Raw genomic sequence first — 83,482 nt, 5'->3', positions numbered from 1 at the left:
TTCACACCCGATACGATCGATGCGCACACACCTTCCTGTCCGCCATCGCATTCGCCGCCACCTTCATCTTCTGGCTCAATCAATGAGTCCTGAGCCTAGCTGTCGCGGAAGAGCGCAGCTTTACCAGGGCGGCGGCAAAACTCGGCATTTCACAGTCGGCGCTCAGTCACACGATGCGCCGCCTGGAGGCGAAACTGGGTCTGCGGCTGTTGACGCGGACCACAAGAAGTGTCGCGCCCACCGAGGCCGGCGAACGGCTGATCGAAACATTGCGGCCTGCCTTCAATGAGATTGACGACAAGCTCGCGTCGCTGACCGAACTGCGCGAACGACCTGCTGGAACCGTCCGAATTACCTCCAGCGCACATGCGGCGCGAGCAGCGCTATGGCCGGTCATCGATCGACTAACTGCCGAAAATCCCGACATCAATGTCGAGATCAGCATCGATAGCGGTCTCGTCGACATCGTGAGTGGCAAGTATGACGCCGGTGTGCGGTTGGGCGAGCGACTGGAGCAGGATATGATCGCGATGCCGATCAGTCCGAGGCTACGCATGGCCGCGTTCGCTGCACCAAGCTATTTGAAACAGCACGGGACACCGCATACCCCGTACGATCTCGCCAATCACAATTGCATCGGCCTGCGCATGGCTACGTCGGGCGGATTATATGCGTGGGAGTTCGAACGCGACGGCAAGGAATTGAAGGTCAAGACAGAAGGTCAACTCGTCTTCAACGATCCTGACCTGATCATCGCGGCGGCGCTGGCTGGACGTGGTATCGCGTTCACGATCGAAGGCCATGTGACCCGTCACTTCGCGGATGGCTCGCTTGTCCGGGTATTGGACGACTGGTGTGAGCCGTTCGACGGCTACTATCTCTATTATCCTAGCCGCCGACAGCCTTCCACCGCGTTCAGGCTAATGCTGGACGTGCTGCGGTATCGAACGGCGGAAAAGTAGCCGACAACACGCCGCGCATGTCCGCACATAGGGTAATCACCGCTCTGTGTAGTGACCACTCACCCCCGCTTTTGCTCAACAGGAATGTTATCCGTTCAGAGCGAAGCGGCGGCTATGTTCGAGATATCCGACCTCGTGCGCTCCCGCCATGGCGACGATGGATTGCCATAGCCACGACGGGGCATCGAGGTCGCCATCACGCGCGGCCAGCGTGTCGCGCCATGCCAATCTGGTGCTGTCGCTCAATTGCCGGGCGTGCGCCTCGCCGACGACGAACGACAGATAAGAAGCAGCGGCGATCGCTTCCTTGCGGCTGAATTGATCGACCTCGATCTTCAGATCCTGCGGTGCCAGTTCGCGCAGGATGACGGGCCTGTCCAAAAGCCTTGCCGCGATCATCCGATGCCCGAGGTTGGGCGACAGGGCCTTGGCGCCCGCGAGCACCCGCTCGGCGGGGTCCTGCGGCATGGCTCCTTTCTGAGTGGTCGGTACGACAGAAGGAACCGCCTCCTTGATGTCGACCAGCGCCAAGCGTTCCTCCTTCGCCTTTCCGTCCGAAACGCCGATGAGGACAGCGAAGCGAAGGCGTCCGAGCGAGCTGCACCCTTTTCGCCAATATGCGGCGTCGATGACGCGAAGCCGTCCCTTGCCTGCCACGCCAGCCAGTTCAAGGCTCCGAGCGCGGACCATCTCGTCGGCGAACAGTGCGACGATGGCGTCCCTCTCGGCGCGATCGAGCTTCCAGAAACGCTTGTTGTGGGGGATGCTCGGTTCGACATCTTCCAGTCGATCCTTGGCGAGGTGCCGCCACCGCCGGCCGATTGCCTTGCGCCGGACCGACCGTACGACATCGGGTTCGCGCGGGTCGTCCTCTACGCTTGGAGTCAATGCCCGGAGATATCCATCGATCATCGCCTCGACCATCTTTGCGGTCGTGACGCCCGGCAGATCCGAACTGCGCGCCGCGGTTTCCAGCGACAGGCCCAACCGGATCAGGTCGTAGGCGGGATTGGCGATCACGGTCTGATCCAGATCGCGGATCTGGATATCGACACGGTGATCGGCATCGGCCACCGGCCCGAGATTCCCAAGGTGGCAATCGCCACAAATCCATACCGCCGGTCCAGCCGGAATGCTCGCGGCGATCGGGGATGCTTCAAGCCATTCGTAGAACTGTGCTGTGTTACCGCGGACGTAGGCGTGGACCGACCGCGCCATCTTCAGGGTACGCGTTCGCGTCAGGACGGCCGAGCGTTCGTCGGGGGCCACAGCCATTGTCGATCTTTCCAAGCGAGGGGTGGTGGTGCGCATCGCGCGCGCAGCTTATCGCGACTACGAGAACCGGGATGCGGAGACAATCGCGCCAAATTTAACACGCGACGATCAGTGGGGCCGCCTGCAGGTTTAGTGATGCTGGACGATGCCGAGGATGGATCAGCGTTTGGCGGGCCTAAAGGCGCCTTCATAGGTCCCAGGCCATTGAGATCTGTAATAAATAGAACCGTGCCAGCGCTGGTGGCACGCCGCTTTGGCGGAAGAGGTGCCCCTCACCAATGTCGCCTAGCAACCCGATTCATCGATCAACCAGCACCGGAGCGCAGCACGCGAAGCAATAACGCAACCGCGTGCAAAGACCAGATAGCATATGGGAAGTGGAATGGTATGTTCCGCCGCTACCGTCGCTAAGCGACGACGGGCGTGTTTGAGGGATATCCTTTGTCCACGATGCCTAAAAGGGGCAGATCACTAAGCCCGTTATCGAATGGAGTTCGTAGGCAGTTCCGCGTACTCCTGATCGGCCCCGAGGTTTCTCGAAAGCCGGCAAGTATCAGTCCGAACCGATCGATCGAACCGAAATTGGATTAGCGCTTGTCCCCCGTCGTGCTAGTCGCTCGTTCACAAGAGGGAAAAACATGGCCCAGCCTGAAAAACTCTATCGGCGCGTGATCGACTTCGCTGTGGCGCAAATGAATGCCGGCACCTTTCCTATCGGTGCTCGCCTGCCAACCGAGCGCGATCTGGCCGAGAGTCTTGCAGTAAGCAGGGCCACCGTACGCGAGGCGATGGTCGCACTCGAAATCATGGGTGTCGTCGAGATCCGGAAGGGTTCGGGTATCTACGTCGTTGCGCCATCGGCATTGAAGGGCCGGGGCGCCACGCTAGATATCGGCGCATTCGAGTTACTCGAGGCGCGGCGGAGCATCGAGGCGGAGGTGGCAGCGCTGGCGGCGCAACGGATCACGGCCGAGGAACTCGCCGAGCTTGCGGCATTGTTGGAGGTGATGACGCAAGAGGACGTCGCAGCCATCGAACGGGCGGATCGGGATTTTCATCTCTGCATCGCCAAGGCGACCGGCAACGCCGCGATGGTGAGCGTCGTCACCGATCTGTGGAACATGCGCGACCGCTGTCCGCTGGCACGCACAATCCACCTGCGGGCACGTGGTGGCGACGAGTTGTTGCGCCTGACGGAGCATCGCACCGTGTTCGACGCCCTGCGCGCAAGAGACCCGGATCATGCCCGACAGGCGATGCGGGATCATCTTGACGCTGTCATCGATCATCTTCTGGCCAAAACCGAAAGCGACGAACTCGCCGCTGTGCGCCAGCGAAGCTCCGAACTGCGTGGGCGGATGCTCGCCAAATTGGCCTGACAAATTAGCCAGACAAATTTGTTGACAGCAAATACGTTACCGCTACCATAATTCATCAAGGCACGGCTCCGGGAGTGAGCCGGCATAGGAGATGAAAAAGGGTATGTCTCGCGACGTCTTCCTGCGCGAACTCCGCGCATCGACCGCTTTCCTGCTGATCGCGACCGCCGCGTCGCCCGCAATGGCCCAGACCGGTACGGCCGCGCCCACCGCATCCTCGCAAGGCCAGGGGCAGACGGTCCCAACGCAGGACGGTGCAGGCAACACCGCGCCGACCGGGACGGACGGGTCCGGGCAGGAACCCGCCGATGCCTCTGCCGCCGGCAACGAAGACATCGTCGTCACCGGCTATCGCGCGTCGCTGACCAGCCAGACGAATGCCAAGCGCAACTCGATCGGCTTCACCGACACGATCTTCGCCGAGGATATCGGCAAGTTCCCCGACACCAACATCGCCGAATCGGTCAACCGCATTCCCGGCGTGACGATCAGCCGCGAGGTCACCGGCGAAGGCGCCAACGTCGCGATCCGCGGCCTCGGCACCAACTTCACGCGCGTGCTGCTCAACGGCGCACCGGTTGCGATCGCCTCGGTCCGCTTCGATGCGCAGAGCACGAACCGTGAGGTCGATCTCGATCTGATCCCGACCGAATTGTTCACCCAGCTGACGGTCAGCAAGTCGCCGACCGCCAGCCAGATCGAGGGTGGCGCCGCCGGCACCGTCAACCTGCGTTCGGCCCGGCCCTTCGACAATCCCAAGCCGTATGTCAGCTATGGCCTGCAAGGGTCGAAGGTCAGCACCGCCGACAAATGGGGCTATCGCGGCCATGTGCTCGCCAGCGCGACTTTCGGCGACTTCGGCATCTTGGTCGGCGGTGCGGCGGTCAAGAACCAGTTCCGCGTCGACGGGTTCGAGACGGTCGGCTGGACCAACCCGAACCTGACCGCGGCGCAGAGCAGCAGCGCGACCCGCAACGCGACCGGCGGCGGCAATTTCACCATTCCGGGTACGGTGCCGGCCAATGCCGGCAACGGTCTTGTTCCCGGGACCGTCATCGATCAGGCGTTCCTGCTGCGTAACAATCCCGGCGCGACGATCGAACAGATCGACAACGGCATCCTGCCGCGTCTTGGCCGGCCGCGCACTGAAATCGGCGAACGCACCCGCTATAACGGCCTCGTCAGCCTCGAATGGCGGCCGAGCGACGCGCTGCACTTCTATGTCGACGGGATGTACGCAAAGCGCGATACCGAGTTCACCCGGACCGCGATGAACTGGGCGGTGCGCAACGGCGCTGCGATCCCGCTCAACTCCACCTACGATCAGACTGGCTGCTCGGCCGGCTGCACCGTCACCGGTGGCACCTATGCCAACGCGCAGTTCTTCCTCGAATATCGTCCCTACAAGGACACGCAGGACTATTGGGGCGTGAACCCCGGTGTTGAGTTCGTCGTCAACGACTTCATCAAGGGCGATTTCCAGGCGAACTATACCAAGAGTAATTTCCGCCGCGAAAGCCCGACCTTCCTAGTCATCACGCCGCCCAGCAGCGGCACGACCGTCACCTACAACAATGACGGCGGCATCCCATCGATTACCACCAACATCGACCTGAACGATCCGCGCAACTTCGGCTGGGCCGGCGGCGGTCGCGTCAACCTGAACGGCGAGGAGCGCGCGACCGAGACGAAGGGCGTGCGCGGCAGCCTGTTGTTCGGCGACGAGGCGAAGTTCAGCGTCCGCGTCGGCGGCGCTTATGACGACACCAAACGCCGGATCACCCCGTTCGACAACACCATTCCGTGGCAGGCCGCGATCTGCGGCAACAACCCCAGCGTCGTGCTGCCCGGCCCGAACCGCCAGCCGATATGCGACGGCGCGAACCTGCCCGGCACGGTCGCGCCGGCGGGCTATCCGACCTATCCGGCCTACGGCACCGCGGCGACGCTGGGCGGCGCGCCGCTGATCTATCGCGGTTCGCTGATCCCGACCGCCGCCGTGCCGTCGTTCCTGCTGCCCGGCGACAATGGCTATGTCACCGTGGACTGGAACAAGGTGAAGGCCGCGACCGGCTATGACGCACTGCTGGCCGGCGCGACTGAAACGGGGTCGGGCAGCAGCGGTGCGAACGGCGGCCTGATCCGCGAAAAGGTGACCGGCACCTTCGTCGAGATGAACGGCGTGTTCGATATCGGCGACGAGGACACGCTGCGGCTGAACGGCGGCGTGCGCTATGTCCGCACCGAACAGATTGTCGGCGGTCGGACGACCATCCCCAATCCGCTCAACACGCGGGGCGGCGTGACCTGCCCGGGCACCAGCCCGACCTTCGCGCTCGACGGGTCGTGCTACGCCCCGATCATCAACTTCACCGAGACGAACAGGCTCTATTCCAACTTTCTGCCCTCGGCGAGCATCGCCTACAGCTTCGGGCGCAAGGCGGTGGCGCGCGGTTCGATCTCGCGGACGATGACACGGCCCGATCCGAACCAGCTGCTGCCCGGTGCCAGCTTCATCCAGCCATCGGCGGACGTCGGCACGCTCGGCAACAACGCGCTCAATCCGTATATCTCGGACAATATCGACCTCGGCTTCGAATATTATACCGGCGGCGAAGGCGTCATCGCGTTCGCGGCGTTCCGCAAGTCGATCACCGGCTTCACCATCAACGGCGTGACCACCGTGCCGTTCTCGACGCTCGAGCCGTTCGGAATCACCTTCTCCTCGCTGACCCAGGCGCAGCAACAGGCGCTGCTCGACCGGGCGCGTCCGTCGGGCATTGCCCCCGAAGCGGTGCCGATCCAGATCCAGCAGCAGGTGAACGCCAACGGCAAGCTGAAGGTCAACGGGCTGGAGTTCCAGATCACCCAGCCGCTCGATTTCCTGACGCGTTATATCGGTGTCGAAGGGTTCGGCGTGCAGGGCAACCTGACGCTGATCGACCAGAAGGGCGAAGGCACCGGCGCGCCGGCGATCGCGCTGGGCGTCGCTCCCACCACCTATACGCTGACCGGCTATTACGAAGGCAATGGCCTGTCGGCACGACTGACCTATACCTATAACGAAGGGTCGCAGCAGTCGGGGCTGAACCAGAACGGCATCACCAATGCGGCGATCTTCGGGCGCAGCTACGGCCAGCTCGATTTCTCGGGCAATGTCGACCTCGGCAAGATCCTCGGCAACGACTATCTGCCGACCCTGGTGGTCAACGTCATCAACATCACCAAGGAAGCCCAGTCGAGCTACTTTCAGTTCCCGAACGCGACCTTCAACGAATACAACCCGGGCCGGACGCTGCTGGTCGGTATTCGCGGCCGCTTCTGAAGCTGCTTTCCTTCCCTCCCCGAAGGCATACTCGGGCCGGTCTTGACGACCGGCCCACTTCTTTAAGGGGTGGTGGGACCATGTTCTCGCGATCGGAAATGCCAATGCGCCTGCTTTTCTTGATAACCGCGCTGCTCTCCTGCCTCTCGCCGGTCGCCGCCGCCGCGCAGACGCGCGATCCGGCGGTGCCGCGCCTCGAACAGCGCGGGAAAGCCACACAGCTCATGGTTCAGGGCAAGCCGTTCCTCATCCTGGGCGGGGAGATCCATAATTCGAGCAGCAGCGACCTCGCGTACATGGCGCCGATCTGGCCGAAGCTGAAAGCGATGAATCTCAACACGGTGCTGGTGCCCATCGCATGGGAGACGATCGAGCCCGTCGAGGGGCAGTTCGATTTCACGCTGCTCGACGGGCTGTTGCGCGGCGCCCGCGCGCACGACTTGAAGGTCGTGCTGCTCTGGTTCGGCGCCTGGAAGAACACGTACTCCAGCTACGTCCCTGCCTGGGTGAAGCAGGACCAGACCCGTTTCGCACGCGTGCTGACCGCCGATGGGCGCGGCACCGAGCGGCTGTCGGCCTTTTCCGACGCGGCGCGCGATGCGGATGCACGGGCATTTGCCCGGCTGATGCGCTATCTGAAGGCCACGGACGGTGCGCAGCAGACGGTGATCTCCGTACAGGTCGAGAACGAAGTCGGGGTCATTCTGCAGTCACGCGATCATTCGCCCGCCGCCGAGGCGGCGTTCGCCGGCCCTGTCCCGGCGGTGCTGATGGAACGGCTCGCCGCGAAGCGGACACGCATTCACCCCGAACTGCGCACCGCCTGGGAGCGGGCCGGCGGCCGGGGGGCGGGGACGTGGCGCGAAGTCTTCGGCGACACCGGCACGACGGAATCGCTGTTCATGGCCTGGCACTATGCGACCTTTATCGAGAAGGTCACTGCGGCCGGAAAGGCCGAATACGCGCTGCCGATGTTCACCAACGCAGCGCTGATCCGGCCGAACTACCAGCCGGGCCAGTATAATTCCGGCGGTCCGCTGCCCTTCGCGATCGACATCTACAAGGCGGGGGCGCCCTCGCTCGATTTCCTCGCTCCCGACATCTATTTCGAGGACTATGTGAACTGGGCGTCGCAATATGCGCGGCCGGACAATCCGCTGCTGGTGCCGGAGGCGCGCGGCGGTCCTTCGGGTGCAGCGAACGCGCTCTACAGCTATGGGTCGCTCGGGGCGATCGGCTTTTCCCCCTTCGGCATCGACGGCGAGGGCGTGGTGCTTCAGGGTGACGCGAGCATCGGGCTGCAGGCGGCGGGCGAAGGCGATCCGGCGATGGCGCATCTCTACGGCCTGCTCGCTCCGCTCGCCCCGCGCATCCTCGACGCTCAGGCGAAGGGGACGGTCTCGACCGTCATCCTCGAAGGCGGCGCCCAGCGATCGGGTCGCGGGCGGATCGGCGATTATATCGTCGACGTGCAGCGCGCGACCGGTCCCGACGGCAAGCTCGATCCGCTCAGCCGGGTAGCGGCGATGTTCATTCAGACCGGACCTGACGAGTTCACGGTAGTCGGTGCGGGCGACATGCAATTGTCCTTCACGACCGACCGCCCAGGCGCGCCGATCGCCGGAATCGAGAGTATCGACGAACAGTTTCTCGGTGTTGCCGGCGCCCCGCGCACCGGTCGCCGGCTGAACGGAGACGAAACGGGGCAGGGACAGGGCCTGCGCCTGTTCTCGACCGATGCTGCGGACCGGAAAGCCTACCGCCTGCGGCTATACCGGTATCGTTGAGGGTCGGTGCAGGTCGCGATTTCGATCTTCTTGCTGGCGCAACCGACCTGCCGAACCAATCGCCTTACTGGGCGCATTGCAGCTGAACAGAGGACTGCCTTCGGGAAGGGCGTTCGTAAAGCTGCGCGACCGATCGTGAGCAGCCCCGTATCGCACGGTCGAGCGCGACATCAACGAGGCCCGTTGAAACGAACGATACGACATCGTGCCGGTCAAACGTGACGTGAGGTGGCGCGGTATCGCGGAAGGGCAGTGGCCTTGATCGACAGGATGATCTTTACCGGCCCGGCAATCCCTCCAGCACTGCCTGCGCCTTCGCCCGCTCCGGGGAATCATAGCCCCCTTGCGCGACCGGCATCAGCGTGCCGCGGGCCACCGACGCCACGCCGCGCGAGGCAAGCTCCGTGCCGAGCGCCAGCCGGGTCGCGGGCGCATTAGGGACCGCGATCAGCGCCTTGGTCAGCCCGTCGACGGCGATTGCCGGTACCGTATCGCCCGCGTCTGCAAAGCTGCGATAATAGGCGATCAGTGGCGCGGGCGCTTCGGTGTCGATGCGATTTGCCTTGGCAATCATGGCACGTGCCTGACGCAGCATCGCGGTGCGAGCATCTCCCGTGAGGGAGGTTGCGGCCTGCGTCATTCCGACGCCGCGCCACGTCAAGGCGGCGCTGCCGGTCGGCGACAATGCCAGCGCACGATCCGCCGCGGCCCGACATTCCGCCGCGTGGTCGCTGCGGCACTCCGCCTCCGCGAGCAGAACCTGTGCGCCTTCGTCGCTCGGAAACTTCGCCGCCTGCCCACGCAGCCGTTGCAGCCACGCATCGCGTTGCGGTCCCCCGACTTCGATCCGCGATCCCAGTTCCAGCCGCCCCTTCACGAATGCGGCCTCGCCCAGCGACAGCCGCCGGACGATCGGCACTTCGGCGCGTTCTGCCGGATAGGTCATCCGCTCGAACGGCTTCTTCGCGAAGAAATAGGCGCGCAGTTCTTTCGCGAGCGCGTCGGGGTCGCCGAACACCGCCGCTGCGTCGGGTGCGGGCGTGCCGCTGGCGATCGCCTTGAGATAACTGCGAAACTGGCCGCTACGGGTCGGCGAAAAGAACAGGAAGTGCGTCAACATCCACGCATGGACGGGGGTCCAGCGCGTTTTGTCGGGCGATTGCGTCAGATAGGCTCCGCTCAGCACGTCGGCGAGGCGGAAATTGCCGAACCGATGCAGCACCGCCGTCGTACCCTCCGGTGCGCGGCCATATTCCATCATCGTATCGCCGCGCACTACCAGCGTCGAAAACAGCTGGCCGAAGCCGTCGAGGTACCAACGTGGATAGGCGACGGGAAAGAAGGTTGTCAGATAGTGCTGCGCGAAACCCGCATAGATCATGCCTTCTGCGGTAAGTGGAACGGATTCCTCGTTGACGGGGCGGATCAGGTCGGCGCTGCTCTGGAGGCCGAATAGCCCCGCCTGTCCGGCGACTGCCCCGGTGCCGGTCGTGCCTGGCGGGGATCCCGGATCGTTAAGGCCGCCGATCTGGACACCCTGCAAGGCATCAACGACCGCAACGCCGCGTTGCAGGACGACGCGCTGCTCGATCCGGGTCGTCGCGAGCACCGCGCCATCCTGTCGCGGATCGTAGTAACGGCGGATATCGAACGCGCTGTTGAAAGGTCCCTGCTGCCAGCGCAGATTGCGCAGATCCATCGCCTGGAACTCTGCGGTGTCCCCGATCAGCGTCACGCGCAGCTTGATCGTATTGTCGGTCTGCGACGTGCGGTTGAGCAGCACCGAGAGCAGGAAGTATAGCCGTTCCAGATTGTGCGCGATCTGCGTTACCTCCTGTTCGCGGCCATCGCTCAGCACGATGACGTGCTGCGTCTCTGCCTCACGCCAACGGCTCGGCCGCGCGCGCTGTCCCTGTACGAGGATGTCGCTGTTCGGCGGCTCGGCCTGAACGGTCTGTGCGCTCGCCACCGTGCTGCTCACCACGCCGGCAACCAGGATCAGTCCACTCATCCAATCTATCCGACGCATCGCACCACTCTCCCGTATGCGACGCAGAAAACCATGGAAGCAGTCCCGATCATAGCGGAAAAGAGCCGGCCGCCCGCCTGCGCCATCAGGTGCGCCCGATCCATTTGTGACGCGTCGATCGTCCGATCATCGAGATGAATGAACGGGCATAGCTCGGCCGCGGCAATCCAACGCTTAAAGTCTGCAACTGGGTCGAACCAGCCAGTTCTGGATTGTCTTGGCGGTTCGCTTTTCAAGAACAGACACGCGCGCGTTGGCATCGAAGCGCAGGCACAAGTTACAATCCACATCCGTACTCGTGTGCGGGTTGGCCGTAAGCGCTGAGAGACAATTGGCGCGTCATCTGGGCATCGAACCCGTAGAGAATATGAACTTGCTCGCAGCCGTAGGCATGGACGATCCGCTGTTCCATTGCCTCGAAGTTGCGGCGCGATTGGCGGCGAGACAAACAGTATAAACCGGACCGAATCGTTAGTGCGGCGAACGCCCGCAACCTGAACTGCACGGCATGCCGATCCGGCAGTTCGAAATCGCCTATCGTGACCGGTTGGAGACGAATGCCTCGTCGTAAGCGAAGGCTGCCCGACCGCAGGAAGCGTGGGAAGTTATCGGGTGGCGGCGCTTCAGCCAACGGGCGGCATCGTCCCGGTGGGGGTCGCCGGTGCCCAGCCACCGCCGAGCGCGCGGAACGAGGCCACCGCGCCGCGGCTTGCCGCGGCGCGTGCCTCGATCGCGCCATCACGGGTTTCGAGCAGGCGACGGTCGGCGTCGAGGACCTCGATCAGGCTGACCATGCCGCCCTTATAGGCCGCGACCGACGAACGTTGCGCACGGGCAAGCGAGACCTCGCCCTGCGTCAACGCGGCGGCGCGCGCCTCCTGCTGGACCAGCGTCGAGAAGGCGTCCTCCACATCCTGCGATGCGCGCAGCACCGTCTGACGATAGGCGGCCAGCGCCTCGGCGTTGCGGCCCTTCGCCGTCTTGATCTCCGCATCGACGCGGCCGAAATCGAACAGCCGCCAGCGCAGGCCGAGGAAGCCGCTGGCCTGTATCGAGTTGCCACCGAGCAAGCCGCCGGCCGCCGTCGTCGCGGTGCCGAGCAGGCCACTGAGCGAGAATTTGGGGTAATATTCGGACATGGCCGCGCCGATCCGCGCATTGCTGGCGGCGAGCGTGCGTTCGGCGGCGATGATGTCGGGGCGGCGGCGCAGCAATCCGGCGGGGCCGCCCGCGGTGTCGATCGCGGGCGGTGCGGGAATCGGCGCCACCGTCGCCAGTGCGTCGCGGGTCGTGCCGGGCTGGACGCCGATGAGGACGTCGAGTGCGTTCATCGCCTTGTCGAGTTCGTTCTGCAACGCCGGCACCGACGCGCGCACCTGCTGCAACGCGCCCTCCGCCTGCCGCAGTTGCAGTTCGGCGGCGATGCCCTTGCGGAATTGCAGCGCGATCAGGTCGGTCAGGCGTGCCTGCGTCTCGACCTGCGACCGGGCGATTCCCAGCCGGGCCTGCAACGCGCGGATGGCGATATAGGTATCGGCGGTCTGCGCCACGACCGCCAGCCGTGCGGCGGTCGCCCCCGCCGCCGACGCCTGCCAGTCGGCGCGCGCCGCGTCGCGCGCCGCATCGCGACCGCCGAAGACGTCGAGTTCCCAGCTTGCCCCCAGATCGGCCTGGTACAGCTCGGTCGAACGTTCGAACTGGGGAAAGGCGCTGCCTATGCGGCCGATCGGGGTTTCGAGCGACTGATAGGCCCCGCCGCCCTGGCCCGTCACTTGCCCGGAGGGAAGCAGCGCGGCGTTCGCGCCCTTCAGCGCGGCGCGCGCCTGTGTCACGCGCGCCGCGGCCTGTTGCAGGTCGAGATTCTGGGCGATCGCACGCTCGACGAGGTTCGTCAGGATCGGGTCGTCGAACGAGCGCCACCAGTCGACCAGATCGGCAGCGGGTGCTCCGCCGGCGCGGGCATCGACGGCGGCGGCCGACACGAAGGCGGCGGGCGCGTCCGAAACGGGCACGACATGGCGCGGGCCAATCGCACATCCGGCGGTCATTACGATCAGCGACACCGCCAGTGCGGCCATCCTCAACCGAGGCATATCAACATCCCAACCATTGCGATTAGTGACTAATGATATTTATGGTCACTATTTGTCAAGTCACACGGTCATGATTATAAGAGGGCGATGACCGACACCGCCCCCCTGCCGACCGCCATTCGCGGTCCTGCCGAACATGCCGTACGGGACCAGATCGTTGAAGCCGCCAACGAGTGCTTCGCCCGTTATGGCTATGCAAAGACGACCGTAGCGGACCTCGCGCGTGAGATCGGATTTTCGAAAGCGTACATTTACCGCTTCTTCGATTCCAAACAGGCGATCGGTGAGGCTATCTGCAGTTCGCGGCTCGATCGGATCGTGGCCGAAACCCGGTCCGCGATCGATGCGGGCGGCAGCGAGACCGATCGCTTTCGCCGTATGTTCAAGAGCCTGACTACCCTCAGCGTCGACCTGTTCTTTCAGGATCGCAAGATTTACGACATCGCTGCGCATTCGGCGGCGGAGCACTGGGCATCCGCGATTGCATACTGCGAAAGCCTGCGGGCGATGATCGTGGAAATCGTCCGGGCCGGCCGGGAAAGCGGGGAGTTCGAGCGCAAGACGCCGCTGGATGAGACGTGCCGTGCGATCTTCTACGCGATGATGCCGTTCGTCGATCCCCTGCACCTAGAACGTAATCTTGATCTGCTGCCCGATGCCCAGCTCGAGGTTTGCAGCCTCATCCTTCGCAGCCTTGCGCCATAGTATGACGTGTGACTGCTTGACATATTGGTCATAAGGCGACAGGTGTCTTCCGAACTTCGGAGGATCCATTCGTGTCGACCCGGTCAGCAGCCCGTACCGTCCCATTCATTGCCGTTGCGCTCGCCGCTTGCAGCACCCCGACGCCCGATCCCCGCACCCTGCCACCCCTGGTTCGCGCGATGCAGCCGGCCAGCGCGAGCAACGCCACGCGCAAATTTACCGGCGTGGTCGCCGCACGTGTCCAGAGCGACCTCGGCTTCCGTGTCGGCGGCAAGGTGGTCGAACGGCTCGTGAATGCCGGTCAGGTCGTCCGCCGGGGACAGCCTCTGATGCGCATCGACCAGACCGACCTCGCGCTCGCGACCCGGGCCTCGAACGAGACCGTCGAGGCGGCCCGCGCCCGCGCGCGGCAGACCGGCGCCGATGAAGCGCGGCTGCGCGATCTCGTTGGGGCCGGCGCGGTGTCGGCATCGACCTACGATCAGGCGAAGGCTGCCGCCGATTCGGCGCGGGCGCAGCTTGCCGCCGCACAGGCGCAGGCGCGGGTGGCCCGCAACGAAGGCGGGTACGGCGTCCTTGTCGCCGACGCCGACGGGACGGTCGTCGAGACGCTGGCCGAACCGGGACAGGTCGTCGGTGCCGGACAGGTCGTCGTCCGTATCGCGCGATCCGGCCCGCGCGAGGCATCGGTCCAACTCCCCGAAACCGTCCGCCCGTCGATCGGGTCGAGCGCACAGGCGCGGACCTATGGCGGCGCGGCCGGCGGGGCCACGCTCCGCCAGCTCTCCGACGCGGCGGATCCGGCGACGCGAACCTTCGAGGCGCGCTATGTGCTGGGCGGAGCGGCGGCACAGGCCCCGTTCGGATCGACCGTGACGATTGCCTTTGCCGGTACGGCACCGGGCGGCGACGCGCAGGTGAATGTCGAAGTGCCGCTGGCGGCGATCCATGATGCGGGCAAGGGGCCGGGCGTGTGGGTGCTGCGACCGGGCAAGCCGGTTACGGTCGCATGGCGTCCGGTGCGGATCACTGGGCTGGGCGAGGAGACGGCGAGCATCGGCGGCGGCTTGGCCCCGGGCGACCGGATCGTCGCAATGGGCGCGCATCTTCTGCATCAGGGCCAGCCGGTCCGGGTGGCGACCAAGTGAGCGGCGCGCCCGACACGGCTCCCGGCCGCTTCAACCTCTCGGCGCTCGCGGTACGCGAACGCTCCGTCACCCTCTTCTTCCTGATGGCCATCATCATGGCAGGCACGATCGCCTTCCTGAAGCTGGGTCGCGCGGAGGATCCGAGCTTCACGATCAAGGTCATGACCGTCGTGACGGCATGGCCCGGCGCGACCGCGCAGGAGATTCAGGACCAGGTCGCCGAACCGCTGGAGAAGCGATTGCAGGAGCTGCGCTGGTATGATCGCAGCGAGACGTTCACCCGACCCGGCCTCGCGTTCACGACCGTGACACTCAAGGACACGACGCCGCCCGCCGACGTACTGAACGAGTTCTACCAGGCGCGCAAGAAGATGTCGGACGAGGCGCTGAAGCTGCCGCGTGGTGTCGCCGGTCCGTTCGTCGACGACGAATATGGCGACGTCACCTTCGCCCTCTATGCGCTGAAGGCGAAGGGCGCGCCGCAACGCGACCTGGCGCGCGAGGCCGAAGCGCTACGCCAGCGGCTGCTGCATGTGCCGGGCGTCAACAAGATCAAGATCGTCGGCGAACGCCCGGAACGAATCTTCGTCGAGTTCTCGCAAAATCGCCTCGCGACCCTCGGCGTATCGCCACGCGCAATCTTCGATGCGCTGGGACGGCAAAACCTCATCACCCCCGCTGGCTCGATCGACGCCAAGGGGCCGCAGATTCTCGTGCGCCTCGACGGTGCGTTCGACGATCTCGCGAAGATCCGCGACCTGCCGATCGTCGTCAACGGGGCGACGCTGCGCCTGTCGGAGATCGCGACCGTCCGGCGTGGCTATGAGGACCCGGCCGCCTTTCTGGTCCGCAGCGAAGGCGAGCCGGCGCTGCTGCTGAGCGTCGTCATGCGGCAGGGCTGGAATGGTCTCGATCTCGGCAAGGCGCTGGGCGCGGAGATCGCGCAGGTACAGGCGGAGCTTCCGCTCGGCATGACGTTCACGCCGGTCACCGATCAGGCCGTGAATATCAAGGCGGCGGTCAACCAGTTCATGAAGACCTTCCTCGAGGCGCTGGCGATCGTGATGATCGTAAGTCTTGTCAGCCTTGGCTGGCGGGTCGGCATCGTCGTCGCCGCCGCCGTGCCGCTGACGCTGGCGATCGTCCTCGTCGTCATGTGGGCGACCGGGCGCGTGCTCGATCGCATCACGCTGGGTGCGCTCATCTTGGCGCTCGGGCTGCTGGTCGACGATGCGATCATCGCGATCGAGATGATGGTCGTGAAGATGGAGGAAGGCTATGACCGTATCCGCGCATCGGCCTATGCGTGGAGCCATACCGCCGCACCGATGCTCGCAGGGACGCTCGTCACCGTCATCGGGTTGATGCCGGTCGGTTTCGCGCAATCGAGCGCGGGCGAATATGCCGGCAACATCTTCTGGGTCGTCGGCTTCGCGCTGATCGCATCGTGGTTCGTGGCGGTGATCTTCACGCCGTACATGGGCGTGAAGCTGCTGCCCGACATCAAACCGGTGGAAGGAGGACATGCCGCAATCTACCAGACGCCGCGCTATCAGAAGGTCCGCCGTCTGATCGGTTGGGCGGTGCGTCGCAAGAAGCTGGTCGCGCTGGCGACGCTCGGCGCGTTCCTGATCGCGGGAGTGGGCATGGGACTGGTCAAGAAGCAGTTCTTCCCAACATCCGACCGGCCCGAGCTGCTGGTCGAGGTCTATATGCCCAAGGGTACCGCCATCGGTGCAACCGAAAAAGCGACGCGGGAAGTCGAAACCTGGCTGCGCAGACAGGCCGAGGCGAAGATCGTAACGACCTATATCGGCCAGGGGGCACCGCGCTTCTTCATGTCGCTGTCGTCCGAGCTGCCCGATCCCTCGTTCGCCAAGATCATCGTGCGCACCGATGCGGAGGAGGACCGCAACGCGCTGAAGGCGAAGCTCCGCGCGGCGGCGGCGAACGGCCTTGCCCCCACGGCACGGGTTCGCGCGACCCAGTTGGTCTTCGGGCCGCCGTCGCCATTTCCGGTCGCGTTCCGCGTGAACGGCCCCGACCTGGCACGGGTCCGCGGCATCGCGGAGCGGGTGCAGCAGGTGATGCAGGACGATCCGATGATGCGAACCGTCAATCTCGACTGGGGCCAGCGGACACCTGCGTTGCGGCTCGTGCTCGATCAGGATCGTCTGCGCGCGCTGGGGCTGACGTCGGGCGACGTCGCTGAGCAGATGCAGTTCTTCCTAAGCGGCGTCACCGTCAGCCAGGCGCGCGAGGACATCCGCACCGTCGACGTCGTCGCCCGGTCGGCGGGCGGCGACCGGCTCGATCCGGCACGGGTCGCCGACTTCACGCTGGTCGGCGCGGGCGGGCAGCGTGTTCCGGTGAGCCAGGTCGGCAAGCTGGAAGTGCGGATGGAGGACCCGATCCTTCAGCGGCGCGACCGCGTGCCGACGATCACCGTGCGCGGCGACATCGCCGACGGACTGCAACCGCCCGACGTATCGACCGCGATGCTGGAAAAGCTGCAACCGATCATCAAGGAACTGCCGAGCGGCTACCGGATCGACATGGCCGGTTCGATCGAGGAAGCCGGCAAGGCGAACGAAGCCCTGGCACCCATCTTCCCGATCATGATCGTGCTGATGATGATCGTCATCATTCTGCAGGTCCGCAGCTTGTCGGCGATGGCGATCGTGCTGCTGACTGCGCCGCTGGGGGTGATCGGGGTGGTGCCGACGCTGCTCGTCACCGGCCAGCCGTTCGGCTTCAATGCTATCCTCGGCCTGATCTCGCTCGCGGGTATCCTGATGCGCAACACGCTGATCCTGATCGGTCAGATCCACGACAATGAAAAGTCGGGCATGACCCCGTATGACGCGGTGGTCGAGGCGACGGTGCAGCGGTCGCGGCCCGTCATCTTGACCGCACTGGCGGCGGTACTGGCGTTCGTGCCGCTCATCGATTCGGTGTTCTGGGGCTCGATGGCGGTGACACTGATCGGCGGCACGCTAGGCGGCACGGTGCTGACGCTCGTGTTCCTGCCCGCGCTCTATGCACTTTGGTATCGCATTACGCCGGGTGACGACAAAGACGCGAAGCCGGCGGCCGTCCCGTTGGCCTCGGTGACGGCCTGACGCTTCGTGTACCACCATCCGATAACCGCCGCACCGGTGACCGAGCCATTTGTCGTTGCCGGCACGATCCTCACGCAGATCGAACTGCAGGTCGTTATACTAGCGATCGGGGATGGTCCGGCGACCGTTTGCGCGGGAGGGCCGCTCCGCCGACCCGCATCTCGAGGCGCTGCGTCGGTTCTGCGTCAGCCGGCGGATGTGCCGCAGCGAGCGCGCAGTCGGCAGTGCTCGCCGGGTGCGATCGTAGCGGACTGAGCGCAGAGGTGCTCTGGGCTACGCGTCTGTCAAAATCAAACGGTCCATAAGCAGCCTGAATCACATCCAAGACAGATTGTGAATCCACACACTCTTTGGCATGATGGATGCAACAAAAGAGTTTACGCCGGAAATATGTAGGGCGGCATCCTGTTCGCCAATATCGCTATTGATTCGGCTGTAACTATCATCAGCATCACAGGTCGATCGTAAGATAGGTAGAGATTACACGCCCGGCGATGATGCGATAAGCCCCGGCTCCTTCGAGGTCGAAGCCGCTTGCATTGCCGACGTTGCTCATCTGCAATCGCAACGTCGCGTCGCGTTCCGACAGCCGGAACCGGAACCGGGCGCCGAGATCCAGCAGGGTGCGGGCCGGAATCGAAACCCGGTTGTCGCGCGTCGCGGGCAGGCTGCCGACATGCGACACCCCCGCGTCCAGCGACAGCCCCTCCGCCACCGGCGGACGCCAGTCGAGGTTCAGGTCGAGCGAACGCGTCGGCAGCCCGACCGGTCGCCGGCCGACACGGCCTAGGGCGACGCCCTCGCCGGTGACGCGGGGACGCAGCACCACCCCGCCTGCCACGACGTTCAGTCGCGGCGTCACCGTACCTGCCGCCGAGAACTCGATCCCCTGGCTGACGATATTGCCCAGCAGATCGAAGCGATTATCGGAGTTGAGATTATAGTAGGGTTTACGCAGGTCGAAGACGCCGGCGACCAGCTTGATCGTATCGGTGAGGCGATAACGGACGCCGGCATCCACCTGTCGCGTCAGGATCGCAGGCAGGGGCTGGTTGCGGTTGACGGCATTGTCGGGCGCGATGCCGCTTTCCTCCAGTCCGCGCGCGTAACCCGCGTAGAACGCGAGGCGCGGTCCCGCGAACCCCGCTACCGTCGCATTGTACAGCAGCGGCTGCGACCGGGTTTCCCGCGCAGCATCGCCCGGTGCCTCGAACCGCTTGCAATACCCGGTGCGTGATATGCCGAAGCTCAGTTCGCCGACCCCGCGCCAACGACCGTCATACGCCAGACCATAGGTCCGCTGGCGTACCCGGTCGCGGGTCTGCGCGGAAAAGGCGAAAACCGGTTCGGCCGCGTCGAAACCTTCACCGATCCGCGTAGGGCCATAGTCGAGATAGGCCGACCCCGCGTAGCGCTGTCGCCGGTCGCGCCCGCGCAGCGACAGGTGGAGGACATGCAGCCGCGGCCCCTCCGCCAGCGCGCGGCTGACTCGCAGTTCGCCCGAGAGCGAGACGAACCTGCTGCGCGGATCGGCGATGAGCAGCCGGTTGGCACGACCGTCCGGCGTCAGATCGGTCAGCAGATGCGCGAAGGTCGACCGGTCGTCGTACAGCGAGCGGAACAGCCCCGCCCGGATCGTCCAGTCGCGCCACGGCGACAGCGTGGCAAGCACACCCTGAAGACCGCCAACGCTATTGTAGTCGCTCCATGCCGGGCCATCATAGCGTCGTCGCGGAATGTGCGGCGGCAGATAGGGACCGGCCGGAACATAGGTCGGACCGGCCTCGTCGTCGATCACCTGGCTGCGCGCCCAGAACGGGATCACCTCGATATCCGGCGACGGCCGCCAGCGGAGCGACACCGCCTCGTTATGCGACCGGTTGTCGATGCCGTCGGCATAGCTGGTGCGCGATCCTTGCACACCGAACCCGAGGCTGAGGGTCGGCGACAGCGGCAACGCCCCGTCCAGTTCCAGCCCGGCATTGCCGTAGCTGTCGCCGCTGACCAGGACCGACAGCGACGCGGTGTCGCCGGGCTTGCGGAAGCTGTAGTCGACGATTCCCGTCGGGGACGGAAAGGGATAGCCCTGCGCGGACAGGCCGACGCGGATCGACGTCGACTGACGCAATCGCTGGATCAGGGTGAGGAAGGGATCGAAATACAGCCCCTCGATGCGGACATTGCCCGCCGCGAACGGCGAAAAGCCGCGCACATTGGCGGAGGAGTAGAGGCCGAGGCTCTCGCGCCCCACGCTGAAGCCAAACGCATCCTCGGCCTGTCGCACGGCGTTTTCCCCGGCGCGGCCCGGCGTCGACATGGGTGGCGGAGCATCCTGCTCGGCCGGCACGGGGGCGACGACCGCGTCCTGTCCCCATGCGGGGGCCACGACGAACGCCAGCGGGATTAGCACCGCCTTCATGCGACCAACTCGAACCCCCCGAGCGTGGGCGAAAAGCGGACAGCGGCGGTATCGAATGCGCGTCCGACATGGCCGGCGGCGATCAGGTCCGCCGCGCTGCCCACCGCCATACCGCCCTGTCCGTCGAGCAGCCACACGCTGTCGGCCAGTTGCAGCGACAGGTCGAGGTCATGGCTCGACAGCAGCACGATCCCGCCGGTCGCAAGGGCGTGAGCACGCAGCAACGCCATCGTCTCCACGCGGCCGGGTAAGTCGAGGAAGGCGGTGATCTCGTCGAGGATCATCAGCCGGGGCGACTGGGCGATCGCGCGCGCGATCATCACGCGCTGCCGCTCGCCGTCGGACAGGTCGTCGAACAGCCGCGCCGCGAACGGCGTCGCCCCGGCCATCGCCAACGCTTCCGCCACCTGCCGCCGGTCGTCGGTGGTCAGCCGCCCCTGCCAGCCGGTGAAGGGCTGGCGGCCCATCGAAACCACGTCGTCTACGGTCAGGCCGGGGCTGGCGGCGCGTTCGGTCAGCACGACCGCGACGCGCTGCGCCCGCGCCTGCGGACGCAGGGCCGTGATATCCTCGTCATCGAGCAACGCCGCGCCGCCGACCGCGCATTGCAGGCCGGCGATCGTGCGCATCAGCGTCGACTTGCCCGCGCCGTTGCGTCCGAGCACGCAGACGAAGCTACCCGGCGTGACCGCGACATCGAGGTCCGCGAGCACGGTACCGCGCGGCGCGCCGTAGCCGACGGACAGCGATTGCAGCCGCAGCATCAGCGTTGCCCCCGCATCGTCGGGGAGAAGACCAGCAGCGCGATCACCACCGGCGCGCCGACCAGCGCCAGCACGGCGTTGAGGTGCAGGAAATGCTGCTCCCACGGCGCATGGACGACGAGATCCGCCGCCAGCGCCAGCACCGCACCGGCGAGCGCGCCGAGCGGCATCAGCGGCATGATCCGCGCGGTGCCGACGATGGCACGCGCCAGATGCGGCACGATCAGCCCGACGAACGTCACCGGCCCGCAATAGGCGGTGACGGGCGCGACCAGCAGCACCACCGCCGCCAGCGTCAGCCGGCGAAGGCGCGTCACATCGGTGCCCAGGCTGCGCGCAAAGGTCTCCCCCAGGAGCAGCGCGGTCAGCGGCTTGGCATTGACCAGCGCGAGCGCTACGCCGGCCAGCACCGGCACGACCAGCATCGGCAAGTCCGCCGTGGTAACGCTAGCGAAATTGCCGTCGCTCCATCCGGAGAAGACCCGCCCGCCGACGCGATTGGCGAAATGCAGCACGACGCTGACGATCCCCTGCACGGTGAAGCCTAGCATCAGGCCGACCACGAGCAACGTGACCGTCCCCACCCGGCGCGCAAGCGCGGCCATCGCCAGCGCGAAGCCGCCGATGCCGATCATCGCCCCCACGGTGATCGACGGCCCCTCGAAATCGCGCAGGAACGACACAGCCTCCGGTCCGGAAAAGGCCGCGGCGGTCACCAGCAGGGCGACGCCGAGCTGGCCGCCCGCGGTCAGGCCCAGCGACCAGGCATCGGCCATCGGATTGCGGAACAGCGCCTGCATCAGCACGCCGCTCAACCCCAGTGCGCTGCCGGCGACGATCGCGGTGACGATCCGCGGCAGGCGCAGGCCGGTGACGATCTGCGCCGTCCCGGGATCTCCGCGCCCGGCCAGCGCCGCCAGCACGTCGCCGAAGCCGATGCCGACCGTTCCCCACGACAGGGCGAACAGCGCGGCGGCCAGCAGGACGACTAGCAACGCCGTGCCGCCGATCATGCTCCGGATCGCCGGCGTCATCGCGGCACCGTCGTATCGGGGCGGATGTAGCGGAACGGTCCGGTCCTCAGCGCCGGGTGCAGCATCCGCACGATGTCGCCCAGCACCAAGTCGGGCCGAATGAACGCCGTCTCGTATAAGTCGAAGGCATCCGCCGCCGGCTTGTACATGCCGTCGCCCGCGAACACGCAGCCCTCGCGATACGCCTTGAAGCGGCGCAGGGTGGCGACATCGCGAAACGGCAGCGAATGGGTGTCGCGCAGGATCCAGCAGTCGGCGTCGGTGCCTGTCGCGATCAGCTGCTCGGTCGAGATTTCGTTGAAGCTGTCCTTGCGCGGATCGTCGGTCTCCTGGAACGGATTGCGGCCGTTGGCGTCGCGCAACAGCTTCCCGTCCGCGTTGCGGATCGTCGGGTTCCACCGGTCGCCGCCGGCGAACCAGGCCGACATGACCGATCGGGTCGGCTGCGCGGCGGCGGCCTTCTTCAGTGCATCGACGTTACGGGCGACCGTGTCCGCGAACCTGTTCGCCTCGCGCTCCCGCGCGGTCAGCATCCCGACCAGCCGGACATAATCGACGCGACCCATATAGTCCGGCTCGTTCTCGGCGAAGACCGGCACGACGGGCACGCCCAGCGCGGCGATGCGCGGCAGCGCGCCGACGCTCTTCATGTCCTCCATGCTCATCAGCAGCACGTCGGGCTTCGCGGCGACCAGCGCGTCGAGATCGGGCGGGCTGTGCCAGCCATAGCCGATCTGCCGCACCTGTCCCACGCGGACGCGGGCGCGGAGCGAATCGTCCCACGACTTGACCCCGCCGACCGCCACCAGCCGGTCGTTGATGTCCAGCGCCTTCGTGATCGCCTCGTGGAACGCGGTGTTGCTCGCGATCCGCATCACGGGGGTGCGGATCAGCGTCGCGCCCGCGAGATCGCCGGTCAGCGGTGGTGCGGTCGCTCCGCGCGGCACCAGCACCAGTCGCCGGAATTGCTCCTCACCGACCGCATCGCCGCCCCAGCTCACCACCGATGCCTTGAGGTCGACGACGCGGTAGCCGTCGCGGTCGACCACGCGGAAAGTCTTCGCGAACGGCATGGCGATCTCGCGCCCCGCGACGGCCGTCTGCGATGGCGTCGTCTCCGGCGCCCGATCGCAGCCGGCCAGCAGCGCCAGCGCGAGCAGCACCGCCCGCATCAGAACCCAGCCCGCAGCGCGGCGCGGAACTGGCGCGGCGGACCCGGCGTGGCATAGGTCGGCGCGGTGGTGCCGCCGAAGAAGAAGCCGTAGCGTTCATCAAGCGCGTTCAGCAGCGTGAGGTCGAGCGACAGGCCCTTCCACGCGGCCGGCTGGATCCGCGCGCCCAGCGTCACCAGCGTGTAGCCGCCGCCCTGCACGCGATTGTCCGCGGTGATCTGATAATCGTCATACCATTCGACGATGCCGCGCGCCGACAGCCACGGCGCGATGCGCTGTTCGCTCGCGACATAGATGATGTTCGGCGCGATCCCGGTCGGCGTCTTGCCCGACAGGTCGAGCGGGCCGGCAAACTCCTGCACGGCATAGTCTTCCCAGCGCGGCGCGACATGCGTGTACTGAATCTGCACCGATGTGCCGTCGCGCGGGCGGATGTCCAGCGCCGCCTCGATCCCCTTGCTTTCGTAGCGGTCGCCATAAGTGATGAGGTTCGATGGCTGCGTGAAATCATTCGCCGCCGCCGGATTGGGGACGATCGCGCGGCGGTTGCGCTGGATCGACCAGAAGCCGGTCAGCGCAAAGCCCAGCGTGTCGTCCAGCGCGCGGCCCTTCCACCCCAGTTCGACGCTGTCGAGCGTCGTCGGGCGCTGTTCGGGACGCGCATATTGGTCGGCATTCCATTCGAACGTCGGACCGAAATTGGAATTGAAGCCCCGGCCATAGGAGGCATAGACCTGCCCCCCGCCATAGCGCCACGACAGCGCCGCCTTGGGCGAGAAGGCATTGGCGGTCGCGGCGTCCTGCGATCCGTCGAACTTGCCGGCGATGGGCAAGAAGCGCGCGGTGCGCCGGAACCGGTCGTAGCGGCCGCCGACGGTCAGGAACAGGCGATCGGACAGTGCGATCTCATCCTGCGCGAAGGCGGAGACATAGGTGGTGACGAGGCGGTTGCGGCTGAGCGGATCGTCCACGACGAAGCACGGCGCGCCCGCATTGGCGACGCCGCCGCGCAAGTAATCGATCTCGACCGAATAGAAGGTGAAGCCGCAGGCGGATGTGAAGCCGTTCTGCCCCGACCAGCGATTGTCGGCGCGCGACAACGCACGCTCCCCGGTGATGCCGGCGACGATACGGTGCGCGCCCGCCTCGTAGCGCGCGGTCAGCTCGCCATAGGCGACGTCGAACTTCTGCGCGCCGTAGAAGCCGTTGATGCCGAAGACGCCACGCTGCGGCGCGAAGCCGAACGGGTCGTAGAAGTTCAACCGGTTGTCGAAGTCGAATTTGCGATACTGGCCGGTCGCGGTCAGGGTCAGCGCGTCGCTGGCGCGATGCTCGACGCGGATCGCGCCCAGCCCGCCCTCGACCACCGATCGCGGATTGCCATAGCCGTTGAACGCCCGCTGCCCGCCGGTCACGTCGATCGGACGGCGGGCGGCATCGAACGGCAGGACGCTCGGCGTCTCCGACCGGCGATCTAGATAGGTGCCGTACAGCGACACGTCGGTGCGCGCGTCCAGCGCCCATGTCAGCTTTGCGAACAGGTTCAACTGCCGCCGGGCGCCATTCTCGCGCCAGCCGCCGTAATCCTCATAGGCGGCCGTCGCGATCATACCCAAATCGTCGCCGATCCGTCGGGATAGGGACAACTCGCCCCGGTAGTATTCGTCGCTGCCGCCGGTTACCGCCGCCTCGATCCGGTCGGCGCCCGGCGCGCGCGTGATGTAATTGACCACGCCGTACAGTGCGCCGCGACCATACAGCGCCGACGCCGGTCCCTTCACCACCTCGACGCGCGACAGGGCGGGGTAGGGGACGATCCCCAGCGCGCCTTCCTCATTGAGATCGAACGGCATCCCGTCGATGAGCGTCAGATAGCCTTCGGTCCCGTTCGATCCGCGGATCGAGACATAGGGGAATTCGTCGCCATCACCCTCACCGCGACGAAAAGACACGCCCGGCACCCCGCGAAACTCGTCGGTTCCAAAGGTGAAGCCGTCACGCCGAAGCGTGTCGATGTTCTTCACGGTTACGTCGGCGGGCACGTCGACCAGCCGCTGTCCGCTGCGCGTCGCGGTGACGACGATCTCAGCGCGTTCTTCGTCTTCGTCTACCGCCTGCGCACGAACGGGTGCCGTCATGCCAACAGCAAATGCTACCATTCCGCTCGTACGCAGCAGCCGTCGCAGGCCGACCCGCCCCGTCATTTTTCCAGTGGCAGGGGCGATCCGTGTTGGCAAGATCGCCAAGGCCGGCGCGCGGGCGAGGCTCGATCGGAACGGCGTGGTGACGATCGAAACCGACATGACGGATATCGGCACCGGCAGCTATACCGTCGTCCAGCAGACCGCGGCAGAGATGATGGGCGTTGCGCCCGACCGGATCGTCGTCAAACTCGGCGACTCCACCTTCCCGGAAACGCCGGGATCGGGCGGCCAGCAGGGCGCGCCTTCGGTCACCGCCGGCGTCTATGCCGCGTGCATAAAGTTGCGCGAGACCGTCGCCCAGCGGCTCGGCTTCAACACCGCCGACGTCGATTTTGCCGATGGGCAGGTGCGAAGCGGCGACCGATCAGTAAAGCTCACCGACGCGGTCAGGGACGGCGACATCGTGGTCGAGGACCTGATGGAGTTCGCCAAGCTCGCCGATCAGTTCCAGCAACAGACCTTCGGCGCCCATTTTGCCGAGGTCGCGGTCGACGCCTATACCGGGGAGGTCCGGGTGCGACGGATGCTTGCGGTCTGTGCAGCGGGACGCATCCTCAACCCCAAGACAGCGCGTAGCCAAATAATCGGCGGGATGGTGATGGGCATCGGTGCTGCGCTGATGGAGGACATGGCGATCGACAAGCGCTTCGGCTTTTTCGTGAATCACGATCTTGCGGGCTACGAAGTACCGGTACACGCCGACATCCCGCATCTCGACGCCTTCTTCATCGACGAGATCGATCCGACGATCTCGCCGGTGAAGGCCAAGGGCGTCGGCGAACTGGGCCTGACCGGAGTCGCGCCAGCGATCGCCAACGCGATCTACAACGCGACCGGCGTGCGCGTGCGCGAGTATCCGATCACGCTCGAGAAGCATCTTAACGCGCTCCCTGCGCTGACGTGATTGTCCGACGGATGCCCCCGCGTGCTGCATGCCTGCTGAAGTTCGGCATGATTGTCACCTTGCCGCCGCCGCCAGCCTTGCTCAAGCACAAAGAGGAATCTTCGACATGACCATCGCATGTAAATCGGAGATGAAAACCGTGGGGGGCCGGAAGCGTATTCTACCGGCAAGGTTACGATCACTGGGCGGTTTCACCGCGACGATCCATCTCGCGTCTCCGGCGCTATGGTCTATTTTGAACCCGGCGCCCGGAGTGCTTGGCACACGCACCCTGCCGGCCAGACGCTGATCGTAACCGAAGGCGTGGGTTGGACGCAGATCGCAGATGGCCCGAAGCTTGAGTTCAACGCGGGCGACATCCTGTGGTGCCCTAGAGACCGCAAGCATTGGCAAGGCGCATCAGGGCATGACGCATATCGCCGTCCAGGAGTCGATTGATGACTCGGCCGCGACCTGGATGGAAAAGGTGGCAGACGAGGAGTATCTCGCGCCGCTAGGTGCGGAGCGACGGGACGCCTCTGTCACCGTAACGCGCTCGGCAGCCGGGCCTACTAAACCGATAGGCACCTAACCGAGATAATCACGCGCGGCCTCTCGGAGGTGCGCATTCCGCCCGATCAAACCGTTCCACGCCGAACGTCACGCATCAAAAAGCGGTGAGCGCCGATATGGACGAATAGACGAAAGTGGAAGGCGGAGAAGTGGGTCACCGCAAGGCTGACAGATAATGGTCGACTGCTTGCCTTACGCAGCAGTCTTGGCCTTGATCAGAACAAGTGCAGTCACCCTACCAGCCTGCGTTACGATCCGCGCCGTACCGTCTGCAGCTGCACCGGCGGCGCTGCCACCCACGACAAACCCCGGCGGCGGTCGGACGATAATTGTCCGAGCGGTGCCACGCAGTCGCACGTTGATGCGGTCTACTACCCAATCAATATCCACTTCGGTTCCGCCACGGGCGCGAAGTCCTTTGACTGAGCCTGACGACCAGTTTGTCGGGAGCGCCGGCAGAACCGCGATCTCGCCGTCGTGGCTTTGCATCAACATTTCGGCGATAGCCGCGGTGATCCCGAAATTTCCATCGATCTGGAACAAGACATGTCCCGGGGCCGGGTGCGTGTCGAACAGGTTGTTGACGAGGCTGTCGCGCACGAAGAATTGCAGAGAGCGAGCCGTCGCCACGGGGTCGGCCAGTCGGGCCCAGATCGCGGTCGCCCATGCGCGGCTCCAACCCGTCGCGGCACCCCCATTCTGTTCGCGGCGCAGCATCGACGCCCGGACGCCGTTCGCCATGTCCGGCGTGCTACGTGGCGTGAATTCCGTTCCCGGATACAGCGGGTAGAGATGCGAGATGTGTCGATGTCCGGCGTCCTGTTCAGCGAAATCCTCTGACCATTCCTGCAACTGACCATGACGGCCGATCCGATACGGTTCCAACGCGAGCAATCGCTGCTGTAGTTGTTCGGCGAAGGCCTTAGCCGTGCCGAGGACCTCCATCGCGGCGATGCAATTGGCGAACAAATTCCGGATCAACGCCAAGTCCATCGTGCATCCTGCACTGATCGCTGCCGGCCTGCCGTCGCTCGCCAGGAAAAGATTTTCGGGCGAAATAGAGGGCGCCGTCGTCAGATGGCCATTGGCCGGACCACGGATCAGCCAAGCCGAACAAAATTCCGCCGCGCCCCGCATCAGCGGCCATGCACGTCGGCGCAGATACTCGACGTCACCGCCAAAGGCGAAATGATCCCACACATGCTGCGCCAACCAGGGCGCACCCATCGGCCAGTTCGCCCAGTTCGGATCACCCTTGCCCTCCCCGACGGGATTGGTCATCGCCCAAAGATCGGTATTATGGTGCAGGCACCATCCGGGCATGTCGTAATAGGTACGGGCAGTCACCGCACCCGTTGTTGCCAAGCGCTCAATATGGTCGATCAGCGGTAGATGACAGTCGGCGAGATTGCATGTCTCGGCCGGCCAATAGTTCATCTCCATGTTGATATTGGTCGTGTGATTGCAGCTCCAGGGGGGCCGAACCTTGTCGCTCCAAATGCCTTGCAGGTTCGCCGGCTGTGTTCCGGGGCGAGATGTCGCGATCAGAAGGTAACGACCGAAATGGAACAGGAGTGCCGCGAGGCCGGGGTCAGGCTGTTTAAAATCGGCAATGCGACGGCGATCGGTCGTAGCGTCGAGCCGCGGCGGACCGAGGTCAAGTTGCGCGCGACGATACAGCACCTGATGCGCGGCAACGTGGTCGCGCCGCAACGCATTACAGGACAGGCCGGCAACGCGAGCCAGCGTTGCCGATGCGGCGGCCTCGACGACCGATATTGGCAGGTCGGGCGCTTGAACAAAGCCGCGAAAGCCCGTTGCCGCAGCGATGCGCAGTTCGATCGAACCAGCCCGCTCGACCCGCAGCCCCCCGGCATCCGGCGTCACTATGCCGTCGCTACGCACATCGACGATTGTCGCGAACGCCATGCCGCGCCCCGGCACATCGGAATACACTATCGGGTCGGGGACATTATCGTAATCCGGTTTGCAGACCGTCGGAGCCTTGCCCGTCTGGACGATCCGCGTCCCGGCACTGCGCTCGGTCGATCGCAACAGGCTGTCGAGTGCAATGCGGCACGATATCGCGCCATTGTGGTCGGCGACGATCCGAACAACGATGATTTGGGCCGGGTGAGACACCAGCGTTTCGCGTTCGAACAGGATACCGCCTTGGCGATAGACGGTAGTGGCCATAGCGGTGTCGAGGACGAGCGCACGGTGATAGTCAGTCGTTGCGCCTTGAGGCTCGAAATCGAGCGTGAGATTCGTCAGCGGTTGATAGCTCTGACTGTACAGTCCCTGCATGGTACGCGAGAAACGATCCGCTCCGTGGTGATCCCCGGCCAGGACGAGCCGGCGTATCTTGGCAAGGCTTGACGGATCGGCGGAAAGTGCCGCGATGGGCTGCCCCGACCATAGCGTATCTTCGTTCAGCGAGATGACTTCGCGATCGATCCCGCCACGAACCATCGCGCCAAGTCGGCCGTTGCCAAGCGGAAAGGCCTCAAGCCATTCATCGGCCGGTTTGTTCAGCATCAGCAGGTGTGCGGCATCCGCCTGGGGCTGCTGCGCCAGCGCGGTGCCAGCGCGAGCTTGCCATGTCAATGTCGCCAATGCCGAAAGTCGCACGAAACCGCGCCGGTCGATTGGCAACATATGCGCTCCTAGCGGTTCTTATATATGCTCATTCATTTCATATTTGCCGAACTTGGGTATATGTTCAAGTTAGGATTGTGAGGGCTAAAGGCTGCTCCGTCGCTGATATGAATGGGCGGCAGAAGTTAGGAGCCGCAATCAGGCTGGGAATGGCCGTAACTGGGTCAAGCTACCTATTATTATGATGTAATTTAAGCAAAAAAGCAGGTCGCCTGCGTCCGATCAACGCGAAAACGCGTTGACCATCTTGTAAGTAATATGCGCGCCAACGCGTCATAGCTGCAAGAGGATGGATGAGATGCCGGACGGACGCGACCCGCAGGATGATGCTCCAGCCTCAGCGAGGAAAGAGGGCGATGTCGACGCATTGATGGATATCAAACAGGCCAAAGGCAAAGACATAGTAGCGCGGGCGGTGACGATCAATCGGCCTGCAAACGAACTGTTCGCCTATTTCCGCGATTTCTCAAACCTTCCTGCCTTCATGGAGAATGTCGAACGGATCGACGTCTTAGATGCCGAGCGGTCGCATTGGGTTGTGAAGGCGCCTGCAGGCCGGACGGTTGAATGGGACGCAACGATTACCGAGGAAGTCGACGGCCGGTTCGTCGCATGGACTTCCGAACCCGGCGCCGACATCGCCAATAGTGGATGCGTGACGTTCAAGGATGCTGGTGCGCGTGGTACCGTGGTAACGGCTACGATCCTATATGATCCATCTGGCGGATTGATCGGCAAGATCGTCGCGAAGATGTTCCAGCGTGAACCCGCCATCCAAGCTCGGCGCGACCTGCGCCGGTTCAAGCAGTTGATGGAGACGGGCGAAGTGGCGACAGCCGCGATGAACCTGAAGCAATACAAAGAGGAGCAGGCCTGATGCGTGCGCTCACTTGGCACGGCCGCCATGATGTTCGCGTCGATACCGTCGATGATCCAGGTATTGTAAATCCTCGCGACTGCATCATCAAGGTCACCTCGACCGCGATCTGCGGCTCCGATCTGCATTTGTATGACGGCTATATCCCTACGATGCAATCGGGCGATATTCTCGGACACGAATTCATGGGCGAAGTCGTCGAGGTGGGCGCGAAGTCGACGTTGACAAAAGGACAACGCGTGGTGGTGCCATTCACGATCGCGTGTGGGAGCTGCTATCATTGCGGCAAGCATCAGTATTCGGCGTGCGACAACGGGCTGCCTGCCGACAATCAGGACATCGCTCAGGAGCTTTATGGTCAGCCGATGTCCGGGCTATTCGGCTATAGTCACATGACCGGCGGCTATGCTGGCGGTCAAGCGGAATATGTCCGCGTGCCGTTCAGTGATGTCGGGCCCATCGTCATCCCTGACGGTATCGAGGACGACAAGGTGCTGTTCCTCTCCGACATCCTCCCAACCGGTTGGATGGCAGCGGAAAATGCCGATATCGAGCCTGGCGATACGGTGGCGGTCTGGGGTTGCGGTCCGGTCGGACTGTTTGCGGTCCAGTCGGCGTTCCTGATGGGTGCCGAACGTGTGATTGCGATCGACCACTTTCCGCACCGGCTCGAACTCGCTGCTAAATTCGGCGCCGAGACGATCAACTTTGAACAAAGTGCGGTGTACGAAGCGCTGATGCTGATGACCGGCGGTATCGGTCCAGACGCGGTGATCGACAGCGTCGGCCTGGAAGCCCATGGCTTCTTTGTCGACAACGTATTGGACCAGATCAAGAAGTCGACGTTCCTGGGCACTGACCGTGCGCACGCGAACCGCCAGGCGATCATCGCCTGCCGCAAAGGTGGTCGTGTCTCTATGCCCGCGGTTTACGGCGGGTACGTCGACAAATGGCCCCTTGGCGCTTTCATGGAAAAGGGGCTGACGCTCAAGACAGGGCAAACGCACGTCCAGCACTACATGCCGGCGCTGCTGAACGCGATCCTTGAGGGCAAGATCGATACGACCTTTCTCATCTCGCACCGGATGGACCTGGAAGAGGCACCCAAGGGCTACAAGATGTTTCATGACGATCAGAACGTCGTGACCAAGGTTGTGCTGAAACCGGGCTTGAACCACTGACCTGCCCCCGCCCGAGAGGATAATAGATCATGGCCGATAAGTTTGCTATCATCACCGGCGCCTCGACGGGCATTGGGTTCGAACTGGCAACGCTCGCCGCCAAGGACGGCTACGACATACTGATTGCTGCCGATGAGGCGCTTATCGAATCTGCCGCCAAGGATTTCGAACAATTCGGCACGCAGGTGACGGCAGTCCAAGCCGATCTTTCGACGATTGAGGGAGTTGATATGCTCCTCGCAGCAGCCAGCGGCCGGAAGATCGACTTAATCTGCGCCAATGCCGGTCACGGGTTCGGACACGGCTTTCTCGATCAGTCGGTCGCCGACTGGCGCCACGTGGTCGACACCAACATCGTTGGCACACTCTATCTGCTGCACAAGACGATGCCTGCTATGGTCGCGCGCAATGACGGCAAGGTACTCGTAACGGGATCGGTTGCGGGCTACATCCCCGGCGCGTTCCAAGCGGTGTACAATGCGAGCAAGGCTTTCGTAGACAGCTTTACCGAAGCGCTGCGCAATGAGATCAAGGATTTGGACGGCGTTCAGCTCACGACGTTGATGCCGGGGCCGGTTGATACGGAGTTCTTCGACCGGGCCGACATGAGCGATACTTCGGTCGGCACCGATCCAGACAAACGCGATCCCGCCGATGTAGCAAAGGATGGCTGGCAGGCACTGATGGACGGTAAGCCTTCGGTCTTCTCCGGTTGGAAGGCCAAGGTTCAAGGGGTCATCGCCAATGTCGTACCCGCATCGGTGTTGGCCGAGCAGCACCGCAAGATGGCCGAACCGGGCAGCGGCAAATAACCAGATGGCGGCTGGCGCGATCAAAATGGATCGGGTCGCTCTGCCCCATTTGCAGCAGAGGGGCTTTTTTGATCGCCATCGCTATCTGTATTCCCGTTCAGAACGAGGAAGAAGAGTTGCCCAAGCTGTTCGACGCGCTGGACGCGTTAGGATGGAATGGTCGCGATAGTCTCAACATCTGCCTCATGTTGGACGGATGCGTCGATGCCAGCGCCGACATAGCCTTGGCATATCAGGGAAGATCGAAACACCGCGTGACGATCAAGCAGGAGGAGCGGCCAAGCGGCAATGTCGGCATCGCCCGTCATCGCGCAATGAAGTTGGGCTTGCGCGCACTAGGAATAGGGGAGGGCCTTCTACTGTCGACTGATGCTGACAGCACTCCTGGCTCAGACTGGTTGTCAGCGATGTTAAACGCGTTGCATCGAGCGGACGTCGTGGTTGGCAAGATCGTGCGAGTAGAAGGCAGTGCCAATCTGCTGCAGAACCGCGTCGAGGCCTATTACGATCGCATGGCCGTACTGCGACGACGCCTTGATCCAGTGCCTTGGGAGGCGGCAAGCGTCCACCATCACGTCGGCGGTGCGAACATCGGTATTCGCGCCGAGGTGTACAGATCGCTGGGCGGGTTCGCGCCGCTACCGAACGGAGAAGATGCGCGGCTTATTGATGACGCCGCGCGCGCCGGCTTTCGTGTCCGGCGGGACGCTGCCTGTATAGTCCATACATCGGCGCGGCACGTCGGCCGTGCTTCGGGGGGCTTGGCTGACGTGCTGCGCGCGCTAAAGGGCGCCGAAGCGGAGACGATCCAAGTCGCTCATCCGGGCGACATGGTATGGCAGTACCGTCGGCAAGCAGAGGTACGGGCTGCACATGCCTTGGATCGGCTCGATCTTGCCGCTGCGGTCGTTGGTTTGACTCACGATCATGTCCGCGGCGTAGCGCGTGATTGCCCCAATGCGGAGGCATTCGCGATGCGGATCGTGCCGGAGCCTCCAGGTGGCATGCGAACTGTCTCACTTGCTGTCGCCGAGCGCGAGCTTGACTTTCTGACTGGATGCGAGCGTGCGATATGATCGATTTGGCATTTACAATCGGTGAGCAGACGCGAGCGCTCCGAACGCTTCATGATCCTTCCGACCAGGAGGCACTGTTACATCTGCTGCGTGTACTTTTTGCAGCGGGACGTAAGGATCTCCCGCTCGGGCGATTGTTCGAAGGGCAGGTCGATGCTCTCCAGATCGTTTCGCGCTACGGCAGTGCGGAGCAGCGCACGCGGCTTGTCGACGCGGTTGCAGCTGGCGGTATCGTTGGGGTGTGGAACGCCGACCTGCCGGGCAAACCGCTCGTGTTGAAAGAGGGTCGACTTGAGGGTGGCAAGAGCTTTGCATCCGGCGCGGGCATGGTGACCCACGCCCTTGTCACCGTCGAAGGGAACGGGGGACGCCAGCTCATTCTCGTCGATCTGGTCCGCACCCCGCCGACAATCGATCGCAAATTCTGGCAGGTCATCGGTATGCAGCGTTCGGAGACGCATATCGTTTGCTGGGACGGCGATCATATACGACCCAACGATCTTATCGGGCAGCCAGGCGACTATGTGCGGGAGCCATGGTTCAGCGGAGGCGCGATGCGGTTTGCGGCGGTGCAGGCAGGCGGCATAGCGGCGTTGGTCGACCAGACGCGGGACCATCTGGTAGCGACGGGACGCACCGACGATCCGCATCAGGCGGGCCGGCTGGCAGACTTATACGGGCTGGCGGAAACGGCGTCTGGTTCCGTTCGGAACGCAGCCAAAGGATGGTTTGGTGACGAAACAACCCGCCTGCCGCTGGTCTCAGCGGCACGTACGGCGGTTTATGACGCGGGCGGACGCGCATTGGCGCTAGCGCAAGAGGCAGTAGGCGTATCCGCGCTGTTTGTTTCGCATCCGCTCGCCGCGACGATAACCGACCTGTCGATGTACTTGCGTCAGCCCGGTCCTGACGCGCAGCGCATGAGGGTCGGCGCAGCGGTTGCTTCGGGCGTGTTGAACCCCTCGCTGTGACTATAAGGATCGGCAAGCCACGCTGTCTGCTGATCGTAGCGCCTCATCCGGACGATGAGGCTATCGGTGCGTATGCGCTTATAACACGGTTACGCCGGCGCGGTGTCGAGGTCCGCATTGTCGTCGTGACCGATGGGCATGCCTCACATCGCGGTAGCTCGCGCTGGCCGCGCGACAGGCTGGTGTGCGAACGCCAGCGCGAAACTCTCCGGGCGATGCGCCTGATCGGCGTACCAGCCGGCAAGATTCAATTCCTTGGTATGCCTGACGGGGAACTGCCGGTCTTCGCTAGCCAGGCCCGTCATCGCATCGCGAGGGAGATGCGACGAGCGCCCACGCCGTTGCTCGTACTCGCGCCGTCGGCTCGTGATCACCACGCGGATCACCGGGTGACAGCCATGGCGGTCGCGGCCGCCGACCGGTCGGGCGTACGGCGCCTCGCCTATCCCGTGTGGCCAGCCGGAGTCCGCTTGCACCGGCATTTCGCGATGCCGCTAAGCGGGCAGGAACGGCTAGCAAAATGCAGCGCGATTAAGCGCTATAAGACGCAGGCCGGCCGAATTACCGACGATCCCGACGGGTTCGCCATGACGCGTGCACAGATTGCCGCCTTCAGCGGTCCCTACGAGATATTTGTGGACGAAGGTCGATGAAGGCTATCACTCTAAGCGGCTTTGAGGCCAAGTTCGCTCACGACGCAGATCCTTGGCGGACCTTCAAGGATGCTGACGAGGCGCTGAAGCGGACTGCGATCCTACACGGGATGGGAGCTGGACCGTGGGGGAGAGTATTGGAGCTGGCGGCAGGAAACGGCTCTAACAGTGCCGCGATCGCGCCTCGGGCCTTACGCCTTGATGCGACGGAGGCGACGCGGAGCGGCACGGCACTGGTCGCAAGCGCGATTGGTTCATCCCGCCCTCGCGCCCGCGCGATACGCTTGGCCGTGCCCGCGAGATTGCCGCGTAAGCAGTACGACGCGGTGTTGGTCGCCGAGGTAATATACTACCTGTCGCCACTCGCCATGAAGCGAACGGCACGTGATATCGGGGCCGCACTCCGGCAGGGCGGTATGCTAATTCTGGCACACCATCGGATCGACTTTCCTGATTTTGCACAGCATGCCGCCGGGCTTCAGCGCCGGTTTTTAGACGCTACCGGCGAGCGCTGGACGGTCAGGACGGTGCGCCAAACCACTCACTGGATCGTTCTGTCATGCAGGCGCCTTGGCTGATGGAAGCCACCATAACCCAAAGAATATCAAGGGCGTCCGACATGACCAAGAAGTCGACAGAGCCTTCTGTTTCGGAAGCGTAGCCACAGTACAAGGTCGAATATCGTAACATACAACTCCACGGCAAGCTTAAAACGCGCTGTTAGCGCTCGAAATAGTCGAGACGCTGAACCAGGTGATTGTCGACGCGGTGACGTTGCGAGACATGTACAGAAATTATCATTGGCAGACGTCAGATACCGGTGCGATAATTGGCGATAGATTGTTGCAATAGCTGGGTCGGTCGCAGTATTTGCTGCCAGCCATGCCTTTTTAGCGCGCGCTACTTGATGTGCCCTGTCGTTCGACTCGCCCATAATTTCGCTCAAAACAATGCGGGAGCTTTCCATTGCTCTCTGTCGGTCCCGCGCTTCAGACCGGGTAAACCGATGACTCGTTGTAACCCTCGTACGGTGTAGGGTCAGGACTCGCTGATCACAGCCAGAAGACGACGGTGGCCGCGAGAGCGATGGCTGAGAAGAAGGCGGCGGGGCAGCGATCGTAACGGGTGGCGACGCGGCGCCAGTCTTTCAGGCGGCCGAACATGATCTCGATGCGGCTGCGACGCCGGTAGCGGCGCTTGTCATATCTGACGGGCTCGTTGCGGGATCACCAGCCCGGGATGCATGGCTGGATGCTTCTTGCCTAGAGCTCGTCTCTGAACCAGTCAGCGTCGTAGCCGCGGTCACCGAGCAGCCATTGCGCCGGTGTAGTCGCTGACTAGGCCAGCCGTCATGAAGAAGCTCGACGGGCGGCGGTCCGCATCGGCGATGGCATGGAGCTTCGTGTTCATACCGCCTTTGGTGCGACCACTCAGGCGGCCGAGGCCCCTTTTTCCACCCGCAGGCTTGATACCGTGCGGTGCGCCTTGAGGTAGGTCGTGTCGATCATCACCGTATTCGGCTCAGCATCCGCCGCTGCCAAGCCTTCCATCATTCGCGTGAACACGCCTGCCTATACCCAGCGCTTCCACCGATTATAGAACGTCTTGGGCGGGCCGTAGGCGGCTGGCGCCTCGCGCCAGCGCAGTCCGTTGCGGTTGACGAACCCGATGCCGCTCAACATCCGGCGGTTATCGACGCGCAGTTTGCCGTGGCTCTTGGGAAAGAACGGACGCAGCCGCTCCATCTGCTGGTCCGTCAGCCAAGACAGGTCGTTCATCACCAGTCTTCGTACGGAGCCTGCATCAAATCGCCGCCCTCACATCCATGGGTCTTGACCCTAGTCTTCACGATCCAGTCCGATAGCGCATCGATCCAACCGTTGTTTGGTTTGGACCCTCTCCACGCCGCTTGATACCCCAGCGAACGACAGGGCGACCGATCGGTCATCCGCGAACGAACACGGGAAGCTCCATGGCCACCACCGATCCGACCACGATGATGCGCCGCATGGGCGGGGGGCTGCTGTCCTTTCCCGTCACCCATTTCGACAGTGAGGGGCGTTTCGTTGAGGATGCGTATCGCGCGCATTGTGCATCAATGCTGTCGCACCCGCTAACTGGCCTGTTCGCAGCGGGCGGCACCGGCGAATTCTTTTCACTGACACCGGCTGAGGTCGCCCGCGTCGTCGCAGCGGCGGTCGACACTTCGCAGGGCAAGGTGCCCGTCATCTCCGGATGCGGTTACGGCACCGAGATCGCGGTCGGCATCGCCCGCGATGCGGAGGCGGCCGGCGCTGACGGGCTGTTGCTGCTACCGCCCTATCTAGTCGGATCGAAACAGGCCGGGCTTGCCGCGCATATCGAACGGGTGTGCCGTGCGACCGGCCTTGCCGTCATCGTCTACAACCGCGACAATGCCGTGGTCGACGACGAGACACTGGCCCGGCTGTGCGAGCGCAATCCAAATCTTGTCGGGTATAAGGACGGCGTCGGCGACATTGAGCTGATGACGCGCATCCACGCCCGCATGGGCGACCGCCTGACCTATATCGGCGGCCTGCCGACCGCAGAGACCTTTGCCACGCCCTATCTGACGATGGGCGTCACCACCTACTCCTCGGCGATCTTCAACTTCCTGCCCGAATGGGCGCTGGCTTTCTATGCAGCGGTCCGGGCACAGGATCATGCAACGGTGCTGGCCGAACTGAAGCAGTTCGTCCTGCCCTATATCACCCTACGCAATCGCGGCGCGGGCTATGCGGTGTCCATCGTGAAGGCCGGGATGCGGATCGTCGGGCAGGATGCCGGGCCGGTGCGCAGCCCGCTAACCGACCTGTCGGCCGAAGAGGACGCCGAACTGCACACGCTGATCGAGGGTGTTCGCGCCCCCGTTCGCGCCGCCGCCTAGCCAGTGTGGCGCGGGCGTCCTAGCATGGTGCCCATGTTCGAACTGAGCCAGCTCCGCTGTTTCGTCGCCGCCGCCGAGGAACTCCATTTCGGCCGCGCGGCGGTGCGGCTGAACATGACCCAGTCGCCGCTCAGCCGCCAGATCCAGTTGCTCGAACGCATCCTCGACGTGACGCTGCTCGAACGCACCAGCCGCACCGTCGCGCTGACCCCCGCCGGGCGGCTGTTCCTGGTAGAGGCCAAGCGCATCGTTCGCCTGTCCGAAAGCGCGGCGCTGGCGGCGCGGCGGGTGGCGAAGGGCGACGAGGGCCGCGTCGCGATCGGCTTCACCGCCGTATCGGGCTATACGCTGGTGCCGCAGGTGGTGGCGCAAGCGCGTATGGCGCTGCCCAATATCCAGCTCGAATTGCACGAGATGGTGACGACCGATCAGGTCGAGGCGTTGCTGACCGGGCTTATAGACATCGCCTTCGTTCGTCCCCCGGTCGACCGGCACGAATTCGAGACCCTGGCGGTCCGTCACGAACCGCTGGTCGTGGCGCTGCCGCCCGGCGATGCCCGTGCGGGACAGGCCGACTTCATTCTGGCGGATTTCGATACGACGCCGATCATCATGTACGCCAGGCGGGGGGCGGGGTATTTCCATGCGCTGCTCGCCGGGCTGTTCGACCGGGCCGGGGTCGTGCCCGATTACGTCCAGCATGTGACGCAGATCCATTCGATGCTGGGCCTGGTCCATGCCGGCCTAGCCGCCGCGATCGTGCCGGAATCGGCGACGGGCCTGCACCTGCTCGACGTGCAGTTCCGGCCGCTGGTCACCGATCCGCCGCAGCCGGTCGAACTGCATCTGGCGTGGCGGCGCGACAATGCCAATCCGGCGCTCGACCCCATGAGGCGGCTGTGCGCTGACGTGGTAGCGTGATCGACCGGCGCAGTGTTCTTGCCGGTCTGGCGTTAGTGCCAGTCGCGGCACGCGGTGCACCCGCCGATCCGGTCGTCGCCTCCGCTTATGGTCGTGTCCGCGGGATGCGCGAGGGCAGCATCGCCGTGTTCCGGGGAATCCGCTACGGCGCCGATACCGCACCGCGTCGCTTCGCCAGGGCGGTGCCGCCGACCCCGTGGCAGGGCGTTGCCGATGCCACGCGCTATGGTGCAGCAGCGCCGCAGAGCCGGCCGACCGAGCCGACGTCCGAGGACTGTCTGTTCCTGAACGTCTGGACGCCCGCGCCCGATGCCGCACGGCGACCGGTAATGGTCTATCTTCACGGCGGTGCCCATGCGCATGGCTCGGGCAGCGATCCGCTGACCGATGGCGGGAACCTCGCGCGGCGGGGCGATGTCGTGGTCGTCACGCTCAATCACCGGCTGGCCGGGCTGGGCTACGCCTATCTCGCGTCGCTGGGCGGACCGGTGGAATCGGGCAATGTCGGCAATCTCGACATCATGCTCGCGCTTGCCTGGGTGCGCGACAATATCGCGCGCTTCGGCGGGGATCCGGCACGGGTGACGATCTTCGGTCAGTCGGGGGGCGGTGCCAAGGTGGTGACGCTGATGGCGATGGCCGAGGCGCGCCCGCTGTTTCACCGTGCCGCGACGATGAGCGGGCAGCACGTGACCGCCGCCGGCCCGCGCAACGCGACGCGCCGCGCGCGGACATGGATGGAACGGGCTGGCGCGCGCAGCGTCGCCGAACTCGCGGTACTGCCGATCGAGCGACTGGTCGCGGCGATGGCTACGCCCGACCCGATCGAGGACAAGGGCGAGATCAGTTTTACTTCGACGCTCGACCACCACGTCCTGACGCGGCATCCCTTCGTCCCCGACGCTCCGCGTGAGGCGGCGCATATCCCGCTGATCTGCGGCAACACCCGCGACGAAACCGGCGGCTGGCTGCGCGATATCCTGTTGAAGGGCGATACCGACTGGACGAACCTGCCGGATCGGCTGTCGGCGCAGATGGTTAAGGACATGGACCCGGCCTTCGTGGTCGAACGCTATCGTGCCATGTACCCCGATCGCACGCCCGGACAGATATTACTCGCCGCCTCGACCGCGGGCCGGTCGTGGCCCGGCCACTTGATCCAGGCAGAAGCACGCGCCGCGTTGAACGGGCCGACCTGGATGTACCAGCTTGACCTGCCGGCACCGGAGGGTGGCGGGGCGCTGGGTGCCTATCACACGCTCGACATCCCGCTGGTCTTCGCCAACACAGCGCTGCCCGATGCCGCGACCGGCAACGGTCCGGCCGCACGGGGTGTATCGGCGGCGATGGCCGATGCCTTTGTCCGCTTCGCCGCGACGGGCGATCCGAACGGCGGCACGCTGCCTGTCTGGCCGCGCTTCACGCTGCCCGAACGGGCGACGATGGTGTTCGACCGCCAGACCCGCGTCGTCGGCGATCCGCGCCGCGACGAACGCCTGCTGTTCGCCATCGCGCCCTATATTAAGCCCGGCGGATAATGCCCGCCCGACCATGCCCGACCGGCGGGGAAGGCTGGCCGGTTCAGGTCCGGTCCCATGGAAAGGCGAGCGTCGGTGTCTGCGCGTAGCGCCGCATTGTCACGGCGATCCGCGCGCCGCAGCCCGGTTCCACCCGTATGGTCACGCCCCGCGCGGGCACGTCGACGCTGCGCCCGTCGATCGTCACCCGATCCAGCCGGTGTTCGGCCCATGCCCCGCCTTGCATCGCCACGGTGCGGGGGGCGTCGGACAGGTTGACCAGCGTCACATCGACCTGCCGATCGTCCATTCGCCCGACCAGCGCCGCCACGCCGTCGGGCAAGCCCGCGCGGCGTTTTGTCACGTCGAACCAGCGCAGCCGGCAATGCAGTGGCACCCCCCCTTGCGGTGGCGATGTCGGTGACCATGGCGGACGCGCGATGTGCAGCCCGCCGGTGGTCTGCTGGATTAACGCGGTGACGCTCGCCGGGTTCTTGTCCAGCGTCCAGTCGGCCAGCCGGTTGGCGGGCAGCGTCGTGTCACCCTCCACCAGCGCCAGCCGGTCGCGCACCCGCTGCAGGTCCGCCTTGAGCGCAGTTTCGGGATAGGTGGGGTTGCGCCCTTCGAGGAACGCGACCCATGGATGCTCGCCCGCCGCCGCGCGATCCTCCGCCGACTGGGTGACGTACCAGATTTCGAACCCGTTGGTGCGGTGCGCCCCCTGCGTCCACCCGTACCAGCCGTTGGCGCCGTACATGGTGGGCGTATGCCATTCGCCGTCGATCGTTCGCCCGGCCGCCTCGATCCGGTCGCGCTGCCGCCGCCACAGCTCGATATAGGCGCCGTCGCCGGTCAGCAGCGTGCCGTTGAGAAAGGCGGGCAGGGCGCGCAGCACGCGGTTGCGGTTCTCGCGCGCGCCCGTTTGCGGTACCAGCGGGGAGAAGCCCCAACCATAGACCCCGCCCCACCAGCGCCCGCCGGCCGACCCGCCGATCGTCCCGTCGAGCCCGACGTTGCTTGGCAGGATATCGTCGTTCGCCCGTGCCCGCTCGACCCAGCCGTCCAGATAGTCGAGCACCCAGCGCCGATAGCGCTCGCCCCCGCCCAGCGCATAGGCGTTGAGGCCCAGCATCGTGCAATGGGTGTTGAGCGGCGTGTCGCCGACCACCTCCATATATTCGGCATAATGCCCCAGCGTCTGCGCGTAATTCTCTTCGCCATGCTCCAAGCGGAATCGTGTGGTGTCGAACGGATCACCCGCCCAGTCGAGCGCGCTCGCGGGATGGAGCATCGGTCCGCGGCTACCGTTCATCGCGCTCCGGACGATGCGGTAGCGCGGGTCGTAGTTGGGGGCGGTGGGATCGGCTCCGGTATAGAAATCGGCGAAGCGGCAAGTGCGTTCGATCAGCCTCGCGTCGCCGGGCGTATTCAGCCCCATGCGGTTGAACCCGGTCAGCCCTTCCGAATTATGCTGCCAGTCCATCTGCACCGGGAACTCGCGGTGATACATGCCGCCCCGCGCGATCGCGACATCGACTGTCCGCGCGGCGGCATATTGGCGCAGATGCCCCTCCCAGAAGCGGCGCGCCATTGTCAGCACATCGTCCGCCCCGCCCAGTGCGTGGAGCAATTCCCAGTCGTTGGTAGCCTCCGCCGCATCGTCCGGCCCGTCGTTCGCTCCCCAGCGCGGGAATGTCTGCAGATAACCCCGAGCGTCGACGTACTTCGCGAAATATGCGCGGCAGGCGGCGGCATTGGCGGCGAGCAGCTCGCGTTGCAGCACCGCCCAGCGCGGGGGCGTCATCGGCGTGGCGATCCGCAGGACCGGCGTCGCGGCTCGCGCGGCGGCGGGCAGCAGCAGGCTCGCCCCCGCACCGACAAGAACTCCCCGCCGCGCGATCACTTGGTCAGCTCCAGCCGACGGATCGGCCCGACGATGCCGTAGAAGGCGACGATGGTCAGCAGGCAGTGCGCCCCGACGAACACCAGCGCCAGATCGAACGATCCGGTCGCCGCGACGATATAGCCGACCACGATCGGCGTCACGATGCCCGCCACGTTCCCGAACATGTTGAAGACACCACCGGCGGTTCCCGCCAGCTCGCGCGGCGCGACGTCGGACATCACCGCCCAGCCGAGCGACGCCACGCCCTTGCCGAAGAACGCCAGCGACATCAGCGCGACGACCATCCACTGCGCCTCGACGAACACGCAGCCGATGATTGCGCTGGCCAGCACCATGCCGACCAGCAGCGGGAGCTTGCGCGCGGTGTCAAGCGATCCGGTGCGCGCCAGTAGCCGGTCGGAGAGAAATCCCCCAAGCAACCCGCCCGCGAAGCCGCACAGCGCGGGCAGCGCGGCGGCGAACCCCGCCTCCATGATGTTCAGCCCGCGTTCCTTGACCAGATAGATCGGGAACCAGGTGACGAAGAAGTAGGTCAGCACGTTGATGCAATATTGCCCGAGATAGATGCCGATCATCATCCGGCTGGCCAGCAACTGCCGCACGTTCGTCCACGTGAAGGTCGACACGCGGTTCGCCGCCGCATCCTCCATTCGCACCAGCCCGCCGCCCGCCTCGATCAGTTCCATCTCTGCGGCGTTGATCGCCGGATGGCGCACCGGGCTGTGGATGTAACGGATAAACACAGCTGCCGCGACGACACCGATCGCGCCCATTGCGAAGAACACAGATCGCCAACCGAAGTCATGGACCAGCCACCCCATGAACGGCGCGAACGCGACCAGCGAGAAATATTGTGCCGAATTGAAGATCGCCGAAGCGGTACCTCGTTCGCGCCCCGGAAACCACGCCGCGACCAGCCGCGCGTTACCGGGAAAGCTCGGCGCCTCCGCCATCCCGACGAGGAAGCGCAAGCCGAACAGCATCGAGATTGCCGAGACGCCCGGGATCAGCCCAACGAACCCTTGTGTCGCGGTGAATGCCGACCATAAAGCGATGGCGGCAGCATAGACCCGCCGCGTCCCGAACCGGTCGAGCAGCGCGCCGCCCGGCACCTGCGCGATCACATAGGCCCATGCGAACGCCGACAATATGTATCCGGTCGCGACCGGCGACAGACCCAGCTCGGCCGATGCCGCGCTGCCCGCGATCGAGAAGGTCGCCCGGTCGGCATAGTTGATCGACGTGATTAGGAAGATCAGCGCGATGATTCGGTAGCGGACATGCGTTGGGTGTGCGCTGTCCGCGGCGATGCCCGTAACCGACTGAACCGTCATCGCTCTCTCCCTGTCCGCCGGATGCGGCTCCGGCCCTTGTCGTTGCGACCGACGCTAGTGGCAGGCGGGGGCGGGGTCCAAGTCAAATAGGCACATGATCCAGCCACGTTTCGGCTGGATAGTGTTCGCATCGTTGGTTTAGCGCGGGCAGATGACGCGATCGGCGCAATGATCGATGCGGAATCGGAATTGGCGTCCGACGCTTCGCTGCGGATAGGCAAGGCTCAGACAAGCCGGCCGCAGACGCCGGCCAATTGAGGGGATGATCCATGGCCGGCATCACGAAATTTCGCCATCTGCTCGTCGTCACCAGCGCGCTGGTGGCCCCCGGCATCGCATCGGCACAGGGCATGCCCGAGACCAATGTGGAGAAGGCGGCCCGTGCGGCGGGGCAGCAGGGCGACACCGCCACCCCGCCGCAATCGCCCGCCGTTCCTGAAGAAGCCGACGTGACCGACACCGCCGAGGCGGAGATCGTCGTCACTGGTTTTCGCGAGAGCCTAACCAGTGCGATCAACATCAAGCGCAACAGCACGTCGGCGATCGATGCGATCAAGGCAGAGGACATCGCCGAGTTCCCCGACCTGAACCTCGCCGAATCGCTCCAACGTATCCCCGGCGTCGCGATCAGCCGGGTGAACGGAGAAGGGCGCAACATCTCGGTTCGCGGCCTTGGCCCCGAATATACCCGCGTGCGCATCAACGGGATGGAAGCGATCGGCACTACCGGCGGCACCGACAATTCGGGCGGCGTGAACCGCGGGCGCGGGTTCGACTTCAACATATTTTCGTCCGACCTCTTCAACAGTCTCGCCGTGCGCAAGACCGCGACCGCCGATGTCGAGGAAGGATCGCTCGGTGCCACGGTCGATCTCCAGACCGCGCGACCGTTCGACTTCAAGGAAGCGACCGCGGTTGTCTCGGCGCAAGCAAGCTACAATGACCTGTCGGAAAAGGTGACGCCGCGTGTCTCGACGCTGCTCACGACGACTTCGTCCGATGGGCGCTTCGGCGTGCTGCTCTCGATTGCCTATGAACAGCGCAAGCTGCGCGAGGAGGGGGCGAACATCACGCGCTGGACCTATGGCGGGTTCAACGGCGGCTTCGACCCCCGCTCGACCATTGCGGGCAAGACGATCGCGCAAATCAACGACCCCAACCCCGATACCGCGCTGTTCCACCCACGCATCCCCGGCCTCGTCAGCTATGACATCGAACAGGAACGGCTGGGCGCCGCGCTGTCGCTGCAATTTCAGCCGACCGATGCGACGCTGCTGACGATCGACGGCCTCTATTCGCGGCTCGACGGGACGCGCACCGAATCGCAGTTCCAGGCGATCGGCTTCAGCCGCTCAGGCACCGGCAAGCCGCAGACGATCATCCGGTCGGGCGTGGTCGACGAGAACAACAACATCGTCTCGGGGACGTTCGACAACGTCGACCTGCGCACCCAGGCGCGCTTCGACAAGCTGACCACCGACTTCTACCAGGTGACCAGCACGCTCGCACAGGACTTGGGCGAGCGTGTAAAGATCGGCGGTGTGGTCGGCTATGCGCTGTCGGACTTCCGCAATCCGATCCAGACGACGGTGACGCTCGACGCCGCAAACACGCAGGGGTTCTTCTACGACTTCTCGACCCGCTTTCCGACGATCCGGCCCGGCGTCGACATCGCCAACCCCGCGACCTTCGCCTTCACCAACGGCACCTCCGAAGTCCGTATCCGCCCGCAGACCGTCACCAACAGCTTCCTGAACGCCAAGGGCTTCCTCGAATGGAAGGCGACCGATGCGGTCAAGCTGAAGGTCGGCGCGGACTGGCGGCGGTTCGACTATGACTCAACCGAACGTCGCCGCACCTCGGGCGAAAGCGTCGTCCAGACGCTGACTCCGGCGCAGATCGCCGCCGGCACCCGTCTGTATGATGGCTTCGGCAAGGGGATCGATGTGCCTGCCGGCACGCCCGGCGGCTGGATCGTCCCGGACCTCGCCGCATTCGAGCGGCTCTACGGCCTCTATTCCAACCCGCTCTACGCGACCGGCGGCGTCGAGGCGACGTCGGCGCGAGGATCGTACACCACCGTGCGCGAGGAAGACACTGGTCTCTGGGCAATGGGCGAGTTCAACCTCGCCGACGCAGGGTTGCCGGTGCGTGGCGACATCGGCGTGCGCTATGTCCGCACCGACCAGCGCTCGACCGGCTATGCCAGCCGCGGCACCGCATTCGACCTCGTCGTTGCCGAGCGCGATTATGAGAATTGGTTGCCGTCGGGCAACATCGTGTGGGACATCACCAACACGCTGCTGTTTCGCCTCGGCGCGGCCAAGACGATCGCGCGCGCCGGCATCGGGTCGTTGTCGCCCGGTGGCAACGTGTCGATCTCGGGCGGCAATCGCGGCTTCTCGAGCGGCAACCCCGACCTCAAACCCACCGAATCGACCAATGTCGATATCGCGATCGAATGGTATCCGACACGCGGCGCACTCTATGCCGCCTCCTTCTTCCAAAAGGACATCAGCACCTTCGTCCAGACGCTGAGCGTCGACGTGCCGTTCAGCGATCTCGGCCTGCCGGCATCGATTCTTGCCGGCACCTCGGCGCTGCCGACTGACGTGTTCATCGTCAGCCGCCCGGTCAACTCGGACGGCGGTAAGCTCAAGGGATTTGAGTTGAACTTGCAGCAGCCGCTGACGTTCCTGCCGGGATTCCTCCAGAACTTCGGCGTGTTGGCGAACTATACCTATGTCGATTCGAACATCAGCTACCTGACCGGCACCGGCAGCGTGACCCAGCCCCTGATCGGCCTGTCAAAGCACGCCGCCAACGGTACACTGTATTTCGAGACGCCACGCTTCTCCATCCGCGGGTCGGTCGCCTACCGCTCGCGCTATCTGACGGCGGTACCTGGCACCGAGGGCAACAGCTACAACGGCACCAGCGGCACGACCAATTTCGACGCGCAGGTTTCTTACAACGTCACGGACGCATTCAAGCTCAGTTTGGAGGCGATCAACATCACCGACACGTTCAACGACCAGTTCGTGGACGAAAGCAATCGGTTGAACGTGCGCACCCATAGCGGCCGGCAATTGCTCCTCGGCGCACGCTACGCATTCTGAGGTACAGCGTAGGGGCTCTCTCCACTACGCCAACTTGGCCGCCCCCTGTTGGGGGCGGTCCTTTTTTACGCATGAACGCATCCGCAGTTGGGCAGCCTCTACGTGCCTTGTCGACGAAATCGTTAGACGACAGAATGCGAGCGTCGATCCACCAGTTTGCGTCTCTGACTTGCAGGGATAGTGGACAAGCGGCAATCGCAACTAATTGAGCACTATCACCGCAAGCCTACTGGCGCAGATGGTAGTGGCTCAACCGATTTGGCGCTCGCTACCGGGTATTTCGGATAAGTTGAGATGAGCAATAGCCGCTTGGTTGCTTGCGGTCATTCTTTTCCGTTCAACCTGCTTGTTGCCCACGAAACGGGATGACATTGCGTCGCGGGTAGCCCGCGCCTTGCGCGCAATCTGCGCACCAAAGCCGTAGATCACGCGAAACTGTTCACTCTCGCAGGAAAGTACGGTCGGATATTGCATGTTGGCAAGTATATATTTTACCATAGGCTTGATTGATAAGTTGATTATATCGAAATTTATTTAACACTGAACGGTTAATACCCTGTGAACCGCGCCGGGTTTGCCGGAGGATCCAACTCCTGAGAAGGTGGAGCCTGTATGAGCAAGACGACGAACAAATTTGCGCCCGAGGTCCGCGAGCGCGCGGTGCGTATGGTGCTGGATCACGAGGCTGATCATCCGTCACGCTGGGCTACTATCGTTTCGATCTCAGAGAAGATTGGCTGCGTTCCGCAGACGTTGTTTGATTGGGTGAAGAAGGCCGAGGTTGATAGCGGTAGGCGTGCCGGTGTCCCGACCGAAGTCGCCGACAAGGTGAAGGTGCTGGAGCGCGAAGTCCGCGAGCTGCGGCAGGCCAACGAGATTCTCCGCAAGGCGTCGGCATATTTTGCTCAGGCGGAGCTCGACCGCCCGTTCCGGCGATGATCGCGTTTATCGATGATCACCGCGATGCTTATGGGGTCGAGTCGATCTGCCGCGTCCTGCCGATCGCCCCATCCACCTATCACGAGCGCGTCGCGCAGCGACGGGACATGACACGTCTGTCGACACGGGCGCAGCGGGATGTTGCCCTGAAGCCTGAGATCGCGCGCGTGTTTGCCGAGAATTTCGCGGTCTACGGCGTGCGCAAGGTCTGGCAGCAGATGATGCGGGAGGGCTTCCCGATAGCGCGCTGCACCGTGCAAAGACTGATGCGGGAGATGGGTTTGGCGGGCGTGATCCGGGGCAAGCCTGTTCGCACGACGGTCAGCGACAAGGCTGCGCCATGCCCGCTCGATCACGTCAACCGCCGGTTCTACGCGCCAGCACCGAACATGCTGTGGGTGTCGGATTTCACCTACGTCGCGACCTGCGCGGGGTTTGTCTATGTTGCCTTCGTCATCGATACCTACGCCAGGCGGATCGTTGGCTGGCCAGCAAGCAGGACGGCGCATGCCAGCTTCGTTCTCGATGCCCTTGAGCAGGCACTTCATGACCGCCGGCCGGCCCATCGAGGAGGCCTCATCCATCATAGCGACCGCGGGTCGCAATACGTGTCCTTCAAATACACCGAGCGCCTCGCCGAAGGCGGAATCGAGCCGTCGGTCGGCAGCGTCGGCGACAGCTACGACAACGCTTTGGCCGAAACGATCAACGGCCTCTACAAGGCGGAGGTGATCCACAGGCGTGGACCGTGGCGCAGTTTCGAAGCCGTCGAATATGCCACGCTCGAATGGGTCGACTGGTTCAACCATCGTCGGCTGCTGGAGCCTATTGGCAACATCCCGCCTGCCAAAGCCGAAGAGCAATATTATGCTGCCGCAAGCAACCTCGATATGGCAGCGTGACTCACAACCCAAGGCCTCCGGCAGACCCGGTGCGGTTCACTGTGACACCCGTTGAGATGAGCGAATGACAGAAAGTGGGAGCGGGGCACGAGGCACTGAACGTCCGCATCTGGGTCGAACCAGCCAGTTCTAGACTGTGCTAGCGGTTTGCTCTTCAAGAACAGAGACGCCCGCATCGGCATTGAAGCGTTATACAGAGCGTTTTGCGCGTCTATAGACGCTTACGCCGGGCACAAGCCATTGAAGATAATCGAAAATCGAACCGTACCAGCTCTGCTGGTACGACGCTTTGGCGGAAGAGGTGTCCGTAACATCCTGTGTATTTTCAGTAGGTTGATAGATTTCCTGGCCTTTATGCCCACTTTGATGCCCACTTTCGTATCGAACGCTAACGATCTCCCGCGAACGTTCTTGCCCAATATGCGTCAGCAGTAGGCACTGGTGCATGTTGGCTGCTTAATCCGATTGCGCCGCGTAGCCTTCAGGCGCCAACCAACCTTTGCTCAGCCGTAAACGCGCGTTTCAGCGAAGTGAGAGGGTAGGGGAGGGGTCGCGATCACGGAGTGGACACAGAACCGTCCGGCACATCTTCCTGCCGCAAAGACCCACAACCGGCCATCCAGGCCGCCTTTCCCGCTTCCCAATTTCGGCCGTTCATTCATCTTAGCAGAACGGACCCGTCGGTTCCGGCTGGTCCTGGCTAAACGGTGACATGTGGGACATTTCTGCCGGTCTCCGCGGCGAGCGGGAAGGTCCGGTTACGCCCAAACCGGCCATTCTCCGGAGCGCGCAACCCCTCCCCTATGTCAGGGCCGTTGGCGATGGAGAACAACTGGACTCAACCCAAAAACCAAGAAAGCGGACATTCGTTCGGACGCTGAGCACTATGATCGCGGGGCACCACGATCGGACCGATGAGGAGCCTGGTCGATGTCACGCGATCCGGTGCTAATCCCAGATGACCACTTACTTCAGCCAATGGTCAAAGTTGTCCGAAACGCCTGCCGTATGCCAAGGGTTCTTCCAGATCTCGTAGTAGCGGATGTCGTTCGACGACGGCTTTGGCGAGCATTCGGTGATGTACACCACGCACGGCATTGCAACTGCATCGCCGATGAGTAGCGCCTCGCCTTGCTCAAGCGCGGGCAGCCCTGCGGTCAGATTGCCGAGCGTGTCCGGCAGCAAGCGCTTCACATAGGCTTGGTCTTCCGGGTTGGTCAGGCGCATCGCCAAGAAATTGCTGCACTGAGAAAAGATCGTCTCCGAAATCTCCGATGGGCGCTGGCTCGAGATCATCAGGCTGACCCCGTATTTTCGACCTTCCTTGGCGATTCGTTCAATCGAGTTCAGCGAAGCCTTAAAACGCGCGAGATCACTGCGGGGCGCATATTTGTGAGCCTCCTCGTACACGAGCAGGAACGGCGTCTCGCATTTGCCGGTCTGACGGCGTGCGTGATACGAAAAATCGAACAGAAGTCGCGTCACCAACGATACGGTTATGCTGAGGACCTCAAATGGTATGCCGCTCAAATCGAGGATGGTGACGTTGGCGCTCGAGGTCTTCTCATAGCCGGTTATCTGACGGATGACGTCTTCAAGCGTCGCCTGCGCAGCCATTGGACCGAACATGAAATCGAGCCGCGAATTGTTGATCTTCGCCGATATCCGCCGGACGAACTTATCGATCGTGCCATCGGCGTAGGGACCGTTGTTAATCTTGCCTGTGGCTTTAAAGGCGAAGTCCACCGGTTGAGTGCAATAGGCGGTCAAACGCGCGCGATCGTCCGCATAGGTGACCGAGTTCCCATCCTTGGTTTTGATCGTGAGCGGATCGTTCGCATCCTTCGTCTCCCGCGAGAGATTGGCGAAGCAAGTCTGCAGATGGGCGATGTCGTACTTCAGCGGACTGTCGAAATTGACTTTCGCGACCCCCGGGTTGGCCATCTCCTTGCAATGCGTGATGATCGTCCGGAGCAGCGCTTCCTGATTGTAATTGTTGCTGTCACCCGACTCAAGGAACATGTCGCCCATCTCGCCATCGTTGAGCAGCCAATAGGGGAGCACGATGTCGTCGGCAGACAGCAGCTTGGCCGCGGGAAAGGCGGATGCATATTCGCCGTGGATGTCAAAAATGACAATGTGCGAATTGTTGAGCCCGGCGTATCCGTGCGACTTCGCGGCCGATGCCTCCTGCAGAATTCTGGACACGCTAGACGACTTTCCCGACCCCGTCGCACCCACAACGGCGATGTGCTTGTTGAAGAAACGGTCGCCGTGGACGGGAACCTTCACATCCCGTTGCCGCGTGAGCGAGGAGAAGCAGCACCGTTGCTGTTCCTCGAAAGCGTTGGCGTAGATCGCGGCAATTTCTTCGCGAGTCGCGGGTACAACCCGCTTAGGCGGAATTGCAAGTTCGTCGCCGCCGCGCCGAAAGGTGCCCCCATTGAGCGTGCCGAGTGGATAGGCATCGATCATATAGACGCGCTGGTGATCATCGCCCTTCGCCCGCATCTCGATTGAAAAGCTTTCGATGATGCAGATCAGCGAGACATTATCGTTGTCGGAAATCTTCAGGAACGATCCGACGCGCAGCGACTGTCCTGCAATCTCGAACGACAGGAGATCGTTGACTGCAATACGCACCTTGTTCGGGAATACCGAAACGACCTCGGCATTGATCTCACTCTCGTCCATCCCACCTGCTCCCTATACAATTTTCATAGCCATCGCAGCGCTGCGCACCGGCACCGAGATCTGCCGAAACTTCGCGTTGATCGCCTGCGGTTTACCGGCATGAAGCTGGACAACGAGCCGGCGGCGCACCGATGCATCGAGCGCGGCGGCTAACTGCGCGGCGTCGCCGACGATGCGGGCCGCGATCGGCTCAAACGCCGTCTGAGCGAGCAGGAGCTGCTGTGTGGTGAATGGCGCCCCAAAGAAGGCGTAGCCGTCTGTTATCCGGTAACTCTCGCCTATCAGCCGGCTCTTTAGCTCAACGAGATCCGCGGGGTCGATGCCGGGAAAAAAGAAGAAAGGCGCGTAGCGTTCTTTCGCCGGTTTGGACTTCGACCTGTGGCTACTCCATCCGCCGATGATGTGCCGCACGAGGGTGATCAGCATATCCAGGGTTTCGGTGTCGGGCAGATCGATGATGAAGAAGCGGTCGTGATTCTCGACATTGAGGCGAGCAAAGTGTGCTTCGCGGATCAACTTGCAGTAGGCCGCTTCGCTTTCCCTGCGGAGCGCCCAAGCCGAATAAACGGCGACGTTGGGCTGGATCTGCTGGAGGAAGTCCTTCCGCGTCGTGGTCCGCGCGGCTTTCGACGAAGCAGCCGAGAGCGATGCCATTGCTGAGAACGCCGACGGATAACTGTATAAACTGGCTTCGTCCTCGGCAACCTCGAGCGCGGCGCGCAACGCTTCAATGACCCGTGCTCGGTGCATGTCGAACGGCTCGCTGAGAACGACCGTAAACCGGCCGCAAAAGACGGCCAGATCCTCGTCCGACGCTCCCAAGTCGGTTTGCAGATTGATCGTAGTTTTGACGCGACTGCCGGTCGCGGGATCGACCGCGTACTGGGCGCGGACGAGCACGCGTTGCATATCGGCAAGCCCATAGGACGTCGCTACGCCAGCCGAGTCCTTGAAGTAGCCGTAGAGGACGTATTTTTTTCGGAGGCGAACGTCCGCCGGATAGCGAAGGAACCCCGTAATCATCGGCAGGATGGCGTCGCGCAAAGTCGAATCCGTGAGCTTTTGCGCTTCGTAGTACTTGACCTGTCCATAGGTCTGAATCTCGTCGGCGAGAACGTCGAAGTCTTCGACTCCCTCGACAGTGATCGACTCGGACTTGGTCGCACCAAGCACGGCGAGAATGCTCGCATCGAACTGATACATGTAGCCGCGGATCGTTGCCGTCGCTTCGCGCTGCGCTTCCTGAGCCTCCACCTCGGTCATGCCGGGGTCTCGGTTAGTGAGAGCCGGTTGGCCGGGAAATGCCGATCGCCCCGCTCGCCGCCTGATCCTCGGGTTCGTTCCCAATCGCTTTCGTTGCCAAATCTTGTTGCCCTGATCAGATGCCGTCTTTCGCGGCTGGGTTAAGTCGCTATTCCAGCAGCACTTGTTCAGGCAACTCGCGTTCCCGTCAATCCGGATCGATCCCGGACAAACCGATGAATTTTCCGAGAGCGTCCGAGCGTCCCTGGGTGGACAGGGCGGCCGCAGTCGCCCGCGTGATGTCGAGTTCTGTTATGATCGACGCGATGGGAACTGCCGATCGGGAGGCGATCAGACCCTGCCATATCTCAGCGTCAGAATATGCGCGGCAGGCCCAATTTCCGACGGACGGCATTTGAGAAAGGGTCTTGGGGTCGGGAATGTCCGCGAATGCCCGATCCGGACGTTCGCACCACACTTGGCGAACGGCAATATCTGGTCGAGAGCCGCTATCGCGGAAAACGGTGGGAAGCGGACACTCGCGCGATCGCAAAATCCGGGTCCGCTAGGGTAAAAAGCGAACCCGTGTTGGACAGATCATGCAGGAAAATGAATTCCGCATAATTTGTTGCCGTCTGGGTCGCGAAAATAGGCAAGTTCGACTGTTCCCAGCGATGCCGTATTGCGCGGGCCGGGCGGGACTTCGATCGAGGTGCCGCCGTTGGCGACCGCGGTATCATGAAGCTGCTTCACTTGTTCAGGCGAGTTGCACGAAAAGGCGACGGTGCTGCCGTTGGCGACGCTTGCCGGTTCGTCGTTAATCGGCTGGCTGACGATGAAGTTGGTTCCGTTGCCATTATTATAGATCAGCCGCGTATGGCCGCTGTCGGCGATGTTCCGCGCCCCTTCGCCTGCCCCCAAAGTGGCGAGCACCGTGTCGTAGAAGCGCTTCGACCGTTCAATGTCGTTCGATCCGACCATGGTGTGAAAAAGCATCCGGGCTCTCCTTGGGGCTGATCGACTTCCGATCGCCACTAGCCTTTTAATCTAACCGGCCCATAGGACGCGGTCACCCCCGGGTCGTCGAAAGTCCACAATTGGTCGGCATAGGCCCCCGAGCAATACCAGACCGTCATACCCGCAAGCGTTCTTCCGATGGCCGATCTGGCCATTGGAGAACGATCATGGAGATGCCTGAAACCGAGCGCACCGTCACAAAGCGGCAAGTCTGGAATGCCGGAAGAACCGTCGGTGCGAAGCGTGCCCTCAAACCGAAGCAGATTTGGGAAATTCGGTTCTATCTCAATCAGCGTCGACGCCTGCGAGATCGGGCGCTGTTCGATCTGGCGATCGACAGCAAACTCCGAGGCTGCGACTTGGTGCAGATGAGGATCGGCGACCTTGTCAGCAGCGGGCAAGTCCGAACGCGAGCGATTGTCATGCAGCAGAAAACAGGCCGACCGGTTCAGTTCGAGCTACTTCCAGATGCTCGCGCCAGCCTGCTGGCTTGGCTGGAGCGGCGGGGCGGCACGGTGGACGACTACGTCTTCCCCAGTCGAGTCGATCGTGATGGGCATCTCAGCACTCGCCAGTACGCCAGGCTTGTCGATGAATGGGTGACAGGGGTCGGTCTGATGCGAAGTGAATACGGTACGCACTCGCTCCGCCGAACGAAGGCATCAATCATCTACAGGGCAACCGGCAATCTGCGAGCTGTCCAGATCCTGCTCGGCCATAGCAAGATCGAGAACACGGTCCGCTATCTCGGCATCGATGTGGAAGACGCACTTGCCCTCGCCGAGAACACCGAGATTTGACCTGTCGGCTCCTCGCTCGGGCGAGGGGCCGCCCTTACGGCGCATGGGACAAAACAGCCAAATACGGGGCCTCGCCGAACGGCGGGTTCAACTGTGAGCTGCCGTCCGCCGCTGTCCCGAAAACGATGGTGAATCGGGAATCTGAGATAAAAGGGGAAAACCAGCCTAGCGCCATCCTCTGCCACCTTCGACATTGTGCATCACTGAGTGGGCTTCTAGACGCATCCAATGAAACGCCGGGCTCGCCCACTCTCCAAGATATTGCATTCCATGGCGTTTTTCGTCCTGGCGGTGATGTTGCTGGTCCGGCTTGGCCCGCTCTGCGAGACGATGGCGATGGCCGCGCCTCCGGCTGCGTCCGCTATGATGGACTGCGCCAGCAAATCAGCAGGCGCTCCCATCAAAAAGGCCCCTGCGTCGGCCTGCGCCATACCGTGCGTTGCGGTTGCCGGCGAAACCGTAGAGCATGTCGGGCTGGTTCCGTCCTCCCGTCTATCGCCTTGGCCGGCTCCACAGACCGGCCTTTTGGGCATGGCATACGCTCCGGCCACACCCCCTCCGCAAACCGTGTGACGTCGAACACCATCACACGTAAATTTCGGAGAATATCATGACCAAGTTCAAGCTCATCAGCGCTGCCTTCGCCCTCACCCTGTCGACTGGCGCATTCGCCGCTGTCGCCAATTGCTGCGCCGACATGGCGTGCTGCAAGGACGGTGCGGACTGCTGCAAGGATGGCGCAAAAGCCAAGGCTGCTGACTGCTGCGATCATGCCAAGGGCGGCATGAAGCACGGCTAAAAGCTAGATAGGGGCGGGCAACCGCCCCTATCTATTAGCCGGCTGCGATACGCCGCCACGCCACGGCTACTGATCGACTACATAGCTATCCAAGAATGGAACGGGCCGCTTACCAGCGCGTCCGTAAACGATTAAAAAATGGGAACACCCAAGCATCCCAAGCCGCGTCGCACGCGTCATGAGAGAAATATTTATCCTCGTTCAACCGTGGCATTAGTTGGGCACGGCAGTAATCGCTTCCATTACCCGGCAGTCGGCGATGCGTCCGCCATCGCAGGATCGTGTTGCAGCACTCAATGCGTCGCGAAGCGCGACAAGGCGTGTGATACGATCCTCCACGCTGGCGAGATGCCGACGGGCGATGGCGCCGGCCTGGTTGCAGTCCTGATCGGGATCGGCAGACAGGGCAATAAGCGATCGGATTTCATCTACTGAAAATCCTAGTTCCCGGGCATGGCGGATGAAGCCAAGCTGGCGAACCTGCCCCTCTCCATAGGTGCGACGGCCTCCAGACGTGCGGAGCGCTTCGGGCATGAGGCCGATTTCCTCATAGAATCGGATGGTGTTGATTTTGGTCCCTGTCCGCTTTGCCAAATCGCCGATCATCAACACGTTGCCACTCCACTAGAAACCGCTTGCTCCTACAGTGACTGTAGATCGTAGAGGCACGATATGAGTGCAAGTGAATCCTCTTCATGCGGTTGTTCCGGTGATACCAAACGAGCGGAGCGCGATCCCGCATATCGGCGCGCATTGTGGATCGTCGTTCTGCTTAATCTGGGCTTTGGTCTGGCTGAAATCGTCGGGGGGTTCCTTGCCGACAGCCAGGCATTGAAGGCCGATGCCCTCGATTTCATCGGGGACGGCAGCATCTCGCTCCTCGGATTGATTGCGCTGGGATGGACCGCTCGTGCCCGTTCTCAGGTTGCGCTTACACAGGGCATATTCCTTGGCGCGCTCGGGATAGGTGTCATCGCCTTCGCCCTTTGGCGTGCGATGAATGCAATTGCGCCAGAAGCCGAATTGATGGGCGCTATCGGGATCGTTGCGCTCATAGTGAACGTGACGGCTGCACTAGTTCTATCGCGATTTCGCGAAGGGGATGCGAACGTCACCGCTATTTGGTTGTTCAGCCGTAACGACGCGATTGCCAATGTTGCGGTGATCATCGCAGCCGCCCTTGTTGGCTGGACCGGTGCGGCTTGGCCCGATCTGGTCGTTGCCGGCGTCATCGCGCTCCTGTTCCTGCATTCGGCCTACGAAATTATCCGCAATGCGCGGCGCGAACTCCAATCAACGGCAAGGCCGTCGTCATAATGACTTACCCTATGAAGCTCCGGCACCGGTTGCCCTTCGTCCTGATCGCGGTCGTCGCCGTCGTTCCGTGCGTAGCGCACGCCCAATCGCAAACCGGTTCCGAAGCGACGGTCACCCCGGTACTGACGCTAGAAAAAATACTGGCGTTGGCGGAAGCGTCAGCACCGTCGCTAGAAGCAGCGCAGGCCGGCGTTCGGGCAACAGGTGCGGCGCGCGATGTAGCGGGGCTGCGCCCTAACCCTACGCTGAATGGCGGTCTGGAATATTTTGGGGGTTCGGGGGTATATCGCGGTCTTCGTAGCGCGGAAGCTACAGTCGGTGTTGCTCTACCTATCGAGCTTGGCGGCAAGCGTTCCGCGCGGGTCGGTGTTGCCAACGCACAAGGGGAGCAAGCTCGGCTCGCCCTGGTTATTGCTACGGCCGATATTCGGCTCGCTGTAACACAGGCGTATATCGAAGCCGTAGCAGCCGAGCGTCGCATCACGACTGCGCGCGAGCAAGCCGGCATTGCCGGGGAGGCGGCCCGCGCGGCGGGCATTCGGGTACGCGCGGGCAGGGCATCGCCGCTAGAGCAACAGCGTGCCGACGTGTTGCGCATCAATGCCGAAGCTGCGGTTGAACGTGCGCAGCGCCTGACGGAAGTCGCGCGGGGCAATCTCGCCCGGCGTATTGGTCAGCCCGTAACCGGCCCGCTCGACGTTGCCTGGTTCGATCGCGTGCAAGGTTACGGCCCCTCGATCGCGGCCAGTCCGGGCGGCACGCTGGCATTGTCTGCGGCGCGAGCCGCAGTGACGACGGCAGATGCGCAAGTGCGGCTTGCTCGCTCCCAACGCATCCCCGACGTGACCGTCAATGCCGGCGCACGCCGGCTCGATGCGTCGAACGATATGGCTGCGGTCGTCGGCCTCTCGATACCGCTTCCACTGTTCAACAACGGCCGGGCGTCGGTCGTTCAGGCGCGGGCGCAACGCGATCAGGCGGACGCGATGCGACGCGCGGCTGAGCTGGATGCGGGGCAGTCGATAGCCAGCGCGGAAGCGGAAGTGGCAAATGCCGCGACGACCGCTAGAACCACGGGTGGGCCGGTCCTGGCAGCAGCGACGGAAGCCGCGCGCATTGCCCGCATCGGCTACCGTGAAGGCAAGTTCGGCCAACTCGATCTTCTCGACGCCGAACGCACCCTGTCTGAAACCCGCACGGCCGCGATCGATGCGCTGGCGACCTACCATGATGCAAAGGCCCGGCTTGAGCGGCTGACCGCTGCCGCTCCCGAACTGGCGAAGGACCAATGATGACGAAGACCGGCGCGCGGGTCGTACTATCCGCTCTGCTTCCCCTGACGCTGCTTGCCTGTGGCGGGGGCGGGGAAAAGAAGGCCGACAACATGGCCGGCATGGAAGGGATGGAAAAGGGCGAAGGCGAGAAAGGCGAAGCCGGCAAACCTGCCGATAAAGACGCCGTAAGCCTTTCGGCCCAGCAAATCGCGGATGCCGGGATCGAAGTTGGTCGGCCTGCGATTGGCGGCGTTGCCGGCGCAATCGAGCTGCCGGCCTTGGTTCAGGGTGATCCGCAAGGGGTGCAGGTCGTATCCGCGACGATCGGCGGTCGTGTCGTCTCCCTTACCCGTAACCTCGGGCAATCGGTGCGCCGTGGCGATGCGCTTGCGATCATTGAAAGTCGCGAGGCCGCCTCATTAAACGCCGAGATTGAAGCCGCGCGCGCGCGCTCTGCGCTCGCACAATCGAACCTGCGCCGTGAGCAAGGTCTGTTTGCTGAACGCGTCTCGCCGGAACAGGATCTCATCGCCGCTCGAACTGCTGCCACCGAAGCCAACATTGCGGTCCGCCTCGCCCAACAGCAGCTCTCGGCCACAGGCGGGAGCGGGGGTGCGCTGAACCGTGTGGCGATCCGCTCGCCCCTTTCCGGTCAGATCATCGCTCGATCGGCGACGCTCGGTCAGACGGTTGCGGCAGACGGCGAGCTGTACCGGGTCGCCAACCTCTCGCGCGTGACCATCGCTGCGTCACTCTCACCGGCTGACGCCGGCAAGGTAAAGCCTGGAACACGCGTTGAAGTCACCTCGGCCGGCCGCAGGCAGGAAGGTCGCGTGACCTTCGTGTCGCCCGCTCTCGATGAAACCACGCGGCTTGTTCAGGTTATCGCTTCCCTCGATAATGCGGGCGGCACTTGGCGGGTAGGGGAGCCCGTCACGGCCTCGATCCTGCTGCCCTCGATCGGGGATCACAGTATCACTGTGCCGTCCACGGCGGTCCAATCGGTAGAGAATAAGATGGTCGTGTTCGTGCGCACGCCTAGCGGCTTCAAGGCCGTTCCGGTGCAGGCAGGGCGTCGCAACGGCGATCAGGTCGTCATCACCTCTGGCCTGACCGGCAGCGAGCGTATCGCAACCACCAATAGCTTCACGCTCAAAGCCGAACTCGGCAAGGGCGGCGAAATGGACATGGATTGATCCAATGATCGGCCGTCTTGTAACTTTCGCGGTCGAGCGCCGCTGGCTCGTCCTGCTTTTCACCGGGATCGCGGCCCTGGTGGGTGCTCTGGCGCTGCAACGCCTTCCGATCGATGCCGTCCCTGACATCACGAACAATCAGGTTCAGGTCAACGTGATGGCCCCCTCTCTGTCGCCCGATCAGATCGAGCGGCAAGTATCATTTACGATCGAAACCTCGCTCGCTGGCATACCGGGTCTGGAATATACGCGCTCGCTCAACCGGAACGGCTTTGCGCAAATTACCGCCGTATTTTCCGATGCCACTGATATCTATTTTGCCCGCCAACAGGTGGCCGAACGGCTGCGTTCAGCGGAGGAACGCCTACCCCAAGGCATCATGCCGGAAATGGGGCCTATCGCTACCGGCCTTGGCGATATTTTCATGTGGACGGTCGAGCTTCGCGAGTTGGACAAGGTCCGGCATCGCGACGGGGAACCGGGGCTGCAACGTGATGGCAGCTATATCACGCCGGAAGGCGAGCACTTGGTCAGCGAAGATGACAAGGCCACTTACCTGCATACGGTTCAGGAATGGATCGTTGCTCCCCAACTTCGGGGTACGGCCGGCGTCGCCGGCATCGACTCCCTTGGGGGGTTCGATCGCCAGTATCTCGTCATGCCCGACCTTCAACGCCTAGCCGCGCTGCGCCTCACGATACAGGACCTCGCGACCGCATTGGAGCGCAGCAATAGCAGCATCGGCGCGGGCATCGTGGACAGTAACGGCGCGGGCCTTTTCGTCCGCTCCGACGCGCGCGTGCGAACCGCGAACGAACTGGCGCGGACGGTCGTGGCGACCCGCGAAAACGTCCCCATCACGCTCGATCAGGTCGCGACCGTCAAAGCAGGCCACGGCATTCGCACCGGCTCCGCTTCCGAAAACGGTCACGAGGTCGTGGTCGGCACAGCTGTCATGCGCATCGGCGAGAATAGCCGCACCGTCGCCACGGCTGTGTCCGATCGCCTGAAAACAATCAGCCGCTCGCTTCCGGCCGATATCATCGTGAAGCCGGTGCTGGATCGCACCAACCTCGTGAACTCCACGATCGCGACTGTCGGCCGCAACCTTGCGGAGGGCGCGGTGCTGGTCATCGTCGTGCTGTTCCTGCTGCTCGGCAATATCCGGGCGGCATTGATCGCGGCCCTGGTTATTCCTGTCACGGTGCTGCTGACCAGCGCCGGCATGCTACGTGCCGGGGTGTCGGCCAATCTAATGAGCCTCGGCGCGCTCGATTTCGGCCTGATTGTCGATGGCGCAGTCATCATTGTAGAAAATGCCCTGCGCCGCTTAGCGGAACGCCAACACGAGCTGGGCGAACGCCTTTCGCTAGAGGAGCGGCTTGCGATCGTCGCCGCGTCCGCGCGCGAAATGATCCGCCCATCGGTGTACGGGCAGGCGATCATCATCCTTGTCTATGCCCCGCTGCTCACCTTCTCGGGCGTCGAAGGCAAGATGTTCGAGCCGATGGCGCTTACCGTCATCATCGCGCTCGTGTTCGCCTTCATCCTGTCCCTGACATTCGTCCCTGCCGCCATCGCGGCATGGATTGGCGGACGCGTGGATGAGAAGGAAAGCCGGGTCATCGCAGTGCTGAAACAGCGCTACGAACCCGGCCTGGATGCCGCCATGCGACGCCCGAGCATAACGATCGGCGCTGCGGTTGTGGCTGTGGTAGCAGCTGTCCTGGCCTTCTCGACGCTGGGCCAAGAGTTTTTGCCTCAGCTTGATGAAGGCAACATCCTTGTTCAGGCGTGGCGGCCTGCGGGCACCTCTGTCAATCAGAGCCAGAAGATGCAGTTTGCAGTCGAGAAGATGATCGCTCGCGAGCCGGAAATTCGCTTCGCGTTCTCGCGTACCGGCACGTCCGAAATCGCCTCCGATCCGATGCCGCCCAATGCGACGGACACGTTCGTGATCCTCAAGCCACGCGACGAATGGCCTGATCCCAGCCTGCCTAAGACTGAGCTGGTCGAGCGCCTTGAAAAGAAGCTCAAGACCATTCCCGGCAATGGCTACGAGATCACGCAGCCTATCCAGATGCGCTTCAACGAGCTGATCGCGGGCGTCCGTGGAGACTTGGCGGTCAAGGTGTTTGGGGATGACTTCGGGCAGATGAACGCGACCGCCAATCAAATTGCGGCAGTCCTCCGCAAGATCCGTGGTGCGGCTGATGTGCAAGTTGAGCAAACCGAGGGCCTGCCGCTGCTCGATATTCGGCCGAACCGCGATGCGATGGCGCGTGTTGGTGTCACTGCCGGCGACGTGCAAGATACCGTTGCCGCGACGATTGGCGGTCGTGAGGCGGGCATGATCTTCGAGGGCGATCGGCGCTTCCCGGTCGTGATCCGCCTGGCGGAAACCGCACGGGCTGACCTACAGGCGATCGGGCAGATACCTATTCCTACGCCCAACGGCTCCTACGTCCCTCTGGGGAGCGTCGCGGACGTTGCTGTCGGGGATGGTCCAAACCAAATCAGCCGCGAGAACGGCAAGCGCCGCGTCGTGGTGCAGGCCAATGTCCGCGGTCGCGACGTTGCTGGCGTGGTGGCTGACGCGCAGGCCGCGATCGACGCGCAAGTCACGCTCCCTCCCGGCACCTACCTCCAGTGGGGTGGTCAGTTTCAGAATCTGGCTGCGGCGCGCGAGCGGCTGACGATCGTCGTCCCGATCTGCTTCGCGGTCATCATGTTGCTGCTCTATGGTGCTCTCGGCAGCGTCCGCGACGCGGCCCTGGTGTTTACCGGCGTTCCTCTGGCGCTGGTGGGCGGCATTCTCGCGCTCGTGTTACGCGGCATGCCGTTCTCAATCTCGGCCGCTGTCGGGTTCATTGCGCTGTCGGGTGTGGCTGTGCTGAACGGGCTGGTGATGGTTAGCTCGATTCAGGAGTTGATGCGGCAGGGTATGGCGCGGGCGCAGGCGGCGAGGGAGGGTGCTCTGACCCGTTTCCGCCCCGTCGCCATGACAGCGCTCGTTGCATCCTTGGGGTTCGTCCCAATGGCGCTCGGGCACGGCGCGGGGGCGGAAGTGCAAAAGCCGCTTGCTACGGTCGTGATAGGCGGCTTGATCTCCGCAACGTTGCTGACTCTATTCGTGCTGCCAACACTCTATGCGCGCTTTGGACAGGCACGGGCTGATCCGGTCCCACAAACCACCTGACGGACGTATTGCTTTTACGGATCGTCTCCCAACGGCTTTTCTAAGACGATGGTATTTCGGGATTATGGAAGTAGATCGGTTAGCCTGTTCCACCTGAGACACCGGGAGCCGCCTTGGGGTCGGGATCCTGCGCCTTGCCTGTCGCGGGTGCCGCCTTCTGGCTCGGCATAGCGATGAGATAGGCGACGATCGCGTCGACGTCCTTCTCGGCCACCGGGGCCTTGTACACCTTGCGCATCTTGGTGACGGTCGCCTTCCACTGATCCGCCGATAGCGATGGCTGGGTCAGCGCCATGCTGGCCGAGTGGCACGAAGTGCAGTTGGCGTTGATGACGTTGGCGTGCGGACCATCGGGATAGGTCGCTTCGTCGACCGGCAGGTCGACGCTGGTCGAGGCGAGCGAAAAGCCGCGGGCTGAGACGCTGGTGGGCGGTGCCGGCTCGGATGTCTCGGAGATCGGGGCAGGCGCCTTGCGGCTGCTCGGCGCCCCGATCGAGACGAGGATAATGCCGGTCAGGCCGATCAGGCCAGCGGCCATGATACCGGGAGACGGGGTCTTCATGCTACTCGCTCCTCAGGCCGCGATGATGGTGGTGGTCTCGATATTGCCGCGCATGAACCCGCCTGGGTTCCAGATCGGCTTCATCGGCTGAGCGACACCGTTGGCGTTCCAGCAGCGCACCATGATGGGGTTGGGACCGCGCCTAAGCGGCACGCGACCATCCCAGCGCCGGAAGCTATACTTGCCCTCGTCCGCTCCGAGCGTCGTCCTGTACCAGGTGCGGCCACCATCGGATGAGACATCGACCTTGGCGACGCCGCAGTCGCCGCCCATCGCGATCCCGCCAACCGGGATGGACGCTTCATAGGCGATCGCCTGGCCATCCGGCAGGCTGGTCATCCAGCTGCGCGGGATCATGCGATTGATCGGCACGGTCGGGAAGTCCTTGGCACCGGGCGCGACATTCGCGCCGGGTGTCGCCGGTATCTTGTAGGCCTTGGCCATCCAATACTGGTCGTCAGGGCCGGGCAGCACCTCGATCGCGTTCAGCATCTTGACCCAGTAGGTCGAATACCAGCCCGGGACGATCAGCCGGCAGGGAAAGCCGTTGAGGAGCGGCAGCTGCTCGCCGTTCATGCCGAAGGCGATCATCACTTCGCCGTCGCGGGCATGGTCGATGTCGAGCGCCTTCTCGAAGTCAGGGGCGCCCGCCACAACCGGCTGATCGAGCGCGCCGAAGCGCACCTGTACCGCGCCTGCCTTGACCCCCGCGAGGTTCAGCACGTCGCGCAGGCGCACGCCGAGCCATTTGGCATTGCCCATCGCGCCGTTGCCCCATTGCGCGCCGGCGACCCGGGGCTGGAACAGCCCACGGCTGTTGCCCGAACACTGGTTGATCGCCGCCATCTCGACCCGCGGCAGGCGCAGCAGTTGGGCAAGGCTGATCGACAGCGGTCGGTTGACGTGGCCGAAGACGTTGAGGCGGAAGCTCTCGACGTCGATCGAGGTTGGAATGTCGGCCCAGTGCCAGCGAACGAAGAACTGGTCGTTGGGCGTGAACACCGACTTGTCGAACACGTCCATCGGCGTCTCCAACAGCGGAGGATGGATGCGTTGAAGGATCATGCTGCCCTTGCCAGGAAAGGCGCTGGTCATCGGCCGCTCGGCATTGCCGCCAGGCAGCTTCAGGTCGACGAGCTGCTGCGCCAGCGCAGGTGCTGCGGCAAGGCCGGCGGTGCCGAGCGCCGTACGCCTGAGAAAGCGGCGACGGCTGGTTTTACTCGCCAGCGCGGCGTCAAAATTGTCCATGACAAGGCTCTCCTGTGGCCAGCCACGCTGGCGGATCGAAGCGGCGTTCTGCAAGTGATCGGACCGACTGATCCGATCATCAGGGTGGATCAGTTCGGGGTAGCGATGCAGGGCGAGACGAACAGGTTGCCGCGCCATGCTCCGGCGAGCGTCTTGGCACCGACCAGCAGCCACATCGCCGCGAGCGCGATCGTCAGCACCGTGCCGACGATACCGAAGAAGCCGAGGTTCAGCGTCGTACCGAGGCGGAAGGTGGCGACGGTGTAGACGCCGAGCGGGAAGGTATAGCCCCACCAGCCAAGGTTGAATGGGACGCCGGCGCGCCAGTAGCGGATGGTGATGAGCGTCGCGAGCGCCAGCCACCACAGGCCGAAACCCCACAGGCAGAGCCCGACGACGACGCCGATCCCTTGCGCGACGGTACCGACATCGACCAGCCCGTGCGCCGCGAGGATCGCCGGCGCATCCGCCCCAAGCACCAGCATACCCAGCGCCCCGGTGCCGATCGGCCCCAGCGCGAGCCAGGATGATGCCGCCATGCTCTCGTGCGGGAGCTTGTGGAGCGCCATGCGCAGGATCAGGATAGCGAGGATGCCAAACGCGACCGGCACCGAATAGGCCCACAGCACATACGAGGTCGCGAGCGTCACGATCTGCGCGTGGGGATCGACCAGATGCGGCGCGAGCAGCCCGCCGCTGGCACCCGCCACTTCCGCTGCGACGACCGGCAGCAGCCATACCGCGGTCATGCCGTCCAGGCTGTGCTCGTGGCGGGTAAACATCAGGTAGGGGATCAACACGCCGCAGGCGAGCGACATGGCGACGTCGATCCACCACAGGACGTGTGCGACCGGCACGATGCCGTTACCGAACCGCACGATCCCGAAGGCGAGGCATCCGTTGATGATCGTCGCCAAGCCCATCGGAATGGTCCCGATGAACATCGACACGGTGTTGTGGCCGAAGATGCGCCGTGCCTCATGCCCGAACATCGCCCAGCGCGCGCCATAGAGACCGGCGAACAGGATGAAGAGCGCGATGTTGAAGAACCACAACACCTCGCCAATCGGTTTGAGCGCGGGGCCGATGCCGGGCACCTGCGGCAGCGCGAGAGCGAGGATGCCGGTGCCCATGGTCGCGGCGAACCAGTTGGGCGTGAACTGGCGGATCATCTCGCGCGGATGGTCGAGCCGGCTGAGCGGCTTGAGGCCGGTCAGGACCGGAGGTGTTTTGGCAGTCATGCGACCTGCTCCTTGATAAGGTCCGTCAGCGCGTCCGCCGCGCGGGTGCGATAGCGTTCCTTGTGGCGCAGCGCGTGGAAGGCGCGATCGGGCAGCCCCAGCGGCAGCTCGACCAGATCGCCCGCCTTCAACGCACGAGCGACGACCAATCGCGACAATACGGCGACGCCGGCACCGGCCTCGACCGCGGTACGCACCGCCTCGTTGGACGGCAGCGTCATCGCTACCGTCAGCTGGGCCGGATCAAACCCGCGCGTTCGCAGCACGTCCTCGAAGGTCGAGCGCGTGCCCGAACCCTGCTCGCGGACGATCCAGCGTTCAGCGCGAAGCCAGTCCTCGTCGACGCGCCCGGCGTCCTCACGGCCGACCAGCACCATCGGGTCACGCCCGACATTCCAGAGGGCGAGCGCCGGTTCGTCCACCTCGCCCTCGACGAAACCGAGCTCCGCCGCGCCGCTCAGGATCTGCGCTGCCGCACCTTCGGTGTTGTCGATCGCCAGTTCGACCGCGATCTGCGGGTGGCGTTCGTGGAAGGCGGCGAGCTTTGCCGGCAACCAGTAGCTCGCGATCGTCTGGCTTGCGACGATCCGCAACGAACCACGGGCAAGCCCGGCATAGTCCGCCAGCATCGTCTCGGCATGCGCTGCCCGCCCCAGCACCGCGCGCGCTTCCTCCAGAAAGCCGCGGCCTGCTTCGGTCAGCTGGATGCCACGCCCGACACGGTGAAACAGAGGAACCCCGTAGCGCGCCTCCAGAGCCGCGACCGCGCCGGACGCAGCAGACTGCGTGACGTTCAGCGCCTCCGCTGCCTTGGTGACGTGTTCGCGCTCGGCGACACCGACAAAGATTCTGAGCTGCTCCAAGGTCATGCAGCTTATATCGCGCACTCTGATCGATACGACCAACCGTTTGATCTGTTTATTTCAATCTGGATACCGGAACGATCGGTAATCCTTCGTCTGCGATAGTCTTGAAGACTTGAAGCGATCCGCGCGCTTGCGGCGTTGGTTCGTCCATGACTGATATGATCGAGCGCAAATCCGAGCCCTACAACGCCGAGCCGACGCCCGGCGCGCTGATCGAGCGGTTCCTGACGCCGCAGGCGCTGTTCTACGTGCGCAGCCATGGTGCGGTGCCTGATCTGCCTGCCGATCACCGGATCGAGGTCAGCGGGATGAGCATGGAAAGACGCTCCTTCTCGGTGGAGGAATTGAAGAGCGCGTTGGCCACGCGGACGGTGACGGCAGTTCTCCAGTGCGCCGGCAACCGGCGCACGGATCTCCAGCCGGTCGCAAAAACGTCCGGCGACCCCTGGGACGTGGGAGCGATCGGCAATGCGGAATGGACCGGCGTACGACTGTCCGACCTACTGGATGCCGTCGGTGCGCCGGATGCGTCCGACCTGTTTGTGGCGTTCACCGGCGCGGACGAGGTGGACGTCGAAGGCGAGGAAGCATTGTTCGGGGTCTCGATCGCCATGGACAAGGCGCGGCAACCCGACGTCCTCATTGCCTGGGCGATGAACGGCGAGCCGCTGACGCCCGAACACGGCGCACCGCTCCGCATGGTGGTGCCGGGCTATGCCGGGGTGCGGAGCGCCAAATGGCTGACACGGATCGAGGTGCGCGACACGCCATCCGACGCACCGATCCAGGCGCACGACTACAAGCTCTTTCCTGCCGATGTGACGAGCGACACCGTCGACTGGAGCCAGGGTCTGACCATCAATGCCATGCCGCTCAACGCCGCGATCTGCGTGCCCGGCTCTGGCGAAAGCCTGCCGGCCGGGGAGGTGCGGATCGAGGGCTATGCCATCGCCTATGATCGCCGCGTCTCTCGGGTCGAAGTGTCGATAAACGGTGGTCGCGACTGGCAACAGGCGACGTTCACCGATGATCCGGAGGCGCACTGGGGTTGGCGGCGCTGGACCCTCGACGCCACGCTCGTCAAGGGGCGCCAGCACCTTGTCGTGCGCGCCTTCGACGAGACTGGACAGGGTCAGCCCGAGCGGCCGGATACGATCTGGAACTTCGCCGGCTATCTGTGCACCGCCTGGCATCATGTGCACGTGCTGGTCGAATGATCGAAGCATCAGCGGCATCGGACCTCGGCTTTTGGATCGACGCGATCGGGCGGCTGGTGGTGGCGACCGCGGCTGGGATGGTGCTCGGCTGGGAACGCTCGCGCGAGAACCGGCAGATCATGGGCTTGCGGACGCTGGGCCTCGTCGGTCTGGCGAGCTGCATCGCCGTGCAGGCGATCGTGCACAGTGGCTTGCCGAATGTGAACGCCGATGCCGCAGGGCGGGCGATGCAGGGCATTTTGTCTGGCGTCGGTTTCATCGGTGCCGGTGCGGTGCTGCGGGTCGGCCAAGGTCAGGAAGTGCATGGACTGGCGACCGCCGCGTGCATCTGGGTGACAGCCACGATCGGCGCGGCAGCAGGGTTGGCGGTGTGGCCGCTCATCATCGGCGGGTTGAGCCTTGCGATGCTCGTACTGTTCGTCGGCGCTCCGCTCGAACGTCGCATTCGCGAGCGGGCCAGGCTGACTCCGGCAGAGGCCGACCGGAAGGATGCCGAGCGCAAGCCGTGATCCCGCTGGTCCGCCCAGTGCCTGTCGCGCTGAGAACCGGCCACGCGCTATCAGGACACAAGCGCCGCATCGGCCTGGCGCCGGACCTCGTTGGCGATCGGATGCAGCTCGGCAGCGGGGCGCTCCCCCACCACACTATAGCCGATCCCGTCGACCGCCCATGTGACCCGGCCCATGGTCCCGCTGGACGTGCTGGTCATGCTTGCGCTCTTGTCGATTTGCATGGGCCTCGTCAGCACCGCGAGCTTCGACGCTTGCGGTCCATCATAGAGGAGCAGCGCCGCAGGGCCGTGGGGCGTCGCGACCAATCGCCCCCCGCCATAGCGGTAACCCGCTGTGCTAAGGTCCGGGATGGTCACGCGCTCACCCAATCGGCTGGAGGTCCACCGGATCAGCATGGCGCGCTGGTCGGGGCCGATTTCCGCCGGTCGGATCCGGTCGGCGGCATAGACACGGAAATTGTCGCTCGCCTCATTGGCCAGCGCCGCGATGCCCGCGTGGGGTTCGCCGCTCCACCGCGCGCTCGACCAACCACCGCCAAATCCGACCGCCAGCAGAAGCGACGCGGCGATGGCGAGTTGCCAAGGCGGTTGGCGTTGCCGTCCCCTGATGGCTGCGACGCGCATCGTCGCCGGGATCGGTTCCTCCGCGATGGGAGCGAACAGGGACGCAAGGGCTCGCGCCTGCTCCGCGTGCTCCCGCAAACGGGCATGCACGTCCGGCTGGCCTTCAAGGTAAGCGTCGACCAGACGCTGCCGCTCGGGCGACAGCCTGCCATCGATCCACGCGGCCAGATCGTCTTCTCCGATCGGGCTGGTCATCGAATACTCCTTAATCGTGGCCGTTCATCCTCCTGGAGGAGCGTCGCCAGACGGTCGCGCCCCCGCGATATGCGCGACATCACCGTTCCCAGCGGCACGCCGACGACGGCAGCGACTTCCCCATATGACAGACCTTCGACGGAAATGAGGAGCAGCACCGTCCGCTGCTCCTCGGGCAACGCATCAAGTGCGCGCAACAGGTCTCGGTGGTGCAGGCCTGCGTCCTGATCGGCCGGGTGGCCGAGCGCAGCGTCGTCCACGAGGTGGAGCGGAACCGCCGTACCTCGCCGGCTATGCTGCCGCTGATGGTCGACCAACAGATTGTGCAGGATCGCATAGATCCAGGGGCGAACCTCCGTCCCGCGTCGTTGCCGCCAGCGCCCGACCGCGCGCTCAAGGCAATCCTGCACCACGTCATCCGCCATCGCCCGATCGCGCAACCACGACCGGGCATAACGGCGCAGACCGGGGACCAGGGGCTCGATCGCGGCGGCAAGCGGGTCCATCTCAGTCGCGCTGCACCTGCACGATGCGGCCCGGTGCGCCATTCACTACCTCGGCGACCGCCAGAAAGCGCCGGGGGGCCGCTGCACTGCCCTGAACGATCTGCCGGATCGGACCCGATGCGTTGACGATCGCCGCACCTGCCGGATTGCTCATGAAGTTCGCAAGCGGCTCTACCGCACCGCTGCCGTCCGCGTTGGCGGTGAGCACGAGCATATAAGGCTTCTTGGGCTGCAAACCGGTAACGGCACTCTGCACGACCTGAATGATGCCCTGGTCGAAGAGGGTAATGCTGCTTGCCGCACCATTGCCTCCAACTGGCCCCATGTTCAGATGCACCGCCTTGCCTGCCGTACCGAGCGGTTGGAGATTGTCGGTGCCGGGGCCTGTCGGAATAGCGTTCGGCACATAGGCGATCGCCTGCGGTGCCTGTCCGACCGGCACGGTGGCAACGACCTTGTTGCCGGCGGTGTCGATCGCGGCAAGTTCATCGGCATTCTCCAGCCCGACATAGATGCGCCGGCCGTCGCCCGATGGCCAGACGCCGTGCGGCATCTTGCCGACCGGGATGGTAGCGACAAGCGCGAAGTCGGACGTGCGGAACACCTTCACCGCGTTTTCCCCGCCCACCGTGACATAGGCGAACTGTCCCCTGACCGTGCGGGCGAAGTTGACGTGATTGGTGATCGGTCCGGTATCCAGCACCTTGAGGATCGCGAAAGGCGGCCTGGCATCGAATGCGACCGTCTTGCCGATGTCCTTCAGCGTGAACCACACCTGCTTGCCGTCCGGCGTCGCGGCGATGTTGGGACAGAACGGACTCGGCTGCGCCACCTGTCCGACCTGCGCGTGGGTCGAGACATCGAACACGGCCAGCACCGGATTGAACGAGGAACAGACATAGCCGTATCGGCCATCGGGAGAGAAGATCGTCATGCCCGGACCACCGGGCGTCTTGATGCGACCGGTCTCCTTGTACGTCGTGGGGTCGAGCACGGCGATGTAATCCTCGCCGCGTACCGTAACCCACACCTCCTTGCCGTCCGGCGTGAAGAACGCCTCATGCGGGCTGCGCCCGACATAGGTCGTGTGCTTGACGGTGTTGGTGGCGGTGTCGATCCACGACACGGCGTTGGATCCGATCGACACGACCGCCAGTGTTTTCCCGTCCGGCGAGAAGCCGAGGCCGTGAACCAGCACCTGCCCCTTGTAGAGCGGGGAAAAATTCATCGGCTGCGGATCGCCGAGCTTGATGACGCCGAGCAACCTGTTGTCGGCCGGGTCCGTCACCGACACCGTGTTGGAGAATTGTTCGGATGCATAGACGCGGTCGCGGTGGCTGACAGGCACGTCCTTGGCGTTCCACGGCGCCTGCTGGGCCATGGCAATGCCCGGTGCGGCGCTCATCAGCAAGGCGGCCGAGCGCAGGAAGGTCGGGATCATGTCAGTGCTCCATATGGCTGTGGTGGTCGCCGCCCTGCGTCGGGGCTGGCGTCGAAGGGGGTAGCGGCTGACCGATCGCCAACTTCATGGCGGCGATCTCCTGCTGCTGATCGATGATGATCTCCTGCGCAATGCGCTTGAGCTGCTCGTTATGGCCGTAGCGCAGCTCTGCCACCGCCATATCAATGGCGCCCTGGTGATGCGGAAGCATCATTGCGACGAAGTCGCGGTCGACGTCGCCGGACGGCTTGACCATCATGCCCGCCATCATCCGGTCCATCGCGGCAGATACCATGCTGGCGTAGCCATCGGCGGGGGCGGCCGCGACTGCGCCGGTGAGCATGGCCGAAGCAGTCAGACCCAGCATCCAATTTCGTCTACGCATAAGCCTCCGGCGCATCAGTCTCGAAAGCGTAGACGACGCCCGTCGGGGTTTATTCCATGGGTGCAGTCATTTTATCGATCTTCACCAAGACATATGGTCCCTTCGCAACCCTGCGGTTGGTTGACCAGGTCGCCGTCGGACATCATATGCTCGGGCACGGCGATGGATTTCCGCCGGGCCATTCGGCCGAACCGCCCTCGCAAGGGCCGATGATTCCTACCAAGCGCCGCAAGGCAGCAAGGAGGAATCGTGCGCGCGACATTTCGCAATCTCTACGACCAGTTCAACATGGCAGCGTTCATTCGCGATCGCCGCACCCATGCCATGTCGGTGCTGCGGTGGGCTTTGATCCTGGTCCCGATGGCCGCAACGGTGGGAACGCTCTGCGCGGCCTTCTTGTGGAGCCTCGATGCCGTGACCCGGCTTCGCTTTGCCTTTCCCTGGCTGCTCTACCTGCTGCCGATCGGCGGGTTCATGGTCGGACTGCTCTACCATCTGACAGGGCGCTCGGTCGAAGGCGGTAACAACCTCATCGTCGAGCAAATCCATGAACCGGGGGGCGGTGTGCCGCTGCGCATGGCCCCGCTCATCTTCTTCGGCACGGTCGTGACGCACCTGTTCGGGGGATCGGCGGGGCGTGAAGGCACCGCCGTGCAATTGGGCGGCAGCCTTTCCAGCGGCTTCGGCCGCGCACTCAAGCTGGATGCGGAAGCGACACGCATCCTGCTGATGACCGGAATCGCGGCGGGCTTTGGCGCGGTCTTCGGGACGCCGATCGCGGGCGCGGTCTTCGCGCTGGAGGTCCTGGCGATCGGCCGGGTCGAGTATCGTGCGCTAGTACCATGCTTGGTCGCGGCACTGGTGGGTGACTGGACCTGTCTTTCCTGGGGCATTCATCACGGCGCCTACCATGTCGATGCGATGGTGCCGGTCGACGCGTCGCTCGTCTCAAAAGCCAGCCTCGCGGGCGTCGTATTCGGATTGGTCGGGCTGGCCTTTGCAGAGGCCAACCATGCGCTCGGCGGATGGCTGAAGCGCGTGATACCCTATGGCCCACTACGACCCGTTATCGGTGGTTTGGCCGTGATCGCGCTGGTCTGGCTATTTGGCACGCAAGATTATCTCGGCCTAGGCACGCTGGCGGCAACGCCGGGTGGCCTGACCATTGCCAGCTTCTTCGGCTCCAATACGTACCCGTGGAGCTGGGCGCTGAAGCTGCTTTTCACCGTCGTCACCCTAAGTGCCGGCTTCAAAGGCGGGGAGGTGACCCCGCTGTTCTTCATCGGCGCGGCGCTCGGCAATGCGCTCGCGCCCGTATTTGGAGTGCCGACGGGGGTGTTCGCGGCGATCGGCTTCGTCGCGCTGTTCGCGGGTGCAGCCAACACGCCGCTTGCCTGCACCTTCATGGGGATCGAATTGTTTGGCGCGACCTATGCCGTGCCGATCGCAGTCGCGTGCTTCGTCGCCTACCTCTGCTCAGGCCACAACGGCATCTACCTGTCGCAGCGCGTCGCTGTACCAAAGGTACCTGCCGCACACCTCACACCCGACGCGACCCTGCGCGATGCCCGCACGCACCGCGCTTCTCGCCGGCGCACGCGCGCCTGATCCTGTTTCCTGTCGAAAGCCCGTCATGCCCAACCGTTTCACTGTCCATCACCGCGAAGTCGGGATGCTGCGCATCTATCTAAAACCGTCCGACAAGATCGGCCCGCGTCGCTTCTGGGGGGCAAAGCCGCTCTATCGTGAGCTGATTCGCACCGCGAAGGCGGACTGCATCATCAACGCCGTCGCGCAAAATACCCATTACGGCTTCAGCAATCACGAATCGATCCGGGAGAACGGCTCGGAAATTGCCGATCCGCATCTGACGATCTGTGTCGAACTGGTCGGCGATCACGATCAGCTCGACCTTTTCTGTCGCCGGCATGGAGATCTGCTCGGCGACAAGGTGATCGTCTACAAACGACTGGAGCATTGGACTATCACGCGCAAAACTGAGCTAACCAGAGCCTGATTGGCGTTCCCGTAAAGGAAGGTCGAACGGGACAAAACGAGCGGAGCGGCCTTTCCTATGCCTATAGGGGGCAGTTTTCCCGAAATCTGTTCCCGTTTGCTCTTTCCCGAAAATGTCCCGGAGAGACGGAAAAATGGGACTGCCAAATGGTGTGCCGCAGCAGCCAGTGTCACGGCGGGGGAGCGTGCAACGAATGACTTCTGATCGGGCGATGCTGCCCCTCGGTCGAGAACCGATGACTGGCCGTTCTTGGCGATAGCGGTCGTACCCGTGACCTGACCGGAACGGCAAAAAATGGTCGAAATGTGCCGAGGCGACCGAGACCCACAATCTGTCGTTCGCGGATCGTTATCGCATTCCCATTTTCCGCCGTTCGTTCACGCGACCTAGGGTTCAGGTTTCGTTTGATCACAGCTAGAAGATGACGGGCGCAGCGCGGGCGACCGCCGAGAAGAAGACGGTAGGGCAGCGGTCGTAGCAGGCGGGCGAGTGGCTCATCTCCAGTGTAGGCCCGCATGCCGGGTGTCGGCGATCACGAAGCCGCCTAATTCGATCATGATGTGGACGGACGTGGGCTCGGCGACCGCCGGGCCCGGAAAATCTCAGCCACTCTCCTGACCGGGGAGCACAGGTTCTGGACGAATCGGCCGCATCGTGCGTCACCGCGTGACAGCCGCTTCAGGCTGCACCGCGGAAGAAGACTTATCCGACAGCATGGCCAAGATGGCGAAACGGTACCTGGACACCCATCTGGACCCCAACCGAAGTTTGCGAAGGGCGCGACAATACTAGCCGATAGTGAACATGCCGAGATGGTCCGCTTGCTCCTCGCGGATATCCAGGAAATAGTCCCCCTGCTGTTCAAGCAGCGCCAGCCGTTGAGCGAGGGCTCGATCAGGCTGCTGTCGTCGCTGATGCGGCGTTGGTTGGTCGACGGCGACCTAAAGAAGCTGCTCGCACCGCTGCGGACCGACGCCACGTTCGTCGTGCAGGGCAACGCGGCCGCCGTGGAATATCAGGCGAGGACCGGCGCCTACCGCTACCTCCTCACCGGCGGCATCATGCTGGACGGGAGGCCGATTCGCTTCATCGGCGACAGTCCGCTCGAGCCGCACGAGGTCGACCGGTCGTTCATGACCGAGGCGCGGGCAACGCTACCGCTGAAGCGGTTCCTTTCGCAGCCCCGGCTGTTGTGCGACGGCCAGTGGTTCACGACCGCGGATATTCTGCGCTTCGTCGCCAACAAGCTGGGCGGCAACCACGTCGACTTCGACCGCACCGGTCAGTGGGCGAGCCTGGACAAGGCCAACCGCTACATGGCGTTCGGCGGTCCAGCACTGGCGGAACCGCCCGACGGATCCGAGATCTACCTGCGGGTCGCGCCAAGCAGCGAGGAGGTGCTTGGCGGCACGCACTTGGAGACCGTCGCGGCGGCGGCGTCCTTCGTCCAGTTGTCCATTGACGGCGTCCAGCTATGCACGGTGAAGAGCGAGCGAAGCCTCGTGGCGCGACTACGCGACCTACTAAAGAAGCGCCCGGGCGCGACGATGGTCGAGAGGTCCGGCTCGGCATCGGAGGAATAGGCCTGCAGACGATCCAGACGCCGCGTATCCCAACATCATGGCCGACCGAAGCAGATCGGCGAAGATTATGCTGGGCTGCACGGCGTTCTTAGTCCATTCTAATCCTTCGACGATTAGGAGTGGACCGAAGAAGGCGTGGCAGGCGAAGAGTTCACCGACCTCGTCCGGTTCCGGAACGACGGCGAGGACTTCCACATCAACTGGACGACCCGTCGCGCGCTTAGGATCCTCGGCGGGCGCGATGGCCTCGTCGCGGTCGCCGTGGAGGGGATCTCGGATCGCGACCGCTACAAGGGACGACGGATCGCGGAGGGGCTGCTCGTGGCCGACACGGTTGAATATCACGACGGCGAGACGCTGGAGGACGCGAGCCTCATCGTCGTGAATCAGCTCAAATACTCCACGCAGCATCCCGACAGGCCATGGTCGTGGAGCGACGTCGAGCCGATGATGGAGCAGTTCGCCGCCCGATACCGGAAGATCGCGCGGGAATGCGGAGTTGCTATGGCCCGGTCGAAGCTCCGCTTCCGCTTCGTCACAAATCGTCCCATCTCGAAGAACGTGCTCGACGCGATCGACCACCTAATAGGTAAGAGGGCCGATCCGCCCAAGGGACACGCGCTGACCGTCACGACGGCTATGCCAACGATCACGAAGCTCGCCGGCAATCCGCTCAACACGTTCCTGAACCTCGTGGATCTTGGCCATCGCGAAGCCTCCCGGGAGGCCGTCGCCGCGCGGGCCGCTAAAGAAGCGAACGACCTGCTGCCGTCGATCGCGCGCGATCCCGTGACTGTGTTGCGCGACACCGTCCGGCGCTTCGGCACCAGCACCCACGCGGAGGATCCGACGATCCGCCTGGAGACGGTACTACAGGCCTTCGGGGTCGACGATCCAGCTAAACTGTTCCCCGCACCCTCCGAGTTCGAGGATTTGAAAAAGCCGGTCGTCAGGCGTCAGGAGCCCGAGCTCGCCGAAGTCATCCGGACGGCGGCGACTCCCATCCTCGTCACCGCGAGCGGCGGGACCGGCAAGTCCATCATCGCACAGCGTATCGCCGGTTCACTTCCGGCAGGTTCCGAGACCGTGCTGTTCGACGGGTTCGCCGGAGGCAGATACCGTGTCCCATCGGAGAGGCGGCACCGGCACGACGTCGGTCTAGTTCAACTCGCCAACGAACTCGCTGGCAGGGGGTTGTGCGACGTGCTGTTACCGGTGGGCGGCGGCGACCGGGAGCTCCTGGTGGCGTTCCGGGACCGTTTGCGGCAGGCTGCGGCGCTCGTCCGGAAACGGTCGCCCGACGCACTTGTCGCCGTCGTGCTGGACGCTGCCGACAACAGCGTCTTCGCGGCCAGACTCCACCATGACGCGCCCTTCGTATCGAGCCTGCTCGCTGAGCCGCCACCGGAGGGATGTCGGATTCTCGCGCTCGCGAGACCCGAGCGCGTAGGGGGACTTCATGCCGACAGCGTCAGGGTATTCCCGCTCGAGGGATTCAATGACGAAGAGACCGGCAACTTCGTCCGACGGCACGATCCGAGCGCCGACATCCGCGACTTTGCGACCTTCCGGCGCCTCACCTTCGGCAACCCCCGCGTCCAGGCAAACCAGCTTGCGCTCGCCGGGACGCTTGCCGCCGCCATCGACCAGTTAGGGCCGGGTGGCCTTTCGGTCGAAGACGTGATCGAGGGCCAGCTCGAGAAGGGACTCGCCCAAGTCCGCGACGCGCAGCCGGAAGCGGACATCGACGCGCTGTGCACCGGCCTCGCCGGGCTACCGCCAATGGTCCCGATCCGCATCCTCGCGCAGATCGGAGGCGCCAGCGCGGAGCAGATCGCCAGCTTCGCCAGCGACTTCGGTGGCGGAAGGCCTCTGATGCTCCGCGAGGACGCCCTCCAGTTCCGCGACGAGCCGGTCGAGAAGTGGTTCATCGACAACTTCGTGCCCGACTCCGAGGCGGCGGGAAGGTTCGTGGACCGGCTTGCGCCCCTCGCCCTCTCCGACGCCTACGCCGCCCTGTCCCTCCCCCAGCTCATGCTGCAGGCCGGACGCCATTCCGCCCTCATGCACTTGGCGCTGGCGAGCGATCCGGGTTTCGCCGACAAGCCGGTCGAACGGCAGGCCATCGTCCTGCAGCAGGTTCGCTTCGGACTTCGCTCGGCCTTCGAGCTCGACGACATGACCAGCGTCGCGAAGCTGTTCGTGCGTGCGGGCGAGCAGGTGGCGACCTCCGAACGACAGGACCGGTTCCTCCAAGACAATGCGGACCTCGTCCCGCTGCTCAGCGGTGCCGAGGTCACGCAGGACTTCGTCCATCGGCGCTGGGGAGGCAGCTGGTTCGGGTCGGTCAATGCCTATAAGGCGGAGATGCTTGCGGTCATGCCGGAGACCCGGGACGAGGCCAGGGGCTTCCTACACCTCGCGCTACGCTGGCTGGACGAATGGGTCAGGCGGGCCCGTGCGCGCGAACCCGACGACTGGACCCCAATTGAGGATTCGATCGACGAGGACAGCGTGGCGGCCATGCTGTTCGCCACCTGCCTGCTGGAAGGCGCGCAAGCCGCCGCCAAGTTCGCAGAACGATTCACGCCCGGCGACTTCCGCTTCAAGTTCACCCTCTCGTGCGCACGTAAGATGCTCGACGCTGGCCGCACGGTGGAGGTCGGTAATCTGCTGGACCGGCTATGGTCGGGCGAAGCGAGGGCGGCCGTCCACTTGGCCCAGAAACAGCGAGGCGCTCACACGGGCGTCGAATTGGTCCGCCAGACGATCAACGCCTTGACCGCGACGGACCTCCCGGCGGGCCCGTTCGGATACGACGACTCGAACTTCGCCGACGCCCTGCTGACGGTCGCCGAATGCGGCGCCAAGCACGGTTTGCGGGACGAGGCACTCGAACTGCTGGGGCGGGCGAACTGGTCGATGTCCAGCCATCCCCTTCCCGACGTGGGCGGCCGCATCGTCCGGTCCATGCGCGCCACAGCCCTGACAGCCACGCTCTCCGGGTCGGTGCCCTCGATCGAGGATCTCTGGAGGCGCGCGCATCGCGGTTCCAGTGAGGAGCTACCCCCCGTCCGTCCCGAATTCCGCGAAATACACGACAGGCTGCTGCCGACGTTCCTGCTGCGCGCGCGCGTGCTCACGGGCGAGAGGCTTGACGCGCCGGCGGAGATTGAGGCGCTGTCGCAGGGCCGAAGCCTGGTCGGTTTCGACAGGTGGCAGGAACGCGAGTTTCGCGGCACGCGCCTGCTGGCCGAGGTCGAGCTCCTGGCATGGGCTGGCGTCCTCGACGAGGAACTCCTTCAGGGCCGCGAGCGGAAGGCCGCAGGGGACAAGACCCTTTGGCAGCAAGAGTGCTTGACCCTGATCGGGATGCTCACCCCGTTCGAGTCCCTGCATGGCGAACTGATCCGGCTCGGGGGCGTCGCCGCCGAGACCGGCGAGGACGCGCATGATGACGCCGAAGTCCGCACCGGCCACCTCGCGGCGATCGCCCGCGAGCTGATGCCGATAATGAAGGAGGAGAGCGCCGCCTTCTTTGCAAAGGCACTGGAGGAGGCCGACAGGGTTGGGGAGGAGCTGCACGAGCGGCTCTACATGCTCCTCGAGATGGGCCGTTCCCTGGCCGGCGACGCGCGGGCACCGGAGCATGGATACCGCGTGCTGCGGCTGGCCGAGGTCTACGCGCAGATCAACAGCCACAAGTTTCCCTGGCACGAAGTCTTCAAGACGCTGGCGCACATGCACCCCCCGACGGCGCTCGCGGCGTTGTCGCGCCTGGACAGCCGCGAAAGGGTCGCCATCCCGACCTATCTCTCGGACTTAGGAGAGACGCTGCTCAAGGCGGGCGTGATCGGCTTGGGCATGACCGCGGCCCTCCACGCGTTCGGCGGCGTGTGGCGGTTCAAGGACCTTCCAGCCCTGCTCGCTGCGCTCGCCGGGCCCGTGCAGGCCGAAATTGGCGAACGCATCCTGCGCGACATGGTCGACGAGAAGTATGACGCCTGGGACATGCGGGACGCGGTGGCGGCCGTCGAGGCGGTGTCGCCGATTCCTCCGGACATAGCCGCCGTGTTCGCGCGCCGGCGGGCGTCGGCGGATCGCAACGCCGGCAACTACACGCCGCGCCCCGAGCCCGTGATCGACCACGCCGCGATCGTCGCCGGCAAGCACCTCACGGATCCGGTCGACGTCGCCGCTGCCGTCGCCGAATTCAAGGCCGCCGCATCCTATGGAGCGTCGCTGGATCCACTGGCTGCGGCAATGCGCGGGCAGATCACGGTCGCCCAGCGCATCGACCATCTCCGCACCGTCGCGAAAGCGGAGGTCGACGTTGAGGACGCGCTCGCGCTGCTGTCACAGGCCGCGACCGCCTGGGCACCCAGCCTGGCCATCGCGCAGGAAGGGCGTCGGTTGGCCGCCGACATCATCGAACGACGGCCCTTCGATCTGCTGAGCTATCACTGGAAAAGCGCGACTGGAGCGCTCCTTCAACTCACGGAACTCGATCGTCCTGATCTGCTGCGCCTTCTGATAAGGGGCATCGGGACGCAGGTCGACGAACTGGGATCGTCGTCGCTCTTCTGGCTCGCCCGGCAGGTCAACGAGGATCTCCTTGAGCCCAAGGACCGCCACGAGGTGCTCGCCTTCACGCTGGACAGGTTCGAGGCGATCGTCTCGGCCGACGAGCCCGATGGCGACTGGCGGGCCGCACTCGTTCCGTCGGAGGACGTCCCGACCTCGGTGGCGCTGCTCGTGTGGACGAGTCTCGGTGATCCGAGCCCGAGACGGCGGTGGCGCGCGACGCACGTCGTGCGGCGCCTTGCGAGGCATGGTGAGACCGAGACGCTCGACGCCGTCTTGGGCCAGCTGTCCGAGACCGGCTGCGGAGCGTTCATCGACCAGCGGCTGCCGTTCTACGCCGAGCTCGCCCGGACCCACCTACTGGTCGCGATCGCGCGTCTAGCGGACGAACTGCCAAATAGCGTGATTAGCGCGATCCCCCAGTTGCGACGCCTCGCCGATCGATCCCAGTTGAACGTCGTCCAGCGGCAGTGGGCGGCGCAGGCGCTCCTTACGCTGGAGGCCGCCGGAGAGTTCACCCCCGATCCGTCCGAGCGCGAAGCGCTGCTTCATGTCCTCGAGAGGGATGCGTCCAGACGTCCAATCCCGACGCCGAGTGCCAAACCGAAAGGCGAGGAATACCACTTCCCGTTCGATTTCGACAGGCGCGAGGCGAACCCGATCGCCAGCGCGTTCGAGGTCTCCCAGATCGAACTGCGGGCGCGCGCGGCCCGCGCGATCAGGGAGCGGCTCGGCCGCGAACCGGTCCAGGCTTGGGTCGACGACCCGCGCTCGTCCCTAGGCGTCTACGACCACCGCTACCGCGAAGGTCCCGAGAAGGAGACGCTCGCGACCTACGAGGCGTGGCAAGGCCTGTTCCTCGCGGTCGGCGAACTGCTTGAGGGCGACGGCCCGACTCCAATCCTCGTTGGCGAGGAGAGCTACCTGCTCTGCGAGCATTTCCTGTCGGCTCCGCCGATGTGGCAGTCCGACCTGCGCGATCCAGACCCGACCTCGGACTGGCCGGAGCCGGTCGGCGGTCGGGACAACGACGACTGGCAATGGCGCGTCGCTGCAACTGACTTCGAGAACGCGTTGTTCGACGCCGATGGCGGCATGCGGATAGCGGGAGACTGGACACGGCACTGGAGCCTCGCGCGGGAGGGCGGGAGCGTTGGTTCGGCCTTGGTCCGCCCCGAGTTCGCGATCGACCTCCTCCGCGCACTACAGACGTTCCCGGGGCGCTTCCCTTGGATCCCGACGGACGGCGGAGATATTGACCTCAGGTTCCAGAAGATGCGAGTGACGCCCTGGATCGCGAACGACGACCGCGCCGACGGAATCGACACTTCCGACCCGTTCGCCGGCACCCGCGCCGCCACCTTCTCGCCAGGCCGGATTGTGCGTCGCATACTGCGCCTACGGCGATCCAACGACCGGCGGACCTGGCAAAGCACAGAGGGCCGTCCGGCGTTCCACGCCCGGCGCACGGCGTGGGGTGAGCCGCCGGAGGACCGCCAGGACGAGCGACTGGACCACGGCAGCACGCTGACCGTCCCCATCGAGCACGTCGTCGGTGTGCTGAAGGCACTCGAGCGAAGCCTTATCGTGCGGGTCGGGCTGAAACGATACAGTTCGCGTGGAAGGGACGAGGAGCCCAGCACCTATGCCAAATACTTCATCCTCGACGGCGACGGCCGCCTCACTTGGCTGGGCGGAGACCGTCGCGCTTGGCAAGCAGCTGATGCAGCAGCTGGGTGACGGGGCCAACGACCTCGCGCTTAGCTGGATGGCGCACCACGTCGCCCGCCTGATGACGGAGGCGCAGGAGGCGAAGGGCGCTCAAGCGAACGAGGCGCAAGAGAGATGTCGACGCGCGATCCTCGATCTTTGGAAGGCGCGGCACGCGATCTTCGACCGCGCGCCGCTGCAGTCCGTCGAGGAGGTGGGATCCGCCGTCCGCGCGCTACGCGACGGTGACGGCTGGTTCTTCCGGCGCTTGGGGGATGGCGGGGAATCGTCGGCCCGAGAGGTGCAGTTCGCCCATGTGGTGGACCAGGGTGCGCGGGCGATCATAAGGGCGTTGATCGGCGACGCGGTTCGCCAGGGCCTTGCCGAGGAGAAGGACTGGATCTGGCTGGTCAGGAGCGGGTTTCCCGACATTGAGCCGATCGTCCTCCTCCTCGAGGAGGCGGTCGTTACCTCGCAGCCGATGGATGGCGAAGCCCCGAAGGAAAGAGGTGGCGGGAAGTCCGCTGTCGACACGGAGGAGGCAGCCGCTGCGAGCAGGCTGCAGGCCGAGCGGAACGAGCTCGTCGGGCGCCTCCGCGCGTTCGCTTCGGTCGCCGAGGAGATCGCCTCCCATCTCCAGACGCCCCGCAGGTTCAAGCCGGGCGGCAAGGGCGGGCGCGGCCGGAGAGCGACCGGCGACGGCCACCAGCTCAAGTCGAGGAAGCGTCGCGATGGATAGCCAGATGATCGGGCGTCGCGGCGAAAAGCGCTTCGACCTCATGTGCTCGGACGCAGGCGTCACCTGCAACAGGTCGATCGAGGACGACTACGGCTGGGACAAGCTGATAGAGTTCCCCGCCCGCCTCGTGCCGTTCGCCTCGATCGACATGCAGCCCGGACACGTCGTCGCTGCCGTCCAGGTCAAGACCACGACGGGCTCGTCGCGGACTGTCTCGATCAGCCTCTCCAACGCGTTGCGCTATGCCAAGTCCGACATTCCGCAGTTCGTCGTGCTTGTTACGCTCGACGGGGCGGAGCCACGCTACTTCGCCCGGCACGTCTGGAGTGTGCTGATTGCCGACTGGCTGAAGGCCGCTCGCCAGGCGGACGCGAACGGCGTGACCGCCACGCACCAATCATCCGTATCCCTCGGCTTCTCGTTGCAGGACGAACGCGGCCCCGGTCTGCTGGACTGGATCAGGGCAGAGGTCGAGGCCGTGCCCGCGCCCTACGCGACGGCGAAGAGGCGCTTCGTCGATACGGTTGGCTTCGAACATGGCTTCGGCACGGCGCACATGACGCTAACCCTTCGGAACGTCGACGAGATGATCGACATCCAGCTGGGGCTCCGCCCGCACGTCGACGCCAAGCGCTTCACCTACACCAGCGAGCGCTTCGGTATCCGCGCGCGAAGGCCCGAGATCGACGAGAGTGACGTTCAGGTCCACCTGACCCCGGAAGGGAGGCGGTGCACTCTACGGCTCGAATTCCACAACGGCGAAGGGCTGACCGTGCCAGCAAGGCTGTATAGCGCGCGCGCCGCTGGCTCCTTCGCGGTCCGAGTCGCGTCCCGCCCGCTCGAGGTGATCGTGGGGCCGAAGGACCGGATCCGCGCCCACGCATCGTTCCAACGCGACGACACGGCGAAGCTGGAGGAGATTTGCGCCTTCGCGACCCTGATGGCGAGCAAGCCCGGCGAGGGCGTCTCGATCCACGCGAGCGTGGACGGGCAGGACCTCGACCTCGGTTCGATCACGATGAAGCAGGCCGGCCAGAGCGAGGCGTGGGGGTTGCTGGCGCTCGGCACAAACGCGATTAGGACCATTGTCATTACGGCCGGGGCAACCTCGGACGAATGCACGATGGGCGACGTACAGGACGCGGCAGGCGACCTCGAGATACTTGGAGCGCTGGCGTCGGACCGCGCTATTTGTATCGACTTTGACCCTGAGCCGGACGCGCCCGCAAGGATCGATGGGTTCCTGGCCTACAGCGCCGCCACCATCGGTGATCAGGTCTTCAGTGCGGTGGCGCATCGTCCGACCGGCCGGGACGAAATGCACGGCGCGCGCCGGCGGGTCGCGTTCGGGCCGGCCAAAATCCTGTGGGGTGGGGTGGCGAGTGTGGCGACGTGGTCGGAAGAGACCGTGCGCGCTGCCTATCAGCGTCAGCTGGACAGGCTCTCGGCGAACGAAGAGGTCATGGCGGTCGGCGACCTGGCGACGATGGTCCGCGGCAATTCAGGGGGCAACCAGCTGAAGTCCGATCTGCCGACTAAACGCGACACCCGTAAGCCAACCGTTAGGACATAGCGTCGGCAATCCGGGCCGGCGTAAACGCGGCGGGGACAGGTGAAGTCTGCGTCCAGCGAGCCCTCCTCCACATTCCAGGCCTGCGGATGTTGCAGGCGGCGGAGATCGCCCGGAAGCTCGGACGGTGACAGATGAACAAGCGGTCGCATGAGCCATCCCAGCGCTAGAAAGCGGACGGGCCGCTTTCCACCTGACGTGACCCCCGCCTTTCATCCAGCTGCGACCAGAGACCGACCGTTGTTGTCGCGCAGGAGCGCGGGTGAAGCAACGGTCAGGTTTAAACCCGACCGTTGC

Annotated in this window: 57 protein-coding genes, 2 pseudogenes, 1 riboswitch and 1 other annotated feature; of the genes and pseudogenes, 34 read left to right on the top strand and 25 right to left on the bottom strand. The window is 64.1% G+C overall.

Annotated features, from left to right (window positions below):
* Window positions 1-89: 89 nt before the first annotated feature.
* Window positions 90-962 (top strand): LysR family transcriptional regulator, encoded by an 873-nt coding sequence (locus ASE83_RS07805; RefSeq protein WP_055786200.1) that lies wholly within the window; start codon window positions 90-92, stop codon window positions 960-962.
* Window positions 963-1,049: 87 nt separating this feature from the next.
* On the opposite strand, the gene ASE83_RS07800 is transcribed toward ASE83_RS07805, so the two are convergent.
* Complete coding sequence (locus ASE83_RS07800) at window positions 1,050-2,237, bottom strand: DUF2252 family protein (RefSeq protein ID WP_055786197.1); 1,188 nt, start codon at window positions 2,235-2,237, stop codon at window positions 1,050-1,052.
* 638 nt (window positions 2,238-2,875) lie between these two features.
* On the opposite strand from ASE83_RS07800, the gene ASE83_RS07795 reads away from it, so the two are divergent.
* The 3 genes from ASE83_RS07795 (at window position 2,876) to ASE83_RS07785 (ending at window position 8,728) form a co-directional block, all read left to right on the top strand.
* Window positions 2,876-3,616: a FadR/GntR family transcriptional regulator gene (locus ASE83_RS07795; protein ID WP_055786194.1), complete on the top strand. Its 741-nt coding sequence runs from the start codon at window positions 2,876-2,878 to the stop codon at window positions 3,614-3,616.
* 103 nt (window positions 3,617-3,719) lie between these two features.
* Window positions 3,720-6,941 (top strand): TonB-dependent receptor, encoded by a 3,222-nt coding sequence (locus ASE83_RS07790; protein WP_235513157.1) that lies wholly within the window; start codon window positions 3,720-3,722, stop codon window positions 6,939-6,941.
* A 104-nt stretch (window positions 6,942-7,045) separates the two neighbouring features.
* Window positions 7,046-8,728 carry a GH35 family beta-galactosidase gene (locus ASE83_RS07785; RefSeq protein WP_055786188.1) on the top strand — a complete coding sequence of 561 codons (1,683 nt, stop codon included), beginning with the start codon at window positions 7,046-7,048 and terminating at the stop codon, window positions 8,726-8,728.
* A 277-nt stretch (window positions 8,729-9,005) separates the two neighbouring features.
* On the opposite strand, the gene ASE83_RS07780 is transcribed toward ASE83_RS07785, so the two are convergent.
* Both ASE83_RS07780 and ASE83_RS07770 read right to left on the bottom strand, forming a co-directional pair.
* Window positions 9,006-10,739, bottom strand: a complete 1,734-nt coding sequence (locus tag ASE83_RS07780; RefSeq protein WP_055786186.1) for a hypothetical protein — start codon at window positions 10,737-10,739, stop codon at window positions 9,006-9,008.
* A gap of 641 nt (window positions 10,740-11,380) precedes the next feature.
* Window positions 11,381-12,835 (bottom strand): efflux transporter outer membrane subunit, encoded by a 1,455-nt coding sequence (locus ASE83_RS07770; RefSeq protein WP_235513156.1) that lies wholly within the window; start codon window positions 12,833-12,835, stop codon window positions 11,381-11,383.
* A 102-nt stretch (window positions 12,836-12,937) separates the two neighbouring features.
* Between ASE83_RS07770 and ASE83_RS07765 the strand changes: the two genes are divergently transcribed.
* The 3 genes from ASE83_RS07765 to ASE83_RS07755 all read left to right on the top strand — a co-directional run bounded on the left by ASE83_RS07765 (window position 12,938) and on the right by ASE83_RS07755 (window position 17,825).
* On the top strand, window positions 12,938-13,555 hold the full coding sequence (locus tag ASE83_RS07765) for a TetR/AcrR family transcriptional regulator (RefSeq protein ID WP_055786179.1): 618 nt from the start codon (window positions 12,938-12,940) through the stop codon (window positions 13,553-13,555).
* Window positions 13,556-13,734: 179 nt separating this feature from the next.
* A complete protein-coding gene (locus ASE83_RS07760; RefSeq protein ID WP_082443203.1) occupies window positions 13,735-14,703 on the top strand; it encodes an efflux RND transporter periplasmic adaptor subunit in 969 nt (322 codons plus the stop codon).
* On the top strand, window positions 14,700-17,825 hold the full coding sequence (locus tag ASE83_RS07755) for an efflux RND transporter permease subunit (protein ID WP_055786175.1): 3,126 nt from the start codon (window positions 14,700-14,702) through the stop codon (window positions 17,823-17,825). Before ASE83_RS07760 ends, ASE83_RS07755 begins: the two co-directional genes overlap by 4 nt.
* 451 nt (window positions 17,826-18,276) lie before the next feature.
* Here the strand turns inward: ASE83_RS07755 and ASE83_RS07750 are convergent, their stop codons facing one another.
* Genes ASE83_RS07750 through ASE83_RS07730 form a run of 5 tightly spaced genes read right to left on the bottom strand, consistent with a single transcriptional unit; the run spans window position 18,277 to window position 25,352 of the window.
* A complete protein-coding gene (locus tag ASE83_RS07750; protein WP_156352894.1) occupies window positions 18,277-20,244 on the bottom strand; it encodes a TonB-dependent receptor in 1,968 nt (655 codons plus the stop codon).
* Entirely contained in the window at window positions 20,241-21,008 is a 768-nt protein-coding gene (locus ASE83_RS07745) for an ABC transporter ATP-binding protein (RefSeq protein WP_055786171.1), read from the bottom strand. Before ASE83_RS07745 ends, ASE83_RS07750 begins: the two co-directional genes overlap by 4 nt.
* Window positions 21,008-22,042, bottom strand: a complete 1,035-nt coding sequence (locus ASE83_RS07740) for a FecCD family ABC transporter permease (protein ID WP_055786168.1) — start codon at window positions 22,040-22,042, stop codon at window positions 21,008-21,010. The genes ASE83_RS07745 and ASE83_RS07740 overlap by 1 nt, the downstream gene beginning before the upstream one ends.
* The gene (locus ASE83_RS07735) at window positions 22,039-23,214 is read right to left on the bottom strand and encodes an ABC transporter substrate-binding protein (RefSeq protein ID WP_055786165.1); all 1,176 of its coding nucleotides are present in this window, start codon (window positions 23,212-23,214) and stop codon (window positions 22,039-22,041) included. The genes ASE83_RS07740 and ASE83_RS07735 overlap by 4 nt, the downstream gene beginning before the upstream one ends.
* Entirely contained in the window at window positions 23,214-25,352 is a 2,139-nt protein-coding gene (locus ASE83_RS07730; protein WP_055786163.1) for a TonB-dependent receptor, read from the bottom strand. Before ASE83_RS07730 ends, ASE83_RS07735 begins: the two co-directional genes overlap by 1 nt.
* Before the next feature lie 73 nt (window positions 25,353-25,425).
* On the opposite strand from ASE83_RS07730, the pseudogene ASE83_RS07725 reads away from it, so the two are divergent.
* Together ASE83_RS07725 and ASE83_RS18920 are read left to right on the top strand one after the other, a co-directional pair.
* A pseudogene (locus tag ASE83_RS07725) lies at window positions 25,426-26,322 on the top strand (molybdopterin cofactor-binding domain-containing protein); the annotation flags it as partial.
* Between the two features lie 225 nt (window positions 26,323-26,547).
* Window positions 26,548-26,760 carry a cupin domain-containing protein gene (locus ASE83_RS18920; RefSeq protein ID WP_235513155.1) on the top strand — a complete coding sequence of 71 codons (213 nt, stop codon included), beginning with the start codon at window positions 26,548-26,550 and terminating at the stop codon, window positions 26,758-26,760.
* A gap of 306 nt (window positions 26,761-27,066) precedes the next feature.
* On the opposite strand, the gene ASE83_RS07715 is transcribed toward ASE83_RS18920, so the two are convergent.
* On the bottom strand, window positions 27,067-29,532 hold the full coding sequence (locus ASE83_RS07715) for a glycoside hydrolase family 95 protein (RefSeq protein ID WP_055786159.1): 2,466 nt from the start codon (window positions 29,530-29,532) through the stop codon (window positions 27,067-27,069).
* Window positions 29,533-29,830: 298 nt separating this feature from the next.
* On the opposite strand from ASE83_RS07715, the gene ASE83_RS07710 reads away from it, so the two are divergent.
* The 6 genes from ASE83_RS07710 (at window position 29,831) to ASE83_RS18115 (ending at window position 35,102) form a co-directional block, all read left to right on the top strand.
* The gene (locus ASE83_RS07710; protein ID WP_055786212.1) at window positions 29,831-30,409 is read left to right on the top strand and encodes an SRPBCC family protein; all 579 of its coding nucleotides are present in this window, start codon (window positions 29,831-29,833) and stop codon (window positions 30,407-30,409) included.
* On the top strand, window positions 30,409-31,590 hold the full coding sequence (locus tag ASE83_RS07705; RefSeq protein WP_055786156.1) for a zinc-dependent alcohol dehydrogenase: 1,182 nt from the start codon (window positions 30,409-30,411) through the stop codon (window positions 31,588-31,590). Before ASE83_RS07710 ends, ASE83_RS07705 begins: the two co-directional genes overlap by 1 nt.
* Window positions 31,591-31,619: 29 nt before the next feature.
* Window positions 31,620-32,402 (top strand): SDR family NAD(P)-dependent oxidoreductase, encoded by a 783-nt coding sequence (locus ASE83_RS07700; RefSeq protein WP_055786153.1) that lies wholly within the window; start codon window positions 31,620-31,622, stop codon window positions 32,400-32,402.
* 68 nt (window positions 32,403-32,470) lie between these two features.
* A complete protein-coding gene (locus tag ASE83_RS18120; protein WP_162236598.1) occupies window positions 32,471-33,478 on the top strand; it encodes a glycosyltransferase in 1,008 nt (335 codons plus the stop codon).
* Complete coding sequence (locus ASE83_RS07695; RefSeq protein WP_156352888.1) at window positions 33,475-34,449, top strand: acyl-CoA dehydrogenase; 975 nt, start codon at window positions 33,475-33,477, stop codon at window positions 34,447-34,449. The genes ASE83_RS18120 and ASE83_RS07695 overlap by 4 nt, the downstream gene beginning before the upstream one ends.
* Entirely contained in the window at window positions 34,446-35,102 is a 657-nt protein-coding gene (locus tag ASE83_RS18115) for a PIG-L deacetylase family protein (RefSeq protein WP_082443200.1), read from the top strand. Before ASE83_RS07695 ends, ASE83_RS18115 begins: the two co-directional genes overlap by 4 nt.
* A 1,052-nt stretch (window positions 35,103-36,154) precedes the next feature.
* On the opposite strand, the pseudogene ASE83_RS18110 reads toward ASE83_RS18115, so the two are convergent.
* Window positions 36,155-36,880 (bottom strand): annotated as a pseudogene (locus ASE83_RS18110) (IS5 family transposase).
* A 194-nt stretch (window positions 36,881-37,074) separates the two neighbouring features.
* On the opposite strand from ASE83_RS18110, the gene kdgD reads away from it, so the two are divergent.
* The 3 genes from kdgD to ASE83_RS07660 are packed head-to-tail and all read left to right on the top strand — an operon-like array spanning window position 37,075 to window position 40,469.
* Complete coding sequence (gene kdgD / locus ASE83_RS07670) at window positions 37,075-38,010, top strand: 5-dehydro-4-deoxyglucarate dehydratase (protein ID WP_055786141.1); 936 nt, start codon at window positions 37,075-37,077, stop codon at window positions 38,008-38,010.
* A 33-nt stretch (window positions 38,011-38,043) separates the two neighbouring features.
* Window positions 38,044-38,931, top strand: coding sequence for a LysR substrate-binding domain-containing protein (locus ASE83_RS07665; RefSeq protein ID WP_055786139.1), 888 nt, complete (start codon window positions 38,044-38,046; stop codon window positions 38,929-38,931).
* A 35-nt stretch (window positions 38,932-38,966) separates the two neighbouring features.
* Window positions 38,967-40,469, top strand: coding sequence for a carboxylesterase/lipase family protein (locus ASE83_RS07660; RefSeq protein WP_235513149.1), 1,503 nt, complete (start codon window positions 38,967-38,969; stop codon window positions 40,467-40,469).
* 43 nt (window positions 40,470-40,512) lie between these two features.
* Here the strand turns inward: ASE83_RS07660 and ASE83_RS07655 are convergent, their stop codons facing one another.
* Window positions 40,513-42,351, bottom strand: coding sequence for a hypothetical protein (locus ASE83_RS07655; RefSeq protein ID WP_055786134.1), 1,839 nt, complete (start codon window positions 42,349-42,351; stop codon window positions 40,513-40,515).
* On the bottom strand, window positions 42,348-43,688 hold the full coding sequence (locus ASE83_RS07650) for an MFS transporter (RefSeq protein WP_055786131.1): 1,341 nt from the start codon (window positions 43,686-43,688) through the stop codon (window positions 42,348-42,350). Before ASE83_RS07650 ends, ASE83_RS07655 begins: the two co-directional genes overlap by 4 nt.
* Before the next feature lie 269 nt (window positions 43,689-43,957).
* Between ASE83_RS07650 and ASE83_RS07645 the strand changes: the two genes are divergently transcribed.
* Window positions 43,958-46,807, top strand: coding sequence for a TonB-dependent receptor (locus ASE83_RS07645; protein WP_235513148.1), 2,850 nt, complete (start codon window positions 43,958-43,960; stop codon window positions 46,805-46,807).
* 249 nt (window positions 46,808-47,056) lie between these two features.
* Here ASE83_RS07645 and ASE83_RS18460 read toward each other — a convergent pair whose 3' ends face one another.
* Window positions 47,057-47,281: a hypothetical protein gene (locus ASE83_RS18460; RefSeq protein ID WP_156352885.1), complete on the bottom strand. Its 225-nt coding sequence runs from the start codon at window positions 47,279-47,281 to the stop codon at window positions 47,057-47,059.
* 138 nt (window positions 47,282-47,419) lie between these two features.
* Here ASE83_RS18460 and ASE83_RS07635 point away from each other — a divergent pair.
* A protein-coding gene (locus ASE83_RS07635; RefSeq protein ID WP_156352881.1) for an IS3 family transposase occupies window positions 47,420-48,648 on the top strand; the annotation gives its coding sequence in 2 pieces (ribosomal slippage) (window positions 47,420-47,708 and window positions 47,708-48,648; 1,230 coding nt in all).
* Window positions 47,701-47,817: a sequence feature (AL1L pseudoknot), on the top strand. (Overlaps the previous gene by 117 nt.)
* A 966-nt stretch (window positions 48,649-49,614) precedes the next feature.
* Here the strand turns inward: ASE83_RS07635 and ASE83_RS07630 are convergent.
* From ASE83_RS07630 to ASE83_RS07620, 3 genes are all read right to left on the bottom strand, one after another.
* The gene (locus ASE83_RS07630; RefSeq protein WP_055756324.1) at window positions 49,615-51,342 is read right to left on the bottom strand and encodes an ATP-binding protein; all 1,728 of its coding nucleotides are present in this window, start codon (window positions 51,340-51,342) and stop codon (window positions 49,615-49,617) included.
* A gap of 12 nt (window positions 51,343-51,354) precedes the next feature.
* Window positions 51,355-52,605, bottom strand: coding sequence for a hypothetical protein (locus ASE83_RS07625; RefSeq protein ID WP_055756326.1), 1,251 nt, complete (start codon window positions 52,603-52,605; stop codon window positions 51,355-51,357).
* Between the two features lie 576 nt (window positions 52,606-53,181).
* Window positions 53,182-53,580 (bottom strand): VOC family protein, encoded by a 399-nt coding sequence (locus ASE83_RS07620; RefSeq protein ID WP_055786121.1) that lies wholly within the window; start codon window positions 53,578-53,580, stop codon window positions 53,182-53,184.
* Between the two features lie 188 nt (window positions 53,581-53,768).
* Here ASE83_RS07620 and ASE83_RS07615 point away from each other — a divergent pair, with 188 nt between their 5' ends.
* Complete coding sequence (locus tag ASE83_RS07615; RefSeq protein WP_055786118.1) at window positions 53,769-54,401, top strand: tyrosine-type recombinase/integrase; 633 nt, start codon at window positions 53,769-53,771, stop codon at window positions 54,399-54,401.
* A gap of 610 nt (window positions 54,402-55,011) precedes the next feature.
* Complete coding sequence (locus ASE83_RS07605) at window positions 55,012-55,200, top strand: hypothetical protein (RefSeq protein ID WP_041394287.1); 189 nt, start codon at window positions 55,012-55,014, stop codon at window positions 55,198-55,200.
* Window positions 55,201-55,413: 213 nt separating this feature from the next.
* On the opposite strand, the gene ASE83_RS18105 is transcribed toward ASE83_RS07605, so the two are convergent.
* The gene (locus tag ASE83_RS18105; RefSeq protein WP_081974598.1) at window positions 55,414-55,806 is read right to left on the bottom strand and encodes a MerR family transcriptional regulator; all 393 of its coding nucleotides are present in this window, start codon (window positions 55,804-55,806) and stop codon (window positions 55,414-55,416) included.
* A 66-nt stretch (window positions 55,807-55,872) separates the two neighbouring features.
* On the opposite strand from ASE83_RS18105, the gene ASE83_RS07600 reads away from it, so the two are divergent.
* From ASE83_RS07600 to ASE83_RS07585, 4 genes are read left to right on the top strand one after another with little or no spacing between them, the layout of a single operon-like run.
* Window positions 55,873-56,517 carry a cation diffusion facilitator family transporter gene (locus ASE83_RS07600; protein ID WP_041394289.1) on the top strand — a complete coding sequence of 215 codons (645 nt, stop codon included), beginning with the start codon at window positions 55,873-55,875 and terminating at the stop codon, window positions 56,515-56,517.
* 11 nt (window positions 56,518-56,528) lie between these two features.
* Window positions 56,529-57,809: a TolC family protein gene (locus ASE83_RS07595; RefSeq protein WP_055786206.1), complete on the top strand. Its 1,281-nt coding sequence runs from the start codon at window positions 56,529-56,531 to the stop codon at window positions 57,807-57,809.
* Window positions 57,806-58,987: an efflux RND transporter periplasmic adaptor subunit gene (locus ASE83_RS07590; protein ID WP_156352878.1), complete on the top strand. Its 1,182-nt coding sequence runs from the start codon at window positions 57,806-57,808 to the stop codon at window positions 58,985-58,987. Before ASE83_RS07595 ends, ASE83_RS07590 begins: the two co-directional genes overlap by 4 nt.
* Window positions 58,988-58,991: 4 nt before the next feature.
* Entirely contained in the window at window positions 58,992-62,186 is a 3,195-nt protein-coding gene (locus ASE83_RS07585) for an efflux RND transporter permease subunit (protein WP_041394292.1), read from the top strand.
* Between the two features lie 79 nt (window positions 62,187-62,265).
* Here ASE83_RS07585 and ASE83_RS07580 read toward each other — a convergent pair whose 3' ends face one another.
* The 4 genes from ASE83_RS07580 to ASE83_RS07565 form a co-directional block, all read right to left on the bottom strand.
* On the bottom strand, window positions 62,266-62,748 hold the full coding sequence (locus ASE83_RS07580) for a c-type cytochrome (protein WP_041394294.1): 483 nt from the start codon (window positions 62,746-62,748) through the stop codon (window positions 62,266-62,268).
* A gap of 12 nt (window positions 62,749-62,760) precedes the next feature.
* On the bottom strand, window positions 62,761-63,996 hold the full coding sequence (locus ASE83_RS07575) for a molybdopterin-dependent oxidoreductase (RefSeq protein WP_041394295.1): 1,236 nt from the start codon (window positions 63,994-63,996) through the stop codon (window positions 62,761-62,763).
* 89 nt (window positions 63,997-64,085) lie between these two features.
* Complete coding sequence (locus tag ASE83_RS07570) at window positions 64,086-65,237, bottom strand: TDT family transporter (protein ID WP_041394297.1); 1,152 nt, start codon at window positions 65,235-65,237, stop codon at window positions 64,086-64,088.
* The gene (locus ASE83_RS07565) at window positions 65,234-66,106 is read right to left on the bottom strand and encodes a LysR family transcriptional regulator (protein ID WP_041394299.1); all 873 of its coding nucleotides are present in this window, start codon (window positions 66,104-66,106) and stop codon (window positions 65,234-65,236) included. The genes ASE83_RS07570 and ASE83_RS07565 overlap by 4 nt, the downstream gene beginning before the upstream one ends.
* Window positions 66,107-66,252: 146 nt before the next feature.
* On the opposite strand from ASE83_RS07565, the gene ASE83_RS07560 reads away from it, so the two are divergent.
* Complete coding sequence (locus tag ASE83_RS07560; protein WP_055786115.1) at window positions 66,253-67,320, top strand: sulfite oxidase; 1,068 nt, start codon at window positions 66,253-66,255, stop codon at window positions 67,318-67,320.
* Window positions 67,317-67,829, top strand: a complete 513-nt coding sequence (locus ASE83_RS07555) for an MgtC/SapB family protein (protein ID WP_052075880.1) — start codon at window positions 67,317-67,319, stop codon at window positions 67,827-67,829. The genes ASE83_RS07560 and ASE83_RS07555 overlap by 4 nt, the downstream gene beginning before the upstream one ends.
* A gap of 50 nt (window positions 67,830-67,879) precedes the next feature.
* Here ASE83_RS07555 and ASE83_RS07550 read toward each other — a convergent pair whose 3' ends face one another.
* From ASE83_RS07550 to ASE83_RS07535, 4 genes are read right to left on the bottom strand one after another with little or no spacing between them, the layout of a single operon-like run.
* Window positions 67,880-68,650 (bottom strand): anti-sigma factor family protein, encoded by a 771-nt coding sequence (locus tag ASE83_RS07550; RefSeq protein WP_055786113.1) that lies wholly within the window; start codon window positions 68,648-68,650, stop codon window positions 67,880-67,882.
* Window positions 68,647-69,156, bottom strand: coding sequence for an RNA polymerase sigma factor (locus tag ASE83_RS07545; protein ID WP_041394245.1), 510 nt, complete (start codon window positions 69,154-69,156; stop codon window positions 68,647-68,649). The genes ASE83_RS07550 and ASE83_RS07545 overlap by 4 nt, the downstream gene beginning before the upstream one ends.
* Window position 69,157: 1 nt before the next feature.
* Window positions 69,158-70,597: a YncE family protein gene (locus ASE83_RS07540; protein ID WP_041394247.1), complete on the bottom strand. Its 1,440-nt coding sequence runs from the start codon at window positions 70,595-70,597 to the stop codon at window positions 69,158-69,160.
* A gap of 1 nt (window position 70,598) precedes the next feature.
* The gene (locus ASE83_RS07535) at window positions 70,599-70,964 is read right to left on the bottom strand and encodes a DUF305 domain-containing protein (protein ID WP_229668351.1); all 366 of its coding nucleotides are present in this window, start codon (window positions 70,962-70,964) and stop codon (window positions 70,599-70,601) included.
* A gap of 167 nt (window positions 70,965-71,131) precedes the next feature.
* Window positions 71,132-71,208, top strand: a riboswitch (Fluoride riboswitch).
* A 23-nt stretch (window positions 71,209-71,231) separates the two neighbouring features.
* Between ASE83_RS07535 and ASE83_RS07530 the strand changes: the two genes are divergently transcribed.
* The 6 genes from ASE83_RS07530 (at window position 71,232) to ASE83_RS07505 (ending at window position 83,188) form a co-directional block, all read left to right on the top strand.
* Window positions 71,232-72,590 (top strand): voltage-gated chloride channel family protein, encoded by a 1,359-nt coding sequence (locus ASE83_RS07530; RefSeq protein WP_041394249.1) that lies wholly within the window; start codon window positions 71,232-71,234, stop codon window positions 72,588-72,590.
* Window positions 72,547-72,999 (top strand): DUF190 domain-containing protein, encoded by a 453-nt coding sequence (locus ASE83_RS07525; RefSeq protein ID WP_235512508.1) that lies wholly within the window; start codon window positions 72,547-72,549, stop codon window positions 72,997-72,999. The genes ASE83_RS07530 and ASE83_RS07525 overlap by 44 nt, the downstream gene beginning before the upstream one ends.
* 821 nt (window positions 73,000-73,820) lie before the next feature.
* Window positions 73,821-74,582 (top strand): hypothetical protein, encoded by a 762-nt coding sequence (locus tag ASE83_RS07520; RefSeq protein WP_156363536.1) that lies wholly within the window; start codon window positions 73,821-73,823, stop codon window positions 74,580-74,582.
* 135 nt (window positions 74,583-74,717) lie between these two features.
* Window positions 74,718-80,906: a hypothetical protein gene (locus tag ASE83_RS07515; RefSeq protein ID WP_055756330.1), complete on the top strand. Its 6,189-nt coding sequence runs from the start codon at window positions 74,718-74,720 to the stop codon at window positions 80,904-80,906.
* Window positions 80,890-81,615 (top strand): hypothetical protein, encoded by a 726-nt coding sequence (locus ASE83_RS07510; protein WP_055756331.1) that lies wholly within the window; start codon window positions 80,890-80,892, stop codon window positions 81,613-81,615. Before ASE83_RS07515 ends, ASE83_RS07510 begins: the two co-directional genes overlap by 17 nt.
* Complete coding sequence (locus ASE83_RS07505; protein WP_156352875.1) at window positions 81,608-83,188, top strand: hypothetical protein; 1,581 nt, start codon at window positions 81,608-81,610, stop codon at window positions 83,186-83,188. The genes ASE83_RS07510 and ASE83_RS07505 overlap by 8 nt, the downstream gene beginning before the upstream one ends.
* Window positions 83,189-83,482 lie beyond the last annotated feature (294 nt).

It is taken from the genome of Sphingomonas sp. Leaf32, assembly GCF_001421765.1.
GTDB lineage: Bacteria > Pseudomonadota > Alphaproteobacteria > Sphingomonadales > Sphingomonadaceae > Sphingomonas.
The sequence above is the reverse complement of the archived record's forward strand: the minus strand, read 5'-3'. Positions and strand labels throughout refer to the sequence as shown.

Excerpts from the sequence above, each read along its gene's own strand:
- ASE83_RS07510 (WP_055756331.1), top strand. The coding sequence starts at position 80,890 with ATGCAGCAGCTGGGTGACGGGGCCAACGACCTCGCGCTTAGCTGGATG.
- ASE83_RS07800 (WP_055786197.1), bottom strand. The coding sequence starts at position 2,237 with ATGGCTGTGGCCCCCGACGAACGCTCGGCCGTCCTGACGCGAACGCGT.
- ASE83_RS07760 (WP_082443203.1), top strand. The coding sequence starts at position 13,735 with ATGCAGCCGGCCAGCGCGAGCAACGCCACGCGCAAATTTACCGGCGTG.
- ASE83_RS07740 (WP_055786168.1), bottom strand. The coding sequence starts at position 22,042 with ATGACGCCGGCGATCCGGAGCATGATCGGCGGCACGGCGTTGCTAGTC.
- ASE83_RS18105 (WP_081974598.1), bottom strand. The coding sequence starts at position 55,806 with ATGATCGGCGATTTGGCAAAGCGGACAGGGACCAAAATCAACACCATC.
- ASE83_RS07600 (WP_041394289.1), top strand. The coding sequence starts at position 55,873 with ATGAGTGCAAGTGAATCCTCTTCATGCGGTTGTTCCGGTGATACCAAA.
- ASE83_RS07770 (WP_235513156.1), bottom strand. The coding sequence starts at position 12,835 with ATGGCCGCACTGGCGGTGTCGCTGATCGTAATGACCGCCGGATGTGCG.
- ASE83_RS07540 (WP_041394247.1), bottom strand. The coding sequence starts at position 70,597 with ATGATCCCGACCTTCCTGCGCTCGGCCGCCTTGCTGATGAGCGCCGCA.
- ASE83_RS07620 (WP_055786121.1), bottom strand. The coding sequence starts at position 53,580 with ATGCTTTTTCACACCATGGTCGGATCGAACGACATTGAACGGTCGAAG.
- ASE83_RS07555 (WP_052075880.1), top strand. The coding sequence starts at position 67,317 with ATGATCGAAGCATCAGCGGCATCGGACCTCGGCTTTTGGATCGACGCG.
- ASE83_RS07790 (WP_235513157.1), top strand. The coding sequence starts at position 3,720 with ATGTCTCGCGACGTCTTCCTGCGCGAACTCCGCGCATCGACCGCTTTC.
- ASE83_RS07780 (WP_055786186.1), bottom strand. The coding sequence starts at position 10,739 with ATGAGTGGACTGATCCTGGTTGCCGGCGTGGTGAGCAGCACGGTGGCG.
- kdgD (WP_055786141.1), top strand. The coding sequence starts at position 37,075 with ATGGCCACCACCGATCCGACCACGATGATGCGCCGCATGGGCGGGGGG.
- ASE83_RS07550 (WP_055786113.1), bottom strand. The coding sequence starts at position 68,650 with ATGACCAGCCCGATCGGAGAAGACGATCTGGCCGCGTGGATCGATGGC.
- ASE83_RS07580 (WP_041394294.1), bottom strand. The coding sequence starts at position 62,748 with ATGAAGACCCCGTCTCCCGGTATCATGGCCGCTGGCCTGATCGGCCTG.
- ASE83_RS07595 (WP_055786206.1), top strand. The coding sequence starts at position 56,529 with ATGAAGCTCCGGCACCGGTTGCCCTTCGTCCTGATCGCGGTCGTCGCC.
- ASE83_RS07560 (WP_055786115.1), top strand. The coding sequence starts at position 66,253 with ATGACTGATATGATCGAGCGCAAATCCGAGCCCTACAACGCCGAGCCG.
- ASE83_RS07605 (WP_041394287.1), top strand. The coding sequence starts at position 55,012 with ATGACCAAGTTCAAGCTCATCAGCGCTGCCTTCGCCCTCACCCTGTCG.
- ASE83_RS07565 (WP_041394299.1), bottom strand. The coding sequence starts at position 66,106 with ATGACCTTGGAGCAGCTCAGAATCTTTGTCGGTGTCGCCGAGCGCGAA.
- ASE83_RS07630 (WP_055756324.1), bottom strand. The coding sequence starts at position 51,342 with ATGGACGAGAGTGAGATCAATGCCGAGGTCGTTTCGGTATTCCCGAAC.
- ASE83_RS07645 (WP_235513148.1), top strand. The coding sequence starts at position 43,958 with ATGGCCGGCATCACGAAATTTCGCCATCTGCTCGTCGTCACCAGCGCG.
- ASE83_RS18460 (WP_156352885.1), bottom strand. The coding sequence starts at position 47,281 with ATGCAATATCCGACCGTACTTTCCTGCGAGAGTGAACAGTTTCGCGTG.
- ASE83_RS07750 (WP_156352894.1), bottom strand. The coding sequence starts at position 20,244 with ATGAAGGCGGTGCTAATCCCGCTGGCGTTCGTCGTGGCCCCCGCATGG.
- ASE83_RS07765 (WP_055786179.1), top strand. The coding sequence starts at position 12,938 with ATGACCGACACCGCCCCCCTGCCGACCGCCATTCGCGGTCCTGCCGAA.
- ASE83_RS07585 (WP_041394292.1), top strand. The coding sequence starts at position 58,992 with ATGATCGGCCGTCTTGTAACTTTCGCGGTCGAGCGCCGCTGGCTCGTC.
- ASE83_RS07735 (WP_055786165.1), bottom strand. The coding sequence starts at position 23,214 with ATGCGGGCGGTGCTGCTCGCGCTGGCGCTGCTGGCCGGCTGCGATCGG.
- ASE83_RS07525 (WP_235512508.1), top strand. The coding sequence starts at position 72,547 with ATGCCCGCACGCACCGCGCTTCTCGCCGGCGCACGCGCGCCTGATCCT.
- ASE83_RS07710 (WP_055786212.1), top strand. The coding sequence starts at position 29,831 with ATGCCGGACGGACGCGACCCGCAGGATGATGCTCCAGCCTCAGCGAGG.
- ASE83_RS07615 (WP_055786118.1), top strand. The coding sequence starts at position 53,769 with ATGGAGATGCCTGAAACCGAGCGCACCGTCACAAAGCGGCAAGTCTGG.
- ASE83_RS07535 (WP_229668351.1), bottom strand. The coding sequence starts at position 70,964 with ATGCTGGGTCTGACTGCTTCGGCCATGCTCACCGGCGCAGTCGCGGCC.
- ASE83_RS07700 (WP_055786153.1), top strand. The coding sequence starts at position 31,620 with ATGGCCGATAAGTTTGCTATCATCACCGGCGCCTCGACGGGCATTGGG.
- ASE83_RS07575 (WP_041394295.1), bottom strand. The coding sequence starts at position 63,996 with ATGGACAATTTTGACGCCGCGCTGGCGAGTAAAACCAGCCGTCGCCGC.
- ASE83_RS07590 (WP_156352878.1), top strand. The coding sequence starts at position 57,806 with ATGATGACGAAGACCGGCGCGCGGGTCGTACTATCCGCTCTGCTTCCC.
- ASE83_RS07730 (WP_055786163.1), bottom strand. The coding sequence starts at position 25,352 with ATGACGGCACCCGTTCGTGCGCAGGCGGTAGACGAAGACGAAGAACGC.
- ASE83_RS07795 (WP_055786194.1), top strand. The coding sequence starts at position 2,876 with ATGGCCCAGCCTGAAAAACTCTATCGGCGCGTGATCGACTTCGCTGTG.
- ASE83_RS18920 (WP_235513155.1), top strand. The coding sequence starts at position 26,548 with ATGGTCTATTTTGAACCCGGCGCCCGGAGTGCTTGGCACACGCACCCT.
- ASE83_RS07650 (WP_055786131.1), bottom strand. The coding sequence starts at position 43,688 with ATGACGGTTCAGTCGGTTACGGGCATCGCCGCGGACAGCGCACACCCA.
- ASE83_RS07665 (WP_055786139.1), top strand. The coding sequence starts at position 38,044 with ATGTTCGAACTGAGCCAGCTCCGCTGTTTCGTCGCCGCCGCCGAGGAA.
- ASE83_RS07695 (WP_156352888.1), top strand. The coding sequence starts at position 33,475 with ATGATCGATTTGGCATTTACAATCGGTGAGCAGACGCGAGCGCTCCGA.
- ASE83_RS07570 (WP_041394297.1), bottom strand. The coding sequence starts at position 65,237 with ATGACTGCCAAAACACCTCCGGTCCTGACCGGCCTCAAGCCGCTCAGC.
- ASE83_RS07505 (WP_156352875.1), top strand. The coding sequence starts at position 81,608 with ATGGATAGCCAGATGATCGGGCGTCGCGGCGAAAAGCGCTTCGACCTC.
- ASE83_RS07785 (WP_055786188.1), top strand. The coding sequence starts at position 7,046 with ATGCGCCTGCTTTTCTTGATAACCGCGCTGCTCTCCTGCCTCTCGCCG.
- ASE83_RS07705 (WP_055786156.1), top strand. The coding sequence starts at position 30,409 with ATGCGTGCGCTCACTTGGCACGGCCGCCATGATGTTCGCGTCGATACC.
- ASE83_RS07625 (WP_055756326.1), bottom strand. The coding sequence starts at position 52,605 with ATGACCGAGGTGGAGGCTCAGGAAGCGCAGCGCGAAGCGACGGCAACG.
- ASE83_RS07715 (WP_055786159.1), bottom strand. The coding sequence starts at position 29,532 with ATGTTGCCAATCGACCGGCGCGGTTTCGTGCGACTTTCGGCATTGGCG.
- ASE83_RS07745 (WP_055786171.1), bottom strand. The coding sequence starts at position 21,008 with ATGCTGCGGCTGCAATCGCTGTCCGTCGGCTACGGCGCGCCGCGCGGT.
- ASE83_RS07545 (WP_041394245.1), bottom strand. The coding sequence starts at position 69,156 with ATGGACCCGCTTGCCGCCGCGATCGAGCCCCTGGTCCCCGGTCTGCGC.